Source organism: Lutibacter sp. Hel_I_33_5 (assembly GCF_007827455.1).
Taxonomy (GTDB): Bacteria; Bacteroidota; Bacteroidia; order Flavobacteriales; family Flavobacteriaceae; genus Polaribacter.
Window position 1 is genome coordinate 749,730 of the sequence record NZ_VISM01000001.1, and the last position, 115,343, is coordinate 865,072.

88 protein-coding genes and 1 pseudogene (2 of these 89 cut by a window edge) are annotated in these 115,343 nt (G+C 29.5%); 31 read left to right on the plus strand and 58 right to left on the minus strand.

Translation table 11 applies throughout. From position 1 onward, the window contains the following. Positions 1 to 762, minus strand: the 5' portion of a protein-coding gene (locus OD91_RS03260) for a GH92 family glycosyl hydrolase (RefSeq protein ID WP_144894967.1). It extends 1,563 nt beyond the left edge of the window; 762 of the gene's 2,325 nt are visible here — the first part of the coding sequence; its start codon is at positions 760 to 762; its stop codon lies off the left edge, out of view. Between the two features lie 41 nt (positions 763 to 803). After that, entirely contained in the window at positions 804 to 3,731 is a 2,928-nt protein-coding gene (locus OD91_RS03265; protein WP_144894968.1) for a GH92 family glycosyl hydrolase, read from the minus strand. A 39-nt stretch (positions 3,732 to 3,770) separates the two neighbouring features. Here OD91_RS03265 and OD91_RS03270 point away from each other — a divergent pair, with 39 nt between their 5' ends. The 4 genes from OD91_RS03270 to OD91_RS03285 all read left to right on the plus strand — a co-directional run bounded on the left by OD91_RS03270 (position 3,771) and on the right by OD91_RS03285 (position 10,030). Beyond that, positions 3,771 to 6,047: a beta-N-acetylhexosaminidase gene (locus tag OD91_RS03270; protein WP_144894969.1), complete on the plus strand. Its 2,277-nt coding sequence runs from the start codon at positions 3,771 to 3,773 to the stop codon at positions 6,045 to 6,047. Then, positions 6,047 to 6,751 (plus strand): copper homeostasis protein CutC, encoded by a 705-nt coding sequence (locus OD91_RS03275; protein WP_144894970.1) that lies wholly within the window; start codon positions 6,047 to 6,049, stop codon positions 6,749 to 6,751. The genes OD91_RS03270 and OD91_RS03275 overlap by 1 nt, the downstream gene beginning before the upstream one ends. Next, entirely contained in the window at positions 6,744 to 9,185 is a 2,442-nt protein-coding gene (locus OD91_RS03280; RefSeq protein ID WP_255513154.1) for a glycoside hydrolase family 2 protein, read from the plus strand. The genes OD91_RS03275 and OD91_RS03280 overlap by 8 nt, the downstream gene beginning before the upstream one ends. Before the next feature lie 140 nt (positions 9,186 to 9,325). Continuing rightward, complete coding sequence (locus tag OD91_RS03285) at positions 9,326 to 10,030, plus strand: hypothetical protein (RefSeq protein ID WP_144894971.1); 705 nt, start codon at positions 9,326 to 9,328, stop codon at positions 10,028 to 10,030. A gap of 170 nt (positions 10,031 to 10,200) precedes the next feature. Here OD91_RS03285 and OD91_RS03290 read toward each other — a convergent pair whose 3' ends face one another. From OD91_RS03290 to OD91_RS03360, 15 genes are all read right to left on the minus strand, one after another. Further along, positions 10,201 to 11,169 (minus strand): glycosyltransferase family 2 protein, encoded by a 969-nt coding sequence (locus OD91_RS03290; RefSeq protein WP_144894972.1) that lies wholly within the window; start codon positions 11,167 to 11,169, stop codon positions 10,201 to 10,203. Between the two features lie 249 nt (positions 11,170 to 11,418). Continuing rightward, the gene (locus OD91_RS03295) at positions 11,419 to 12,237 is read right to left on the minus strand and encodes an enoyl-ACP reductase (protein WP_144894973.1); all 819 of its coding nucleotides are present in this window, start codon (positions 12,235 to 12,237) and stop codon (positions 11,419 to 11,421) included. A gap of 123 nt (positions 12,238 to 12,360) precedes the next feature. Continuing rightward, positions 12,361 to 14,013, minus strand: coding sequence for a DNA repair protein RecN (recN, locus tag OD91_RS03300; RefSeq protein WP_144894974.1), 1,653 nt, complete (start codon positions 14,011 to 14,013; stop codon positions 12,361 to 12,363). 26 nt (positions 14,014 to 14,039) lie between these two features. Next, the gene (locus tag OD91_RS03305; RefSeq protein WP_144894975.1) at positions 14,040 to 14,930 is read right to left on the minus strand and encodes a DUF4835 family protein; all 891 of its coding nucleotides are present in this window, start codon (positions 14,928 to 14,930) and stop codon (positions 14,040 to 14,042) included. Between the two features lie 79 nt (positions 14,931 to 15,009). Further along, positions 15,010 to 16,221, minus strand: coding sequence for a bifunctional phosphopantothenoylcysteine decarboxylase/phosphopantothenate--cysteine ligase CoaBC (coaBC, locus tag OD91_RS03310; RefSeq protein WP_144894976.1), 1,212 nt, complete (start codon positions 16,219 to 16,221; stop codon positions 15,010 to 15,012). Further along, positions 16,221 to 16,541: a DNA-directed RNA polymerase subunit omega gene (locus OD91_RS03315; protein ID WP_144894977.1), complete on the minus strand. Its 321-nt coding sequence runs from the start codon at positions 16,539 to 16,541 to the stop codon at positions 16,221 to 16,223. The genes coaBC and OD91_RS03315 overlap by 1 nt, the downstream gene beginning before the upstream one ends. Before the next feature lie 2 nt (positions 16,542 to 16,543). Next, on the minus strand, positions 16,544 to 17,356 hold the full coding sequence (locus OD91_RS03320; RefSeq protein WP_255513155.1) for an outer membrane protein assembly factor BamD: 813 nt from the start codon (positions 17,354 to 17,356) through the stop codon (positions 16,544 to 16,546). Between the two features lie 245 nt (positions 17,357 to 17,601). Next, positions 17,602 to 18,111 carry a ferritin gene (locus OD91_RS03325; RefSeq protein WP_144894979.1) on the minus strand — a complete coding sequence of 170 codons (510 nt, stop codon included), beginning with the start codon at positions 18,109 to 18,111 and terminating at the stop codon, positions 17,602 to 17,604. 10 nt (positions 18,112 to 18,121) lie between these two features. Beyond that, positions 18,122 to 19,003, minus strand: a complete 882-nt coding sequence (dapA, locus tag OD91_RS03330; protein WP_144894980.1) for a 4-hydroxy-tetrahydrodipicolinate synthase — start codon at positions 19,001 to 19,003, stop codon at positions 18,122 to 18,124. A gap of 105 nt (positions 19,004 to 19,108) precedes the next feature. Continuing rightward, positions 19,109 to 19,663, minus strand: coding sequence for a hypothetical protein (locus tag OD91_RS03335; protein WP_144894981.1), 555 nt, complete (start codon positions 19,661 to 19,663; stop codon positions 19,109 to 19,111). Between the two features lie 9 nt (positions 19,664 to 19,672). Continuing rightward, positions 19,673 to 20,758, minus strand: coding sequence for an esterase-like activity of phytase family protein (locus OD91_RS03340; protein ID WP_144894982.1), 1,086 nt, complete (start codon positions 20,756 to 20,758; stop codon positions 19,673 to 19,675). An 8-nt stretch (positions 20,759 to 20,766) separates the two neighbouring features. Then, a complete protein-coding gene (locus tag OD91_RS03345; protein WP_222428664.1) occupies positions 20,767 to 21,369 on the minus strand; it encodes a hypothetical protein in 603 nt (200 codons plus the stop codon). Between the two features lie 76 nt (positions 21,370 to 21,445). Next, positions 21,446 to 22,102, minus strand: coding sequence for a lysoplasmalogenase (locus tag OD91_RS03350; protein WP_144894984.1), 657 nt, complete (start codon positions 22,100 to 22,102; stop codon positions 21,446 to 21,448). Between the two features lie 20 nt (positions 22,103 to 22,122). Beyond that, positions 22,123 to 24,120 carry an NAD-dependent DNA ligase LigA gene (gene ligA / locus OD91_RS03355; protein WP_144894985.1) on the minus strand — a complete coding sequence of 666 codons (1,998 nt, stop codon included), beginning with the start codon at positions 24,118 to 24,120 and terminating at the stop codon, positions 22,123 to 22,125. Continuing rightward, the gene (locus OD91_RS03360) at positions 24,120 to 24,698 is read right to left on the minus strand and encodes a hypothetical protein (protein WP_144894986.1); all 579 of its coding nucleotides are present in this window, start codon (positions 24,696 to 24,698) and stop codon (positions 24,120 to 24,122) included. The genes ligA and OD91_RS03360 overlap by 1 nt, the downstream gene beginning before the upstream one ends. A 131-nt stretch (positions 24,699 to 24,829) precedes the next feature. Between OD91_RS03360 and OD91_RS03365 the strand changes: the two genes are divergently transcribed. Then, on the plus strand, positions 24,830 to 26,158 hold the full coding sequence (locus OD91_RS03365; RefSeq protein ID WP_144894987.1) for a hypothetical protein: 1,329 nt from the start codon (positions 24,830 to 24,832) through the stop codon (positions 26,156 to 26,158). A gap of 92 nt (positions 26,159 to 26,250) precedes the next feature. Here OD91_RS03365 and OD91_RS03370 read toward each other — a convergent pair whose 3' ends face one another. From OD91_RS03370 to nadC, 6 genes are all read right to left on the minus strand, one after another. After that, positions 26,251 to 32,139, minus strand: a complete 5,889-nt coding sequence (locus OD91_RS03370) for an ELWxxDGT repeat protein (protein ID WP_144894988.1) — start codon at positions 32,137 to 32,139, stop codon at positions 26,251 to 26,253. Positions 32,140 to 32,422: 283 nt separating this feature from the next. Further along, complete coding sequence (locus tag OD91_RS03375; RefSeq protein WP_144894989.1) at positions 32,423 to 36,565, minus strand: glycosyl hydrolase; 4,143 nt, start codon at positions 36,563 to 36,565, stop codon at positions 32,423 to 32,425. A 219-nt stretch (positions 36,566 to 36,784) separates the two neighbouring features. Further along, positions 36,785 to 37,474 carry a GTP cyclohydrolase I FolE gene (gene folE, locus OD91_RS03380; RefSeq protein ID WP_144894990.1) on the minus strand — a complete coding sequence of 230 codons (690 nt, stop codon included), beginning with the start codon at positions 37,472 to 37,474 and terminating at the stop codon, positions 36,785 to 36,787. Between the two features lie 42 nt (positions 37,475 to 37,516). After that, the gene (gene hisS, locus OD91_RS03385) at positions 37,517 to 39,181 is read right to left on the minus strand and encodes a histidine--tRNA ligase (RefSeq protein WP_144894991.1); all 1,665 of its coding nucleotides are present in this window, start codon (positions 39,179 to 39,181) and stop codon (positions 37,517 to 37,519) included. Between the two features lie 120 nt (positions 39,182 to 39,301). Next, positions 39,302 to 40,240 carry a YihY/virulence factor BrkB family protein gene (locus OD91_RS03390; protein WP_144894992.1) on the minus strand — a complete coding sequence of 313 codons (939 nt, stop codon included), beginning with the start codon at positions 40,238 to 40,240 and terminating at the stop codon, positions 39,302 to 39,304. 33 nt (positions 40,241 to 40,273) lie between these two features. Beyond that, the gene (nadC, locus tag OD91_RS03395; protein WP_144894993.1) at positions 40,274 to 41,131 is read right to left on the minus strand and encodes a carboxylating nicotinate-nucleotide diphosphorylase; all 858 of its coding nucleotides are present in this window, start codon (positions 41,129 to 41,131) and stop codon (positions 40,274 to 40,276) included. A 135-nt stretch (positions 41,132 to 41,266) separates the two neighbouring features. Between nadC and rlmH the strand changes: the two genes are divergently transcribed. The 11 genes from rlmH to OD91_RS03450 all read left to right on the plus strand — a co-directional run bounded on the left by rlmH (position 41,267) and on the right by OD91_RS03450 (position 51,819). Beyond that, entirely contained in the window at positions 41,267 to 41,740 is a 474-nt protein-coding gene (rlmH, locus tag OD91_RS03400; protein WP_144894994.1) for a 23S rRNA (pseudouridine(1915)-N(3))-methyltransferase RlmH, read from the plus strand. Between the two features lie 57 nt (positions 41,741 to 41,797). Next, positions 41,798 to 42,376, plus strand: a complete 579-nt coding sequence (locus OD91_RS03405) for a non-canonical purine NTP diphosphatase (protein WP_144894995.1) — start codon at positions 41,798 to 41,800, stop codon at positions 42,374 to 42,376. A gap of 140 nt (positions 42,377 to 42,516) precedes the next feature. Then, complete coding sequence (locus OD91_RS03410; protein WP_144894996.1) at positions 42,517 to 43,545, plus strand: iron ABC transporter permease; 1,029 nt, start codon at positions 42,517 to 42,519, stop codon at positions 43,543 to 43,545. A gap of 31 nt (positions 43,546 to 43,576) precedes the next feature. Beyond that, the gene (locus OD91_RS03415) at positions 43,577 to 44,374 is read left to right on the plus strand and encodes an ABC transporter ATP-binding protein (protein WP_144896921.1); all 798 of its coding nucleotides are present in this window, start codon (positions 43,577 to 43,579) and stop codon (positions 44,372 to 44,374) included. Between the two features lie 55 nt (positions 44,375 to 44,429). Beyond that, on the plus strand, positions 44,430 to 45,461 hold the full coding sequence (locus tag OD91_RS03420; protein WP_144894997.1) for a M28 family metallopeptidase: 1,032 nt from the start codon (positions 44,430 to 44,432) through the stop codon (positions 45,459 to 45,461). Positions 45,462 to 45,597: 136 nt separating this feature from the next. Beyond that, a complete protein-coding gene (locus tag OD91_RS03425; protein ID WP_222428665.1) occupies positions 45,598 to 47,397 on the plus strand; it encodes an HAD family hydrolase in 1,800 nt (599 codons plus the stop codon). Next, the gene (locus OD91_RS03430; RefSeq protein ID WP_144894998.1) at positions 47,398 to 47,637 is read left to right on the plus strand and encodes an acyl carrier protein; all 240 of its coding nucleotides are present in this window, start codon (positions 47,398 to 47,400) and stop codon (positions 47,635 to 47,637) included. Between the two features lie 102 nt (positions 47,638 to 47,739). Then, positions 47,740 to 48,573 (plus strand): methyltransferase domain-containing protein, encoded by an 834-nt coding sequence (locus tag OD91_RS03435; protein ID WP_144894999.1) that lies wholly within the window; start codon positions 47,740 to 47,742, stop codon positions 48,571 to 48,573. Between the two features lie 220 nt (positions 48,574 to 48,793). Continuing rightward, positions 48,794 to 49,297 (plus strand): TylF/MycF/NovP-related O-methyltransferase, encoded by a 504-nt coding sequence (locus OD91_RS03440; protein WP_222428666.1) that lies wholly within the window; start codon positions 48,794 to 48,796, stop codon positions 49,295 to 49,297. 102 nt (positions 49,298 to 49,399) lie between these two features. Then, positions 49,400 to 50,782 carry an MBOAT family protein gene (locus OD91_RS03445; protein WP_186434387.1) on the plus strand — a complete coding sequence of 461 codons (1,383 nt, stop codon included), beginning with the start codon at positions 49,400 to 49,402 and terminating at the stop codon, positions 50,780 to 50,782. 2 nt (positions 50,783 to 50,784) lie between these two features. Then, entirely contained in the window at positions 50,785 to 51,819 is a 1,035-nt protein-coding gene (locus OD91_RS03450; RefSeq protein WP_144895002.1) for a hypothetical protein, read from the plus strand. Positions 51,820 to 51,976: 157 nt separating this feature from the next. On the opposite strand, the gene holA is transcribed toward OD91_RS03450, so the two are convergent. Further along, complete coding sequence (gene holA / locus OD91_RS03455; RefSeq protein WP_144895003.1) at positions 51,977 to 52,978, minus strand: DNA polymerase III subunit delta; 1,002 nt, start codon at positions 52,976 to 52,978, stop codon at positions 51,977 to 51,979. 105 nt (positions 52,979 to 53,083) lie between these two features. On the opposite strand from holA, the gene OD91_RS03460 reads away from it, so the two are divergent. Together OD91_RS03460 and OD91_RS03465 are read left to right on the plus strand one after the other, a co-directional pair. Further along, positions 53,084 to 53,527, plus strand: a complete 444-nt coding sequence (locus tag OD91_RS03460) for a type I restriction enzyme HsdR N-terminal domain-containing protein (protein WP_144895004.1) — start codon at positions 53,084 to 53,086, stop codon at positions 53,525 to 53,527. A 123-nt stretch (positions 53,528 to 53,650) separates the two neighbouring features. Further along, positions 53,651 to 54,649, plus strand: coding sequence for a glycosyltransferase family 2 protein (locus tag OD91_RS03465; RefSeq protein WP_144895005.1), 999 nt, complete (start codon positions 53,651 to 53,653; stop codon positions 54,647 to 54,649). Positions 54,650 to 54,722: 73 nt separating this feature from the next. Here OD91_RS03465 and OD91_RS03470 read toward each other — a convergent pair whose 3' ends face one another. After that, on the minus strand, positions 54,723 to 55,343 hold the full coding sequence (locus OD91_RS03470) for an L-threonylcarbamoyladenylate synthase (protein ID WP_144895006.1): 621 nt from the start codon (positions 55,341 to 55,343) through the stop codon (positions 54,723 to 54,725). A 46-nt stretch (positions 55,344 to 55,389) separates the two neighbouring features. Here OD91_RS03470 and OD91_RS03475 point away from each other — a divergent pair, with 46 nt between their 5' ends. Beyond that, positions 55,390 to 56,244 carry a prolyl oligopeptidase family serine peptidase gene (locus OD91_RS03475; RefSeq protein WP_186434388.1) on the plus strand — a complete coding sequence of 285 codons (855 nt, stop codon included), beginning with the start codon at positions 55,390 to 55,392 and terminating at the stop codon, positions 56,242 to 56,244. Positions 56,245 to 56,317: 73 nt separating this feature from the next. On the opposite strand, the gene OD91_RS03480 is transcribed toward OD91_RS03475, so the two are convergent. From OD91_RS03480 to nusB, 7 genes are all read right to left on the minus strand, one after another. Continuing rightward, complete coding sequence (locus OD91_RS03480; RefSeq protein ID WP_144895008.1) at positions 56,318 to 57,019, minus strand: response regulator transcription factor; 702 nt, start codon at positions 57,017 to 57,019, stop codon at positions 56,318 to 56,320. A gap of 10 nt (positions 57,020 to 57,029) precedes the next feature. Continuing rightward, complete coding sequence (locus tag OD91_RS03485) at positions 57,030 to 58,598, minus strand: sensor histidine kinase KdpD (RefSeq protein WP_144895009.1); 1,569 nt, start codon at positions 58,596 to 58,598, stop codon at positions 57,030 to 57,032. Positions 58,599 to 58,700: 102 nt separating this feature from the next. Then, the gene (gene coaE / locus OD91_RS03490) at positions 58,701 to 59,297 is read right to left on the minus strand and encodes a dephospho-CoA kinase (RefSeq protein ID WP_255513157.1); all 597 of its coding nucleotides are present in this window, start codon (positions 59,295 to 59,297) and stop codon (positions 58,701 to 58,703) included. Beyond that, positions 59,297 to 60,232 (minus strand): hypothetical protein, encoded by a 936-nt coding sequence (locus tag OD91_RS03495; RefSeq protein ID WP_144895011.1) that lies wholly within the window; start codon positions 60,230 to 60,232, stop codon positions 59,297 to 59,299. The genes coaE and OD91_RS03495 overlap by 1 nt, the downstream gene beginning before the upstream one ends. Positions 60,233 to 60,321: 89 nt before the next feature. Next, entirely contained in the window at positions 60,322 to 60,642 is a 321-nt protein-coding gene (yajC, locus tag OD91_RS03500) for a preprotein translocase subunit YajC (RefSeq protein ID WP_144895012.1), read from the minus strand. Further along, positions 60,642 to 61,169 carry a DUF1573 domain-containing protein gene (locus tag OD91_RS03505; RefSeq protein ID WP_144895013.1) on the minus strand — a complete coding sequence of 176 codons (528 nt, stop codon included), beginning with the start codon at positions 61,167 to 61,169 and terminating at the stop codon, positions 60,642 to 60,644. The genes yajC and OD91_RS03505 overlap by 1 nt, the downstream gene beginning before the upstream one ends. 33 nt (positions 61,170 to 61,202) lie before the next feature. Beyond that, a complete protein-coding gene (gene nusB, locus OD91_RS03510) occupies positions 61,203 to 62,141 on the minus strand; it encodes a transcription antitermination factor NusB (RefSeq protein WP_144895014.1) in 939 nt (312 codons plus the stop codon). Between the two features lie 213 nt (positions 62,142 to 62,354). On the opposite strand from nusB, the gene OD91_RS03515 reads away from it, so the two are divergent. Beyond that, positions 62,355 to 64,109, plus strand: a complete 1,755-nt coding sequence (locus OD91_RS03515; RefSeq protein ID WP_144895015.1) for an ABC transporter ATP-binding protein — start codon at positions 62,355 to 62,357, stop codon at positions 64,107 to 64,109. Between the two features lie 81 nt (positions 64,110 to 64,190). Continuing rightward, positions 64,191 to 64,568, plus strand: coding sequence for a PUR family DNA/RNA-binding protein (locus OD91_RS03520; RefSeq protein WP_144895016.1), 378 nt, complete (start codon positions 64,191 to 64,193; stop codon positions 64,566 to 64,568). Between the two features lie 80 nt (positions 64,569 to 64,648). Here OD91_RS03520 and OD91_RS03525 read toward each other — a convergent pair whose 3' ends face one another. Genes OD91_RS03525 through OD91_RS03535 form a run of 3 tightly spaced genes read right to left on the minus strand, consistent with a single transcriptional unit; the run spans position 64,649 to position 66,958 of the window. Beyond that, complete coding sequence (locus tag OD91_RS03525; RefSeq protein ID WP_144895017.1) at positions 64,649 to 65,689, minus strand: chorismate-binding protein; 1,041 nt, start codon at positions 65,687 to 65,689, stop codon at positions 64,649 to 64,651. Then, positions 65,686 to 66,537, minus strand: a complete 852-nt coding sequence (locus OD91_RS03530) for an alpha/beta fold hydrolase (protein ID WP_144895018.1) — start codon at positions 66,535 to 66,537, stop codon at positions 65,686 to 65,688. Before OD91_RS03530 ends, OD91_RS03525 begins: the two co-directional genes overlap by 4 nt. A gap of 1 nt (position 66,538) precedes the next feature. Beyond that, on the minus strand, positions 66,539 to 66,958 hold the full coding sequence (locus tag OD91_RS03535; RefSeq protein ID WP_144895019.1) for a PaaI family thioesterase: 420 nt from the start codon (positions 66,956 to 66,958) through the stop codon (positions 66,539 to 66,541). 74 nt (positions 66,959 to 67,032) lie between these two features. Here OD91_RS03535 and OD91_RS03540 point away from each other — a divergent pair, with 74 nt between their 5' ends. The 7 genes from OD91_RS03540 to OD91_RS03570 all read left to right on the plus strand — a co-directional run bounded on the left by OD91_RS03540 (position 67,033) and on the right by OD91_RS03570 (position 87,866). Continuing rightward, on the plus strand, positions 67,033 to 67,524 hold the full coding sequence (locus OD91_RS03540; RefSeq protein ID WP_144895020.1) for a plasmid pRiA4b ORF-3 family protein: 492 nt from the start codon (positions 67,033 to 67,035) through the stop codon (positions 67,522 to 67,524). 156 nt (positions 67,525 to 67,680) lie between these two features. Then, the gene (locus OD91_RS03545) at positions 67,681 to 68,580 is read left to right on the plus strand and encodes an ABC transporter ATP-binding protein (protein WP_144895021.1); all 900 of its coding nucleotides are present in this window, start codon (positions 67,681 to 67,683) and stop codon (positions 68,578 to 68,580) included. Between the two features lie 58 nt (positions 68,581 to 68,638). After that, complete coding sequence (locus tag OD91_RS03550; RefSeq protein WP_144895022.1) at positions 68,639 to 69,484, plus strand: ABC transporter permease; 846 nt, start codon at positions 68,639 to 68,641, stop codon at positions 69,482 to 69,484. Positions 69,485 to 69,532: 48 nt separating this feature from the next. Beyond that, on the plus strand, positions 69,533 to 75,055 hold the full coding sequence (locus OD91_RS03555) for a T9SS type B sorting domain-containing protein (RefSeq protein WP_144895023.1): 5,523 nt from the start codon (positions 69,533 to 69,535) through the stop codon (positions 75,053 to 75,055). Positions 75,056 to 75,172: 117 nt separating this feature from the next. After that, a complete protein-coding gene (locus OD91_RS03560; RefSeq protein ID WP_144895024.1) occupies positions 75,173 to 84,850 on the plus strand; it encodes a T9SS type B sorting domain-containing protein in 9,678 nt (3,225 codons plus the stop codon). A gap of 71 nt (positions 84,851 to 84,921) precedes the next feature. Further along, positions 84,922 to 86,910, plus strand: coding sequence for an excinuclease ABC subunit UvrB (uvrB, locus tag OD91_RS03565; protein ID WP_144895025.1), 1,989 nt, complete (start codon positions 84,922 to 84,924; stop codon positions 86,908 to 86,910). A 146-nt stretch (positions 86,911 to 87,056) separates the two neighbouring features. After that, entirely contained in the window at positions 87,057 to 87,866 is an 810-nt protein-coding gene (locus OD91_RS03570) for a hypothetical protein (protein WP_144895026.1), read from the plus strand. A gap of 37 nt (positions 87,867 to 87,903) precedes the next feature. Here OD91_RS03570 and OD91_RS03575 read toward each other — a convergent pair whose 3' ends face one another. Beyond that, positions 87,904 to 88,467: a hypothetical protein gene (locus OD91_RS03575; protein WP_144895027.1), complete on the minus strand. Its 564-nt coding sequence runs from the start codon at positions 88,465 to 88,467 to the stop codon at positions 87,904 to 87,906. 146 nt (positions 88,468 to 88,613) lie between these two features. Between OD91_RS03575 and OD91_RS03580 the strand changes: the two genes are divergently transcribed. After that, entirely contained in the window at positions 88,614 to 89,267 is a 654-nt protein-coding gene (locus OD91_RS03580; protein ID WP_144895028.1) for an SPOR domain-containing protein, read from the plus strand. Between the two features lie 69 nt (positions 89,268 to 89,336). Here the strand turns inward: OD91_RS03580 and OD91_RS03585 are convergent, their stop codons facing one another. From OD91_RS03585 to porU, 9 genes are all read right to left on the minus strand, one after another. Then, entirely contained in the window at positions 89,337 to 90,137 is an 801-nt protein-coding gene (locus OD91_RS03585; RefSeq protein ID WP_144895029.1) for a TIGR00266 family protein, read from the minus strand. 108 nt (positions 90,138 to 90,245) lie between these two features. Continuing rightward, positions 90,246 to 90,701, minus strand: coding sequence for a DUF4442 domain-containing protein (locus tag OD91_RS03590; RefSeq protein ID WP_144895030.1), 456 nt, complete (start codon positions 90,699 to 90,701; stop codon positions 90,246 to 90,248). Positions 90,702 to 90,725: 24 nt separating this feature from the next. Then, on the minus strand, positions 90,726 to 92,330 hold the full coding sequence (locus OD91_RS03595; RefSeq protein ID WP_144895031.1) for a LysM peptidoglycan-binding domain-containing protein: 1,605 nt from the start codon (positions 92,328 to 92,330) through the stop codon (positions 90,726 to 90,728). Then, entirely contained in the window at positions 92,321 to 93,856 is a 1,536-nt protein-coding gene (gene guaA, locus OD91_RS03600) for a glutamine-hydrolyzing GMP synthase (RefSeq protein ID WP_144895032.1), read from the minus strand. Before guaA ends, OD91_RS03595 begins: the two co-directional genes overlap by 10 nt. A 62-nt stretch (positions 93,857 to 93,918) precedes the next feature. After that, positions 93,919 to 94,983: a 3-oxoacyl-ACP synthase III family protein gene (locus tag OD91_RS03605; protein ID WP_144895033.1), complete on the minus strand. Its 1,065-nt coding sequence runs from the start codon at positions 94,981 to 94,983 to the stop codon at positions 93,919 to 93,921. 124 nt (positions 94,984 to 95,107) lie between these two features. Next, complete coding sequence (locus OD91_RS03610; protein ID WP_144895034.1) at positions 95,108 to 95,491, minus strand: group III truncated hemoglobin; 384 nt, start codon at positions 95,489 to 95,491, stop codon at positions 95,108 to 95,110. Continuing rightward, positions 95,492 to 95,974: a cytidine deaminase gene (cdd, locus tag OD91_RS03615; protein ID WP_144895035.1), complete on the minus strand. Its 483-nt coding sequence runs from the start codon at positions 95,972 to 95,974 to the stop codon at positions 95,492 to 95,494. It lies immediately after the preceding gene. Positions 95,975 to 96,002: 28 nt separating this feature from the next. Then, on the minus strand, positions 96,003 to 97,115 hold the full coding sequence (gene porV, locus OD91_RS03620; RefSeq protein ID WP_144895036.1) for a type IX secretion system outer membrane channel protein PorV: 1,113 nt from the start codon (positions 97,113 to 97,115) through the stop codon (positions 96,003 to 96,005). A 36-nt stretch (positions 97,116 to 97,151) separates the two neighbouring features. Continuing rightward, positions 97,152 to 100,547 carry a type IX secretion system sortase PorU gene (gene porU / locus OD91_RS03625; RefSeq protein ID WP_144895037.1) on the minus strand — a complete coding sequence of 1,132 codons (3,396 nt, stop codon included), beginning with the start codon at positions 100,545 to 100,547 and terminating at the stop codon, positions 97,152 to 97,154. A 204-nt stretch (positions 100,548 to 100,751) separates the two neighbouring features. On the opposite strand from porU, the gene gldJ reads away from it, so the two are divergent. After that, entirely contained in the window at positions 100,752 to 102,440 is a 1,689-nt protein-coding gene (gene gldJ, locus OD91_RS03630; RefSeq protein ID WP_144895038.1) for a gliding motility lipoprotein GldJ, read from the plus strand. Positions 102,441 to 102,508: 68 nt separating this feature from the next. Continuing rightward, the gene (gene murF / locus OD91_RS03635) at positions 102,509 to 103,765 is read left to right on the plus strand and encodes a UDP-N-acetylmuramoyl-tripeptide--D-alanyl-D-alanine ligase (RefSeq protein WP_144895039.1); all 1,257 of its coding nucleotides are present in this window, start codon (positions 102,509 to 102,511) and stop codon (positions 103,763 to 103,765) included. Here murF and OD91_RS03640 read toward each other — a convergent pair. The 13 genes and pseudogenes from OD91_RS03640 to OD91_RS03700 form a co-directional block, all read right to left on the minus strand. After that, positions 103,762 to 104,610: an N-acetylglucosamine kinase gene (locus OD91_RS03640; protein ID WP_144895040.1), complete on the minus strand. Its 849-nt coding sequence runs from the start codon at positions 104,608 to 104,610 to the stop codon at positions 103,762 to 103,764. The genes murF and OD91_RS03640 overlap by 4 nt on opposite strands. A 124-nt stretch (positions 104,611 to 104,734) precedes the next feature. Continuing rightward, entirely contained in the window at positions 104,735 to 105,838 is a 1,104-nt protein-coding gene (locus OD91_RS03645) for a DegT/DnrJ/EryC1/StrS aminotransferase family protein (protein WP_186434389.1), read from the minus strand. Between the two features lie 25 nt (positions 105,839 to 105,863). Further along, complete coding sequence (locus OD91_RS03650; protein ID WP_255513160.1) at positions 105,864 to 106,424, minus strand: hypothetical protein; 561 nt, start codon at positions 106,422 to 106,424, stop codon at positions 105,864 to 105,866. 3 nt (positions 106,425 to 106,427) lie between these two features. Then, positions 106,428 to 107,070: pseudogene (locus OD91_RS03655) on the minus strand (glycosyltransferase family 4 protein); the annotation flags it as partial. A gap of 182 nt (positions 107,071 to 107,252) precedes the next feature. After that, a complete protein-coding gene (locus OD91_RS03660; RefSeq protein WP_144895044.1) occupies positions 107,253 to 108,557 on the minus strand; it encodes a hypothetical protein in 1,305 nt (434 codons plus the stop codon). 89 nt (positions 108,558 to 108,646) lie between these two features. Further along, a complete protein-coding gene (locus OD91_RS03665; protein ID WP_144895045.1) occupies positions 108,647 to 109,471 on the minus strand; it encodes a glycosyltransferase in 825 nt (274 codons plus the stop codon). Positions 109,472 to 109,547: 76 nt separating this feature from the next. After that, positions 109,548 to 110,699 (minus strand): hypothetical protein, encoded by a 1,152-nt coding sequence (locus OD91_RS03670; RefSeq protein WP_144895046.1) that lies wholly within the window; start codon positions 110,697 to 110,699, stop codon positions 109,548 to 109,550. A gap of 403 nt (positions 110,700 to 111,102) precedes the next feature. Beyond that, entirely contained in the window at positions 111,103 to 111,891 is a 789-nt protein-coding gene (locus tag OD91_RS03675; RefSeq protein ID WP_144895047.1) for a glycosyltransferase, read from the minus strand. After that, complete coding sequence (locus tag OD91_RS03680) at positions 111,881 to 112,831, minus strand: NAD(P)-dependent oxidoreductase (protein WP_144895048.1); 951 nt, start codon at positions 112,829 to 112,831, stop codon at positions 111,881 to 111,883. Before OD91_RS03680 ends, OD91_RS03675 begins: the two co-directional genes overlap by 11 nt. A 9-nt stretch (positions 112,832 to 112,840) precedes the next feature. Further along, entirely contained in the window at positions 112,841 to 113,284 is a 444-nt protein-coding gene (locus OD91_RS03685) for a dTDP-4-dehydrorhamnose 3,5-epimerase family protein (RefSeq protein ID WP_144895049.1), read from the minus strand. Then, complete coding sequence (gene rfbG / locus OD91_RS03690; RefSeq protein ID WP_144895050.1) at positions 113,272 to 114,372, minus strand: CDP-glucose 4,6-dehydratase; 1,101 nt, start codon at positions 114,370 to 114,372, stop codon at positions 113,272 to 113,274. The genes OD91_RS03685 and rfbG overlap by 13 nt, the downstream gene beginning before the upstream one ends. Next, complete coding sequence (gene rfbF, locus OD91_RS03695; protein ID WP_144895051.1) at positions 114,372 to 115,151, minus strand: glucose-1-phosphate cytidylyltransferase; 780 nt, start codon at positions 115,149 to 115,151, stop codon at positions 114,372 to 114,374. The genes rfbG and rfbF overlap by 1 nt, the downstream gene beginning before the upstream one ends. Positions 115,152 to 115,164: 13 nt before the next feature. Beyond that, positions 115,165 to 115,343, minus strand: the end of a protein-coding gene (locus OD91_RS03700; RefSeq protein ID WP_144895052.1) for a hypothetical protein. Its footprint extends 1,507 nt past the window's final position; only the last 179 of its 1,686 coding nucleotides appear in the window; the start codon falls outside the window, past its right edge; the stop codon is at positions 115,165 to 115,167.

Consider the following 115,343-nt stretch of genomic DNA (forward strand, 5'->3'; position numbering starts at 1 on the left):
GATTTTATCATATTTTTTATGTCCATAACTTTTAAATGGTTTCGAAAATTTAATTGCAAAAAACACTTTTTTAGTTCTTGCCCAACCTTTAGTTTGTCTATAACCAGTTACAGTAGAATCATTTTCTACACGTAAAAACGTCCATACATTTTTATTATCATGATGATAAACATTGTACACCAAATCCAACAAAATATGTGACTCTGAAGATTTTGGAAATGTATATTGATGAAAACCTACTCGTTCTGATGCTGTTAATTCTGCTTTAATATTATAATCTTCTAAATCAACTTTATAATAACCAGCTTTAGCAGTTTCATTTTTGTGAGAAAATTTTGAGTAAAATCCTTTCTCACCTTCTTTTGTTTTCAAAGGATTCAACACTAACTTTCCAACAGTTGGCATTACTAATAAATCACCTAAATCGGAATGTCCTGTTCCGCTAAAATTAGTGTGTGCAAAACCTACAATTGTAGAATCTTTGTATTGATACCCTGCACAATACTCATACGTTTTAGTATTGTACTTATTATCTTTAAACATGACTTCAAAGTTAGTTTGTGGACTTAATTGCACCATTCCAAAAGGAGCTGTAGCTCCAGGAAAAACATGACCCATTTTAGAAGTACCAATCATTGGGTTTACAAATTGCACAAAATCTTTTGAAGGTTTTTTTTCTTTTTTATCGAAACTAGATTTTGACTCTGAATTACAACTTATGATTGAGATTACAAATACTGTTAGAATTAGTTTTTTTATCATTTTATAATTTAATTAGGTTTCGACTGCGCTCAACCTGACATTTATTTTATTTGAATTTCATCAACAAACAACCAAGATCTTCCATCATGTTTATAGCCTAAATGCCATTCTGGAAGTTTGCCAAATTTTTTAGCTACTACTTTTACATATCTAGCTTTTCCTAATTTAGAAACGTGAACTTTCTCAATCTTAACTTCATCAGTATTCTTAGGTAAACTAAAATTCCAATTTATTTCTTTTTTAAAATTAATCCCATCATTAGAAGTATAAATATCAACTTCTTTTGGCAGAAAAATCCAACTTCTTTGATCTCTTAAAAATGAAACATTTACATTATAAATTGTTTTTTCACTTCCTAAATCAACAATCGCAATCAAATCTGTATCAAAATAACCTTGCCAAGTTCCTGTTCTAAAATCTTCTGCACCAACAATTCCATCAATTAAAGCATTATTTCCACCAGCATTGTATTGATTGGCATACTCTGTTTTTAAATCAATTTTAATGTTTGGATCAATTTTATAGAAATCAGTTTTAATTGTTGCGCTTTTTACTCCATTTTTCTCAGCATAGACTTTTAAAATAGCTTTATCAAAAATTGTAAATGATTTTTCATATTTCTGAAATTTATCATCCAAAGAATAAAATATATTAACAGCTTTATCTACATTTTCTAAAGTAATTTCTGTTTTTCCTTTAAAAGCTGTTTTTCCTTTAGCAATAAAAGGGGCAGCAACAATTAAATGTTCATCAATTTTAGTTGAAGGAATAAATTCATCTTTTGTCCCCCATTTTGTTAGAGTGTTTGTCATTTCAAAAACCAAATTCCCTCCTTTTATAATATCTTGATGATTGATATACGAGTACTCATAATTCTTACCATTCAGTTTTACAGCTTGAATGTATTTATTTTCTGCAGATTGATTTTTAGCTTCAACCGTAAACGATTTTCCGTTTTCTAAATTAATAGTTGCTTTTTCAAATAGAGGGCTTCCTATAATATATTGATTTGAACCTGGAGTTACAGGATAAAAGCCTAAAGAAGAAAAAATATACCAAGCACTTATTTGTCCACAATCTTCGTTTCCTGAAATTCCATCTGGAGTATTGGTATACAATTCTGTTAAAATCTGACGAATTTTCTCTTGTGTTTTATGAGGTTTATTGATGAAATTATACAAATACGCCATATGATGACTTGGTTCATTACCATGCGCATACTGCCCAATTAAACCCGTAATATCTACTTGATGACGACCAGAAGTTTTGTCTTCTGCAACAAATAATTTATCTAATTGATTTTCTAATTGTTGCTTTCCTCCTAATAATTTGATAAATCCAGAAATGTCTTGTGGTACATAAAAACTGTATTGCCAAGAATTGGCTTCTGTATAATTAAAGTTCACTTCATAAGGATCAAAAGGTGAAAACCAAGTATTTCTAAAACGACCTCTCATAAATTTAGATTCTGGATCAAAAACATTCTTATAATATTGTGCTCTTTCTGAATAGTTTTTATAATCATCTTCTTTCCCTAAAGATTTTGCCATTTGTGCAATGGTCCAATCATCATAAGCGTATTCCAAGGTTTTAGAAACAGATTCTGATTCTTTTTCCATAGGAATAAATCCGAAGTTTTTATATGAATCTAATCCTAATTTATCTCGAGTAGCTGAATGTTTCATCGCCATAAAAACTTTCTCTACATCGTAATTTTTAATTCCTTTTAAATACGCATCAGCAATTACAGGAACAGCATGATAGCCAATCATACAACCTGTATAATTTGCTGATAAATCCCAAATTGGCATAATACCACCTTCATCATATTTAGCTAAAAAAGTCTTTATAAAATCATTCGTTTTTTCTTGCTCAATAATTGTGTACAAAGGATGAGCAGCTCTGTAAGTATCCCAAAGTGAAAAAACTGTATAATAATCGAAATCTTTGTTCTCATGAATTTCTAAATCCATTCCTCTATATCTTCCATCAATATCTTGATACAGATTTGGGGCGATAGAAACATGATACATTGATGAATAAAAATTGACTTTATTATCATTATTAGAATCATTAACAACGATTTTTTCTAATTGCTTTTCCCAAGTTTTTTGCGCTTCACTTTTAACTTCATCAAAAGTTTTACTACCAATTTCTTTTTCTAAATTCTTCCTTGCACCTTCTATATCAACCGCAGAAATCCCTATTTTAAGATACACTGGTTCATTATTTGGGTTGATAAAAGTCAAAGCAATTTTCTGAGCTCCTGCCATTCCTTGTTTTGGTGGCGATTGCAACATATCATTAAAAGGATGTGATGTTTTAATTGCAAAAAACAATCGTTGGTCTTTTGCCCAAGCATCAGAGAAACGATGTCCTGTTATTTCTGTATTAGAAATTTTATTAATTTTTGCATCTAAAACTTTATCACGATGTAATAAATCTAAAATTACAATTTGATTATCTTCAGATGGAAATTCGTATTTATGTATTCCACTTCTTTTAGATACCGTTAATTCAACATCAATATTAGTATCATCTAAATGTACTTTATAATAGCCTGGTTCTGCTATTTCTTTCTCGTGAGAAAATTTTGACTTGTAACCTTGTTTTCCATCAGCACCATTATTAAAATTGATTTTATTTGTTGGCATTAATAAAATATCTCCATAGTCGGAAACTCCAGTTCCACTTAAATGAGTATGAGAAAAACCATAAATTTCATCATCTGAATAATGATATCCTGAACATCCATCCCAACCATCTAAACGCGTATCTGGAGAAAGTTGCATCATACCAAAAGGCATTGTTGCTCCTGGATATGTATGTCCATGTCCGCCAGTTCCAATAAATGGATTCACATAAGAAATTAACTTTTTATCTTTTTTTGCTGTTGGAATTGTCGGTTTTCGGTTACAAGATATTATTACGAATATGACAAGAAAAAAAGAATAAAAATGAAGCTTCATCAAAATAGATTGTTAAATTCGTATCAAATATAACAGAAAATGAAATTTCATCATTATATATTATTAGTTTTTATTCTATTTATAAAATCATGTTCAGAAAAACCTTCTGATCCAGTTTCTCCGAATATTATTCCTAAACCTTTATCAGAAAAAATTTTGCAAGGGGTTTTTATTTTAAATAACGAGACTAAAATAGAAGCGAATGAAGCGTTAAAATCAGTATCAAATTATTTTACCAATTATTTAAATGAAGGGTATCAAATAAATTTATCTGATGCTAAAACTGGAAATATAATTTCTTTTACAATTGATGAAACAATAATAAACAACGAAGGTTATTCTTTAAAAATTGAGGAAAACAAAATTTTGATTACTGCAAAAAACTCTAAAGGTGCTTTTTACGCTGTACAAAGTTTACTTCAGTTAATACCAATAAAAACTGATTCAAAATCAATCGCAATTCAATGTATTGACATAAAAGACGAACCTCAATTTACATATAGAGGAATGCATTTAGATGTTGCACGTCATTTTTTCTCGGTTGAATTTATCAAAAAGTATATCAATTTAATGTCGATGTTAAAAATGAATACCTTTCATTGGCACTTAACAGAAGATCAAGGTTGGAGAATTGAAATCAAAAAATATCCGAAACTACAAGAAATTGCAGCTTATAGAAAAGAAACTTTGATTGGACATTATTCAGATCAACCACACAAATTTGATGGAAAAAAGTATGGCGGTTATTATACTCAAGAAGAAATTAAAGAGATTGTAAAATATGCATCAGACAGACAAATAACTGTGATTCCTGAAATAGAAATGCCTGGGCATTCTCAAGCTGCAATTGCTGCTTATCCTGAATTAGGTTGTACAGGAAAACAAGTAGAAGTTGCTACAAAATGGGGCGTTTTTGAAGATATTTATTGTCCAAAAGAATCAACTTTTAGATTTTTAGAAGATGTATTAGATGAAGTAATTCCATTATTTCCAGGAAAATACATTCATATTGGCGGAGATGAAGCTCCAAAATCAAGATGGAAAAATTGTAATCATTGTCAAAAGTTAATCAAAAAAGAAGGTTTAAAAGACGAACATGAATTACAAAGTTATTTTATCACTCGAATGGAAAAATACATCAACTCAAAAGGAAAACAAATAATTGGTTGGGATGAAATTTTAGAAGGTGGTTTAGCACCAAATGCAACTGTAATGTCTTGGCGCGGCACAAATGGTGCTGTTGAAGCTGCAAAACAAAAACACAATGTAATTTTAACACCACAATCTCACTGTTATTTTGATCATTATCAATCTACTAACGAAAATGAACCTGTAGCTATTGGTGGCTTTCTTCCGCTAGAAAAAGTATATCATTTTAATCCAATCCCCAAAGAATTAACACCAAAAGAAAGTAAATATGTGTTAGGTGCTCAAGGAAATGTTTGGACAGAATATATACCAACTCCAGAAAAAGTTGAATATATGGCGTTACCAAGAATGATTGCATTAAGTGAAGTTGTTTGGTCTAAACAAGAAAATAAAAATTATGGAGATTTTAAACAGCGCTTAATTTATTTCCAAAAACGTTTGGATCATTTAAATGTGAATTATGCAAATCATTTATATGAAGTTTTTGGAAACCTACATTCAGAAAACAACCAATTATTGTACACGCTTTCTACATCTTCAAATGATAAAGTAATTAGGTATACTATAGATGGAACTAATCCAACAAATAATTCTCTTGTATACAAAAAGCCTCTTTTAATAGAAAAAAACATCACAATTAAAGGCGCTAGTTTTGAAAATGGAAAGCAAATTAGTTTGATTTTTTCTGAAACAATAAACAAACACAAAGCACTAGGTAAAAACGTTACTTTAAATGTACAACCCCATAAAAGTTATAATGCTGGTGGAAAAAAGGCATTAATTAATGGAATTTCGGGAAGTAACAAACGTTATGGTGATAAAGAATGGTTGGGCTTTTGGGGTGAAAATGTTGAAATAACCATTGATTTTGATAAACCAACAGAAATCAATTCTATATCTACTAGATTTCATAACGGAAATGGACAATGGATTTATGCTCCTAATGAAATTGGTTTTAGTTTTCATCTTGAAGATGGTAAAACTATAAATGACATCAGACAAATTAATAACAGAGATAACTTATTAGTGAATTACAAGTATGAAATTGAGACTATTAAAGTAACTAAAGTGGAAATTATCATTAAAAATTTTGGGGAAATCCCAGAAGGAAAACAAGGTGCAGGACATAAAGCTTGGACATTTATTGATGAAATAATTGTAGAATAATGATTTTAGAAATCTGTACAAACTCATATCAATCAGCTTTAAATGCTCAAAATGCTGGAGCAGATAGAATCGAATTATGTTCTGAACTTTCTGTTGGAGGAATTACACCTTCATATGGTTTGTTGAAAAAAATTTCAGAAGAGATTACAATTCCTGTAAACGTTTTAATTAGACCTAGAAGTGGTAACTTTTATTATTCTGATGATGAATTTGAATTGATGAAGTCCAATATTGAGTTCTGTAAAAAACTCGGTTTTAACGGAATTGTTTCTGGAATTTTAGATCCAGATAATTCTATTGATATAAAATGTACAAAAGAACTAATTAAACTTTCAAAACCCTTAACTTTTACATTTCACAGAGCTTTTGATTGTGTTAAAAACCCAAAAGAAAGTTTACTTCAATTAATAAATTTAAAGGTTGATAGAATTTTAACTTCTGGTTTACAAGATAAAGCTGAACAAGGAATTGAGCTATTAATTGAACTTAAAGAACTAGCTAAAGATAAAATCATAATTCTTCCTGGAAATGGTATTAATCCTACAAATATTCATTTATTTAAGAATGCTGGTTTTAAAGAAGTTCATAGTTCTGCATCTAAAGTTATCCGTAAAGAAAATAGCAACTTTTTTGGTAATTCTATTCAAACAGAATCTGACGTTAAAACCATTCAAGAAATTTTAAAAGCGATTAAAAGTGCGTAAAATCCTCATTCTTTTATCAATTTTGATTATTGTTGGCTGTCAGCAAAAAAATGACCTTCCAATAGAAATATCTTTGAATGAAAATTGGCAATTTAAAGGAATTGATACGTTAAGTTGGAATTCTGCTACAATACCAGGAAATATATTTACGGATTTATTAGTTCATAAAATCATTGAAGATCCATTTATAAAAACGAATGAAAATAAAGTACAATGGATTTCTAAAAAAGATTGGATTTATAGAACTACTTTTCAATTATCAGATGAAGTCTTAAATAAAAAAAATATTGAACTCAATTTTGAAGGATTAGACACCTATGCTTCTATTTACCTAAATGATTCTTTGTTAGGAAAAACTGATAATGCTTTTAGAAAATTCACTTTTAACATTAAAAGATTAGCAAAAAAAGACAATCACTTAAAAATCATTTTTAAAAATACGGATGAGATTGAAATTCAAAAAGAGGTAATTAATCCATACAAATTACCAGAAGGTAAACGAATTTATTCACGTAAAGCACAATTTCAATATGGTTGGGATTGGGGACCAAAATTAAATACTTCTGGAATTTGGAAAAATATTTCTATCAATGCTTGGAATGATTATAAAATTGAGAATATTTATGTAAAACAAAATGCAGTAACAGACTCTGCTGCAAATTTAATTGTTGAAATTGAAAATCAATATATTGAAAAAGAACAATTAAAATATGATGTATATCTAAACAATAAATTGCATTCTGAAAACTCTAATCTCAAAATACCAATTACTATAAAAAATCCTAAATTATGGTGGACTCATAATTTAGGAGAGCCCTATTTGTATGATATTAAAGTTATTGTAAAAAAAGATGATCAAATTTTAGATAGTATTTCTACAAAATATGGAATCAGAACTATAAAACTAATCAATAAAAAAGACAGTATTGGCGAATCTTTTGAGTTTGAATTGAATGGAAAACCTGTTTATATGAAAGGTGCTAACTACATTCCACAAAACAGTTTTCAGAATAAAGTCACTAATACTTATTATGAAAAACTACTTACAGACGTTGTAAAATCGAACATGAATATGTTACGTGTTTGGGGAGGAGGAATTTATGAAAATGATGTTTTTTATGATTTATGTGATGAAAAAGGAATTTTAGTTTGGCAAGATTTTATGTTTGCTTGTGCAATGTATCCAGGTGACAAATCTTTTTTAGAAAATGTAAAAACAGAAGCTGAACAACAAGTAAAAAGATTAAGAAATCACCCTTCAATTGCTTTGTGGTGTGGAAATAACGAAAACTCTGAAGGTTGGAAACGTTGGGGTTGGCAAGCTGATAGAACCGAAAAAGAAAAGAAAGCAATTTGGAATGATTATTTAGCTGTTTTCGATTCCATTTTGCCTAAAGCTGTAAACGAATTTAGTGATACAGATTATTGGGAAACTTCTCCAAAATACGGACGTGGAAATCCTAAATATAAATCCGAAGGTGATGCACATGATTGGTGGATTTGGCATGATGCATATCCTTTTGAGCATCTACAAGAAAATGTGCCAAGGTTTATGAGTGAATTTGGTTTTCAATCTTTTCCGAATTTTGAAACTATAAAATATATCAATCAAAAAGATGCTATTGATTTAAAAACAGATGCTATTAAATCGCATCAAAAACATGTGAGAGGTTTTCAGTTGATTGATGAATACATGGAACGTGATTATAAAATCCCAACAAATCATGAAGATTATGCTTATGTAAGTCAACTGTTACAAGCTAAAGGAATTGTAATGGGAATTGAAGCTCACAGAAGAGCAAAACCCTACAATATGGGAACTTTATATTGGCAATTAAATGATTGTTGGCCAGCAATTTCTTGGTCTAGTATTGATTATTTTGGTAATTGGAAAGCGCTACAATACAAAACTAAAAAGGCTTTTGAAAATGTTTTGATTTCTTCTAAAATTGAAAAGGACTCTGTAAAAACATTTATTATAAATGATACTTTTGAAAAACTAAAAGGTGAATTAAAACTAAAAGTGATTGATTTTTATGGTAAAGAACTTTGGTTTGATTCAAAAGAAATTGAGTTGCTAGAAAATAGTAGTCAACAATTTTATACGTTTTCTTTAAATAAATTTGATAGAATCTCTACTCTCTTAATAACTGAATTTAATAATGAAAAATCGTATTTCTATTTTTCTAAACCTAAAAATTTAAAATTACCTAAAGGGGAAATTGAGCAACAAATTTCTAAAATTGAAAAAGGTTTTAAAATTACCTTAGAAAGTGATGTATTACAAAAAGGCGTTTTTTTATATTCAAAAGCGAAAGGACATTTTTCTGACAACTTTTTTGATTTATTGCCTAATGAAAATAAAGTTATTGAGTTTAAAACGAAAGCAACAAAATTGGATGATTTACAAATTAAAACACTTAACAATATTTAGGTGTTTTCCCCCTTTGACTTTTTGGTAAAAAAAACCGAACTTCGCTAACTACGTTTATAAAACATTAAAACGTTGAAACGTTGAATAAACGCGTTTACGTTACCAGCAATACTTATACATATATAAAACCTTTATTTTTTATGATTGAAACTTTAAAGGAATATTTATTACAAATTGATTTAAAACAATTATCTAGTGTTATTGCTGGGTTATTTGGACTTTTTATCGCTTATGTAAAGGTATTACCATTAATTCCTAGGTCTTCTACAAAAATATTATCTGATATAGAATTATTAGAAAAAGCTAAAACTTCTGATATAATTAATTCTGAAATTATTAAACGAGCAATTGAAAGAGAAGTTCAAAGAAAATATAGAAAACCAACTAGAATTAATAGTTATAGAGGCTTCTTTTTAACTTTATTAATTCTTATTTCAGTTTCTTACTTTCTTTATGATAAAGTAATCATTAAACAATTTGATACAGTATTCTTCTTTTTGTCTCTAGTAGCTTTTGGTTCATTAATTGGTTTAATAGCATCATTTGACGAACCAGAAATTGATAGTGAAGAAAAAAATAAAAAAGAAATTAGAGAAGCTGTTTTTAAATTTGAAATTTTTAGTTGGGGAGAACTTTTTGGTGGTGTAATTACTACATTAATATTTGGTTTTTGGACCTTTAAAAGGTTTTTCAAAAATGGTTCTATTGAATTTGACTGGTGGGGAATTGCAACTTTAGTCTTATTCTTTTCTGGATTAGGAATTTTAACTGGAGCATTTAAAAAGGAAAAAAATACTGATGAAAATGATGATGATAAAAATAGTACAGCACGTAACATGGTATAAAAAACATAGGGCTTTTGCGCTTAATCGAAAGGTCTGTATTTGTTTGCAAAGTCGCCAAATATAAAATTTGACGTTTACTAAAAATGATAAAAGCAAAATATTTATATTTGGCTTAATACCAAAGCGAAATGTATCGCTTATCAACTGCCCTACGTTTCTTATACTAACAGTTAGCGAACCTTCTTAAAAAACATACTTTCCAAAAACCCCAATCCATATCCTAAAAATTGCGTTAAAGAAGTAATCATACTTAAAAAAGCGACATACAAGTTTTTATTCTGAAACAAGGAATCTATAAAAATTACCAGAAAATATAGCCCATAAAAAAAGAGTAATTGATTGTATCCAAAAATGGCAAGAATAATACTGATGTCTAACCCTATAATAAAAATACTTGGAAACCAATACGTGATTTTAGCAGTTTCTGGATACTTTTTATTTAAAATTGGTCTTGCAGTTCCAAAACCAAAAGTTTGTTTAAAAAACTGCTGAATTGTACTTCTACGTTTATGATATACAAATGCTTTTTCAATTAGTTGTGTTTCAAAATCATTTCCCCAAAGACGGAAGGTTAAATCTATATCTTCTCCGTTTTTCATTTTTGAAAAACCTTTTGTCTTACTAAAAGCTGTCTGTGACAGCCCTAGGTTAAAACTTCTTGGTTGAAATTTACCAACTGCTTGTTTTTTACCACGAATTCCTCCTGTAGTTAAAACAGACGTCATAGAATAATTTATTGCTTTTTGTAATGCTGTAAAACTAGTATGTGCTGCATCTGGGCCACCAAAGGCATCCGTATAATTATTTTCTAACCCTTTTTTTACCTGAGATAAATATTGTTTTGGTACAATTACATCTGAATCTAAAATGATAAAATAGTTTCCAGAAGCTTTCTCCATTCCGAAATTACGACTTGCTCCTGCTCCACTATTTTCTTTGAAAAAATATTTTATATCTAGTTGATTTTTATACTTTTCAATAATAGATTCGCTTTTTTCAGTGGAGCCATCTTCTATAATTAAAACTTCAAAATTGTCTTGAAAATCTTGTTTTGTAAGACTTTCTAGCAATTCGTCAATTTCTTGTGGACGATTGTAAACTGGGATTATTATACTAAAGTTTAGTTCTGAAGGTTTCAAAGTTTCAAGGTTTCAAGGTTTCAAGGTTTCAAGGTTTCAAGGTTTCAAAAGTAAGAAATAAAAAAATTGAAAGCTTTTAAATAAAAACTTTCAATTTTTAAATATCTATTTGTTTGCAAACAAGCTTAGCCCTGATTGCAATGACATCCTTTTTGTTTTTCACAAAAAGATATAATGAAAAGCAGGAAAACGCTTCTTAAAATTTTAATTAATTATGAGAATCTGAAACAAGTTCAGATTGACGTTTATTTATTCTTCTTCTCCAACAAATTTATCCATTACTTCATCGCTGACACCCATATTTGAGAATCCACCATCATGAAATAAATTCTGTAGGGTTACTTTTTTAGTTAAATCTGAAAATAACGAAATGGTATAATCGGCACATTCTAAAGCGGTTGCATTTCCAAGCGGCGACATTTTATCTGCATAGGCTATAAATCCGTCGAATCCTTTTACACCACTACCCGCAGTTGTTGGCGTTGGAGATTGTGAAATTGTATTGACACGTACTTTATGATCGCGTCCAAAGAAATAACCAAAACTACGCGCAATAGACTCTAAATAGGCTTTATTATCTGCCATATCATTATAATCTGGAAATACACGCTGTGCCGCCATATATGTTAAAGCTACGATGCTTCCCCAAGTATTCATGGCGTTTTTATTGTATAAAACATTCATGATTTTATGAAACGAAACCGCAGAAACATCCCAACCTTTAGTTGTGAAATCGTATTTAGGATCTGTATAATGTTTTCCTTTTCTCACATTTACAGACATACCAATTGAGTGTAAAACGAAATCAATTTTTCCTCCTAGAATTTCCATAGATTTTTCTACCAAGTTTTCTAAATCTTCCATAGAGGTTGCATCTGCAGGAACAATCTGTGAACCAGTTTTTTCCGCCAAAGCATTTAATTGCCCCATTCTCATGGCAATTGGTGCGTTTGTTAGCACAAACTCTGCTCCTTCTTCATGAGCTCTTTCTGCTACTTTCCAAGCGATTGAATGTTCGTTTAACGCTCCGAATATGATTCCTTTTTTACCTTTTAATAAATTGTACATAACTAGTTATTAGGTTTTAGTTTTTGGTTGTTGGTTGTTGACTGTTGACTGTTGACTGTTGACTGTTGACTGTTGACTATTGACTGTTGACTATTGACTGTTGACTGTTGACTGTTGACTAATTTAATTCAATAATTCTTTTGCATGTGTCATTGCACTTTCTGAAATATCTTTTCCGCTTAACATTTCTGCAATTTCAACAATTCTATCATTCGTATTTAATTGTTTTAAATTGGTGGTTGTTACTCCATCAACTTCGTCTTTAAAAACTTTATAATGATTATTTCCTTTGGCTGCAATTTGTGGTAAATGCGTTATGGTAATTACCTGCATATGTTTACTCATTTGCTGCATAATTGCTGCAATTTTATTAGAAATTTCACCTGAAACTCCAGTATCAATTTCGTCAAAAATTATGGTTGGTAATTGTATATTTTCTGATAATGTCTTTTTTACAGCTAACATAATACGGGATAATTCTCCGCCAGAAGCTACTTTTTTTAATTCACCAAAACTTCCACCTTTATTTGCAGAAAACAGAAATTCTAATTCATCTTTTCCGTTACTAAAGTAATTTTTAGTTTGATTTATATTGATTGAGAAACGTGCGTTTTCCATACCTAAATCTGCTAATAACTCTTCTAATTCGCTTTTTAAATTCGGAATAACTTTAACTCTCGATTTTGTAATTAAATTAGCAACTTCATCTAACTTTTTTGAGATTGCATTAATTGCCTCTTTTTTAGCATTAATAGTCTCTTCCGCATTTTCTACCTGACCTACTTTTTCTGATAATTGCTCATGAACGACTAACAATTCTTCAATAGAATTTACATAATGTTTTTTCTGTAAATTATAAATCAACTGTAATCTATCGTTTGTTTTTTCTAGTTCGTTTGGATTAAATTCTACACTTTCATTCGCGGTTTCTAATTCGCTAACAATATCATCTAATTCAATTTTAATACTAGAAATTCGATTTGAAATCTCTTCATATTCTTTAGAAAAAGAAGCGATTTTTTGCAATCTATTTTCTAAAGTATGTAGTGAATTTTGTAAACCTACTTGCTCATCAACAGAAATAGATAATGCTTCGGAAAGATTCAGCTTAATATCTTCTATATTATTTAATTTATCTAAAGTTTCTTCTAAAGTTTGCTGTTCAGCTACTTGTAACTTAACTTCTTCTAACTCTTTAAACAAGTGCAAGTTATAATCGTATTGCTGATTTGCTTCTCGCTGATTTTGTTCTAAAACAATCAGTTCTTTTTTAAGTTGATTTAACTGTACTAAGCCTTTTTTATACGAAGCTATTTTCTCTTGATTTTTAGCCAGCGCATCTAAAACTTCAAACTGAAAATTAGTATCTGATAATTGTAATGTTTGATGCTGAGAATGTACATCAATCAACTTAGATTTTAATTCATTTAAAATCGATAAATTGACTGGCGTATCGTTTACAAAAGCTCTTGATTTTCCTGAAGGAAGAATCTCTCTTCTTATAATTGTATTGTCTTCATAATCTAAATCTACTTCGTCAAAAAAATCTCTTAAATTATAATTTGAAATCGCAATTTTAGCTTCAACTATACATTTTTTGGAAGTATCTTTTAATGTTGATGAATCTGCTCTGTTTCCTAAAACTAAGCCTAATGCTCCTAAAAGAATCGATTTCCCAGCACCTGTTTCTCCTGTGATTATAGATAATCCTGAAGAAAAATCAATAGATAATTGATTGATTAATGCGTAATTATTTATGGAAAGTTGAGTTAGCAAGAATCTTTAGTTTTAAAAAACTAAAATTAATTAATTTTTTGCCACTTAGGGTTATTGTTTGGAGAAATTTTTCTAACCGCAGTAATTAATCTTTGTTGCTGATTTGTTTTTGTTTCATCGGAATAGACATTTACTATTTCATCAGCTTTTGCATCAAAAAACAATCTAATTAAATAGTTTCCTATTGATTTATTATAAATAGTTTCCAACTTAATAACTGCGTTTTCTATTGCTTGCTTAGATTCTTTAGGGTCTTTCACAAAATTATCTAATCCAAATCTGTGATAATCGTAATTAACCGTTCTAAAGTTTCCTAGTTTACGCGACAATAAATTATCAATCAGCATAAATCTATTTTGCTTACCTACTTGATTTTCCCAAGCTGCTAAACCACTTTGTTGTGCTTGTAATGCTGCATTTTGTGCAGCTTTTAAGTACACTTCCCCTCCTTTTACAGAAAATGAATCTGCATCCATACCAAGAATGGTGTATACATAAAAAACAATGGTAGAAACTAAGTTACTATCAAAAGAATTTGGATTAAAAATTAACGGATCAAACTCGTTATACTTAAAAGAAAAATCATCGTCGTTTAAGTTTAATAATGGTGATGCATAAGTAGAACCATAAATGGGTCTAGTAGATTGTACTTGAATACTTGCTTCAAAATTATTATTATTTCTAGCCGTTACAATAATATTAATTGCGCAATTAATTTTCTCTTCGATTTCTACTTCTTTATCTGTCCATTTAGTTTGATTGATAAATTCTGTTAAAGCTCTTTCTAAAGTAACAAAAACTTGCTTATTAGATCCTGCAATTTGATTATGATTTACAGTAACTAAACAATTTAATTCTTGTGAATTTACATTGCCAATCATTAAAAATAAGCCAATAAGAAAAACTAGTTTACGCATATATATTTAGATTTTAGACTTCTAAAGTCAAGATTCAAGACTACATTAATGTTTCAAAAATGTCTTGATTCTAACAATCTTACTTCTTTATTCTTAAAAGAATTTCATTCATAATATCTACTGCAACTGCTGCTTTAGATTTTAATTGAAATGCCTTTTCATTTAAATTTTTATCAATAATAGTAATTTTATTGGTATCCGTTGCAAAACCCGCTCCTTTATCTTGTAAAGAATTTAAAACTATTGCATCTAAGTTTTTACGTTCCAACTTACCTTTTGCATTCACTATTTCATTATTCGTTTCTAGAGCAAACCCTACTAAAAATTGCTCTTTTTTAATTGCTCCTAACGAAGCTAAAATATCTTTTGTCTTTTCTAACTCTATGGTTAACGTTGCATCTTTCTTTTTTATTTTCTGATGTGCAACATTTTTTGGTTTAAAATCTGCAACTGCCGCTGATAAAATAGCGATATCTACATCAGAAAAATAAGTGTGAGCTGCTGTATACATTTCTTCAGCAGAAGTAACATCTACTCTTTTTATAAATGAGTGTTGTACTTTTTGATGTGAAGGGCCAGTAATTAAAATAACTTCCGCTCCCAAATTAGCTGCAGCTTTTGCAATTGCAAACCCCATTTTTCCTGAAGAATGATTTCCAATAAAACGAACAGGGTCAATTGCTTCATAGGTTGGACCAGCAGTTAATAATACTTTTTTTCCTTTTAAAGGCAATTTAGACAGTATCTCATTTTCTATAAAAGAAACAATATCTTGGGGTTCTGCCATTCTTCCTTCACCAACCAAACCACTTGCTAATTCTCCAGAAGTAGCAGGAATCATAACATTTTTAAAGCTTTGTAATTTCTCTAAACTTTCTATAGTTGATGGATGTTTGTACATATCTAAATCCATCGCAGGAGCAAAATATACAGGACATTTAGCTGACAAATAGGTTGCTAATAATAAATTATCACATGTTCCATTTGCCATTTTAGACAATGTATTTGCTGTTGCTGGTGCAACTAACATAATATCTGCCCAAAGACCTAAATCTACATGATTATTCCATAATTCATTTTCATCTTCTTTATTATAAAAAGTAGAATGAACAGGGTTTTTAGAAAGTGTAGAAAGTGTAAGCGGAGTAATAAAATCTTTAGACGCAGGTGTCATAATTACCTTAACTTCTGCGCCTGATTTTATAAATAAACGGACTAAGCTAGCCGTTTTGTAAGCGGCTATTCCGGCAGTAATGCCAAGTAGAATTTTCTTACCGCTTAAAACAGACATTATTCTGTTTCTGGAGTTCTATGGTATACTTTATCGTTTAACCATTCTTCAACAGCAATAGCAGTTGGTTTAGGTAAACGCTCGTAAAATTTAGAAACTTCAATTTGTTCTTTGTTTTCAAAAACTTCTTCTAAACTATCGTTGTAAGTAGCAAACTCATCTAATTTATCAACTAATTCTTTCTTTAAGTCAGAATTAATTTGAGTAGCTCTTTTTGCGATGATAGAAATTGCCTCATAGATATTCTCTGTTGGCTTTTCAATAGCATTTTTATCATACGTAATTGTACTTACAGCTGCATTTGTTTCTTTATAGTCCATGATTAACTCTTTTGTAATTGTTTTTGTTCTTTATGTAATGTTGCTAACATTTTATTAGAATCTTCCATGAATTTTGATTCTGGAAAACTTCTTTTTAATTTTTCGTATGCTTTAATAGCATCTTTAATTCGTTCTGGCTTTCTTCTATTATAACTCTTTAACACCAAATCGTGTGCCGCTTTTAATCTGTAGTATAAAGCTTCTTCTTTAAACTCTGACCCTAAATAATCACTTAATAAATTATCGAAAGCTTGAATAGCTGCTTTATAGTTTCTTAAATCGTAATCTGCTGTTTTATAATACGTTTTAGCAATTTCGAAATGCTTTTTCTGTAATTTATAACGGATTTCTTTATAGTGATTATTAGCCTCCTCTATTCTTGATGAATTTGGATATGTATTTATAAATCCTTGAAAAGCTTCTAACGCCTTATAAGTATCTGTAGCATCTAAACTAAATCTTGGAGATCCTAATTTATAGCTATATGCTGATAAAAATGCAGCTTCTTCTTTTTTAGAACTCTTTGGATAGTTTTTGGTAAAACGATCAAAATAGTATCCGGCTAAGCTATATCCCTTTGTATTAAAGTTCGCTTGTGCAACCATAAATTGGATACGCTCCATTTGAGGTTTTCCTCTAAATGCTGGTGTAATTTTTTCAAACAAACGTAAGGCTTTATTGTACTTTTTAGTTTCGTACATTTTAATAGCCATTTTGTATTGCTCTTCCTTACTTCCTTTATTTAAAACTTTTTGATATTCGCTACATGAAAACAACATCAAGCAAACAATCAATAAACACGCTACATTCTTCATTTTATGCATTCGGCAAAATTAGTGATTAATTATGGATAATAAAAGTATTTATTTTTAACAAAAAATTCTTTTCTTTTAGCTCCTGAAACAAGTTCAGGATGACAGTTTTAAAGGAAGTCTTGATAGTTCTTATCAAAAAACAACTTCTGAAATAAAACGTTTTTTCGCACTATAAATTGTGCACTACAATATTCTATAAAAATGATAAGAAATCGTTTGTAAAACCTGCTAAAAGTTTGTTAATGTTATGCTGGCGGTGTATCTGCAACAATTAATTGTTTAATATCATTGTCAAACAAATAGAATCCGCTTTTATCATCACCAATTAAATTTATTTTATCTAAGATATTTCTAGCTAATGCTTCTTCTTCTATTTGCTCAGAAACATACCATTGTAAAAAGTTATGGGTCGCATAATCTCTCTCTTCTAAAGTGATATGTACCAAATCATTGATTGATTTAGATACAAAAACTTCGTGCTCAAACAATGTTTGAAACACTTCTTTAAAAGAACCAAACTCAAGAGGTGGCGCGTCTAATTGAGATATTTTTGCATGTCCGCCACGTTCGTTAACAAATTTAACCAACTTAAGCATATGCATACGTTCTTCGTCTGAATGTGCATACATAAATTGTGCAACACCCTCAAAACCTTGGACTTCCGCCCAACAAGCCATTGACAAATATACTTGAGACGATTCTGCTTCTACTTTTATTTGTTCATTTAATGCTGCTTCTATTTTTTTTGATAACATGATTTGCTTTTTAATTATAAAAATCCGCCATAAAATTAGCGATTTTTATTTGTAAATCATCAGAAGCTGGCACTAAAGGTAATCTAACCTTGTCTGAAGTGATGTTTAAATTTTTAAGAACGGCTTTAATTCCGGATGGATTGTTCTCTTCAAAAATATATGAAACTATGTCCATTAAGCTGTAATGAATAGCAAATGCTTGTTTATTTTTTCCTTCTAAACCTAACTGAATCATCCTAGAAAATTCTTTTGGAAATGCTTGTCCGATGACTGAAATAACACCAGAACCTCCTGCTAATACAGCTCCTAAAGTTAAATCATCATCACCAGAAATAATTAAAAAGTCTGCTGGTTTATCCTTTAATAGCGAATAATATTGTTGTTGATGGTTCCCTGCTTCTTTTACTGCTACAATATTTTTAAAGTCTTTTGCTAAACGTATTGTTGTAGCTGGCTCCATGTTTTTTGCTGTTCTACCTGGAACATTATATAAAATAATATCTTTTGTTGTTGCGTTTGCAATCGCTTTAAAATGCTGATAAAATCCTTCTTGTGTAGGTTTGCTATAATAAGGTGCGACTGATAAAATAGCATCAATATTAGATAAATCTAATGTTTGCAATTCTTCTATTACAACTTGTGTATTTGCTCCACCAACGCCTAAAACTAATGGTAGTCTTCCATTATTAACCTCAATAATTGTATTAATGATAGCTGTTTTTTCTTCTTTAGTGATGGTTGCACTTTCTCCTGTTGTGCCATTAATCACTAAATAGTTTGTGCCGTTTTCTATATTAAATTCAACCAAGTTTTTAAGTGCATTAAAATCGACACTTAAATCATCATTAAAAGGAGTAACAAGTGCAACTCCCATCCCAACAAATTTCTGCATATTTATATTCTTAAACTGATGCAAATTTAGTTCTTTATTCGGTATTTACTTTTAGAAAAGCACTGTTTTATCAGTAAAAAACAGATTGTTTTTTTTTGTTAAATTTTACGAATCTAACGGTAGTCTATTTAAAATTTGAAGATATTTTTTTAATTCTACGGTAAAATCTTCAATGTTATCGCTCTTGCAAATAACTTGCAAATCGTATAATTCTTTATTAACATTAGCAATACCTGCTTTAAATTGAGCTTCAGAAAGTAACGCAGTATATTCTAAAAAAACATTTTTCTTATCAAAAAAACAAATTAACAAATCAAAAGGATGTTCTATAAAACTCTTAAAACTTACGTCTAATATTTTACCACTTTTAGAAATTTCCTGATCAGAAAAGTGTTTGTAAGATTCTGGATTATCTTTATCGTGCTTTCTAAAACTATAGATTTTAGAATTTCTAACATTCAATATTTTTTCTATGTGAAATTGTAAATTGTAATCAGAAGAAATCTCATCTGTAGTTAAAATACCAACAGATTTAATCTCCTTAGTATAAGAAGTTTTATCTTTTAGCTTTTGTTCTAACAACTTTTGATATTGTTGTAGTAAGCTACTATTTTTCTGTTTTACAAACTTGAACAAATCTTTATATTTAGGGGTACTCAAATGTAAAGATTATTTCCGTAAAATTTCTAATAAAATAAATTGATTTAATTGTTTGCCATAAATTTGAAAATTATCATCAGAAATTAATAACAAAGATTGATTTCCGTTTGATAGTTTTGGCCCTAATGTAATCCCTTCAATATTATCAATTATTCCATCGGTGAGTTTATCTTGAATCGTTGAAAAATCTAAAACCAGTTCTTTTTCTATCGGAACATATTCTTGATCTCTTAAAGAATTAAATTCTAAAGTAGTAGTCGTTGTTTTTTTTAAAGTTGATTTATAAATTCTCACTACATTTCCATGACTTCCATAGCCACTTTGATATGCTCTTTCTATTATAAAAAATTGGTTTTTTGCATATTCCAATATTGCCGTAAGTCCGTTTAAATTTAATGATCCCTTGGCTGGTTTATCAATTTTATCTAACAGATATGCAAACTGTTTAGTTGCTTTATTCGTTTTAGCATCATAAAAAGTAATCCTAACTGGCGATTGCGTTTTATGAAACGTAGGTTCCTCTCCATCGGCTTCTAAAGGTGATTCCATAGCTACCCAAAAACCTGAAGCATCCAAACTTTTAGTTGAACCTTCAAACACTCCGTTATGTTTTGGTTTAAAAACCGAATTTGCATTAAAATAATTAGGAATTTTAGTGTGTCCTATAAATTTACCTGATGCATCTATTTTAAAAATAGTTGGATTTTTATCTCGCTTAATTGAACCTTCACTTGTTAAATTTATATGATTATTTACATCAACAAAAATTGATTCTAAATCTAAATGATTATCCTCATAAAATTGCTCTGTAGAATCATTTAAATGAATATTTTTTTTAAAAGTGATTCCTGAAATTGTATCTTTTCTAATGTTAATATCCGCTAATAACACTCTTGGTTTACTTGCATCATCAACAACAAAATAATATTGATTATTTGCATAATCCACCCCCGATAAACCACCAACAATAGAATTATTAAAATTAATTGAATCTTTAATAATATATTCATCTAAAAAGTTAAGCTGTATGCTTTTTTCTGAGTTACAATTGAAAAAAACTAAAAGAAATAATAATAAAACTTGATTAATTTTCATTCTAAAAACTACTCATTTATATCCTTTTTAATTAAGCCATAGAAAACAAGGAATCGTGACACTTGAAAAAATAAGGCAGCTATTGCTAAATATACAGTAGCAGTATCATCAGTAAAAACAATTCCTGTGATACCATCAGAAAAGAGTCTAAAACCAACACCTAAAAATATTAAAAAATTAAGCATACTTATATCTTTTATATAATTTGTATAGCTTACAGCTAGAAGAAGTATAAGTACAAAACCATGAATTCCGATAGCAACAAATTCTAAATTCATTTTATGTTCATCGAAAATAAATGAAAAAACTAAAAAGAAAATAACAAGAGATAAGGTAGCAATAGGTATTATTAATTTTCTATTATCATTTTTGATATGCCCTAAAATTATCCATAAAACAATTAGGTTAACAATGGTACCTAAAAAAACTCGAATTAGAAACTCATTTACAATCGACAAACCAACATTAATAGTTACCAGTAATAGCAAGGAAACTATAATTCTAAGATCTTTATTGCTTTCTTTTACTACAAAATAAAATATTAATAAAGATAATGCTGGTAAAGACTTTAAGAGTAATTGTAGATTTAAATCAGTCCCAAAAATTGACAACAGATATACAACAACACATAAAAAGTACAGTAGTATAAATTTCGAATCTAACGTTTTCTTTATCACTTTTCTAAAGTTAATTATTTTTAGCAATCATCGCTTTACATATCAAATATTGAGCTACAATATAAGTTATAATAATTGCAATACTATATATTTCTTTCGCTTCATAAAATCTATGAATAGCAATTAAACTGTCTGATACAATAAAAACAAGAGCACCAAGTGATAGCCATAAATTTTCTGTTGATTTTTCTTGACGATAGTTAAGTAATGTAATAGCTCCAAAAGTTGAAATTACTATTCCGTAAACTAAAACAGGCAATAACATATTTCCTAAATTTGGATAGACAAGATACATTAGTACACAAAAAATAATCACAAAAGGAAAAGAAGAACTAATCATTTTTGCGGTAATTTCTTGTTTTAAAAAGTCTTTAGATATTTTTATATAAATAATATGTCCTACTAAAAAAGAAGCTAATCCAAATGTGAAGAAGTTAGGTTTATCTAGCAGAAAAACATCACCCCAAAAACAAAAAAACAAGGCAGAAACATACCAAAAATTTGGTTTCTTTACTGATGCTAAATACACCAATACCAAACTTGTCATTAGTAATGGCTTAAAAATTTGTTCTAATAATGTATTATGCGTTATTACTGCATAAACATCTACAATTACAACAATTAAAAAAAAGATTGATGCTAATGTGATTTTACTTTTCTTACTCATATGAACTTTCTTTTACGACTCTAATTTATCAAATCTAAGAAATCTTGCTCAGAAATAATTGCAATTCCTAAATCTTGGGCTTTTGTTAATTTACTTGGCCCCATATTATCGCCCGCAACTATATAATTGGTTTTTTTAGAAATGGAACTACTCACCTTTCCTCCATTATCTTCAATGGCTTTCTTTAATTCATTTCTGCTCATTTGATGAAAAACCCCAGAAACAACAAAAATATTTCCTTGTAATTTATCTGTTTGATTTTCTAAACTTTCTGCCGAAACTTCTAATTGTAATCCATAAGATTTCAAGCGATTAATCAATTGAATATTACCTAAATCATTAGAAAAATCAATAATACTTTGTGCGATTCTATCTCCAATTTCATCAACATTAATTAAGGTTTCAAAATCAGCAGTCATTAAATTATCAATCGATTTAAAATGCTTCGTTAGTTTTTTTGCAACGGTTTCTCCAACAAATCTAATTCCAAGTGCAAACAATACTTTTTCAAACGGAATCTCCTTTGATTTTTCTATACCTGCAACCATGTTTTGAGCAGATTTTTCTGCCATTCTTTCTAATGGAATTATTTGCTCTACTCTTAAATCATATAAATCAGCATAATTTTGGATCAATCCTTCTTTACGTAATAAATCAACCGTTTCTCCGCCTAAACCATCAATATCCATGGCTTTTCTTGAAATAAAGTGTTGAACTCTTCCTGTTATTTGCGGTGCACAACCAAATTCATTCGGACAATAATGCTTAGCATCTCCTTCCGTTCTAATCAACGCCGTATCACATTCTGGGCAATTGGTTGCATAGATAGTTCCTTCAGAATTATCAAGTCTTTTTGTTAAATCTACCGCAATAATTTTAGGAATAATTTCTCCACCTTTCTCAACAAAAACTGTATCGCCAACTCTAATATCTAGTTTTTCAATTTGATCTGCATTGTGTAACGAAGCTCTTTTTACAATAGTTCCTGCTAATTGAACAGGTTCTAAATTTGCTACAGGTGTAATTGCTCCTGTACGTCCAACTTGATACGAAATTTCATGTAAAACAGTTGAAACTTGCTCTGCTTTAAATTTATAGGCAATTGCCCAACGTGGTGCTTTTGCTGTATAGCCTAGCTCTTCTTGTTGTTGTAAATTATTAACTTTAATAACTACACCATCAGTTTCATAAGGCAACTCGTTGCGTTTTGAATCCCAATGATTTACAAATTCAAAAACGTCATCAATTGATTTTGCTAAAGCAATCGTTTTTGGCACTTTAAAACCTACTTTTCTAGCATTTTCTAAACTTTCGAAATGTGTTTTATATGTACGCTCATTCGTTACAACCTGATACAACAAACAATCTAATGGTCGTTTAGCAACTTCAGCACTGTCTTGTAATTTTAAACTTCCACTTGCTGTATTTCGTGGGTTTCTATATGCTTCCTCTCCATTTGCAATTCGTTCTTCATTCATTTTATTAAAACCATCTAATGGTAAAATAATTTCGCCACGCATTTCAAAATCACGCACAAAGTCCGAATTAATTATTAATGGGATTGATTTTATAGTTTTAATGTTTGTAGAAACATCATCTCCTTGAAACCCATCGCCACGTGTTACCGCTTTAATAAATTCTCCGTTTTCAAAAGTTAAGTTGATGGAAGCTCCGTCGTATTTTAGTTCACACGTATATTCTATGTCTGAAGATCCTAAATTCTTCTGAATTCGTTTTTCCCAATCTAATAAATCTTCTTTAGAGTATGAATTATCTAAAGAATACATTCGATTTTTATGAGTAACGGTTTCAAAATTCTTAGTAATTCCACCTCCTACTCTTTGGGTTGGTGAATTAGCATCAAAAAACTGTGGATTTTCTTCTTCTAACTTTTCTAATTCTTTTAGTTTGATATCAAAATCGTAATCAGAAATTGTGGCATTATCTAACACATAATAATTATGATTGTGCTTTCTTAATATTTCTCTAAGTGATTGTATTTTTTGTTCTACACTCATTAATCGCTCTTTTTTCCTCGTAAAACACTAACTCCTTTTGGAAACGGATTTCCAGAAGAACGTCTAAAAGACACTACTTGTCCAACATGCCAAATTGCATCCGAAATGGGTCCATTAATCTGATTCCAAAAAGGATATGCTGTTGTTTTTTCTCCTCGTATAAATATAATTTTATATTTAGATATATCTTTTGAATCTCTTAATATAGCGCTAGATTTCTCAATATTTAACAATGTATTTTTTCTCATTTCTGAGAATGACATTTCTGGTACTTTTTTACCTGTGTTTGGTTTTTCTAAAACAGCATTTATAATTACCGTTGTTAAATCGTAAATATGTTTTAATGTTTCTTTAGTTGTTCTAGCATCTTTATTTGGTTGAAATTTCAAATCTTTTTCCGTTAATCCTTCCGTTGCCCAATAATATCGAAATCCTAGACCATCTACCATTCTACTAGCTACAGAACCAGCTGTAAATTCTTTTGGTGCTTCAGGAATTTCGTAATAAGGTAGTTTAGTTTGTGAGTTTATAGTTGTCATTATTCCAATAAATAAAATTGAAAAAAATAAGTTTTTCATGTTCTAAAGTTTGATTGCTAATTTAAGGAAAGTTTTAAAAGTCCTGGCAATGTTTCGATTTCATTTTTTTTATGAGTTTATTAATATTTTATATATAATTTCTTTGGTAAATTTACCTAAAATCAAAAAAATTGAATTTCAAAAAAACTATAGCTCAAATTCTAAAAGTATATTTCTTTACTTGGGCATTTAGTTTTTTATTATTTGCATATTTCGGTTTTTCTAATAGCTCAAATTTTAGAGAATTAAGTAGCTCTTTTTTTAAATTTACAACCTCAAAAAGTGGCGTTATTACTGTTCATATTCTATTTATCATATTTTTTATACTCTTTCTTATTTTGAAATACTTTATTTCAACTTATAAAAAACAAGGTTTAAAAATCACTTTAAAAAGAGTTGTTTTTCGATTGATTCTACCTATTTCAATTTTAGTTTTTACATTAAAATTTATCCTGTATCAAAACAATAATGAAGGTTTTAATTATAACTGGAATTCTATTGCAGAAAATAAAACCAATACTTCAAAAAAACGTTTTTTAAACGATTCTAAAATTAGAGGAATGAGCGTTTATAGAATTGGGAGAAATAGAAAATTAGATCTTTCTGAATTGATAAAAACCAATATAGAATGGGTAGCTGTAATTCCCTATTTTTATCAAGAAACTGAAAAAACTATAAAAATAAATACTCCTGATGAAATTGGAGTCTGGTCTAGAAGAGATTCTGCATTAATTAAAGGGATTCAAAAATCTCATGAAAAAGGTTTATTTGTTATGCTAAAACCACATCTTTGGATGTCTTCTGGTTGGCGTTCTAATATTAATTTTAAAAATAAAAGCGATTGGGATTCTTGGTTTAAAAATTATAGAATAAATATACTTCATTATGCTAAAATGGCTCAAAAAACCAATTCAGAATTGTATTGCATTGGTACAGAATTACGAAGTTCTTTAAAACATCAACCAAAAAAATGGTTAGCGTTAATTAAAGAAATTAAATCAATGTATTCTGGTAAATTAACATATGCTGCTAATTGGGATGATCCTCATAACTTTTCTGAATTTTGGGAAGAAATGGATTATATCGGCATACAAGGATACTATCCTTTAACCGAAAATAGCGAACCAAATTTAGAGGAAATAAAAAATGGATGGGATAAACATATTAAAACTTTGAAAGCATTATCTAAAAGCTATAATAAACAAATACTTTTTACAGAGGTTGGCTATAGAAATGATTATTCTGCAACAGTAAAACCATGGGAATGGGGAAACTCTTTTCAGCAATTAACCAAGAAAAAATCTGATAGAACACAACAACTAGCTTACGAGGCTTTATTTCAAAAACTATGGAAAGAAGATTGGTTTGCTGGTTTATTTCCGTGGGAATGGAATAGTGGTGATTTTCCGATATATCAAAAACCTTCTCAAAATACGATTACAATTTGGTATCATAAATAATGTTTAAAAAGAAAACCCGAAACAAATTAATTTGTTTCGGGTTTTCTTTTTAAACATGTTACAATTACTTAATCAAAAATAGCTAAGTTTTTTTACTGTTTTATAAATTTCTTTATAATCTGATTTCCTTGACTTAATATCCTAACAAAATATACACCGTTACTTAATTTAGACGTATTAATTGATTGATTTGAAGAATATTCGTTTTCTTTTAAAATAAGCTTCCCATTCAAATCAAATATCTTTACATCAACTTGACTTAAGTTTTGCAAATCTATTTTTAAAAAGTTATTAATTGGATTTGGATACACAAATATATTTTTTAATTCTTTAATTTCATTAATGCTTAAAGCTTGTATTGTTAAAACCTGAGTCACATCTGTTGCAGCTTCATAATTATTATTTCCAGCTTGAGAAGCTGTAATTGTTGTTGTTCCAGCACTTAACACCGTTAGTGTAACTCCAGAAACTGTTGCAATTGAAGAATCAGAACTTGAATATGAAATTTCTAACTCAGAAGATGACGTTCCTGTTAAATCAAAAACATCTTCATTTGTATGCGTTAATGGTCCAAAAGTAATTGTTTGTGATGCTTTTGTAATACTAAAATCTTTAGCTACAAAACTTACAGTATAATTTGCGTCTGCTGCAGCGGATGGTGTAATTGCATAGGCACCAACATCTTCTCCCGTTGCTCTAGTAATACTTACTCCAGTATCTAAACTTGCTTCGGTATCTGAATTTACAAATCCTGTGATGGTATACCCTAAGGTTGGGTCTGTTGCTCCATATACTTTTGTTTGACCTGTGTTTGCTGTAACTGTTAAGGCTGCTTTACTAATACTAAAATCTTTAGTTACAAAACTTACAGTATAATTTACGTCTGCTGCTCCGGAAGGTGTAATTGCATAAGTACCAACATCTTCTCCCGTTGCTCTAGCAATACTTACTCCGGTATCTAAACTTGCTTCGGTATCTGAATTTACAAATCCTGTGATGGTATACCCTAAGGTTGGATCGCTTGAACCGTACACTTTTGTTTGACCTGTGTTTGCTGTAACTGTTAAGGCAGCTTTACTAATACTAAAATCTTTAGCTTCAAAACTTACATTATAATTTACGTCTGCTGCTGCGGAAGGTGTAATTGCATAGGTACCAACATCTTCTCCCGTTGCTCTAGCAATACTTACTCCGGTATCTAAACTTGCTTCGGTATCTGAATTTACAAAACCTGTGATGGTATACACTAAGGTTGGATCGCTTGCCCCGTACACTTTTGTTTGACCTGTTTTTGCTGTAACTGTTAACCCTGCTTTACTAATACTAAAATCTTTAGCTTCAAAACTTACAGTATAATTTGCATCGGCTGCGGCGGAAGGTGTAATTGCATAGGTACCAACATCTTCTCCTGTTGCTCTAGCAATACTTACTCCAGTATCTAAACTTGCTTCGGTATCTGAATTTACAAAACCAGCTATAGTATATGTTAAGGTTGGATCGCTTGCTCCGTACACTTTTGTTTGACCTGTATTTGCTGTAACTGTTAAGGCAGCTTTACTAATACTAAAATCATTAGCTACAAAACTTACAGTATAATTTGCATCGGCTGCTGCGGAGGGTTTAATTGCATAAGTGCCAACATCTTCTCCCGTTGCTCTAGCAATACTTACTCCGGTATCTAAACTTGCTTCGGTATCTGAATTTACAAATCCTGTAATGGTATACCCTAAGGTTGGATCGCTTGCTCCGTACACTTTTGTTTGACCTGTGTTTGCTGTAACTGTTAAGGCAGCTTTACTAATACTAAAATCTTTAGCTTCAAAACTTACAGTATAATTTGCATCGGCTGCTGCGGAAGGTGTAATTGCATAAGTACCAACATCTTCTCCCGTTGCTCTAGCAATACTTACTCCGGTATCTAAACTTGCTTCGGTATCTGAATTTACAAATCCTGTGATGGTATACCCTAAGGTTGGATCGCTTGCCCCGTATACTTTTGTTTGACCTGTATTTGCTGTAACTGTTAAGGCTGCTTTACTAATACTAAAATCTTTAGCTTCAAAACTTACAGTATAATTTGCATCGGCTGCTGCGGATGGTGTAATTGCATAAGTACCAACATCTTCTCCCGTTGCTCTAGCAATACTTACTCCGGTATCTAAACTTGCTTCGGTATCTGAATTTACAAATCCTGTGATGGTATACCCTAAGGTTGGATCGCTTGAACCGTACACTTTTGTTTGACCTGTGTTTGCTGTAACTGTTAAGGCAGCTTTACTAATACTAAAATCTTTAGCTTCAAAACTTACATTATAATTTGCATCGGCTGCTACGGAAGGTATAATTGCATAGGTACCAACATCTTCTCCCGTTGCTCTAGCAATACTTACTCCGGTATCTAAACTTGCTTCGGTATCTGAATTTACAAAACCTGTGATGGTATACACTAAGGTTGGATCGCTTGCCCCGTACACTTTTGTTTGACCTGTTTTTGCTGTAACTGTTAACCCTGCTTTACTAATACTAAAATCTTTAGCTTCAAAACTTACAGTATAATTTGCATCGGCTGCTGCGGAAGGTGTAATTGCATAGGTACCAACATCTTCTCCCGTTGCTCTAGCAATACTTACTCCGGTATCTAAACTTGCTTCGGTATCTGAATTTACAAATCCTGTGATGGTATACCCTAAGGTTGGATCGCTTGCCCCGTACACTTTTGTTTGACCTGTATTTGCTGTAACTGTTAAGGCTGCTTTACTAATACTAAAATCTTTAGCTTCAAAACTTACAGTATAATTTGCATCGGCTGCTGCGGAGGGTGTAATTGCATAAGTACCAACATCTTCTCCCGTTGCTCTAGCAATACTTACTCCGGTATCTAAACTTGCTTCGGTATCTGAATTTACAAAACCAGCTATAGTATATGTTAAGGTTGGGTCGCTTGCCCCATACACTTTTGTTTGACCTGTATTTGCTGTAACTGTTAAGGCTGCTTTATTTATCGTTAAAGTAATCTCTTTTTCTGTTTGCAAATAATTTGCATCTGTTACTTGCGTTGCTTTTATTTTTACGGTACCCGGATTACCCAATGTAAGAGTAGCATTGTTAGTACCAGATAACGTAGCGGTACCCGTACCACCAGCAACAATACTATAACTAATAGTACCTGATGCATTCGATGTTGCGCCTAAAGTAACTGCTGTATCTCCATAATTTTTAGTGAAATCTGAAAAAGTAATGGTTGAGGCAACTTTTAATTCTGTAGCAAAATTATAAGTTGTTTTATCGGTAATTCCTGCAAAACTATTACCCGAAATGTCTTTTATTGCTGTAGCTGCAATTTGTATATAATACGTTTTATTTTTTTCTAAATCTGTTGTTGGATTAATGGTTACTGCCTTACCAGAAACGCTAACTTTAGTGCTAGTTACATCTATAGTTTCAAAAACACTATCATCTGCTGTATTGTAGATAACAATAGTGCCTGTACCTATAGCAATATCTTCATTAAAAGTTACAACAAAATTATTGGTAACATCTACTCCAGTAGCATTATCTGCAGCACTTAACGTTGTTATTGTTGGTGGCACATTTTCAAAAGAATATAATTCTCTACCATTAACGCCATCTGTTGCTGTAAAGTAAATTTTACCATTAAACAACGTAAATTCTTCGGGTTCCGAAGACTTACTACTACCTTTATAAATATCATGCACTAATTTAGTTCCTGCTTGGGTACCATCAAACATCCATAACTCATAACCCGCAATACCAACTTCTGAATCTCCAGAAAAATAGAGTATATTATTATATACTATTAGTGCATCTACATCCGTAATTAGGTCTCCATTATTATCTATCAAATATTCACCTCCTACGGGGTTATCATTATATTCATAAAAATAATCATCATCATCATCATTTTCTTCAATAATATAAAGTTTGTTATCATACACCGTTAAATAACGAGGTTGTGAAACAGGTATACCTACAGGTTTGGTTCCAATCACGGTACCATCAGACTCCCATAATACTTCTCCTTGTGTACCATTATCTGCAGAAAAATAAAGCTTATTATTATACACCGTTAAATAACTAGGAGATGAACTACCCCCTGAATTAGTATTAATATCCTTCACTAATTTGGTTCCACCAACGGTACCATCAGACTCCCATAATTCTACTCCTTTTGTACCATTATCTGCAGAAAAATAAAGCTTATTATTATACACCGTTAAATGACTAGGGGATGAACTAGCAAAACAAATAGGATTAATATCCATCACTAATTTAGTTCCATCAACGGTACCATCAGATTCCCATAATTCTACTCCATTTGTGCCTTCATCTGCAGAAAAATAAAGCTTATTATTATATACCGTTAAATGACTAGGGGATGAGCTACCACCTGAATTAGTATTAATATCCTTCACTAATTTAGTTCCACCAACGGTACCATCAGATTCCCATAATTCTACTCCATTTGTGCCTTCATCTGCAGAAAAATAAAGCTTATTATTATATACCGTTAAATGACTAGGGGATGAACTAGCACCTGAATTAGGATTAATGTTCTTTAATAATTTAGTTCCACCAACGCTACCATCAGATTCCCATAATTCTACTCCATTTGTACCGTCATCTGCAGAAAAATAGAGTTTATTATTATATACTGTTAAATTTTTTGGTGATGATTGACTATTTTTTTTAAAAAAATCATCAACTAGTTTGGTTCCATCACTTGTACCATCAGACTCCCATAATTCTACACCAAATTTACCGTCATTTGCAGAAAAATAGAGTTTATTATTATACACTGTTAAATGACTAGGAGATGAACTTCCTATTCCACTAATATCTTTTACTAATTGAGGTTCTGTTGCTGAACTATCAAACTCCCATAATTCTACTCCATTTGTACCATCATCTGCAGAAAAATAGAGTTTATTATTATACACCGTTAACTCCTTTGGAGATGAACTTCCTATTCCACTAATATCTTTTACTAATTGAGGTTCTGTTGCTGTACTATCAAACTCCCATAATTCTACTCCATTTGTACCATCATCTGCAGAAAAATAGAGTTTATTATTATATACTGTTAAATGACTAGGAGATGAACTTCCTATACTACTAATATCTTTTACTAATTGAGGTTCTGTTGCTGTACTATCAAACTCCCATAATTCTACACCATTTGTACCATCATCTGCAGAAAAATAAAGTTTATTACTATATACTTTTAAATGACTAGGAGATGAACTTCCTATACTACTAATATCTTTTACTAATTGAGGTTCTGTTGCTGTACTATCAAACACCCATAATTCTTCTCCTTGGGTACCATTATCTGCAGAAAAATAGAGTTTGTTATTATAGACTGTTAAATGACTAGGAGATGAACTATTTATACCTACATTAATATCCTTAACTAATTTAGTTCCATCAACGGTACCATCAGATTCCCATAATTCTACTCCATTTGTACCATCATCTGCAGAAAAATAGAGTTTGTTATTATAGACCGTTAAATGACTAGGGGATGATGATACTGAACCACGCCCAGTATTAGGGTTAATGTTCTTGACCATTTTGGTTCCTGCTTCTGTACCATCTGACTCCCATAATTCTATTCCATATGTTCTAGAAATATCTCCAGCAAAATAGAGTTTGTTATTATAGACCGTAAAATTTTTAATCGGAAGCCCTCTTACACGAGAAACATTCGTTATTATTTTGGTACCTGCTATAGTACCATCAGATTCCCATAACTTATATATATTTGAATCATCTATTGCAGAAAAATACAATTTATTATTAAAAACTGTTAGGCCAGTTGGATTAAAGCTAGCTGTTGAAATAGGAATGCTATTTATATCTTTAACTAGTTGTGCTTCTTGGCTGTACATTGAAAAAGAGATAAGCATAAAAGTGAGTATAAAAATTACTTTTATGCTAGATATTTTAGATTTAACTATCATGATGATTTTTTTAGATGGCACTAAAATCAGAATTTTATACACATGTATTTATTTTTTGTACACCAAACAAGTAAAAAATGTACACCAAACCGCCTTTTCTGTACACAAAAAAATTCTATAGATACTCAAATCTTTATCTTTTAAAGTTTATTTTGTAAAATAAACATCGTTTTAATATAACAATCGACATTATCTAGTAGAACGAAGAAATTTGTTTAAAATATTTGGATTGTTACTGTTTAAAAAGACAAACTTTGTAATGAAAGTTAAAAAAGATCTCTAATCATTCTTTAATAAACTTCCTAGTTATACTTTTTGAATCAGCATATATTCTTACAAGATATAATCCGCTAGATAATTCATCAACATTAATTTCTGTTAAATTTGAAGAGAGAATTTTAATTTTTTTACCTAATAGGTTATATATCTCAATTTTACTTATTTGTATAGCATTTGACTTAATAAATAAGGTGCTTTTTACTGGATTAGGATATACATTAACAGAAGTATTAAATATATCTCCTTTAACACTTAAATTATCACAATCATCTCCAACTTTATAAGAAATATATTTAGTAACAGCCAAACCACCTGCAAAAGCAAACTTACACGCATAGTTTAATGTTTCTCCAGCTGTAACATTTCCTATCGTTTTAGAAAACTTCAAACCTCCTACATGATCCATTTGAACTTCACCGAAAGGATGTTGTTTCCATAAATAAGCCACTACTCCACTTCTATTGGTATCTAATAACTCAAAAGTAGCGATTACATTAGTTCCTAAAGTTTCAAAAGTTGTTTTATAACCAACAGAAAAAGATCCTTGTTGCGCTTGATTATCAGTTTCTGTACAAGAAATCACCTCATTTACTTTAATTTTTATAGGTTCAGAAGTAGTTTGTGCACTAGAATTATCAGTTGCTTTTGCTGTAATAGAATATTCTCCTATAGGTACTGCGTTCCAAATAAAACTAAAAGGTTCTTTATTGTCTTCACCAATTTTTGTGTTTCCATTATAAAATTCTACTAACGCTACTGTTCCGTCTAAATCTGATGCATTCACATCAATATTGATATCAGACCCTTCTGTAAAATGAGAATTAGTAGTTGGAGTAGTTATAGAAACTGTAGGATTAGAATTAGCGGTTTTTTGTACTAGAACTAAAACTTCACTACTGGCTTCGTATGTTCCATCAGAAACAGTTAATTTACATTTATAAACACCTTCTACTAAATTAGAAATGTTGGGTGATGCTGTTGTTTTATTATCAAAATTTATTGTTGATGGACCATAAATTTGTTGCCAATTATAAGTTAATGTTTGTCCTTCTGGATCATTACTTAAGCTTCCGTCTAAAGTAGCAGTAGCATTAGGTAAAATTACAACTACATTTTTCCCTGCATCGGCAACTGGCGGCACATAACTTAAATCAGACTTGCGCGTAAAAGTCATTTTACCTAAGTTAAACTCGCCATCAGAAATCACTAATTTTAACACGTGTTTTCCTTTAGGTAACGCTACATTATTACTTATTTTATTTGTCCAATTATTCCAACCATTTGTGTTATTAACTTTTATGTCTTCACTCACTTTCTTTCCATCAATTTCAAAATAAAAAGGGCCACCGCCATTGGAATTAGCCGAAGCAACTCTAGAACTTACTTCATATAAACCAGCAGTTTCTACATTAATTGTATATTCTAACCATTCTCCTGCGGAAAGCCAACCAATTGTTGGACCTTCAATATTATTAGATGCAGCATCTACATATTCATCTGTTCTATAATCTCCTTCATTGTTTTTTGATAAATCAACATAAGAGATATTTTGTCCATTCCCTCCTTCAAATTTATCATAATTTCCAGCTTCTATAATTCCAGGAATCTGAAATTCATTTCCTAAAAAAGGTACTTGTTCTCCTACTTGTACATTAACAATATTGGTAACATTAAATTTATTGTCTACATATATTCTGGCAAAGAAATTATGAATTCCTAGTTTGAGTTCTGAAGCTTTTAAGGTATAAGGTGCATTTGTAACCTCTCCTAATAATTTTTCTCCATCATAAAATTCAACCTTTGTAATTCCTGTTCCTGTTACATTTGCTGTTAAATTTACACTTCCATTTGTATACGCTTGATTAAAATCAGACGAAATTACTCCAGAAACGTCAATATCTCTACTTGTTGCCATTTTAGACGCTGGTACTTCTAGTTTATATCCATCAGAAAAATTGACTGTTATTGGTGTATTAGAATAATTATGAGCTACGTAAGTAATTTCTCCATTTTCTGTAAATGATGCTGCAATAGGATAATCTGCTGTAATTGTTGAATTAACTGTTCCTACAGCGTTCATTGCATGTAACCAATGATAAGTTTGCGCATCAGAAACACCAAATTTTAAAGACCTATTTGGATTAGAATCATATAATGTTATTGCTTTCTTTGGATTGATTAATGACAAATACTTCCAATAAGTGTCGTGCCATAAATTATCATTTTTTTCGTTTGATAAAATACCTGTTTTTGTTTCAATTTCTGTCCAAAGTTTTTGAGCATATTGTTGATTATGTCCTAAATATAAAGAGCCTCCATGGATAGGATACATTTCTATACCATAAGAAGCTGCAATATCTGCAGTCCAAAAAGTTCCATTATCATACGAATTTCCCCAAACCCTAGAAACCAAACTAAAATGTTGATTATCTGAAAAATTTCGCTCATATACATCAAACCAATATTCTTCTACAGCAGTTTGCTCAGTTGTATAAATATAAATTCCTAAATCTCTAATTTCTTTATTGTTTGTTATTGTTCCCCAGTGAATTAACGAAGAGGCAAATTGCATACTTTCTGATGTAGATTCCTGATCATTTCCTTGTGGAAAAGTTGCAAATCCATTAGCCCAACTATGTCCAGCATAAGGACTAAAAGCTCTTAGGTAAGGAAACTTTGAATCATTTCTATCTGTAGAAGCTGCATCACGTATTAATAAATCAATCATATCTCCCCATTTATTTGACCAACCTGGTTCAAATTGTTCTAAAAATGCTGCGGCGTGAATAAAATATCCCCAATGAAAATGATGATCATTTATATTATTATCCTGTCCATGTCCAGAAGGATACCCTAATAAGGATGACCAAGTATTATTGTAATAAAACAAAAAAGCGACTTCACCAGAATTATAGGCTAACCAATCTTCTAACCGTTCTTTTATGGTAGCAATCATTTTATCTCTTGCTACAATATTTCCCATTTGGTCTGCAATTCTAGCGGTTTGGATCATTCTATTCATTACCTGACCTTCGTTATAAGAATCTGTCCAAGTAGCTAAACCTTCATTTTCTATTTGAGAAATTTTATCATTTAATTGCCCGGGGCTAAAACCTTCGCTATAATTAACTAAATATGGTAAAGTTGGTAATATTCCTTTAAAAGTATTTTCTACTGTAAATGAATTTCCTTCTAACATTTTTAAATCTCCTCTTACAGAATTATAAGTGTACAAGCTTGGTACAGGAGAATTTGAGGTTAAATTATTCCATTGATGTGGTAATAAACCTAAGATCATATTAGTATCTATCCCTTCTTTTACATCCGTAGAAATAGTAAAAGTTGTAGTTAGCTTAGAATTACTTTCATTATAATTCCAAGATGTTGTTGTGTTTGTTGGAAAAACATAAGCATATTTTTTTAATGCTTCCACGACTCCATTTATATCACTAGAGTTTTGTGGCAACATTGCCATAGACCAATAGTTTTTTCCATTTAAAGTTGATGTAAATATATTCCCAGATTTTGTCCAAGTACTACCAAATGGTGCGTAAAAAACAAAATCTGCTCCGCTGGAAGCATCCATAACAGTCAATATTTCATTTGTAACAGTTGCATTACCAGAATTCACTTTTATTTGCACAACATCGTCAGTATCTTTTTCATAATATAAAAATGGCATACCAATTCCAGAAGTAACCTTTAATTCATTATCGGCATCTTTCCAATTCATCGTTACCGTCCAATCAGAATAATCAGAAACTGTAGATTTAGTAGTATTTAAACCTGTTAAACTGACTTCAATTGGTGCAGAATCTCCAATAACTCCCCAAGGAATATAGGTTACAATTAAACCTGTATTAGTAGTTTTCATTGTCATTGGATAATTAAATAAATTATCTGCATGATTTTCTTTTATTAATTTAGACCACCAATCATTTGTTGGCACTGGCTTGCCTAAGGCATTTCCTGAAAGTTGAGGCGAACCACTCGGAAAATCATTTCTACCGGCAGAATCTTTACCTGGAAAACTATTCGTATAACTTCCACTACCAACTTGTGTTGTTTGTGAAAAAATTGAAACACTAAAAAGAAATATTAATAAAAGTGAAACCGATTTATAAATTTTTGGAAAGGTCTTATACATATAAACTTGTTGAATGGTAAAGATATTCTATGCTTTAAAATTTAAATAATAAAGCAACCATACATAAACTATACAAGTAGTAAAAATCACCAGAAAAACAGGTGAAACAAAAGAAATACTTCAATACATTAACCTTTTTTTAAAAAAGAAAACCCGTTTAGAAATTTTCTAAACGGGTTTTTATATTGAATAGATTCCCTTATTCACGGGAATGACAATTTAGTCAAAATCTGTATCCATTTTTAGGTAATCTAAAAACTCACGTTTTCTATCTCTGTCTTTAAATTTTCCACCAAACTCAGCAGTTACTGTAGAACTTTCTATGTCTTTAATTCCTCTAGAATTTACACATAAATGTTTTGCATCAATTACACAAGCAACATCTTGTGTGCCTAAAGCTTCTTGTAAAGATTGTACAACTTGCATTGTTAAGCGCTCTTGTACTTGAGGTCTTTTAGAAAAATACTCAACAATTCTATTCATTTTAGAAAGTCCGATTACTTTTCCGTCAGAAATATAAGCAACATGCGCTCTACCAATAATTGGCAGTAAATGATGTTCGCAAGTAGAATATACAACGATGTTTTTTTCTACCAACATTTCACCATACTTATAGTTATTGTCGAATGTAGACGCTTTTGGCATGTTTTTGGGATTTAATCCCATAAACAATTCATTTACAAAAGCTTTCGCAACACGTTTAGGCGTTCCTTGTAGACTATCGTCGGTTAAATCCATTCCTAAAGTTTCAAGAATATCTTTAACGCTTTCTTGGATTTTATCAATTTTTTCTTCGTCAGAAATATTAAAAGCATCTGCTCTTAAGGGAGTTGTAGCTGAAGTACCTACATGATTTTCTCCTATTTCTTCAATTCTCTCTTCATTCATTTTGCTATTCAATTCAAACATTTCAATCTATATTATTATGCAAATTTAATGGTTTGCAGCCAATTATTTCACTTTCTCTATAATTTCATTGATAGATAACGTAGATTGCTCAAAATTAGTCATATCTTTTATAGTGAAAATATCGTTTTCAATTTTAGAAACTACAAACTCAATTTTTCTATTAGTTGCATATTTCCATTGTTTTTTTTCTTGTTTATTACTAGTTGCTAGATCAGGATATAACTCGCACTTCACCCCTTTTTCTCGCAAACTTTGTATGGCTTTTAATTTGATAATATCTGTAGATGCATCAAAATTTAAAAACAATACTTTTGGTTTTGGCAATTCAACAGACTGCAACAAGCCTAGTTCTTCTAAAACTAAATAAATTCTATCCAATCCAAATGAAATTCCGACTCCAGAAACATCTTTTAAACCAAAGATTCCTGTTAAATCGTCATAACGTCCACCTCCACCGATAGAACCCATTTTTACACCTTTTGGTGCTGCTACTTCAAAAATTGCGCCAGTATAATAGTTTAGACCTCTTGCTAAGGTTACATCTACTTCTAAAGAAGCGGTTTCTAACCCTAAATCTGAAATTGCATTAATTACAAAACGTAATTCTTCTACTCCTTTTAACCCTTCTTCTGAACCTTGTAATAAATTTTCTAAAGAACGTATATTTTCTAAATTTGAACCTGAAAAACTAAATAATGGATCAACTTTTTCAATCGCTTCTTGGGTAATTCCTTTGGATAACATTTCTGTTACCACACCGTCTTTACCAATCTTATCTAATTTATCTAAAGCAACCGTAAAATCGATTAATTTATCTTTTGCTCCAATAACTTCTGCAATACCTGATAATATTTTTCTGTTATTAATTTTTATAGTCGTTCCAGCCAAGCCTAACTTACTAAAAACAGCGTCGTATAATTGAATGAATTCTACTTCTTGTAATAAAGATTTACTTCCAACAACATCAGCATCACATTGATAAAATTCTCTAAATCGCCCTTTTTGTGGTCTATCTGCTCTCCAAACTGGTTGAATTTGATAACGCTTAAAAGGAAAAGAAATATCGTTTTGGTGTTGTACTACATATCTTGCGAAAGGAACTGTTAAGTCGTAACGTAAAGCTTTTTCTGAAATTTGAGATACAGTTTTATTAGAGTTTAAAATTTTATATTCAGAAAGGTATTCATCAAAAAACAAAAGAAATAAATCATTTCTATATTTATTTATTTCAACTATTCTTCTACTTTCTTCAACACTTTCAATTTCTTTAATTTTTTCGAAAAATTGAGTTTTATTTTTTTTGAAGTAATCAAGTACAAATAATTGAATTTTATCAGCCGAATTAATAATATTAAAATAACGCTCTAGAACTTTATCAAAATATTCACTTTTATTATTTATATTATCAATTGAGTGTATAAATATATCAAAAAAGCTATAGAAATTAATATTTGATCTAGTTGATTCAATTATATCATTTCTTACATCTTTTAAATAATCCCCAGAATTTAAAATCTTAAAAATCAATCGATCCCCTTCTTCGCCGTATTTTCCCATTAGTGTAGAAGAATTTTCAAAACTTGGTGTTTCAATCGGTTGAAATCCAAATAATTCAAAAGCACTTCTTATCGTATTAAAAATATACGATCGTTTTGCTACTTCTGTTGGCGAAAAATCTCTTGTTCCTTTTGGGATGCTTGGTTTCATGAATTAGTTTTTAGTCTTTAGTCTTTAGTCTTTAGTTATCTCACTCAAAACTAAGCACTTAAAATTCAACACTTTCAATTGTTAATTGAAGAGGCAAATATCGTGAAAAATTTAACTTTTCTAAGAATCAATAAAGGTTTTATTTTTCTTTTTCAAAGCTTGTAAAGAAGCATTTAATTCAAAGCCTAATAAGAGAATGATAGAGTTTAACCATACAAACAACATCAGTACTAAAAGTGTTCCAATAGAGCCATAAAGTTGATTGTATTGTGCGAATTTAACCACATAAATACCGAATAAATAAAAGATAAACAACATTAAAAAAGTGGTTAACAATGCACCTGCAGAAAAGAATCTGGTGTTTTTCCCTTGTTTAGTTCCGTATCTAAAAAGTAAAGAAACCACTGTGAAAATCATTAATAAAAACAGGAACGCTCTACCATAATAAAACAAGTTTAAATCGCTTGTATTAAACCAACCTATTTCATCTATTTTAGATAAAGCAACTTGATAAATTATTACCGAAACTACTGTCACTATTAAGAATAACGACATTATTAATGAAACTGCTAATGAAACAAAATAGGCTTTAAAAACATTTCTAAACTCTTTTACATGATACGAATATTCGAATCCACCAAAGATGGCATTCACTCCATTGGTCATTAAAAATATCGAAGCTAAAAAACCAAAAGATAATAATCCACCTGAAGGATTATTAATAATATCATCTATTACAGTGTTAACCGCTTCAAACGTTTTTGGTGGCAATCCGTCTTTTATCATAGAAAATAATCCTTCTTGAAAACCTTCAATATTTATATAAGGAATTAGTGATAAAATGAATAATAAAAATGGAAAAATAGCCATAAAAAAGCTATAAGCAATTCCGCTTGCACGAGTTGTTAATGCTCCCTTTACAATACCTAAAATATACATTTCTAGTACGTCATACAAAGACATCCCTTCTAACCCAGGAATTTTTATTTTCTTCCCAAATTTAACCAACAAATTTACTATTGGTATTTTTGCTAAGTTGTCTTCTATTTCTTTTGACATTTAAATAAGTTGCAAAGTTTATATTGAAACAAATTAAATCGCTTTTAAACTCAAGTCCAAATTATACACCGAATGTGTTAATGCTCCTGAAGAAATAAAATCGACACCACAATCTGCATATTTTCTAATTGTTTTTTCATTAATTCCACCCGAAGATTCTGTTAAGCAAGTATCTCCAATTAAAGCAACTGCTTTTCTAGTATCTTCATAATTAAAATTATCGATTAGAATTCTATAAACACCTTCATTCGATAAAATTTCTTTGATTTCTTCTAAACTTCTAGCTTCAACAATTATTTTTATATCCAACTCTTTTTCAGATAAATACTTCTTCGTTTTTGTAATTGCTTGTGTAATTCCACCCGCAAAATCAATATGATTGTCTTTAATCATTACCATATCATACAAAGCAAATCTATGATTTTCTCCGCCACCAATTTTTACCGCCCATTTTTCTAAAGCTCTAATTCCTGGCGTTGTTTTACGTGTATCTAAAACCTTCGTTTTTGTACCGTCTAATAAATTAGCAAAAAACTTCGTTTTTGTAGCAATTGCAGACATTCTTTGCATCGCATTTAACACCAAACGTTCGGCTTGTAAAATTGATTGCGAACGACCAGAAACATGAAAAACAATATCACCATATTTTACTGCATCTCCATCATTTATAAACGTTTCTACTTCTAAATCTGCATCTACATAGGTAAAAACTTGTTTAGCAAATTCAACACCAGCAATAATTCCTTCATCCTTCACCAATAACTTAGCTTTTCCTTTTGCATCAACAGGAATACACGATAAAGATGTATGATCTCCATCTCCAATATCTTCTCTTATTGCATTAGAAATTATAAGTTCTAGTTCTTTTTCAAATTGTTCTTTTGTTATCATATGGATTCTTAATTCTGAAACAAAAATAGTATTTTAAATTGTTAATTAATACTTTTGTTTCGACATACATTATGTCTCCTCGAGCGCAGTCGAGAGGTTTTTAACAGGTCTCGACTGCGCTCGACCAGACAAAAAATGAAAATCAAACTACTTGCCATTGGTAAAACGGATAACAAGCAATTAATTGCTTTAATTGATGAATATCAAAATCGATTAAAACATTATATAAAGTTTGAATTTGAAGTGATTCCTGATATAAAAAATGCTAAAAACCTTAGCGAAAATCAGCAAAAAGAAAAAGAAGGCGAATTAATTTTAGCAAAAGTTAATAATGCTGATGATTTAATTTTATTGGATGATAAAGGAAAACATTATACTTCTATAGAGTTTTCTAAGCTTTTACAGAAAAAAATGAACTCAGGAATTAAACAATTAATTTTGGTAATTGGTGGTCCTTATGGATTTTCTGAAGCTGTTTATAAAAAGGCAAAAGGGAAATTATCATTGTCTAAAATGACGTTTTCTCATCAGATGATTCGCTTGTTTATTGTTGAACAAATCTATCGTGGTTTTACAATTCTTAGAAATGAACCCTATCATCATGAATAGCCACATTGTGGCAATAAGTATATTAATTACTGATATTAAATTGATTATTTTCGCGCTATGAAATTAGTTTTTGCAACCAACAATCTTAATAAACTTGCTGAAGTTCAGAAAATGCTTCCAAGCTCAATAGAATTGCTTTCTTTAAAAGATATTAATTGTTTTGATGAAATTGATGAAACGGCAACTACTTTAGAAGGAAATGCGCAGTTAAAAGCAAATCATATTACAGAGAAGTTTAGTTATAATTGTTTTGCAGATGATACTGGTTTAGAGGTTGAAAGTTTAAATGGAGAACCTGGAGTATATTCGGCTAGATATGCAGGAGAACCTGCTAATTCTGAAAATAATATGCAAAAATTATTGACTGAATTAGAAAATAAGGAAAACAGAAAAGCACAGTTTAGAACTTCCGTCTGTTTAAATATTAATGGAGAACAGTTTTTATTTGACGGAATTTGTAAAGGAGAAATATTACAACAAAAACAGGGTGAAAAAGGTTTTGGATATGATCCAATTTTTAAACCCAAAGGATATCATCAATCTTTTGCTGAAATGAGTGCGGAAGAAAAAAATAAAATTAGTCATAGAGGTTTGGCTATTCAGAAGTTAGTCGGATTTTTAAAGAAATATAAATAATGTCTGATCGAGCGCAGTCGAGACCTAATAAAGACCTCTCGACTGCGCTCGAGGTGACATGCATCATTAAACTAAACAAATATTCATAAACTTTTGTCATTCTTGCTAAAACAGGAATTACGGATAAGAATCACAGAAAGGTGAAAAACAAAACATACACAAAACACTTTATACTACTTTCAGTTGTACTGTTGGTCTTGTTTTTTGTGAATATTAGTTTAGGTTCTGTTTCTATTCCGTTTGAAGATATTTTTAAATCTTTAACGGGAGGAAATGCTGTAAAAGAAAGTTGGCATACGATTATAGTTAACTTTAGATTACCAAAAGCAATAACTGCTATATTAGTAGGTTCTGGATTATCAATTTGTGGTTTGTTAATGCAAACCTTGTTTAGAAATCCGCTTGCGGGTCCATTTGTACTCGGAATTTCTTCTGGTGCTAGTTTAGGTGTGGCTTTGTTAATTTTAGGTTCATCAATTTTTGGTGTCATATTATTAACTGCTTCATTTTCTAATTGGGCGATGGCTATTGCAGCAAGTTTAGGTGCTTTTTTAGTGTTATCAGCAGTAATTATTGCAGCAAATCGTGTTAGAAATACCATGTCAATTTTAATTATTGGATTGATGTTTGGCTCACTAACTTCTGCAGTAATCTCAGTATTGGCATATTTTTCTGAGGCAACTCAGATTCAGCAATTTCTATTCTGGAGTTTCGGTAGTTTAGGTAACTTATCTTGGCAAGAATTATCTGTTTTCATCATTATTTATGGCATTGGAATCATTGGAACGTTATCCGTAATAAAACCTTTAAACAGTTATTTATTAGGTGAAAACTACGCAAAAAGTTTAGGGATTAATATTAAAAAAAGTAGAAATATAATTTTACTAATCACAAGTTTATTAACAGGAGTTATTACCGCTTTTTCTGGACCTATTGCTTTTATTGGTCTAGCCGTACCACATATTGCAAAACTGATTTTTACCACATCTAATCATAAAATATTATTACCTGCTTCGGCAATTTTAGGAGCTATCATATTATTAATCTGTGATGTTATTGCACAATTACCAACAAGTGAATTCACCTTGCCAATTAACGCAATAACTTCATTATTTGGTGCGCCGGTAGTTATTTGGTTATTAATTAGAAAGAAGAAGATATTTGTATGATGAAAGTAAAAAACCTTTAAATAAATTAACGATTAAACATCAAAAGAAACATATCGTATTAAAAACTGAAAATCTATCTATAGGTTATCAAACAAAAAAGTATCAAAAAGTAATTGCTTCAGAAATTGATTTATCTATAAAAAAAGGTTCGTTTGTCGCTATTTTAGGAAAAAACGGAATAGGAAAATCTACCTTATTAAGAACACTATCTAAGGTTCAGAATTCTTTAAAAGGTGCTATTGAAATTAATCAAAAAAACATATCTGATTATACACATCAAAAACTAGCAACGTCATTAAGTATGGTGCTTACCGAACGTTTACCAGAAAGTCAGCTTACAGTTTTTGAACTAGTAGCTTTAGGGCGTCAACCTTATACAAATTGGATTGATACTTTATCAGAAAAAGATATTTCTAAAATCAATTGGGCATTAGAACATACTGAAATAGCACATCTAAAAAACAATCGTTTTTACGAATTAAGCGACGGACAATTACAACGTGTTTTAATTGCAAGAGCTTTGGCGCAAGACACAGAAATTATCATTTTAGATGAACCCACAGCACATTTAGATATCCATCATACTATAAAAATATTTTCGCTGTTAAAAAAGTTAGTCGCAACAACACAGAAAACAATATTGATTTCTACTCATGAAGTAAATCTCGCCATTCAATTAGCTGATGAACTTATCTTATTATCCGAAGAAAAAACGCTAAGCGGAACATCAGAAGAACTCATCAATCAAAATGCATTTGAAGAATTATTTCCTAAAGAAATGATCAGTTTTAACAAATCATTAAAACAATTTGTTATCCAGAAAAAATAAATTGCTTACTGCGTAACATTTTGTTACTTTTATCACCCAATTAAAAATTTAATAAATGAAGAAATTATTATATGTTGCTATTTCTTTTACATTGGTTTCTTGTGGTGTAAATAAAAACGCCTCAAGTAACGACCCTAATGTAGATTATGCCGAAAAATATGCGCAAACAATTACTGCTAAAGACTTAAGCAAACATTTATACATCTATGCTTCTGACGAATTTGAAGGTAGAAACACCGGAGAACCAGGTCAGAAAAAAGCGGTAGAATATTTAAGAAACTTTTATAAAAGTAACGGTATTGTTTCTCCTGCAGGAGTTGATAATTACTTCCAAAAAGTGCCTTCTGCTTATTTAAGTAATAACCGTAGAGGAATGAAATTAAACGATTCTGAAAACGTACTTGCTTTTATTGAAGGAACAGAAAAACCTGAAGAAATTGTTGTGATTTCTGCGCATTTGGATCATGAAGGTGTTAAAAATGGACAAATTTATAACGGTGCAGATGATGATGGTTCTGGAACTGTAGCTATTTTAGAAATTGCAGAAGCATTTCAAAAAGCGTCTAAAAAAGGGAAGAAACCTAGACGTTCAGTGTTATTTTTACATGTTACCGGTGAAGAAAAAGGATTATTAGGTTCTAAGTATTATACAGAAAACCCAATTTTTCCTTTAGCAAATACTGTCACTAATTTAAATATAGATATGGTTGGTAGAGTTGATGAAAATCATACAGAAAACCCAGATTATATCTATTTAATTGGTGCTGATAAATTAAGTACAGAACTACATAATGTTTCTGAAGCTATTAATACTAAATACACCAATATTGGTTTAGATTACACCTATAATGATGAAAACGACCCAAACCGTTTTTATTATAGATCTGACCATTATAATTTTGCAAAACATAATATTCCTATTATTTTTTACTTTAACGGTGTGCATGCAGATTACCACCAACCTTCTGATACACCTGATAAAATTAATTACCCATTATTAGAAAAAAGAACACGTTTGATTTTTCATACGACTTGGGAATTGGCCAACCGAGAAAATCGTGTGGTAGTTGATAAAGCTGAAAAATAAAAACTTATTATTTTTAGACATATAAAACCTCACTTTTTGCGAGGTTTTTTTGTTTTAGAAAACGGGTGTTTTTTCTCTTGATTTTTTACTTGAAAAATGATAACTTCGTTAACTCCGAATATAAATCATTAAAACGATGCATATTCGTGAAGTTGTGTGTCATGCTAAGAAAAAGATTAGAATAGTCTATAAAGAGAAAATATTTATGATAATAAGTACATTCAAAGAACTCAAAAAAAATCTGAAAAAGGATTTAAAGGCGCTTCCAACTATAAAGGTTGCTCTATTAGGGGATAATGCAACACAGTTTTTGGGAATAGCAATAAGGGGAGTAGGAGTCGAAAGAGGATACAACATTGAATTTTTTGAAGCTGATTATAATCAAGTAGAACAACAATTTCTTGACCCAACATCTGAATTATATAGTTTTGATGCTGATTATGTAGTCGTTTCTCAATCTACGCACAAATTATTATCTACTTATAATGAAAAGGTTGCTGAAAGTCAAAGTCTTGTTGCGGATGAACGATTAGAATTCATAAAATTGATGTGCAACTCCATTCTATCGAGGTTGATTTATTTCAATTATCCAGAAATTGAAGACAACGTATTTGGAAGTTATGCCAATAAAGTAGAAAGTTCTTTTACATACCAGATTCGAAAGCTCAATTATGAGCTGATGAATTTGGCTCAGCAAAACTCCAATCTTTTCATTTGCGATATTGCGGCTTTACAAAATAAATTCGGACGAGATATGATGTTTAATTCGTCTGTATATGTAACTACAGAAATGATATTTTCAATTGATGCTATTCCTTATGTAGCTTCACGCGCAATGGATCTTATTAGCGCAGCTCAAGGAAGATTCAATAAATGTTTGATATTAGATTTAGACAATACGATGTGGGGCGGAGTAATTGGAGATGATGGTTTGGAAAACATCCAATTAGGTCATGGTTTAGGCATTGGAAAGGCTTTCACTGAATTTCAAGAATGGATGAAAAAATTAAAAAACAGAGGTGTTATTCTCGCTGTATGCTCTAAAAATACTGAAAAAATTGCTAAAGAGCCTTTCGAAAAACATCCTGACATGATATTAAAACTGAGTGATATCGCTGTGTTTAAGGCAAATTGGGATAATAAGGCTGATAATATCCGGCAAATTCAGTCTATTCTAAATATAGGTTTTGATTCAATGGTATTCTTAGATGATAATCCTTTTGAGCGGAACATGGTTCGTCAGAATGTACCTGGGATTACTGTTCCTGAACTCCCTGAAGATCCAGGAGAATATCTAGAGTATCTTTATAGTCTGAATCTTTTTGAAACAGTATCATACTCTTACGCTGATGTTGACCGTACAAAGCAATATCAAGTAGAAAATCAAAGAGTTATCTTGCAAAAGAGTTTTACCAATGAAGCTGAATTTCTAAAAAGCATGGACATGGTTTCTGAAGTAAAACCATTCGATAAATTTAACACACCACGTGTGTCACAGCTTTCACAGCGGAGCAATCAATTTAATCTCCGTAATGTCAGATATTTAGAAGCAGACATTGAAAACATTTCTAATGACGATAATTTCCGAGATTTTAGCTTTACTCTTTCAGATAAATATGGAGATAATGGATTAATTTGTGTTATCATACTTGAGAAAAAAAACAAAGAAACACTATTTATTAATACATGGTTTATGAGCTGTCGTGTTTTGAAACGAGGAATGGAAAACTTTACGTTAAACACAATTACTAAGTATGCAAAAGAGAATGGTTTCAAAAAAATTATTGGTGAATACATAGAAACACCTAAAAATAAAATGATGAAAAATCATTATCATGAACTTGGTTTTTTATCTATATTTACCGACGATCGAAACCTTTATGAATTAGATATTGCAAATTACACAAACAAAGAATGTTTTATAACAACAAAATAAATGAAAAATCAAAAAATTTTAATTCAAATACAAGAAATCTTCCGTGACCAATTGGATAATGATTCAATTGTATTAACGGGAGCTACAACAGTGAATGATGTGGATGATTGGGATTCCCTAACTCATATAATGTTAGTTGTTGCAGTTGAAAAACATTTTAAAATAAGATTTGCATCTAACGAGATTCTTTCATGGAAGAACATCTCTGAAATGATTTCATGCATACTTAAGAAGCTGTAATATAAATCCATTGTTTTTTATCTAACACCACATCAATATTCCTGGGGCTAAAAACAAATAACATAACCTCTATCAAATCATTTATTAAAGAGCAAGATCTTAATGACACTCCTAGAAAAACTCACTTCTAAAAACAGATTACTTGCGGTATTGTATGATAATTGTCCTGATGAAATAAAAGAATCAAAACTTTATAAACATACAACAACATACCTTCAATCGTATTTAGACCATCAGAAACTAACTTCCGATGATCTAACCGATATATATGGTGAGTTTATTTTTTACTTCAACAAAGACTGTAAAAGGTTTATAAAAACAGGAAAATACCCTTGTGAATTAGGGATAAATAATTATAGCCCGAGTAGGGTTGAATATGATTTGGTCCTTTTGATGTCTGTTCTCTTTGCACCGCACAGGTTTCAAATTATGGATTTACTAAAAACAAGCAATTGTTCTGGTAAGGCTTTGTATATAGGAATTGGTCCTGGTTTAGAAATTTCGATTACTCAATCCTTCTATGAAACTATATACGCATATGACTTGTCCCTAAACTCATTTGTACAAAAAAACTACCCTTCTGTAAGGTTTTTTGAAGAATTGTACACTGGCCAACAGAAAAAATATTTCAATACAATATATATAATCGAACTGCTTGAACATTTAGATAATCCTTATTCATTAATTAAAATTTGTTATGAATCACTTGACAAAGAAGGGAAACTAATTTTAACCACCGCAAGCGATCTCCCTCAATTTGATCATTTATATAATTTCCATAAAGACCATGTTGAATTTGAAAAATACGTAACCGATTTAGGATTCGAAATCAACAAAAAAACTACTATCGAACAAGAATATTTAGTGATGCAAATTCAACCAACTAATACTTTCTACATATTAATAAAAAAAGAAGAACATGGGCAAAAAATATGAGAAACAATTACATAATGAACGAGAACAGCTCATAAATGTTCTAAGACAAACTACATTCTTTCAGTTTGATCAAGAAATAATTCACAAACAAGTTATTCCATATGCAAGTTATTCTCCATGGGAAACAGACTCTGAATTTAAAAAACTCTATGACGCTGTAAAAGACAACACTTTAGTTGATATTTATCGTAGCTATGAATTATGGACATTAGTAAAAAACATGAAGACAATAGAAGGTGACATTCTTGAAGTTGGTGTTTGGCGGGGTGGTACAGGAGCAATTTTAAGTAAAGCTTCTGAAGATAGTGATTCCAAAGTTTATCTAGCCGATACTTTTACTGGTGTTGTAAAGGCCACTGAGGAAGATACCGTATATAGAGGAGGAGAGCATTCCGATACTTCTGATAGAATAGTAAATGAATTGTTGGAAAAAGTGAAATCAAAAAACTCCGTTGTTCTAATAGGTGTTTTCCCTGATGATTTCCCAAATTTAAAAATTGAAAAAATTAAATTATGCCACATTGATGTTGATACTTATCAATCCGCTAAGGATATTTTCGAATATTCTTGGGCTAGGTTAGAAGTAGGAGGAGCCGTTGTGTTTGACGATTACGGATTTTGGACTTGTGAAGGTATTACCAAATATTTCAATTCATTAGATCTTACAGATGGATTTAAAATCCATAACCTGAACGGTCACGGGATTATCATAAAAACTAAATAATTACAATAAAAAGATCAAAGTTTAAATTCCCATCCAATGATTTTTAATTCATTCAGCTTTTTTATTTTTTTTTCAATCGTCTTTTTTCTGTACTATTCACCATTGAAGAAAAAAGCAAAAACTCAAAATTTGTTACTGCTTTTTGCTAGTTATTTCTTTTATGGTTATGCAAATTGGGAGATGATACCTTTGTTATTGGTTGCTACGACTATTTTCTATTTTTTGGGGATAGCAATTCAAAAAAGCACAGAGAAAAAAGCTTTGATATTTAATTCATTGGGGGTGTTCTTGGGTGTCGGACTATTGCTTTATTTTAAGTATTTAAATTTCTTTATAGAATCTTTTTCTGATCTGTTTAATACAATTGGACTAAAGGTAAATTCTACAACATTCAATATCATTTTACCTTTGGGGATTAGTTTTTTTACTTTTAGACTTATAAGTTATGTAATAGAAGTACGTAGAGGTAAAATGGAGGCTACTACGGATTTTGTTGACTTTGCAACCTATGTTGCCTTTTTTCCAACAATCCTATCTGGTCCAATTGATAGACCCAATCGTTTTATACCGCAATTACAATCTAAACGTTCGTTTGATTATAATTTAGTTGTAGATGGTTGCCGACAGATACTTTGGGGGTTATTTCAAAAAGTGGTCATTGCAGATAATTTAGCTGGGTTAATTAATGACGTTTGGACTGATATTCCCAATCAATCAGGAAGTACATTACTAATTATAGCAATTCTGTATAGTTTTCAGATATACACTGACTTTTCGGGATATTCGCATATGGCCATTGGTGTTGGGAAAATTCTAGGCTTTCAAATTACTAAAAATTTTAATTACCCTTTTTTCTCAAGAAATCTAGCAGAATTCTGGAGAAATTGGCATATATCATTAACTTCCTGGTTAACAGATTATATTTTCATGCCGCTAAATGTTAAATTTAGAAACCTTGGTATTTGGGGTATCATTCTAGCTATAATTATTAATATGCTGTTAGTTGGAATGTGGCATGGGGCTACTTGGACGTTCGTTGTTTTCGGTTTATATAATGGCTTACTTTTCATACCTTTGATTCTTACTGGCTCAATTTTTAAAAAGAAAAAATTAAAAACAAATAAGTTAGGGTTACCATCACTAAATGACTCTTTGAGAATTATTAGAACCTTTTTAATTGTGACTTTGGGTTTGATAATGTGTAGAGCTGAAAATATTGATCAGGCAATAAGTTATATATTAAAAATAATATCACCATCGCTTTTCACAAAACCAATTCTAACAGGAATGTCTTTAGCCTTAACAACAATAATCTTTTTGTTTATTTTCGTAATAGTTGAATGGTTATCAAGAAAAAATGAATTCCCATTATCTAATTTAAAGATCAACAAACCGCTTGAATATACACTATACTTTACAATTATATTTGCTATAATTTACTTTGGAGATTTTGGCACAAATCAGTTTATCTATTTTAAATTTTAACAATGAAGAAGTTTGTCATTAATATTTCAACATTAATAATCCCTATTATATTAATATTAGTAGTTGTAAACTATATTGGTGATTCCGCAAACCTTTTTAAAGCTGGATATGAATTTAAAATCGCCAAAATTATTGCAAAGAAAAATTATGTTACCAACTTACACAATTATGATGAACGGTTATTTCAAAAAGAAATAATTAAAACAATGAAAAAGGCTCCTGAAATCATAGTCTTGGGTTCTAGTAGCTCAATGTTTATAGATCGCACATTATTGAAAAACAATAACATTTATAATAATTCAGTAAGTGGTGCAAGTCTCGAAGATTATATTGCTATTTATCAGATTTATAAGGAATATAATAAAACACCTAAAACGATTATTATTAATATTGCACCATATCAATTTAATAAAAATAGTACTCAAGAAAGATGGAAATCAATTCAACATTTTTATTATAATTTCTATAATAAAAAAGAAGCAAATAATGAAATAAACAAATACAAAGAATTTTTTTCATTATCTTATTTTCAAAGTTCATTACCAAAATTCTTTAAAGTAATTACCGGAAAAAGTGAACCCCTAGCAACTCGCAATAAATTTAATATTACAATTACAGAACTAACAGATGGCTCTCATGTTTATGGTAAATCATATAGAGATGCTTCAAAGATTGAAATAGAAAAAAAGGTTAGTTCATTATTAGCAGGTGATTTACCCAGTATTGAAAGGTTTAACTCTATAGATGAAAGTATTTGGGCTGAATTTGAGAAATTAATAAGTGATATGAAAAAAAATAATATAATTATTGAGTTTTTTCTTTGCCCTCTTCATCCTAAAATTTATAATAGAATTGAAGAGGATTACCCTATGGTTTTAAAAACTGAAAATTTGATTATTAAGTATGCAAAATACCATAATATTAAACTTTATGGGTCATTTAGTCCCACTTTAATAGGATTAGATGAAACATTTTTTTACGATGGGATGCATTGTAAAGAAAATGGAATAAAAAAAATACTTCAATCGAAAGACTAAAAGCACGAACACACAACAAAGTATAAAAATAATAGCCGAAACAGTAGTAATATCATAGGTTGTAGCTAGCTTCAACTTTTGTGTGAATTGACAGGAAAGTGCCACGCAATCGGCTACATATTCTTATACCAACCGTCAACGAAACCATTAATTTTAATTAATGCAACACTTTAAACAGCAGCTCTTTTAAAATATCTGCATGTGTTTGGCTAGCACCAACCCCTTTACTTTTAACATCTGCTTCTCGTAATAAAGCAATAGTTTGTGCAACTTTACGCATTGGGTAATTCCTAGCAGCATTAAAATATTCGTCAGCAAAATACGGGCTAATACCTAATCCTTTTGCCACAGAAGCCTTCGATTTATTTTCTAAACCATGAAACAATAGAAGCTGGGTGAAAAAACTATTTAGCAAAGAAATAGTCATCACCAACGGGTTATTCTTTGGGTTTTGTGCAAAATAATTTATTATTCGGTTGGCTTTTAAAACGTTCTTCTCTCCTACTGCTTTGCGGAGTTCAAAATTATTAAAGTCTTTCGAAATCCCAATATTCTCTTCAATATGTTCCGGAGTAATAATTGTTTTCTTTGGTAAAACGATGGTTAGTTTGTCTAGCTCGTTAGAAATCTTGCTTAAATCGGTTCCTAAAAACTCAACCAACATTTGTGTAGCTTTGGGTTCTATTTGATAGCCTTTTCCACTTAACACTCTACGTAACCAATCTCCTACTTGATTTTCGTATAATTTCTTACTTTCAAAAAGTAATCCGTTTTTAGCAATCGCTTTATGCAGTTTTTTACGTTTGTCTAGTTTTTTGTATTTATAATTAATAACCAAGACCGTAGAGGGTTGCGGATTTTCTGCATACGAAACCAACTTTTCTATATTTCTGCTTAAATCTTGCGCCTCCTTTACAATTAAGACTTGTTTTTCTGCCATCATAGGAAAACGCTTTGCAGCACCAATAATGTCTTCAATAGAGGTATCTCTACCGTACATGACAATCTGATTAAATCCTTTCTCCGCTTCTTCTAAAACGTTGTTTTCTATAAAATCAGAGATTCTATCTATATAATACGATTCTTCTCCCATTAAAAAATAAATAGGTTTTAAGTTACCGTTTTGTATATCTGACACTATGGATTTTACTTCGTTCATTCTTAATTGTCATTCCTCCGAAAGCAGGAACCTATTTATTAATAATACTGTGGATTCCCGTTTTCACGGGAATGACATACTGGAAGATTTTTGTACATTTGATTGATGCAAAAATTGAATCTTCCCGCATATAAATTCAAACTCAAAAGTAACGAAAATAAGACGCTTATTTTTGATAAATTGAGAAAAAAATATGTGGTTTTAACTCCAGAAGAATGGGTACGTCAACATTTTGTAGAATTTTTAATTCAAGAAAAAAAATATCCAGTTTCGTTAATTGCATTAGAAAAACAACTCACAATTAATAATCGTAAAAAAAGAACTGATATTTTAATTTTTTCTGCGGATGGAACTCACAATATTATTGTCGAATGCAAAGCACCAAGTATAAAAATATCTCAAGATACTTTTGATCAAATTGCACGATACAATTTAAAACTGAATGCTAACTATTTGATTGTAACCAACGGATTAGAGCATTATTTCTGCAAATTAGATGTCGAAAACGAAGCCTTTATTTTTTTAGAAGAGATTCCGGATTATAAATAATTGTCAAGTCGAGCGTAGTCGAGATTTGCTACAAAGACCTCTCGACTGCGCTCGAGGAGACATCAAGATAAATTATGATATTTTTAAAACTAATATCAGCATTAAAACTGTAAATTCGCTTCCTTGAAAACTGCTATTGTCATATTAAATTGGAATGGAAAAAAACTCTTAGAACAGTTTTTACCATCAGTTGTTTCTTTTAGTTCTGAAGAAGCAATAATTTATGTGGCTGATAATGCCTCTACAGATGATTCTAAACATTTTATTAAAGAACATTTCCCTACTGTAAAAATTGTAGAAAACAAGCAGAATGGCGGCTATGCAAAAGGGTATAATGATGCTTTACAACATATTGATGCTGATATTTATTGTTTGTTAAATTCTGATATTGAAGTTACTCAAAATTGGTTATCACCTGTTTTAGACGTTTTTAAACGTGAAGAAAACACTGCTATCATTCAACCTAAATTGTTAGATTTTAAAGATAAAACTAAGTTTGAATACGCTGGTGCTGGTGGTGGATTTTTAGATTTATATGGCTATCCGTATTGCCGAGGACGCGTTTTTAATGATTTAGAAATCGATAGAGGACATTTTAATGATACTACAGATATTTTCTGGGCTTCGGGTGCTTGTCTTTTTATTCGTTCTAAAGTATATCATCAAATAGCTGGTTTTGATGAAGATTATTTTGCACATCAAGAAGAAATAGATTTGTGTTGGCGTATACAAAATAATGGTTTTGATATTAAATATGTGGGCACATCAACGGTTTATCATGTTGGTGGAGCAACATTGCAAGAAACGAATCCTCAGAAAACATTTTTAAATTTTAGAAATAGTTTATTAAATGTGGTGAAAAATGTGCCAAAGAAATGGTTTTTATTCGTTGTTTTCTCACGTTTACTTTTAGATGGAATTGCAGGTATAAAGTTCCTATTAGAATTTAGACCTGTACATACTTTTGCAATTTTAAAAGCACATATCAGTTTTTATAAAAATTTAAATAGATTTTTAAAGAAACGTAAGAAATTATCAAAAAAAGAAAATTACAATCTACATACTTCTATTGTTTGGCAATATTTTGTCTTGGGAAGAAGTAAATTTGAGAAGTTGAAATAATTAGATTTCTCGACTGCGCTCGAAATCTCAAAAAAATCTTCAGACAAGCTTAGAATTACATTAGTAAATAAATTTACAAAATATCTAAACTTCCTTTTCCTTCTCTAATTACGACAGGTTCATCTGAAGTTAAATCAATTACTGTAGACGCTTGATTATCGCCATAACCACCATCAATAACAATATCAACTAAGTTTTGCCATTTTTCAAAAATTAATTCAGGGTCAGTAGTATATTCTAAAACATCATCTTCATCATGAATTGAGGTTGATACAATTGGATTTCCCAAGGTAGCAACAATAGTTCTAGCAATAGTATTATCAGGCACTCGAATTCCGACCGTTTTCTTTTTCTTAAAAACTTTTGGCAGTGAATTACTTCCTGGTAAAACAAACGTATAAGGTCCAGGTAATGCTCTTTTTAGAATTTTATAGGTTGGTGTATCAATTTGCTTAACATAGTCTGATAAATGACTTAAATCGTTACAAATAAAGGAAAAATTCGCTTTTTCTAATTTCACACCTTTAATTCTTGCAATTTTTTCTAATGCTTTGGTATTAGTAATATCACAACCTAAACCATATACAGTATCGGTTGGGTAGATAATAAGTCCACCTTTTTTTAATGTTTCCACTACCCTATCAATTTCTTTAGGATTTGGATTTTCATTATATATTTTGATGAAGTGTGACATTTTGGTGTTAAATTTGAGACCAATAGAAAAACTTAAATCTATTTGTATGAATTTCAAATTTACAAAAATTGTATCGCTCTCTTTTTTATTTCTCTTTTTATCTTGTACAACGGAAGATGGAATTGTAAAAGAAATTTCATCGGCACAATTTATAAATAAAACCTATGGTTCTGAAAAAAACCAAAACTATGATATTTATTTACCTAAAGGAAGAACAGCTAATACACCCGTAATTGTATTAATTCATGGTGGGTTTTGGTCTCAAGGCGATAAATCTGACATGACTACTTTTGTTAATTTATTTTTGAATAACAGCTCAGAGTATGCCATTGTAAATACAAATTATAGGTTAGCTGGCGCAACGGGTAATCAACATCCTGCACAGATTAACGATATTTCTTCTTTAATTTCTGAATTGAAAAGTAAGCAAGATGAATATATTATTTCTAGAAAATATTATTTTATTGGCTATAGTGCTGGCGGTCATTTAGCTTTATTATACTCCTATTTTACTGATACTGCTAAAAATGTAAAAGCAGTCTGTTCTTTAGCTGGTCCTACCGATTTTCTAGATCCAGCATTTACAAATTCTCCTAATGGGGCATTTCAAAATATAGCATTAAATTTTCTTGGACTTCCATTAAGTGGGAATGAAAGTTTATATAAAAATACGAGTCCAATTTCTCATATTGATGAAAAATCTGCACCTACTCTATTATTACATGGAGAAAATGATCAATTAGTTTTTCTATCTCAATCTCAACGTTTGTTAGATAAATTAAATACTTTTAATGTAGCTAATCAACATACTTTTTATCCAAATCAAGGTCATGATTTATCTACAATAGACTTAAATGAAGCAACTAATAAAATAAAAACTTTTTTTGATCTATATAAATAGTCAATTTATAGAAAATATAAAAAGCTCAACTTTATCAAAGTTGAGCTTTATATTTGGGAATATCTTTACTTAATTAGGTTTTATCTACTAATCTAAAACCTTCTCCATGAATATTTAAAATTTCAACATTTTCATCTTTCTTTAAATATTTACGAAGCTTTGCTATGTATACATCCATACTTCTAGATGTAAAATAATTATCATCTCTCCAAATCTTTGTTAATGCAAGCTCACGCGGCATTAAATCGTTTTTATGAACTGCCAACATGCGTAATAACTTACTTTCTTTTGGTGACAATTTTTGTGGTTCTCCTTCTTTACCAACTGATAAATGACGTAATTTAGAGTTAAAGAAAAAAGACCCTACTTCAAACTCAAATTGCTCATTATCTGCAGATTTATCAGCCTCTTTACGTTGTAAAATTGCTTTGATTTTAAACAATAATACTTCAGAATCAAATGGTTTATTTAAATAATCATCTGCTCCTACTTGGTATCCTTTTAATACATCTTCTTTCATGGTTTTTGCCGTTAAGAAAATAATTGGCACTTCTTTGTTTGTCGATCTAATATCTTGCGCAAGAGAAAAGCCATCTTTTCTTGGCATCATTACATCTAAAATACATAAGTCATAATCGCTGTTTTTAAACATAATTAAGCCTTCTATACCATCTTTTGCATGTGTAACATTATAATCATTTAATGCTAAATAATCTTTTAAAACGGTTCCAAAATTTGGATCGTCTTCTACTAATAAAATTTTTTTACTTCCCATAATATCATTTTTAAATTATTCCTAATTTTACTGTGAAAATACTTCCTTTGCCCTTTTCACTTTCCACAATAACTGTGCCTTGATGGTTATCTATGATTTCTTTTACATAGGCTAATCCTAAACCATGACCTTTTACGTTATGTATATTACCCTTATGCTCTCTATAAAATTTATCGAAAGCATATTTTTGAGCTTGCTTGCTCATTCCAATTCCTTCATCTTTAATTTTTAAGATGAAATATTTATTTGTATTTTCTGTGTACACGTCAATTTTCGGTGCCTCATCAGAATATTTTAATGCGTTTTCTAAAATATTTACAACTACATTTGTTAAATGAAGCTGATTACCTAGCACTTCTGATGTAATTGCTTCCAAATGTGTTGTAATAGTCCCTCCTTTATCTTTTACTAATAAATCTACATGCGAAATTGCTTCATCAATAATATCATGTACATCAACTGCATCTTTATTAATATCAACTTGATTCTTTTCTAATTTTGATATTCTCAAAACATTTTCTACCTGACCATGCATCCTTTTATTTTCCTGACGAATCATACCCAAATAGCGCTTCACTTTTTCTTCATCATGAATAATCTTTGGATTTTTAATGGCATCAAGAGCAAGATTAATCGTTGCAATTGGCGTTTTAAACTCATGAGTCATATTATTAATAAAATCTGTTTTAATTTCTGATATTTTTTTCTGTCTAATTAATTGATATAATGAACTTGAAAACGCAATGATAATAATGAATATAAAAAATAACGAAAGCAATAATATATTTGATATTTCTGCTAAAATGTGTTTATTTTTTGATGGAAAAGTTACATGTAATTTATAATCACTATGTCCATTTTCATCTCTAAACAATGGATAATTCTGACTTTCTTTTCTGTCAATTCTAAAATATCCTGATTTTAGTTTGGTTGCTAAACCATCGTTACTATAAATACCATATTTATAGGCTATATTTATATTTCTTTTCCTTAACTCCTCACCTAAAACTTCACTAACTTCTCGATTACTAACTCGTTGATGAATGGGTTTATTCCCTTGAAAATCAGATACTACTGAATTTATTTGAAATTTTTCAAATGCCCACTCTCTTTGAATAGATGTAAATCTTGTGTCTTCTGGTAAGGAGCTTAAATCTCCAGTATTTCTAATAGTACTTGTTTGAAAAAAATCTTTCTTAGAAATAATTCTCTTAAGCATAATAGTATCATTATCTAAAAAATCTGTCGGCAACTTTATATTCTCTTCTAAAATAGTTGCACCAAAAGAAAATTTACGCTTACCAACGGTATCAATTTGTTGAAACAAATAGTTTTTTATTTCTGCATCATTGGCTAATTTTTGATTGTTAAAAATAGATCCGTAACGTGCATAAAATTCATCAAATTCTTTATCTTTAATTCTATCAGAAACTTTAGCTAATGCAATCTTTACATCATTATTAAATTGCTGCTTTTTACTTTCTACGGCATTGTTTATCCAATACAATTGCACAGCAATAATTCCAATCAAGGAAATACTCATTAATACAACAATAAGAATAAACATTTTCTTACGCATATTCAAAAATACTTTATATAACTTTTGGTGTTTAGCTTTTTAACTTAGATTAACAAATATACTTTGTTTTTAAGAGGATTTTAACAAAATCATTGAATACTTTTAAACGTAAACTTGATTATTTGTTAAAATATTATGAATTCTTATAGCAATTTCTTGTGTTTCAATCAATGAAATATTGTTAATTATATAGTGAGATTGTAGTATTTTCTTTTCTTCTTTCCATTGATTTTTGATTCTATTTTTTACAGCAATTTCGGTAGTATTATCTCGTTTAACAACACGATTAATTCGTGTTTTTTCAGGAGCAGTAACAGTAATTATTTTATCACAAAATCGATCACTTCCATTTTCGAATAAGATTGCATTTTCGTATAAAATATAGTCTTTAGTATTATTAGATAAAATAAATGCTTTAAAATGCTTCTCTACTGCTGGATGTACAATACTATTAAGTGTTTTTAGCTTAGCCGCATCTTTAAAAACAATACCTGCAATAAAAGACCTATTTAATTTATTGTTTATATATGCATCTGCACCAAACTCGTTAATAAGTTCTTTTTTTATTTCTAATGAGTTACTCATTAGTTTTTTAGCCTCAATGTCTGCTTGGTAAATTGCTACATTATTAAAGTTAGAAAAGATATTAAGTACTGTAGTCTTTCCACTCCCTATTCCACCTGTTAAACCAACTACCATTATTTTATAATTAGGTATTCAATTTTTTCTGGCACAATTTTAACGGAAGTTACCATAGAAGATTTTGCTTTAACTTTTGGTAATAAATAATTTAGATTATTTTCTTCAGAAATTTTATAATCACAAACTACAGAAAATGAATTTTTGCTTATTTTTTGAAAGTCTTTTAATCCTACTTTAAAAATCACTTTTACTGTTTTAGGAAATGTATTCAATTTAACATCATCAGGTACATTTACTATAGAGAAATTAACTTCATACTCGCCCTCTGTAAATTTATCTACCTCTCCAGAAATAGTTACTTGCGATAAATTTAATTTTATGTTCTCATCCTCTGGAATTACCAAGTTTAACTTTTTAGTAAAATCTGTAGCAACATCATTTAAAGTAATATTCTCCGTTAAGATTTCTACAATATTTTCTAGTTGATTATCTGTTCCAGAAACTAAAACACTGTCTGGTACTACTTTTAATAGACTAGAAGAATTATAACCTAATTGATATTTAATAGATACATCTGGCACTACAGGAATCATTTTTGAGGTTAAACTACCTAACTCAATAAAAATAGTATCTGTTAATACTTGATTAATAATTAATCCTGATTTTAATTGTTTCTGAATATTTGCTTTTCTTTTCTCTGGAATAAGGTAATATTGAGAACTATTCTTTTTAATTAATTTATCGATAGCAAGAACAATATTCTTTTGACTAAACTTTCTAGTTAAAATTTTAAAACCTGAACCAGTAATACTTAATGAAATAAATTTCTCAGGCTCTTTTTGCATCAATTTATCTTGTGGCAACTTACTATAGGATACGGGTATTTTGAATTCCGTTGTATATTCTTTAGACAAAGTAATAAGCATCCAAATTAAAATTGAAGCAACTAAAAAGTAGATAAATGTTTTTGATATATTGGTTGGTTTTTTCAAAGTATAAAATTATGATGCAATCTACATAAATCCTTAAAAACAAAAAAGTGAGCTATTGCTCACTTTTTTAATTAGATAAAAATATCTTTTTACTTTTTAGCTACTGCTGGAGCATATTTTTTACTAAGCTCCATTGATAATGCAGTTCTTTCAAATTTAATTTTACCAGCTCCAGTTTCAATGGTTACCGTATTATCATTATCGTTTAATTCAATGATTTTCCCGTGAATACCACTAGAGGTTATTACTTTGCTTCCTTTTTTTATAGTTGCTTGAAATTTCTTTTCATTTTTCTGACGATTCATTTGTGGACGAATCATAAAAAAATACAATACCAAAATCATTGCTAAAAAAGGTAACATACTAGCAATAGAAGAACTAGACTGTAAAAATATTGTTGTTAAATACATTAATTATTTTTTTTAGAATCTAACTTTTGAATATGATTTGCATCAATCTTATTGTTAACATTTAATTTTTTACCACTAGGAGTTACCATTCCAGTTAATTTTAAAACTTCTCTACCAACCGCTGTATTCGTATACAATGTAACTGTTTTAGCTTGTTTATTTGGTTTACCAGAAGTGTTAAATTTAACCTGAACATCAGCAGATTGACCTGGTTTAATTGGCTTTTTCGGCCATACAGGCACAGTACATCCACAAGAACCTTGTGCGTTTGTAATGACTAAATCTGTTTTACCAGTATTAGTTACTTTGAAAGCAGTCTCTACGATATCACCTTCTTTTACAGTTCCAAAATCATACACAGATTTATCAAAACTGATTGTTGGCGCTCCTTCACTGATTTCTACATCTCTTTTTGCTGCAGTCTCTAAGTTACTTTTGTTAACTTTAGATTTTGCATTTGTTTCTCCACAAGAAACTAATAAAGTTGCGCTTGTGAAAAATGCTATAAGTACAATTAATTTTTTCATGATATTTAATATATTTTATGTAAAAATAATAATTTATAATAATCCACGCCCAATTTTAACAATTCTTTTGCTTTCTATAAACTCTTTAGATATTTTATCTAAGACTCCATTTACAAAATAACTGCTCTTTTGAGTTGAATAATCTTTGGCTAATTCTATATATTCATTAATAGTAACTCTGGTAGGTATAGATGGGAAATTCAAGAATTCGCTAATAGCCATTTTAATCAGAATCATGTCAATATCTGCTATCCTATCATTTTCCCAATTAGGTGTTTTTTCTTGAATATCTTTCTCGTATTCTGTATGATTTAATATTGTTTTCTTAAATAAATCACTTACAAAATCTTCATCATCTTGATCTTTATAAATATTCCCTAATATAAAGGTAGAACCTGCTTTCTGCTTATTTAATACTCTTACAATCCATGAATTAACAAAAGGGATATCGTCTATCCAAGTAATCATTTTATCTTCGTAGTATTCAAATAATTTTTCATTTGGTGCAATAATCTCTTTAAAAAAGTCGATTACAAAGTTTCTATCAACTTTAAAAGATTCATCATCAGAATTCATATAATTCTTATATAAATCACTTTTTAATAATGCATCAAAAATTATTTTTATATACTCATCATCAAGCTCCCAATTGTTCAGTTTTTTATCTTCGATATATGTTTTTAAAGATTGACTTTTAGCCAAGTTATTAATCACAATATTATTGACAAATCTAGTGTTGGGTTGTAAATCTTCTTTAGTTGCTAAGATTTTTTTCTTTGAAAGTGAAATCTTTTTATTTGCTAATTTTTGTACTTCAATAAGAATTTGAAGTTGTAATACAAACAAATCGAGCATTTTAACGATACTGAATTTTAAGAATTTTTCTTCTTTTATAACATCATCATTATGTGATTGCATCATTGCATATAAAGACTGCATCACTTTAACTCTAATATGTCTTCTGTTTATCATTTTACTAAAGAACTTATTTAAAAACGATAGAAAAAATTTCTAACGAGCAACAAAAATAGTATTATTTATCATTCTACAATGACGAATATCATTCTTTTTTTTATCATTTCTTATTCAATAAATATTAAAATTAAAACCAACAGTTTAACAGAAATTATTCCTTTTAAAACTTTATCTTCGCTCACAAGAATTATAATTTTTTCCTTACACTCATTGAAAGCACTTAAATATCTAAATAAATATTTTATAAAATACAAATGGCGGTTTTTACTTGGAATTGTCATTACTATTTGCTCTAAGTTTTTCTCACTAGAAATTCCGCAATTAATTAGAAAATCTTTAAACATTGTTGAAGATTATCTTAAAGATGATATAACTGATTTAGAATATGTTAAACACAAGTTATTCATTAACATTTTACTTATTATAGGTTTTGTTTTATTAGCTGGTATATTCACTTTTTTTATGCGTCAAATGTTGATTGTTAGCTCTAGATTGATTGAGTTTGATTTAAAAAATGAAATCTATCAGCAATACCAAAAACTCTCTTTAAACTTCTATAAAAAAAATAGAACTGGAGATTTAATGAGTAGAATTAGTGAAGATGTAAGTAATGTAAGAATGTACTTTGGCCCAGGAGTAATGTATACCTTAAATGTAATCTTTCTTTTTGGTGTTGGTTTTACAAGAATGGTTCAAGTAGATGCTAAGCTTACAATGTACACTTTATTACCTTTCCCTATTTTATCAGTTTCAGTATTTATTGTGAGTAGAATGATAAATAAACGAAGTAAAATTGTTCAACAATATCTTTCTAAATTAACTACGTTTAATCAAGAATTTTTCTCGGGTATTAATGTGGTAAAGTCATACGGAATAGAAAAAACTATTATTGATAATTTTGATGAACTAGCAGATCAAAGCAAACAAAAAAACATCGATTTATATAAGGTGCAAGCCTTGTTTTTTCCTTTAATGATACTTTTAATTGGAATTAGTAATCTTTTAGTCATTTATATAGGCGGTAAACAATACATTGCTGGCGAGATTAAAATTGGTGTTATTGCAGAATTCATTTTATATGTAAACATTCTTACATGGCCAGTTGCTGTTGTTGGGTGGGTGACATCGATTGTTCAAAAAGCAGAAGCTTCTCAACAAAGAATTAACGAGTTTTTAAAAGAAATTCCAGAGATTCAGAATACAGTAGATACACCAACAAAAATAGATGGTAAAGTTGAATTTAAAAATGTTTCTATAACCTATGATGACACAAACATTACAGCCTTAAATAATATTAGTTTTTCTGTTGAAAAAGGTGAAACTTTAGCAATTTTAGGAAAAACAGGTTCTGGAAAATCAACCATAGTTAGTTTAATTAATAGATTATATGATGTTACGGATGGTGAAGTCTTAATAGATGCAACGCCGATACAAGATTGTAATTTGTTTGATGTAAGAGATCAAATAGGGAGTGTGCCACAAGATCCATTTCTATTTTCTGATACCATCGGAAATAATATAAAGTTTGGTGATGAAAATGCTACACAAGAAGAAATAATAGCAGCAGCAAAAAATGCGGTTGTACATAAAAATGTCATCAATTTTAAAGATGGATACGACACTATTTTAGGAGAACGAGGTGTAACATTGTCTGGTGGACAGAAACAACGTGTTTCTATTGCTAGAGCTATCATTAAAAATCCACAAATATTAATTTTCGACGATTGTTTATCAGCAGTTGATACAGAAACCGAAGAAAAGATATTGTCTAATTTAGATAAAGTATCTAAAAACAAAACTACATTTATCATTAGCCATCGAGTTTCTTCAGCAAAAAATGCTGATAAAATCATTATTTTAGATGAAGGGAAAATCATTCAGAAAGGAACTCATAATCAATTAATAAAAGAAGATGGATACTATAAAGAACTTTATAATCAACAGCTTTTAGAAAAAGAAATTTAGCCTTAGCCATTGCCAAGTGAAATATTTTGTTAGTTTTGTTGGCTTATTATTATAACAAACAACATACTATTTTAAGAAATTATGGCAGAGAGAGTTGAACAAGAAGAAATTTTTTCTCAAGTTTTAAGAGCTGGGAGAAGAACCTATTTTTTTGATGTAAGAGCAACAAAAGCAGACGATTATTACCTAACCGTAACAGAAAGTAAAAAATTTACTCATGATGATGGTTCTTTCCATTATCAAAAACACAAAATCTATTTATACAAAGAAGATTTTGCTGATTTTCATGAAATGTTAGGAAAAGCAACCGATTACATTATTAATGAAAAAGGGAGTGAAGTAATTAGCGAACGTCATCAAAAAAATTACAAGAAAGAAGAAGCGGTAACTGAAGAACCTACAACAGAAGAAGCTAAAACTCCAGAAAGTTTTACAGATGTTTCTTTTGAGGATATTTAGAAAAGTCGTACCTTTAAAATAATTAATTCAAATTTTATACATTTAAAAGGCTATAGACGTAAAAGTTTATAGCTTTTTTTTTATAAAATAGATTTCATAGTCTGAGCCTTGGCAATGGTTTCTTCCCATTCTTTTTCTGGAATGCTATCTTTTGTTATTCCGCCACCAATAAAAATAATAGCCTTATTATTTTCTACTTTCATACATCTGAGATTTACAAAAAGTTCAGATTTTTTATTTTCTATGTTAAGCTCTCCTAAAAACCCCGTGTAATAAGTTCTCTTATAGATTTCATTTTCCTTAATGAATTCTTTCGAAGCCAATAAAGGCATTCCACATACAGCTGGTGTTGGATGTAGTTTTTCAATTAACTTAGAATTTTGATCTTTTATATTTCCAGAAATTTTTGTCTTTAAATGCACCAAATTTCCTGCAATACTCGTTTCTCTATCTGCTATAGAAATTACATCACAAATGTTAGAAAGACTATCTACAATATAATCTGTAACTAATTGTTGTTCATCAATTTCCTTAGCTTTCCAAACTATTTTTTTGTCTTTTTTTAACGTTTGTGTTCCAGCTAAAGACATGGTTGTAAATTCTTTACCATCAATCTTTAAAAATGTTTCGGGTGTAGCTCCTAACCATAAACCAATTGCCGGATGATACCATACATAAACCATGGCATTATTGTATTTAAGTAATAACCTTTTAAATACCTCAACAATATTAAAATCTAAGACATCAATTTCTTCTTTTCTCGATAAAACAACTTTCTTAATTTTATTTTGATTGATAGCTTCAATTGCTTTTTCAATCATTTTTAGATGTTCTTTTTTTTCTGAAATATCAGAGTTAACATTTTTTATTGTTGAAATTACTTCTCCTGAAATAGTAATTGTTTCTTGTATAAATTCTGATTGCTCTTTCGGAATTAATATTTTAGGTTTTTCAGCATCAAAAGGAGCAAACACAAAACCACTTTCGGAAAAATCAGAAGTAAAAAAAACTTCATCATTTTTTTGAAATAAGCCGGAAACTAAACTTTCTTTTGGCTTCCTATAAGCAACAAAGGGTAATTTCTGTTGAAATGATTCTTCTATTTGTTTAACTATTTTCAATCTAAATGTATTAAAAGTTGTTTTTTAATAAAGTCAAAATGACTCCAAATTAATTCATGCCCAGCATTTTCAATCGTTACTAATTTAAATTGTTCAGAATTAAATTGCTTTTCTAAAAACTCTGAGTTACTTAACGGTACAATCCAATCAGTAGTTCCGTGAATACTTATAATATTATTTGGACTTGTATTCCAATTATTTTCAAAATTCTCTAAATCTTTTGCGTGAGACAATTTCTCCTTAGAAGCTTGCTTCCAAATAGTTGGAACTAACCAGCGTGTTAATTTCCATTGATAAAAATTTAACGCCCATGGCATAAATTCAGCTTTACTATAAACTGCAGGTGCACATAAAACAACTTTCTTAAACTTTTCTTTTGTTGCTAACGCTATTGGACCACCAAAAGAATATCCTACTAAAATTGTGTTGTCTTTATTGAGGTTTTTGGTAACATTTAGCAACAATGCATTCTCAAAAGCAATACTTTCTTGCACATCATTTTTATCATTATAATTATATCCAATTCTATCGTAAGAAATAAAATTAGCTTTTGCTTGCAACAAACTATCTAACATATATTTAGAAAAATCTGTGGACGAACCTATGGTACCATGGACAAATACAATAGTTGGCAGAACCGTATCTGACTTTATTTCAAGTTTTCGATATTCAAAACCTTTAAATTTTTCTTTAGTTAATTTGGGTTGAATAGCACTTTTTGTAAAAACTTCTAAAACCTCGTTATCGGATTTTGGTGTTGTAAATGTTACAAAAACCCAATAACAAACTAATATTAAAACAACAGAAACGATTCCTGTAATTTTTAAAACTTTAGTAAGAAGCTTCATACTACTTTTTCTTATCTACAATAATATTTGTGAGTTTACCAATAGAAATTAACGCATCATTTTCATCAACAATTCTAATCTCCCATAAATGTGTAGTTTTTCCTTTATGAATTGGCTTAGCAGTTGCAAAAACTTCGCCTTCTCTTTTACTTTTTATATGGTTAATACTTAAATCAATTCCTAATATTAATTTTGAATCATCATTTAAAAATATGGCAGAAGCACAACTTCCAACTGTTTCTGCTAAAGCAGCTGTTGCTCCTCCATGAAGTAATCCATAAGGTTGATGCACACTAGAATTAACAGGCATTTTTGCGGTTATAGTTTCATCATCAACATGAATAAATTCCATTGATAATGTTTCCATTAATGTGTTTTTACACATTAAGTTTAATCTGTCTATTATTGCTTTTTTATCCATAAAATTTCGCTTAAAATACACAGTAAAAGTACATATATTTTATTGTATTTTTGCATTAGAAATTATCAATTATTATGTACAAAGTTCGAGTAATTTTAGATACTCAAGAAGATGTAATTAGAACAATAACTATTAATAATACGATTAATTTAGAGGATTTGCATTTTACAATTGCAAAAGCTTTTGGATTTAACGGTTTAGAAATGGCTTCTTTTTACAGAACTGATGATGAATGGAATCAAGGTGAAGAAATTCCATTATTTAACATGGCAGAAGCTGGTGAAGGGATTTCTATGGCTTCTTGTATTTTGCATCAAACACTAGTAAATACTAATGATAAGCTTATTTATGTATACGATTTCTTGCATATGTGGACATTTTATGTTGAAGTTGTAGATATTAATAATCAATTAATTACTGAATCCAAAACATTACTTTCTGTTGGTGAAATTCCTAAAGAAGCTCCAGAAAAAGAGTTTAAAGCAGAAGATTTTGGAAAAGATTTAGACGATGAATTTAAGGATGATATAGATCCTTATGATGATTACGATTTTAATGAATATTAATAAATGTTTATTTATGTAATTATTTATTCGTTTTTTAAAGCAGAAATAATATTGTTTTAAGTTAAACAATTACACAAATAAACAAATCCACAATTTTTCCAGTAACAAATTTGTAAATTAGTCGTCATATACACATAATCGACTAAATCAACTTCTTTGGAAACAATCTTATCGCTTAAAAACCTTGACAAAAAATTCGGAATTGTTCACGCTGTAAATAATTTATCTTTTGATATTAAGAAAGGGAATGTTTATGGAATTTTAGGTCCAAACGGTAGTGGGAAATCAACCACATTAGGAATTATTTTAAACGTAGTTAATAAAACTTCTGGAGAATTCTCTTGGTTTGACGGTAATTTATCAACGCATCAAGCGCTTAAAAAAGTAGGTGCTATTATAGAGCGACCTAACTTTTATCCGTACATGACAGCAACTCAAAATTTAAAGCTGATATGTAAAATTAAAGGTGTTTCAACAGAAAATATTGATGATAAATTAAAAGTTGTAAATCTTTACGAAAGAAGAAATAGTAAGTTTAAAACCTATTCTTTAGGAATGAAACAACGTTTAGCGATTGCTTCTGCCTTATTAAATAATCCAGAAATTTTAATTCTTGACGAACCAACTAATGGTTTAGATCCTCAAGGGATTCATGAGATACGTCAAATAATTAAAAAGATTGCTAAAAATGGAACTACTATCCTACTCGCTTCTCATTTATTAGATGAAGTAGAAAAAGTGTGTAGCCATGTTGTAGTCATTAGAAAAGGAATTAAATTATACAGTGGAAGAGTTGATGAAATGACAGCTTCTAATGGTTTATTTGAACTAAAGATTGATGAAAATGAAGAAAAACTATTAACTATTTTAGAAAATCATGAAGCAATTGTAAAAGTTACTAAAGACCATGAAACAATAATTGCGACCTTAAAAAGTGATATTTCTTCAACAGAAATAAATCAATATTTATTTGAAAATGGATTGATTTTATCACACTTAGTAAAACGTAAACCAAGCTTAGAACAACAATTCTTAGATTTAACCAACAACAACTAAACAATTACGCTGTCAGTTCAAGCGCAGTCTAGAACTAACTTGATAAAAAACATACATTATGCTAAGATTACTTTCTATAGAATTTCATAAAATAAAACATAACAGAGCTAGTAAAGTATTATCTATAATTTATTTTGTTTTACTTACATCAATTGCATTAATTGCTGCGATTAAGTTTGATATTGGTCCTGTAAAATTTCATTTGGCTGAACAAGGCATTTTTAATTTTCCATATATCTGGCATTTTAATAGTTATATGGCTTCAATTTTCAAATTCTTCTTATTGCTTGTTATTGTTTCTATGATGGCAAATGAATATAGTTACAAAACGCTTAAACAAAATTTAATTGACGGGTTAAGTAAAAAAGAATTTATCTTATCTAAATTTTATACTGTTCTAGTATTTGCTCTAACTTCTACAGTTTTTGTATTTATTGTTTCATTAGTTCTTGGTCTTATCTATTCAGATTATAATGAATTTGCAATAATTAGTTCCGACCTAGAATACATGCTCGCTTTTTTTGTAAAATTAGTTGGTTTTTTCTCCTTTGGATTATTTTTAGGAATCTTAATTAAACGTTCGGCTTTTGCAGTTGCTGCAATGTTAGTGTGGTTTTTTATTGAAAGTATGTTAAAAGGTTATTTATTTTGGAGCTTTAAAGACGTTTCAAACACAACTGAAAGTGTAAATAATATTATGCAGTTTTTGCCTTTAGAAGCAATGACAAACCTAATTAAAGAACCGTTTACAAGGTTAGGTGCTGTACGTTCTGTTGCCAACCAAATTGGAGAAAATTTAAGTAAAGATTTTTCTGTACAGTTTACAGATATTATTATAGTTTCTGTTTGGACTGCTATCTTTATTTACTTATCATATGTCTTGTTAAAAAAGAGAGATTTATAATACTTTTTAAATATATTTGGAGTTATACTATTTAAACTTCAAAAATACATGCGATCAGGTATTTATTTTATTATTTTGTTTTGTTTTTTTACAATTTCAAATATACATGCACAATTAAGTACTAAACATTATATTCCGCCAATTACTGGTCATCAAAATGATTTACCTAAGGAAACTTATATTTATATTTCAAGTCCAAAGAATAATGTAGCATTTACTGTTACACCTGTTGGTTTTCCAAACAAGATATTTAGTGGGGTTGTTTCTAATAATAGTCCATTTGTTTACAGAATAGTAGAAGACGGTGAAGATCCGTCTAACCCCATAGCTATATTGGATGAAGATGGAGACACACAATTTACAGCTCCTTCTAACTTGTCAAATACTATAATAAAAGATAGAGGATATATTATTGAGGCAACAGATGTTATCTACGTTTCTATTAGATTTGATGCAGTCTCAGGGTATCAAGCAGGGGCATTAGTTAGTAAAGGGTTATCTGGATTAGGAAAAGTTTTTAGAGTCGGAGCCTTTGTTAGGCAAGGAGTTTTAGGAAATGGTTTTTTAAATTTTGCTTCTATAATGGCTACAGAAGATAATACCAAAGTAACTTTTGGAGATTTTTCTAATTCGATAGCAATAGTAAACCATACTGGAAACACACCTATTCAAACAATATTACAAGAAGGAGAATCATACTTTATCGCAGTACAAGCTGGGGTTAATTCTGGTGACCCTAATGATATTGTTGGTTCACTTATAGAATCAGACAAACCAATTGTTGTAAATACTGGCTCTATTACAGGTAGTTTTTCTACAGGAACAGGTGGAAGAGATTATGGTGTAGATCAAATTGTAGATTTCAATAAAGTTGGAAATGAATATATTTTTATTAGAGGAAATGGTGGTAATTCGCCTATAGGTGATGAATGGGAAAATGTTTTATTGGTAGCTCACATAGATAAAACAGAAATATTCATTAATAATAATCAAAAAATTGCAACAATAAATGCAGGAGAATATTACGTAATTGAAGGTGATTCATATACAAATGAAAATTTATATGTTAAAACTTCTCAGTCAGTTTTTGCTTATCAAGGAATAGGTGGAAATCCTAATAGTAAAGCAAATCAGGGCATGTTCTTTGTTCCTCCTTTAAGTTGTGAAAATAAAGGGAATGTAGATAACATCGCAGCTATCGATAAAATTGGAAATACAGATTTTAGTGGTGGAATTACAGTTGTTTCAGAGAAAGGAGCAACTATTTTAGTTAATAAACAACCTATTAATTCTTTCAATACTATTGGTCCAACTTCTGTAGATGGTAATACAAAATATGAAACTTATAAAGTAAATGGTTTAACTGGTAATGTTTCAGTAGAAAGTACTGGTGAGTTATATTGTGCATACTTTAATCGTAGTGGTTTTGCTACATCGGGGAGTTTCTACTCAGGCTTTCCGTCACCCCCAGAAATTAATTTTAACGCAACAGTTGTTACTCTAGGTAATTGTATTCCAAATGTAAAATTGGAAGCTTTAAACACAAGTGCTTTTGATACATTTGAATGGTATTATGACAGCGGAAACGGGTTCCAACCAACAGGAAATATAACAGCCAAATTTACACCAACAAATCCTGGGAATTATAAACTAAGAGGCGTAATAAATTGTTCTAATGCAGTTTTTGAATCTGCAATTGTTCCTGTAAGTATTTGCCCTGATGATGCCGATAATGATCTTATTATTGATAATGTTGATATTGATACAGATAATGATGGAATCTTAAATTGTGATGAATCTCGAGGAGATGTAACAATTAATTTAACAGATATTAATATACCTGTACTTAACTTTCTTGATAATTCTACTGATAATTCATTTGTAACTACAAAGATTATTTCGAATGGAACTTCAACTTTGACTGGCGATATAACAGGTAATTTTACAACAAGTATAGAACCAGCATTAAATTCAGATGTATCCTACGAATTATCTTTTAGTAAACCGTCTCATATTGAATATTCGCAGAATACAGCCATAACTCACACAAATGTTGCAGGTGAAAATTTTTCACTAACAATTACACCCAATAACAAGAACATAACTTTAATAGACCCAGATAATATTTTATTAGTTGACACTAATTTTGATGGAGTTTATGAAAGTAATATTAATAACTATAATGCAACTGAAATACGCTTTCAAATAAACCCTACACCTAAAGGAACAACTCCTTTTAAAATTGCAGGAAATAGTATTGATAAAATAACCTTTAAACATACACTAAGTAATGTAAGTAATGCCTCAAGTTTTGCTGGAAATATAAAATTAACCTGTTTCGCAAAAGATTCTGATGGTGATGGAATAGAAGATGCATTAGATTTAGATTCTGATAATGATGGAATTAAAGATTTTGATGAATTTGCAGGTCAAAAAATTAGTTTAACAGGAAACGACACAAATTTAGATGGATTAGATGATGTTTTTAACAACCTAACTATTTCAGATTTTGACAAAGACGGAATTCCTGATTATTTAGATGTAGATTCTGATAACGACGGAATTTATGATTCTACAGAAGCTGGTCATAATTTAGATGCAAATCTAGATGGAGTTATAGATAACCCAATTGTTGGTACGAATGGATTAGTTAATAGTTTAGAAACAACAGCAAATAGTGGAATTCTAAAAACACCTACTTCAGATATAAATGGTGATAACAGAATAAACTCAGTCGATTTAGATGCTGATGGAGATCGTTGTTTTGATGTGATTGAAGCTGGATTTTTAGATCCGAATAACGATAATATTATTGGTCCTTCTCCTGTTCAAGTAGATGCAAACGGGAAAGTAATTAATATCCCTGATGGATATACTGCTCCAAACTTAAATTATATAACTATAGCACCTATAGATTTAAACACTCCTTTTGAAAATGTTACTTTTTGTGAAGCCTCCACTTCCACAATAACCATAGATTCAACCGCAGATGTTTTTCAATGGGAAGTAAGTACAGATAATGGAACTAATTGGTCAACTATTAATGATAATGCTATTTATAACGGTTCAATCACAAAAGATTTACAAATAACAAATATTCCGTTAACCTATAATAATTATCAATTTAGAGTTAAGCAAAATAGATCTGGAAATAGCTGTGAAAATACTTCTACAAGTATTGTACTGACAGTAAACCCTTTACCAATTATAAAAGACAACTCTGTCATAATTAAGCAATGTATTGATACACAAAACTCAACATCAACTACATTAAATTTAACCTTATCACAAATTAGTATCTCAGACAATCCAAATGGTACTTTTGAATATTATGAAGACCAAGCTGGAACTAATCTTATTGTGAACCCAACAAATTACGATGTTGTATTTAATCAACCTAAAAATGTTTGGGTAAAAACTATTTCAGAATTTGGTTGTGCAGGTGTGTTAACAGAATTAATTATTAATGTTGCGCAAACTCCAAATAACCCATATAGTAATATTTTCCCTCCGGAATGTGATGATTTTTTAGACACACAAGGAAATAATACTCCTGGAAATAATTCTGATATAGATCAAATTACAAATTTTCCAAAGTCTTCTTTTGATGAAGCTATTATTGGAATTTCGGCACCTGCAAATACTACGTTATCATTTTATGAAAGTCAAAACGATAGAGATATTTCCTTAAACCCAATTAATATTTCTAATTATAGAAACAACATCTCAAAAATACGAGCTGATGGTGCATTAATAGACACATCAACAGGTATAAGGTTTCCTATTTATTATAAAATTTTAAGTACTTTAAATAATGATTGTGAAGGATTTGGAGAATTTTTCTTACAAATAGATTCGGTACCAACAGCACAAAATGTATCTGATTTAGTATTATGTGATGATGCCACAGATGGCAGCAACATAAACGGATTTATGCAGTCATTTAATTTAGAAAGTCAAACCAGTACAATTTTAGGAAATCAAAACAATCCAAATTTATCTGTTACTTATCATCTATCATCTGCAGATGCAAATTCTGGTTTAAATCTACAAACTTCTCCATTTACAAATACAGTAAAAGACAAACAAACCGTCTATGTTAGAGTAACTAACACAAATGGTGGTTGTTTTACAGACCATACAAGTTTTGATGTAATTGTAAATCCTGTTCCTGTAGCAAATTTTGTTCCAAATCTAGAAATCTGTGATGATAATACAGATGGTTCTGCACGTAACGGATTTTCTCAATCTATCGATTTAACAAGTCGTACAGCAGGGATTTTAGGAAATCAAGATCCAACACAATTTGGCGTTAGTTATCATACTTCATTAGCAAATGCACAAGGAAATATTAATCCATTATTAAGTCCTTATTCAAATACTGTTGCTGATAGGCAAACAATATATGTACGTGTATTTAATCAAACAACACAATGTGCAAATGGAATTTCAAATTTTGATGTTATTATCAATAAAGAACCATTAGCAAATCCAGATAGTACATTATCTAATTTATCATTATGTGATAATGATAATGACGGAGATGATACAAATGGATTAATAGATACTATTGATTTAACAGTACAAATTCCTACAATTCTTGGTACGACACAAGATGAAGATGTTTTTAATGTAACATTTCATTCAAATCAAACAGATGCTACTTCTGGTAGTAATCCTTTACCATTATTTTACACAAACTCTACACCAACAGAAACAATTTTTGTTAGAATAGAAAACAAAGCTACTGGCTGTGTAAATGATGACTTAACATTTCAATTAATTATTAATCCGTTACCAGATTTTCAAGTAACAACACCACAAATTGTATGTTTAAATAATCCACCGGTAAATTTAACAGTAGAAAACCCTAGAGCAATATATAATTACAAATGGTCAAAAGTTTCTGACGGAACAACACTAAGTACTACAGACAATGTTGATGTTTTTTCTGGAGGAAGTTACAAAGTAATAGCTACAGATTTAGTTACAGGCTGTATTAGAGAACGAACTGTTGAAGTTACTGAATCTAATATTGCAGAAATAAAAGACGAAGACATTACTATTATTGATGATTCAGATAATAATTCAATCAAAATAAATACGGGTAATCAAAATTTAGGAATAGGTTCATATGAATATGCCTTGATTGATGAAAGCGGAAATACCTATAGAAACTATCAATACGATCCATTTTTCGATCAATTAGTTGGTGGAATTTACACCATTTTAGTTCGTGATAAAAATGGCTGTGATATTAACGGAGTTCCGGTAAAACTATCAATATCAGTAGTTGAATTCCCTAAATTCTTTTCACCAAATAATGATGGTATAAATGATACCTGGGGAATTAAAGGAGCTAATTCCACTTTTTATCCAACAAGTAAAATTTATATTTTTAATCGATTTGGAAAAGCAGTTGCAGAAGTTCCTATTGATGGAAGAGGTTGGGATGGCACGTACAATGGAAAAACACTGCCTTCAGACGATTATTGGTTTTCAATTATGTTAGTTGATAAATCTGGTAATGCAAGAGAGCGAAAAGGAAATTTTTCTTTACTAAGGAAATAGTTTTAAAAAAAAGTATATATTTATGGACATTTTTAATACAAAAAATATGTAAAGCAATAAAAAAACATACGTACCCTTAATTAATAAAATAGATAGATAAATTACTCCCCTAAAGTAATGAAGAATTATAATCCCCCTAGAATTATAATTTTCTTATTGTTGTGTATTTGCACTAATGCTGCTTTTTCACAATTAAGTAAGAAACATTATATACCGCCAATTACCAATGCAGAATTTGGTAATGCCAATCCCGAAGATCACTATTTGTATATTTCTACACCTAGTGCCAACAACATAACATATACCATAAAACTTCTTGGACAGCCACCTGCCTCAAATATTACAGGTACAATTTCTAATAGCACTCCACTTAGAGTTGATATAGGAACTGGTTACAGTCAATTGTTTCAACAGTCTAGCCAAACAAGCACAGTTACAAATAACAAAGGGTATATCATTGAAGCCCAAGAACCTATTTATGTTTCTGTTAGAGCAAGAGCTGGAGGAACTACTCAAGCTGGCGCATTAGTAAGTAAAGGTTTGTCTGGACTTGGAAAAACTTTTAGAGTTGGAAGCTATACCAATGAAAATCCGCAAACAAATTATTTGAATTTTGTTTCAGTAATGGCTACGGAAGATAATACCAATGTGGTGTTTTCTGATTTACCTGCTGGAATAAGCATTAAAAATTACGCTGGAACGTTACCTGTAAATGTTACTTTAAATGAAGGAGAAAGCTATATTGTAGCTACAAATAGTTCAGAAAGTGTAATCAATAGAGATGGTTTGGTTGGTGCTTTGGTAACTTCTGATAATCCTATAGTTGTTAATGTTGGTTCTGCCAATGGAAGTTTTCATAATGGAACTGGTAGAGATTTTGGAATTGACCAAATTGTTGATATTTCTCAATTAGGTAAAGAATATGTATTTGTTAAGGGTGATGGTTTAGATGGTTGGGAAAATATTTTAATTGTTGCGCATACAGACAATACAAGTATTAGTATTAATGGTGCAGCGACCCCAACAACAACTATAAATGCAGGTGATTATTATTTAATTGAAGGAAATAACTTTAATGTAAATGGTAATATGTATGTAAAAACATCTGAAAATGTTTTTGCGTATCAGGGTATTGGAGCTACTACTAGTGAAGCAAATCAAGGAATGTTTTTAGTACCCGCCATAAGTTGTGAAAATAGAGGAAATGTAGATAATATTCCATCTATAGATGTAATTGGTTCAACAAATTATGACGGTGGATTAAGCATTGTTACCAATGTAAATGAAACAGTTTCTATAAATGGACAAGACATTTCTAATTTTGCAGCACAAGGACCATTTAATGTTTCTGGAAAACCTAATTATGTAACGTATAAAGTAACTGGTTTAACTGGAAATATTTCTGTTGAAAGTACTGGTGAGTTATACTGTGCCTATTTTAATAGAAATGGTGTTGCAACTTCTGGAAGCTTTTATTCTGGGTTTCCATCACCACCAGAAATTAATTTTAATTCAGGTTTAGCAAGTAACTTAGATTGTATACCAAATATTACATTAGAAGCACAAAATATTGGTTTATTTGATAAACTAGAATGGTTTTATGATGATGGAACTGGGTTTGTACTTGTAGGCACAAACTCAAATACATATAAGCCAACCCAAGGTGGTATCTATAAATTAAGAGGAACCGTAACTTGCTCTAACAGAGAGTTTGAATCACCAATTGTACCTGTAAGTGTTTGTCCTACAGATTATGACAATGATAACATAATCGATAATCTAGATGTAGATATTGATAATGACGGAATCTTAAATTGTGATGAATCCTTAGGGGATGCTACATTAAATTTCAACAATGTAAATCAGCCTTCATTAATTTTTCTAAGCGGAAATACGGATACTACTTTTGTAACCTCAACTACAAATAAAAACGGTATATCAACAGTTTCTGGAGATATTACAGGGAATTTCACAACTCAAATCCCTCCTTCTTTAAGTTCTGATGTAGATTATACCTTAACTTTTAACAAACCTTCTAGTGTAGAAATTATTCAAAACCCTTCAGTTAGTCATACTATAATAACTGGTGAAAATTTTTCATATAAAGTTGGATCAAATTCAAAAAACATCACATTAATAGATCCAGATAACATTTTATTAGTGGATACAAATTTTGACGGTGCTTATGAAACTGGTGTAACCAATTATTCTGCTGTAGAAATTCGGTTTGTATTCAATCCAACACCAAACGGAACTACTCCTTTTAAATTTGTTAGTACTAATATTGACAATTTAACATTTAAACATCAACAGAGTAATTTTGGTGCTACAACAGAATTTGCAAGTAATATTAAACTTAAATGTTTTGCAAAAGACACTGATAATGATGGAATTGAAGATGCTTATGATTTAGATGCTGATAATGACGGAATTCCAGATTTAATTGAGCATACAGGAAATATTATTACTCTTTCAGGAAATGATGATAATTCTGATGGGTTAGATAACATTTTTAACTCGCTAACTATTGCAGATACTGATAATGATGGCGTAAAAGATTATCTTGATTTGGATGCTGATAACGATGGAATTTATGATGTTTTCGAAGCTAATCACAACTTACCAGATACAAATTTAGATGGTATAATTGATAATGCAACAAATCTTGTAGGTATAAATGGTCTAGTAAATAATTTAGAAACCAATACAGATAACGGAATTTTAAATTATTCTGTAAATGATACAGATAGTGATAACAAAATTAATGCTGCCGAATTAGATAGCGACAACGATGGTTGTTTTGATGTGATTGAAGCTGGTTTTATTGATAATGATTCCGATAATTATATTGGACAATTTCCTTTAACAACAAATAGTAATGGTATTGTTACAAACGCAACTGATGGATATACTATTCCTAGTACAAATTACATCAATTTTGCGCCAATCACTATAAATACAGCATTTGTTGATGTTACTTTTTGTGAAGGAACTAATCCAGTAATTACTATAGATACAACGGCGGATTCCTATCAATGGGAAGTAAGTCCAGATAATGGAACTACTTGGTCTTCCATCACTAATAATTCTACCTATCTAGGCGCAACAACGGCCTCATTACAAATAAGTAATTTATCATTATCATTAAATAATTATAAATATAGAGTAATACAAGAAAGAACAGGAAATAGCTGTAATGAAACCTCTAATGTCATTTCTTTATATGTAAACCCCTTACCTACCATTACTAATGAGGTTACATTAAAAGAATGTGATACAGATGTAGATGGACAAACAAGTTTTAATCTTTTTGATGCCTCAATATTAATTTCCACAAATTATGTAAATGAAACTTTTATCTTCTATCCTACCCTAGTTGATGCGCAAGCCAATACAAATGCATTAACTCAAGTAGAATCTTCAAATTTTATTAGCGCAAATGACAAAAAAGTTTGGGTACGAGCTATTTCTAATAAAGGTTGTTTTAGAATTGCACAAATTAACTTAACGGTATCGGTAACAAATATTCCAAATACATTCTCTAGAACGTTTACTGCCTGTGACGATTTTTTAGATACAAATGGAAATAATAACAGCAACAATAGTGATGCAGATGGAATTTCGAGCTTTAATTTTAGTAGTGTTACACAGGAAATTATCACGAGTTTAGGAGTAAGTTCAGATCAGATTACTATAGAATATTTTCAAAATTTTGCCAACGCAACTTTAGAGCAAAATAAAATTACTGATATTAATACTTATAGAAATAGTAGTTCTCCAGGAACACAAAACATTTATGTGAGAGTAAATAGTAAATTAGATGCTACTTGCTTTTATATTGGACATCATATTACTTTAAATGTTACTACTATTCCAGTTGCACAACAAGTTAATAATATTGAATTATGTGATGATTTAACCGATGGTAATGCTAATAATGGAATTGTACAATCATTTAATTTAGAATCTAAAACAGCAATAATATTAGGAGGTCAAAACCCTAATCAAATTAATGTAACCTATCATCAATCAAAATCTGATGCAACTTTAGGTGTAAATGCGTTAACATCACCCTATACAAATATTGTAAACTATCAACAAACAATTTATGTTAGAGCAACAAATACAACTACAAATTGTTTTAATGACAAAACAACGTTTAATCTTATTGTAACACCAGTACCCGTTGCAAATCCTGTTAATACGATTGAAGTTTGTGATACTAATACTGATGGATTTGTAGATTCAATTAACTTAGATAGTCAAACAAATACAATACTTGGTAATCAAAGTCCAACAAACCATACAGTAACCTATCATTTAACTCAAAATGATGCAGATGTTGGAACTAACCAATTAAGTTCTCCATTTACTAATACTATAAAAGATTTGCAAACTATTTATGTGAGAGTCAGAAATAACACAACCAATTGTCACACAAGTACTACTACATTTAATGTGGACGTAAAGCCTTTACCAATTGCAAATCCTGTAAGTAATATAGAACTTTGCGATACCGATACTGATGGTTTTGTGGACACTTTTAACTTAGAAAGTCAAACAAATACAATCTTAGGAAATCAAAATATTAATAATTTTACAGTTACATATCATGCCAATCCTTTAGATTCAAATACAGGGAGTAACTCATTAAGCTCCCCTTTTACCAATACCATTAAAGATCAACAAAGTATATATGTTAGGATTAAAAATAATACTACAAATTGTGCTATCGCTACTACTTCTTTTAATGTAATTGTAAACCCTTTACCAGTATTAAGTACTATAAATAATATAGAGGTTTGTGATGATAATAAGGATGGATTTGTGGACGTTTTTAATTTAGAAAGTCAAACTCCAATTTTACTGAGTGGACAAAACGCAGCTAATTTTACGGTTACTTATCATTTAAGTACATCGAATGCAAATACTGGTACAAATGCACTAAGTTCTCCGTTTAAAAACTTGATAAAAGACAGACAAACCATCTATGCTCGAGTTACAAATAAACTAAACAATTGTTTTAGTAATGTTACCAGTTTTGATATTATTGTGAATCCTCTACCTATTGTAAATCAATTGAATGACATAGAAATATGTGATAATAATACCGACGGATTTGTTGATTCTTTTAATTTAGAAAGTCAGACAACTATATTGCTTGGTAGCCAAGATCCAAATAAATTTACGGTTACCTATCATTTAACTCAGAATGATGCAGATATAGGAAATAATCAGCTTAGTTCTCCTTTTACCAATACTACAAAAGATAAGCAACCTATTTATGTTAGGATTAGAAATAATACAACGAATTGCTTTACAAGCTCCACTACCTTTAATGTAGTTGTAAAACCATTACCAATTGCAAACTCTGTTGGCAATATTGAACTTTGTGATACAGATATTGATGGTTTTGTGGACGCTTTTAATTTAGAAAGCCAAACAAATACCATCTTAGGAAATCAAGATCCAAATAACTTCACGGTTACGTATCACCTTAATTTTCAAGATGCAGATACTGGAAATAATTCTTTGAGTTCTCCTTTTACCAATACTACTAAAGACCAACAAACCATATATGTTAGAGTAAAAAACAACACCTCTAACTGTGTTATTGCTACCACTTCTTTTAATGTAATTGTAAACCCTTTACCAGTATTAAGCACTATAAATAACATTGAGGTTTGTGATGATGATACAGATGGATTTGTGGACGTTTTTAATTTAGAAAGTCAAACTCCAATATTGCTGAGTGGACAAAACGCTTCTAATTTTACGGTTACTTATCATTTAAGTCAATCTAATGCTAATACAGGTACAAATGCACTAAGTTCTCCGTTTAAAAACTTGATAAAAGACAGACAAACAATCTATGCTCGAGTTACAAATAAGTTGAACAACTGTTTTAATAATGTTACCAGCTTTGATATTATTGTGAATCCTCTACCTATTGTAAATCAATTGAATGACATAGAAATATGTGATAATAATACCGATGGATTTGTTGATTCTTTTAATTTAGAAAGTCAGACAACTATATTACTTGGCAGTCAAGACCCAAATAACTTTACGGTTACCTATCATTTAACTCAGAATGATGCAGATATAGGAAATAATCAATTGAACTCTCCTTTTACCAATACTACAAAAGACAAGCAACCAATTTATGTTAGGATTAGAAATAATACTACGAATTGTATTACAAGTTCTTCTACTTTTAATGTGATTGTAAAACCATTACCTGTTATTAATGAAAATGTCGATTTAATGGCATGTGATATTGATGTAGACGGTACAACTGGTTTTAATTTATTGAATGCAATTCCTTTAATATCAACTAATTTTATAAATGAAGAATTTAAATTCTATACCTCTTTTACAGATTTACAATTAGATAATAATGTACTTACACAACAAGAGATCGCAAATTATAATGCAACAAATACAGCTAAAGTTTGGGTAAAAGTTATTTCTTCTACAGGATGTTTTAACATCGCTCAAATTAATTTAATTGTTTCTGTTACTAACATTCCATCAAGCTTTTCTAGAACGTTTACTATGTGCGATGATTATTTAGACAGTAATGGTGACGACAATCAAAATAACAATGACAATGACGGAATTTCAACATTTAACTTTAGATCAGTTCAACAAGAATTATTAGGGATTTTAGGAGGAAACCAAAATCAGGTAGTTATTCAATATTATAAAAATCAAGAAGACGCCCAGAATCAACAAAATGCAATTATAGATATTTCAAATTATAGAAATAGTAGCGCACCAATGTTACAAAATATTTTTACAAGAGTAAATAGTACAATTGATTCTAGTTGCTTTTATATCGGAAGTCATATTACCTTAGAAGTTAACAACATACCTTCTGCTAAAACGCTACCAAACTTAGAAATTTGCGATAATTTAAACGATGGAAATGCAATTAATGGTATTGTGCAATCTATAGATTTAGAAAGTTTATCTACAACTATTTTAGGTACACAAAACCCAACCGATTTTAAAGTTACTTATCACTTATCTCCTATTGATGCAAAAGCTGGATTTAACGCAATAACATCACCTTTTACGAACACCATTAAAGATCAACAAAAAATATTTGTTAGAGTGACCAATAATAAAACAGGATGTTTTAACAATCACACTTCCTTCGATATTATAGTAAATCCAATTCCAATTGCTTTTGCAACAGAAGATATTATTATTTGTGATGATGATTTTGATGGATTAATTAGAGATATTGATTTAGAACAACAGACTCCAATAATTTTAGGAACACAAAATACAGCAAATTTAAGTGTAACTTATCATGTTTCACCATCAGACGCAGCTTCCGGAGAAAATCCTTTGAAGTCACCTTTCTCTTTAACAAAAAAGAATCAGCAAACAATATTTATTAGAGTTTCAAATAATGCAACTGGTTGTTTTACTAACGAAACATCATTTAAAGTGATTGTTAACCCCTTACCTGTTTTATCAGAAGATGTTAAATTAACTCAGTGTGATATCGATATTGATGGAATTGCAATATTTAATTTACAAGAAGCATTACCTATGCTTTCTAAAAAATATACAATAGAAAAGTTCACATTTCATTCGACAAAAAATGATGCTGACAATAACTTAAATGCCTTTTCTTTACCAAAAACGTTGTTATATGTTGGTAAAAATAATGAAGAAATTTGGGTACGAGCAGCTTCAGAATTTAACTGTATTAGTAGTACTAAAATAACCTTAAAAGTATCGGTTACTAATATTCCAAATACCTATTTAAAAACGTTTTCAGAATGTGATGATTTCGATGATGAACAAAAAAACAATTCCAATAATGACGGAATTACATTTTTTAATTTTAGTAGTACAACTCAAGAAATAACAACACTTCTCAATGTTTCTACAGAAGATATAACTATTAAATATTATAGAAATTATACCGATGCAGAAACTGATAAAAACCATATTATTAACCCAAGTAGTTATAGAAATATAGGCTATCCCAATACTCAGAATATTTATGTGAGAGTTACCAATACTAGTAATAACTCTTGTATATATTTTGGACACCACATTACCTTAAAAGTAAACCCTTCTCCAACTGCACAACCTGTTCAAAATTTAGAAGTTTGTGATAATTTAAGCGATATAGATGCCACAAATGGTGTTGTTCAAAATTTTGATTTAGAAAGCCAAACAAGTAATGTTTTAGGTAATTTAAACGCAAGTGATTTTACTGTAACCTATCATATTTCAGAATTACATGCTAATGAAGGAGTAAAACCATTAATATCTCCTTATACAAATGCAAATAGAGATAGACAGACTATTTATGTAAGAGTGACCAATAAATTAACTGGATGCTTTTCTAGTAATACTAATTTTGATTTAATAGTAAATCCATTACCTATTTCAAATTTTGTAGAAGATTTACAAGTTTGTGATGATGATTTTGACGGTTTTGCATATAACATTAATTTAAGATTACAAACTGCCACAATCTTAGGAAGTCAAAGTTCAAATAAAATATCGGTACGTTATTTTTTAAGTAAAAAAGATGCCAAAAACAATGAAAATCCAATTTTAAAGGCTTTTGATAATACGATAGCGCATCGACAAACCATTTATGTTAGCGTTACAAACTTACAAACTCAATGTAGAGCAGAAATTAAAGATTTTGATGTTATCATCAATAAAAAACCAAGAATCAACTACTTAGAAGAAATCTCCACTTTAGTATTATGTGATGATGCTTTTGATGGAGACCCAAGAAATAGACTAGTTCAGAATATCGATTTATCTGTTCAATTACCAGAATTATTAGCAGGCAATCAAAATATAGAAGATTACAATATAACTTTCTATACCAATGCCGATGATGCATTTACAGGTTTAAATCCATTAGAAACAGCATATGCAAACTCAAAACCACAAGAAACAATTTATGCAAGAATTCAACATAAAATAACAGGTTGTTTTAACAGCAACGCTTCTTTTAGATTGATTGTTTATCCCTTACCAGAATTAGAAGTTGAAACACCACAAGTTCTTTGTTTAAACAACCCTATCACGAATCTTAGAGTAGTAAACCCAACAGAACAATATTCTTATCATTTTGAAGACCCAGAAGGAAATATCGTAAGTAATTCGTATCAAGTAGATGTTTCAAAAGGTGGGGATTATAAAGCTGTTGCAACCAATCCAGAAACAGGTTGTTTTATTGAAAAAGTAATTCATGTTTTAGAATCTAATGCTGCCTTTATTGCAGAAAAAGATATTACGGTAATTGAAGAAAAAAATAACAACTCCATCATCATCAATATAAAGAATAACAATTTAGGCCCTGGCGATTATGAATTTTCTTTACTAAACAGAAAAGGAGAAATCGTAAGAGAATATCAAGATGAACCTGTTTTTGAAAATTTAAAAGGTGGTTTTTATACTATATTAATTAGAGATAAATACGGCTGTGATAATGAAGGAATTCCAACCAGTTTTGAAATTTCTGTGATAGAACTACCCACTTTTTTCACACCAAATAACGACGGAGTCAACGATACATGGACAGTAAGAGGAGCAGATTCTACAACATTTCCTACTAGTGAAATTTATATCTATAATCGATTCGGAAAAGTGATTAAAGAAATAAAATTAGATGGAAATGGTTGGGATGGAACGTTTAACGGTAAAGTTCTAGACTCTGGTGATTATTGGGTTTCTGTTTATTTAGTTGATAAAAAAGGGAAAGTAAGAGATCATAAAAGTCATTTTTCCTTAATAAAAAATTAATATTTAGTTTTCTTTTTTGTTAATTGTTTGTACGGATATTTTTTTAGGAAAGTATCCGTATTTTTGTAGATATGGATTTTAAACTTGTCTCAGAATTTTCACCAACAGGAGATCAACCAGAAGCAATAAAACAACTATCGGAAGGAATTTTATCACAAGAAATATTCCAAACATTATTAGGAGTTACAGGTTCTGGTAAAACATTTACGGTTGCAAATGTGGTGCAAAACATCAACCAACCTACCTTAGTTTTAGCACATAATAAAACTTTGGCAGCACAGTTATATTCTGAGTTTAAGCAGTTTTTTCCGCAAAATGCTGTAGAATATTTTGTTTCTTATTACGATTATTATCAACCCGAAGCCTATATACCCGTTTCTGGAACCTATATAGAAAAAGATTTATCAATTAATGAAGATATTGAGCGTTTGCGATTAAGCACTACCTCTTCCCTACTTTCAGGTAGAAAAGATGTGTTGGTAGTTGCCTCAGTGTCATGTTTGTATGGTATCGGAAATCCTGTCGAATTCAAGAAAAATGTTATTCCAGTTGAAGTTGGTCAGCTAATTTCTAGAACCAAGTTTTTACATCAATTAGTAACTAGTTTATATTCTAGGTCTGATATTGAAATTAAAAGCGGAACGTTTAAAGTAAAAGGTGATGTAGTTACTATTTTCCCTTCTTATGGCGATAATGGCTATCGTATTCATTTTTTTGGTGATGAAATTGAAGAAATAGAATCCTTTGATATTGTGAATAATCAGGTAATAGAAAAGTTTGAAGAACTTACTATTTATCCAGCCAATTTGTTTGTAACCTCACCAGATGTGTTACAAAACGCCATTCATCAGATACAAGAAGATATGATGAAACAGGTTGATTATTTTAAAGAAATTGGGAAACATTTAGAAGCAAAACGATTAAAAGAACGTACAGAATTCGATTTAGAAATGATTCGAGAATTAGGCTACTGTTCTGGGATTGAAAACTACTCTCGTTACTTAGACGGACGAGAAGCTGGCACAAGACCGTTCTGTTTATTAGATTATTTTCCAGAGGATTATTTAATGATTATTGACGAGAGTCATGTTACCATTCCACAGACACACGCCATGTACGGGGGCGATAGAAGTAGAAAAGAAAACTTAGTAGAATATGGTTTTAGATTACCAGCAGCGATGGACAATCGTCCACTAAAGTTTGAAGAATTTGAAGCCATTCAAAATCAAACCATATTTGTATCAGCAACACCAGCAGATTACGAATTACAAAAAACAGAAGGTGTATTTGTAGAGCAAGTCATTCGTCCAACAGGATTATTAGACCCAGAAATAGAAATTAGACCTAGTTTAAATCAAATTGATGATTTAATTGAAGAAATACAAGTTAGAGTAGAAAAAGACGAGCGTACTTTAGTAACAACACTTACTAAAAGAATGGCGGAAGAATTGACAAAATACTTAAGCCGAGTTTCTATACGCTGTCGATATATTCATTCTGATGTTGACACTTTAGAACGTGTAGAAATTATGCAAGACTTGCGTAAAGGATTGTTTGATGTGTTGATTGGTGTAAATTTACTAAGAGAAGGGTTAGATTTACCAGAAGTTTCTTTAGTCGCAATTTTAGATGCAGATAAAGAAGGCTTTTTACGCTCACATCGTTCACTTACACAAACAATTGGTAGAGCCGCAAGAAATGTAAATGGAATTGCCATTATGTATGCTGATAAAATTACCAACAGCATGCAAAAAACCATGGACGAAACCGACCGTAGACGTGAAAAACAAATCGCATATAATACTGCAAACAATATCACCCCTACTCAGATTAATAAAAAAATTGACGATTCTTTGTCTAAATCTACCGTGTCTAGTTATCATTATGATGGTGCTGCACAAAAAGCCGCAGAACAAGAATTAGAATACCTAACTAAACCAGAAATAGAAAAACGTATTAGAGAAAAACGTAAACACATGGAAGCTGCGGCAAAAGCCTTAGATTTTATTGTTGCTGCTCAACTGCGTGATGAAATTAAAGTTTTAAAAGAGAAATTATAAAAAACTAATTCAATATTTTAAAATAAATATATTTATAATAAAAGTATTAGATTACTAAATTATTTACATACTCTTAGTCTATTACTAAAGTTATAATAAAAAAACATTAAAAAATGTTACTAAATTTATATTCTAAAAAAATAAAATTGAAAATAATTTTATTAATATTTTTTTGCTCAGCAAAATCAATATTACTTTCTCAAAGTAAAAAAATAATTTATGTTGACGAAAATTATGAGTTTGTTAACTTTTCAAAATATAAAAAGAAATTTAATTCTGAGTTATTTGAAGTAGTAATTTTATCGAATGACACAGCAACTTTTAAAAAATTAAAATTTAAAGAATTCCTAGGTAGAATTGGTGGTTCTAAAAAAAGTCAGTTAAATAAACTATTATCAAAAAGATATAGTGTTGACACTAATAAAGTATGGTTATTCCACTTTTTAGATTCGGTTCCCAATATTAAAAAAATGCCTAACAAATCAAGAATTAAATGCCTTGATTCTACAATTTCTTGGTTATATACAAATAAAGGAAAAAGAAAAAAACTTATTACTTCAAATAGAAATGGTGGTAAGAAAAACATGGTTAAACATAGATGCATAAAACACAAACATTTAATTAGCTTAAAAGATTATATTAAAAAAATAAATGATGAAAATAAAAATATTAACAAAAATACTGAATTAATTCACCTCTATAAATTAAATAAAGGTTTTCCAAAAAATCAATTAAATACATATAATTATTTTGAAGATAAAACTTCTATTTTAAGTAACATTTTTAATGATGGAATCAAATCTTTTAAAACAATTATTATCTATCCTGATGGCAATTATTATACTTCAAATTTTAATTCAAATCACTTTAATAAAGAAAAAAAACTCACACGAAAAAAAACATACAAAAGATATAAAAGACAATGGAATAAAAAATTAGCAAGTGTAAATAAGTAAACTTTAGTTAACATTATTTAAATTTTAAAAAATCAACTTACTCTTCACTTCCCCAAGGAGCACTTGGAGTTTCTATCTCTTTTGATAAGTCAAATTTTACAGAAAAGAATCTATCAGTAGCAACTCTTCTTAAATTATAAGCGAAAGATGTTTTATCTAAGGTAATCCACCAAACATTATTAGAAGCATATGGAATTAAACTTGCGGTGTGTTGATCTGCTGGAAAAAACTGAATAGCAGCTAAACCAGTATTTGGGTTAGAGCCACCATATTGTGTAATTTTATCTTCCGAACCATCTTTGTGCCGATGATCATGTTTTAACTGAATTAATTTTTCATCACTCATAGTAAAAACCCATGTACGGGATTTATCTTCTCCAACAAAAAACGGAATTCTAATTGTGTTCTCTTTACAAGAACGAACATGCATTACTAATTTTTTACCTGTAAATCCATCTCCTTCTTTTGCACCTTCAATTATTTTTCCTTCATATGCTTTTCCACAATGACTTTTTAATGAATCCCAAAACAATACTGAATTAGGTGTTTCTTGGGCAATTAGTTGTAATGGAAATAAAATTAGTAGTAAAAGTTTCTTCATAATTAAATAAATATTAGTGCTTAACAATATAATTCAAAAAATCAATACTAAAGATTAGGAAAGTATAAAATTATAGAAAAACTACATGATGAAATCATTTATTCAAAAAATTATATATTTAACAACTAAACGAAAAACTCTTGCAAATGAAAATTTTAAAGAAAACAAAATCAATTTATCAACTTCTATTTTTAGTATCAATTAGTCTCATACTAGCGTCTTGTTCATCTAAAGATAAAAAAGCATATAAGAAAGAGGTTGTCATTGCAGATTCACTTTTCAAAAATAATGAATTTGAAATAGCAAAAATTTATTATGAGAACGCTTTAAAAGTAAATAAAAGTGATTCGCATGCTAAAAATCAACTTTTAAAAGCTGAAGAATTAATTGCAATTAAGCAAAACAATAAATATGATGATTTAATAAAACAAGCTGATACTTTACTTGAAAATAAAGAATATGAAAAAGCAAAAAAAATATATTTAGAAGCTTCAAAAATAAAATCAAACGAAAACAATCTGACTGAAAAAATTAATTCTATCACAAAGATATTAGACATTAAAAATTCTAAACCCTATCATGTAATTGTTGGTAGTTACGAAATAGAATCTAACGCCTATGCTTTACAAAGAAAACTAAAAAAACAAAATACTGAAAGTACAGTGTTTAAGAGTCATCAAAATAACCATTTAGTTAGTATTAAATCGTTTAATACACTAAACCAAGCGTATAATCATTTATACCAAATGGAAGAAGAATATGATTTTAATCCAGAAACATGGGTTTATAAAATGAAGTAATTATTAATTCACATATAAAAAAGAAATACTTTTGAACTTAACTTATTTTTGAAAAACTTTATTAATTCTCTAAAAACGATTATCACCATCTAATATATCTCCAATTCCACCTAAGATACTGCCTTCTCCTCTACCACCTTTTCCAGTTCTTGGCGCCATAGACAATACTCTTCCTGCTAATCTACTAAAAGGTAATGATTGTACAAACACAGTTCCAGGACCTCGTAAAGTAGCAAAGAACATTCCTTCACCTCCAAAAACAGTGTTTTTTATACCACCGACAAACTCAATATCATAATCTACTTCTTTTGTAAATCCTACAATACAACCGGTATCAACTTTTAAAACTTCTCCAGGTTGTAACACTTTTTTAGCTATAGTTCCTCCAGCATGGATAAAACTCATTCCATCTCCCTCTAACTTTTGCATGATAAACCCTTCTCCGCCGAACAAACCTCTACCCAATCGTTTAGAAAACTCTATTCCAATTGAAACTCCTTTTGCAGCACATAAAAACGCATCTTTCTGGCAAATAAATTTACCTCCAAATTCGGTTAAATCGATTGGAATAATTTTTCCAGGATAGGGTGATGCAAATGATATTTGTTTTTTTCCTTGTCCGTTATTTGTAAAAACGGTCATGAATAAACTTTCACCCGTTAGTATTCTTTTTCCTGCTGAAAATATCTTCCCCAACAATCCTTTTTCTTGATTTGAACCATCGCCCAAAATAGTATTCATTTTCATCTGATCATCCATCATCATAAATGTTCCAGACTCTGCTACTACTCCTTCTTGAGGATCTAATTCTATTTCTACATATTGCATTTCTTCGCCAAAAATGCGGTAATCTATTTCGTGTGCGTTCATATGGTTAGGTGTTAGGTGAAATTAAAAATCTCTTACTACTTCATTCTATAAATTAGTAGCCTGTATTATAAAATTGTTACATTTTTAAATTATAAAAATTAAAACAAATCAATTCTTAACTTTAACACTCCATTGAAAAGAGAATTTAGAAACGATAATTCCTTCTTCATTTTTTCCTTCCGAAGTTAAAACGAGAACTTGTCCATCACCAGTTTCAATAGATTTCTGTATTGCTTCTCTAATATCATTTCCGTCTTTACAAATAAAGGTAATTCTACCTGTAGCTTTTTTGAAAAAATCTGCTTCTTGATGTGTTACCAACATCGAAACTTTTCTTTTAGAATCGTGAATTGCTTTCATAACTAAAAGACCAGTCGGTAACTCCGCAGCCATTCCTTGTGCAGCCCAAAACATCGATTTAAAAGGATTTTGATTCATCCATCTATGCTTAATAGTCACAACAACTTCTGAATCTGTAATTGATTTTACGCGTACACCGCCAAAGAAGGCTAACGGTAATTTTATAATATTAAATAAGTTTACTTTTCTTGGTGTGAATTTCATACTCTTAAAAATAAACAAATTATATTACTTTAATCTAGTAATGCTTAAATCTGGATTAAACTGAACAATAAATAATCCTTTATTTTCTGAAGTAGAAAAGGTTTTTTTGGAATAATCAAATTTACTTTCTACTCTGTAAGAAGCTCCTTTTTTAAACGTACTTTTTAAACTATTACCAGATGCTAAACGCATTAAAATATCATAGGTAATATCAAAACCTTTCGTTGCATAATATGAAGGCAAGGCTTTATTTTTATCAAAATACATTTGATTAAATCTTTGAGTTGCATAAGAAGTTTCATCAATATACGTATCGGTAACAAAAGTAAATCCAATTTTTGCTAATTTTCTATTATCAATTTTATCAAAAGTGGTTGCTTTATCTAAGGCAAATACTTTTACTGATGTTGAGTCTGGCAAACTAATTAAGCTATTAATAGCATCTGAAGCAACAACATTGTCTTTGGTAGCCAACACAACCCAATTATTTGTTGATGGTTTTAAAACCTCTAAAAAACGATCTTTTTTGATATATCCTTTTTTAGGTGAAATCTGATAAACTACATTTATAGAATCATGTTTTGTTAAGCTATTTTTCACCTTATACAAGTCGTAATTCGAATCTTCAGTATTATCACCTACAACAGTAATAGTTCCTTCTGTATAATTCTCTTTTATATAATCAACTAAAGCTGAAACATATTCTTTTCTTTCTGGTGCTGTCTTAATAATATCTGTAGATGAGAATTTAGACTGACTTTTTGAATAGACAGGAAAAATAACGGGTGTCTTAGAAATGTTATTGGCTAGAACTTTAGCTTCATCAGAATATAAAGGGCCAATAATAGCATCATTTTCTTCTAAATCATTTTCAGAAAGAATTCTTTTTATTTTAGAATTCTTTTTCCCTGTATCAAAAACATTTAGATAGACTAAAACTCCATGCTGTTTTAACGAATCAATTGCTAACTCTGCTCCCAAATAAAAATCTGAAACAATGTTTGCTAACCTATTATTTTTATATAATGTTTTAGAAGAAATACTATCGTATTCATTAGCTCTAAAAGGTAATAATAGTGCTAATTTTAAAGTTGCGTTATCTTGAACTGAATCTTTATAAATTAAATTTTCAACCTCTTCTCCTTCATTAATAGGTTTAATTTTTATGATTTGTCCAATTTTTAATCCATCAAATAAAAACGGATTCAAATTCATTAAATCTTCTTCTGTAACATTGTAAAATCTTTTTAAACCATAAATGGTTTCTTTTGGTTTTACTTTATGAACTACATATTGTTTTTTCAATAAATCTAGTTCAGAAACAGGATCTTTTACAGCAGCAATTATTGAATCCTTTTTTTCGGTAATTTTTTCTTCGGAAACAGCGGTGTTAAACTTTTTATTAGGAATTTTAATAACCGTATTTGCTTCTGGTCTTCTAGAAACGTCTGGATTTAACTTTAACAAATCTCTAGTCTTTATATCTAGATTTTTAGCTATCGTTCTAATAGTTTCTCCTTTTTTTACGGTGTATTCAACATATTTTTTTTGTTGGCCGCAAGAAACAGCAAACGTTAATACACAAAGAAAAACTAATACCTTAAGATGTTTCATATGTTCTATTCCCATTCAATTGTTGCTGGTGGTTTAGAGCTAATATCATAAACAACTCTGTTAACACCTTTTACTTTATTTATTATTTCGTTAGACGTTTTTTGCAAAAATTCATACGGTAAATTTACCCAATCTGCTGTCATTCCATCTGTACTTTCAACAGCTCTTAAAGCAACTACTTTTTCATAAGTTCTCTCATCTCCCATTACTCCAACAGAGTTAACAGGTAATAAAATTGCTCCAGCTTGCCATACTTTATTATATAGATTATGTTCTTTTAATCCATTGATAAAAACAGCATCAACTTCTTGCAAAATACGAACTTTTTCTGACGTAATATCTCCTAAAATTCTAATTGCCAAACCTGGGCCTGGAAAAGGGTGACGTCCTAACAACTCTTTATCTATTCCCATTGATGCTCCTACTCTACGTACTTCATCTTTAAAAATCATACGTAAAGGCTCAACAATTTTCAACTTCATAAAGTCTGGTAAACCTCCTACATTATGATGACTTTTTATCGTTGCAGATGGACCTCCATTTACAGAAACTGACTCAATTACATCAGGATAAATGGTTCCTTGTGCTAACCATTTAGCATTCTCAATTTGATTTGCTTCATCATCAAAAACATCAATAAAAACTTTACCAATTGCCTTACGTTTAGCTTCTGGATCACTTAATCCTGCAAGTTCATCCAAAAAACGTGCCGAAGCATCTACGCCTTTTACATTTAAGCCCATACCTTCGTATTGCTTTAATACATCAGTAAATTCGTTTTTACGTAACAACCCATTATTCACAAAAATACAGTGTAAATTAGTTCCGATTGCTTTATGTAATAAAACCGCAGCTACTGTAGAATCTACACCTCCAGACAATCCTAAAACAACTTTATCACTCCCAACTTTTGCTTTAATATTTGCAACTGTTTCATCTACAAAAGAATCTGGTGTCCAGGTTTGTGCAACTTCTGCTATATCAACTAAAAAATTTTGCAATAATTGTTTTCCATCTGTAGAATGATATACTTCTGGATGAAATTGAATTGCATACGTATTTTCTCCTTCTATTTTGTATGCAGCATTTTCTACATCATTTGTACTTGCCAATAAAGTTCCGCCAGTTGGTAAGTTTTTAATCGTATCTGAATGACTCATCCAAACTTGACTTCCTTTAGAAATATTTTTAAAGAAACTTTCTCCTTCTTTTACAAATGATAAATTTGCTCTACCATACTCTCTTGTATTAGATGGCGCAACTAATCCACCAGAGAAATGCGCTAAATATTGCGCTCCATAACAAACCGCCAACACAGGTTTTTTCCCTCTTATTTCTGATAAATCTGGATGTAACACATCTTCTGACCGAACAGAGTTTGGACTTCCCGAAAGAATTACTGCTTTAAATTCGTTTAAATTTTGTGGAATTTTATTGTAAGGATGGATCTCACAATAAATGTTTAATTCTCTTACTCGGCGCGCAATTAACTGTGTGTATTGCGATCCGAAATCTAAAATAAGTACGTTCTGTTGTTGCATGTGCAAAAATAGTACTTAGAATTCAAATTTTAAGTATTTGAATTTAGATTTTTTGAAGTTTTTTAATAACGATAAACAATCGCATTAATATTCATACCAGCTCCTACTGAGGCTAGGATAATTACATCATTTTTATTGAGTTCGTGATTTTCTAATTCACCATTAATTACTAAATCTAACAATGTTGGTACTGTAGCAACAGAGCTATTACCCAATTCGTGAATACTCATTGGCATTACATGTTCTGGAACTTGCTTTTTATATAGCCTGAAAAAACGCTTTATAATAGCTTCATCCATTTTTTCATTAGCTTGATGGATAAATACTTTTTTTACCTCATCTATACTAACGTCACTTTTATCTAAAGCCGATTGCATTGCTTTTGGAACGTTTGTAAGTGCAAATTCATACACTTTGCGTCCATGCATTTTTATATATTTATTGGTATCTTTTTTAGATGAATTATATGAGTCTCCATTAAAAAGATAAAAAGCTTCATCTTCTGCAAAAGTTTGAGTTGCGTGTTGTAAAATTCCACTTTTAACATTTTCTTTAGCTTCAATAATACAAGCCCCTGCTCCATCACTAAAAATCATAGAATCTCTATCAAATTCATCAACCACTCTAGACAATGTTTCTGCACCAATCACCAAACATTTATTAGCAATTCCTGCTTTTATAAATGCATTTGCTTGAATGACTCCTTCAATCCAACCTGGGCAACCAAATAACAAATCATACCCAACACAATTAGGATTTTTAATTTCTAATTTATTTTTTACTCTTGACGCCAAACTTGGTAATAAATCTCCATATGTAGAACCACTTTTAACATCTCCATAATTATGTGCAACAATAATATAATCTAATTCTTCTTTATCTATTCCAGCCTTTTTAATTGCTTTTTCTGATGCAAAAGCAGCTAAATCCGAAGTATTATACTTTCCCTCCGCATATCGTCTTGATGCTATACCAGTAATCAATTTAAATTTTTCAATAATCTCTTCATTAGAATTTGAAAACGCTGTACCATCTTCATTTAAAAATTCTGCATCTAAAAAATCAGTATTCTTTTTTTCTATTGATGGAATGTAAGATCCAGTACCAGATATTATTGATGAAATCATAAAATATACTATCGATTTATTTTTGCAAAATAATTAAGTTATCGTGTAAAAAAACTCGAAAAAAATATTTTTATGGAAAGTTCAAACGTAAAAATCATATTAAATTAGGCAGAGAAGCAATATATTATTTTTCATACACATTCAACTTAAGTTGCATTACTGTTGCTATTGACCGTACTCTATTTTTTAAAACCTCAACATTTTCTCCTAAAAAATGTTCATCTAGCGTTTTAAAGAAATACGAAACCCAAATTTTGAAATGCTCTTTTTTAAAAGGAATTTTACTTGCAAAATCAACATGTTTTTGCATTGTATTGTTTTTATATTTAGTTGAGTGTAATAATATATCTTCCCAAAAATCGGTAATGACTTCCAAATGATGTTTTAATTTTCCTTTCGCTACAATGTCTTTAAAAAAAGGTGACATATGCTCATCATCTAATAACTTTTGGTAAAAAGATTCAATGAGAATTACAATATCTTCTCTTGTAGTAATATCTGATTTCATTTAAAGAAAAGAGCTATCAAAAGAAAAAGGTAGTAAAGAAAGGATAGATTCTACTTTTACAACAGCACCTTTCTCTCCCATAAACAAAACCTCTATAGGTTCTTTTTGATTGATTTCATATTCAGACAATGTTTGCCTACACCCTCCACAAGGACCTACAGGTTTGTCTACAATCTTATTTGAAGAACTTGCAGAAATAGCTAATTTTTTAATCTTAACATTTGGATATTCTGAGCCTACTTTCCAAATAGCAATACGCTCTGCACACATACCAGAAGGATACGCTGCATTTTCTTGATTATTCCCAGTAACAATTTGATTGTTCTCTAAAATAAAAGCTGCTCCAACACTAAATTTAGAGTATGGAGCATATGCTTTTTGTTTTGCTGATATTGCGGCTTTCATTAAAGTTAAATCCGCTTCAGAAAGTTCTGAAATATCATTATATACTATAGCTGAAGCATTCACTTCAATTTTTTTCATAAAGAAGGTTCTTTAGAAAACTAAGATACTAATAATCTTCCCAAATTTCTCCTAAATCCATTGACAATCCGAATCTAAGTGAATTCTCTAATGGATTATTTATATCTGATGAATTAATTAAATAGGATAAATCTATATTTAATGCGTTGGTTTTAAATCCAGCACCTAAAGTAAAATACTTTCTATTACCTTTTAATTCACTTTCATTAAAGTATCCAGCTCTTAATGCAAAAGCATTGTTATATAAATATTCTGCACCTAATGCCCATGTAAATTCTTTAATCTCTTCACTAAATCCTCCTGGAGCATCTCCAAAAGAAGTAAAAATACCAGAAATCCATCCTTTATCTTGATCCGAACCATCTAATTGTGGAGATGGAACTAGAAGTTTTGTAAATTCTAAATTTGCACTTACAATATTATAATCGTCTAAAATAAAATCAAAACCTCCACCAAACTTTAAGTTTGTTGGTATAAAATCTTCTTCACCTGCAACATAAGATACTTTAGGTCCAATATTTGCAATATTAAATCCTACACGATAACGCCCGTTAAAAGTTCCGTAATTCTCTTCAGTTGATTGATAATATCCTGAAACATCAACTCCAAAAGAGTTAATTGCCTGTAGAGTTGGATTCTGAACGTTTAACTTTAAATTAGAACTTATATAACGTAAACTAACTCCCATAGAGAAAGTCTCACTTAATTTTAAAGCATATGTACCTGATAAAGTAAATTCATTTGGATTAATTGTTCCTGTAGGATTTCCAGCAGTATCTGTTAAATCTACTTGACCTAAAGAGAAATATCTAAAATCTGCTCCCCAAGCTGCATTTTCACTAAACCTATTAATATAAGATGCACTACCTATAAAAATATCATCGGTTAAATTACGCAACCATGGCGAATAATTTAAACCAACTCTAACTTGTCTTGTACTAAATGCAATTTTAGATGGATTATGAAATAATGAGTTTGCATCTGCAGAAGTAGAAACTCCAACATCTCCCATCCCTCCTGCTCTAGCATCGGGTACAATTAATAAAAACGGTGTTGCCGTTGTAATTCCGCTTCTAGTCTGTGCATTAATTTTTGTAATAAAAAGACTACATAACAGTAAACATATTCCTAATTTCTTCATTTTGTTTGTTTGTTTTGGTTGGCAAATATCTAACTTTTATTGAAGTATTACTAATTTTTCGTACTTCTCTGCTGATAGATTATTAATGGTTGATTTCACTTTTAATTTATAAATATATACTCCTTTTCCTATTCTATTACCAAAATCATCTAAACCATTCCAGGTGATTGACCTTGATAAATTCCCCGTTGTTGTAATGGTTTGATTAATTGTTTTAATCAATTTACCTGATACTGTAAATATTTGAACTTGAACTTCTAAAGGTTCGTTTGGTTTGTTATGATTAAACCAAAATTCTGTATAGTTTACAAACGGGTTTGGATAGTTTAAAACATTCTCTAAATTAAAGATCGCGTCGCTTACTACCACGAAGTTTAACGTAGCTTCTGATGAATTATTGTACGTGTCCCACGCTTTAATTTTCAAGGTATGATTACCTACTGATAAATCTCTTAGTTTATAAGTTACTTTCCCTTTTGTAAAGTCGTTTAATTCGGTTTCGTAAAAGTCATTTAGCACTATCGGATTAGAATCATCTCCATCTAACACGGCAACTATATCGTGATCTATTGCAGTAATTGAGGTATTTATTCCACTAATATCTGACAGCTTTACAATAATATTTGGCGACGCATTTACATTCCCTCCATCTATAAAGGATTCATCATTCATAAATAAATTGACTTCAGGACCAACTGAATCATCGGGTGCATTTTTATTGATTCCTCCTACAATAATATCAAAATTTGAGCCTGCTTTATCAATTTTTCCATTTTCTGCATAAAAACTTAACTTCCCATTTCCAAAAGCAACTTTTATATCTTTTGGCACAATAAAATCAAACTTAAATTTTCCATTCTGAACTGTAGATTTCCCTCTAAACATTTTACTGTCTTGGGTATCAAAAAGGTTTTTTATTCCAAATCCATCATTATCTAATGTTGATTTCTCTATAGGTTTGTCAAAAATTATAGTAGATAAAGTTCCGTTAAAATCTGTAAGCGTATTATTTGAGTTATTTGTTACGACTCCTTCAAAACTAACATTAGACAAGGCTTTAAGTGTATCTATTTTCTGAGTAATATCAACACCATTCATTTTGGTAATCTTTACATTTGGTTGTGGAATTGCCAATTTCATAGCTGGATCGCCAAAATAATAAATAAAGAATTTTTGAATTGAACCTGGAAACTCATTTTTTGCTTTTGCTAAAGACTCTGCTATTGTTAAATCTTCATCATTAAATTCTAATAAAATCTCTACTAAATCTTCATTAAAACTCTGTCCTGTAGAAATAAAAACTTCTCTTGTAGTTGTAATCATACTTACCGCACCACCATTTGGATTCCAAAAAGTTAATTCTCCAGCCGTTTCCCTATTTGGGTTATCAAACCTAGAAAATTCACAAGTTACAGTTACAAGTAATGGTAACGTTTTAGGATTGTTAAAAGATTGAATTTGTGTTTTCTCTAAAAATCGTTCTGATGCAAACCCATCTTCTCCTCCGTGACCAAAATAATCTAATAATAAAGTCCCTTTTTCGATTGCATTTGTAATTGCATTACTTACTTGTGGATATCGTTCTCCACCCGAAGAGTTTTCTTGCTTAAAGGCATCTGCATAGATTTTATTTACATTAAAAATTGGTTTTTTGCTTCTTACTGAGTCTGCAATTTTTTCTACACCGCTTTGTAATGAAATATCAGAATTTGCATCTATATCATCTGCTAAAAAAGTAACTGTATTTCGCCAGTCTCCAAATGAATCTAAATTATAATAACTCAATATTTTATCTACAACTTCTTTTGCTTGCTGCAAATCTGAAACTGGTATTCTTCCTGATGTAACATCTACAGTATCAGAACTTCGCATAATACCTTCATCATCTTCTAACATCACAAAATAGTCGTCTGTAACATAAGAAAACGCTAGATTAAAGCTATTAAATGCCTCATAGACAGGAATTATATTATTATTCTCTGTAATTCTATCTTTATAATCGTAGGAAGCATCACCAAAAAAACAAACGTATTTTAATTTCTTATCTGCAACTGTATTTGTTGAATATAGATGTTTAATAAAATCTCTTATCCCTGTAATATCTTTAGATCCTGAAGCGAATTCATTATATATTTCTTCCAGAATTACTACTTTGGAAGTTAAGTTTGAGTTTTCTTGATGATAATCTGCTAAACGCTGTGCTTGTTCTGAAAGTTCTGAACTAGTAATTACTAAATAATTTACATCTTGTAAACCGTGTAAATTTTGATTGGCTACTTTTCCGTCTTTTATTGCTTCTGGAACGTAAAAATCTGATTCATTTAAAACTATAAACTCTTTTAAAACTCCGTTATTAGATTTAAAAGTAAAGTTTCCTCCCGAGCTTTCATTATTGATTTTTGCTGGATTAATAGGATCAGTTACATCCCAAAGTTGAAAAATATTAGTAGCATTTTGAATACTATATTCCGCAATCCCTGTTAAAGTTGCTTGATTAAAATTTCTAAATGAAAATTGTTTATCATTAACTATTAATTGTTTTTCTCCTATTATCTCAATATAATCTAAATATGCTTTTGAGGAAGGATTTCCGGCATTATCATAGGTCATGACAACATCAATTTCGTTAGCTGAATTATTAAACGTAATTGATTTAAATGTTGTACCCGCTTTTGTTAATCCGCTTGGAGAAATTAAAGGCAATCCCATTTTAAAATTATTTTGATTATTCAAAGTAACATCAAAAAATGTAGTGCTAGTAGAAGCAGATACTACATTTACATTTACAGTAATAGCACTATTTTGTACTGAATTATTAAATGGTATTTTAAAATTTTGCTTATTTTCTACAGCAAAACTCTCACCAAACCATTGTGATCCTGCTGCAAATAAATTTACTTGTTCTTTTTCATAAAAAACAAAATCATTGAACGTTGTTAGTTGCTGTGTTGAAGTGTTGGTTAAAGGAGTTTTGTTTGTAACTCTTTTTCCATTACTAGCATCAACCTTAATAAAGTAATACCCTTTATCTGAATATATATTTTGCCTATGTTTTGCTGTTTTATTTACTGAATCTACTACCCAATCATGAGGGCCTTTTGCATAAAAAAGAATAAAATCGTTCGCATCAAAAGAACCATCACCTTCTCCTTCTATATATATAGCATTCTCTTTTAAATCATCATATCTAGGAGCACTATTTAAATTTGGCAATAAATTTCCACCATTTCCATAGATGTGAATTTTTCTGGGATCTATATTATTAACATCAACTCCTATTTGACCTAACAAGTTTTTGTCAATTTTAAATACTCCGGTAGTATCAATAGAAAACTTGAACCAAGTTCCTTCTGATAAAACAGATTTTGTTACTTGAGTGAATCCATAAAAACATTGGATTAAAAAGAAAAATAGTAGTGCGTTTTTTTTCATATATATTCACTCAAAGAACGTAAAATATCTGAACATATTTTAACGCATTCATAGAATTATTATACTAAAGCAAAAAAGCAATCGTTATAAGGTTTGATGTAACAAAAGAGATGTTTTTAATTTTATTTATTTTCATTTGTATGGAAAAAGATTTATTGTAAATTGCATCACTAGTAAAAAACCCTTAACAATTTTAAATAAGCAATGAAATACTTATTAAAATTAACTTTATTGATTACCGCTGGAGTTATATTAACTGGCTGTAACAGCGCCTCTAAAGGCAAATCTACATTAACAGGATGGAACTTTAATGATCCTAGATATGGTAACTATTTAAAAGGAAAAACTTTTGGAGGACAAGATGCTCCAGGCGGAATGGTTGCTATAGAGGGAGGTACTTTTACCATGGGACAAGTTCAAGATGATGTTATGTTTGACTGGAATACTACTCCGCAAACCATGCACGTTCGTTCTTTTTATATGGATGAATCTGAAGTTACAAACTCAGAATATTTATTATACCTACAGGTAACTAAAGATGTTTTTCCACCAAGTGAAGAAAAATACAAACATATTTATAATGCAGCTTTACCTGACACCTTGGTTTGGAGAAAAAGTTTAGGAAATACCGATTTATTATCCGAAAACTATTTAAGACATCCCGCATATGCGGATTACCCTGTAGTTGGTGTAAGTTATTTACAAGCAGTACAATATTGTAAATGGCGAACTAACGCTGTAAATATCAAAAGATTAATTGATAGAGGTGTTTTAAAAAATGTTTTAGCAGTTGATACAATTAGAAATTATTTCGATACCGATGTTTATTTAGAAAACCCAAAATTATTATTTAAAGGAGACTCCACAGTTTATAAAAGAGGCTTACCAGATAATAAAGTAAGACAACGAGGTCAACCAAAACCTCCAAAAGGCTCATTTACTGGAAGACAAGTTACTTCGGCTGATGGTATTCTTGCACAAAAATTTAGGCTTCCAACTGAAGCAGAATGGGAATATGCAGCAAAGTCAGTTATAGAAAATAGAGAGTACAATACCATAAGAGGTAGAAAAAAATATGCTTGGAATGGTAAATATACAAGAGACAAATCTAAACGATATAAAGGAGATCATTTAGCAAACTTTAAACAGAGTAAAGGTGATTATAGTGGATTAGCTGGATGGAGTACAGATGGTTCTGATATTCCTATAAAAGTAAAATCATACCCTCCAAATGCATTTGGTTTATATGATATGTCTGGAAATGTTTCTGAATGGGTTGCTGATGTTTATCGTCCTATTATAGATGCTGAAGCAAATGACTTCAATTACTTTAGAGGAAATATATTTACGAAAAAGTTAATTGGAGAAGATGGTAAAGTTGTTATTGTTGGAGATTCTAACAATGCTTTAGTAGAATACGATACATTACCTGACGGGAAAATTATTCCGAAAAACTTACCAGGAACAATAAAATATGTACCACAAACAAAAGACGAAACATACATGAGAAGAAACTATAGAGTTTCTGATAATGTAAACAAAAACGATGGAGATAGAAACTCTACAAGACATTTTGAAGAAGATGAGGATAGATTTGCTTCTAAAGCAAGAATGTATAATTCTCCTTTAAAACCAGAAAATGATATTGATGTAGATACTGGAAGAAAAATCAAGAAATATGATGAAGCAAAAAGGACAACACTAATAAGTAACCAAACAAGGGTTGTAAAAGGTGGTTCTTGGAATGATAGAGAATACTGGTTAGACCCTTCTCAAAGACGTTATTTACCAGAATATATGTCTGCTAACTATATTGGATTTAGATGTGTTTCTGATATTGTTGGCCCTTTAACTTTTAAGAAAAGAAAAGCAAGAAATCCTTCTAGAAATTAAAAAATAATTTAAAAATATCTTTAACCTCATTGTATCTTAATTCAATGAGGTTTTTTTATATTTAAAAAATGAAAATTGAAACACTCTATAAATTATATTCTCAACATTATTTAGTTGATACCGACACCCGAAAAATAAGAGAGAACACATTTTTCTTTGCTTTAAAAGGTGATAATTTTAATGGAAATAAATTTGCAGAAGAAGCATTAAAAAAAGGAGCATCATATAGTATTGTTGATGAAAAAGAATATAAAACTTCTGAAAATATTATTCTAGTTGATAATGTTTTAGAAGTATTACAGCAATTAGCTAACTTTCATAGAAAGTCTCTCAACATTCCTATTATTGGTCTAACGGGCAGTAACGGAAAAACTACTACCAAGGAATTAATAAATAGTGTTTTAAGTAAAAAACATCAAACAACAGCTACTTTAGGTAATTTAAACAATCATATCGGAGTACCCCTCACCTTACTTTCTATGACACCAAATACTGAAATTGGCATCGTAGAAATGGGCGCAAATCACTTAAAAGAAATTGAATTATTATCAAGTATTTGCGAACCTGATTACGGTTATATTACCAACTTTGGAAAAGCACATTTAGAAGGTTTCGGAAGTATAGAAGGCGTTATTAAAGGAAAATCTGAATTATATGACTTTCTAATAAATAATAATAAAACTGCTTTTATTAATCCTAATGATAAAATTCAAGTTGAAAAATCAAAGAAGTTAAAAACTATCCCATTCGAAAATTCGATTACCTATAAAGATGTGAATCCATTTGTAAAATTATCTTATAAAAACGATAAAATTCAAACTTCATTAATAGGGACATATAACTTTAATAATATAGCAGCAGCAATTACAATTGGTGAGTATTTTAAAGTTAAAGATATTGATATCATTTCTGCGATTGAAAATTACCAACCGAATAATAATCGTTCTCAAGTTATTCAGAAAAAATCCAACAAAATTATATTGGATGCATATAACGCTAACCCTACCAGTATGAAAGCTGCCTTAGAAAGTTTTAACAATCAAAAAGATAAAAACAAAACTGTTATTCTTGGTGATATGTTTGAATTAGGCATGGAAAGTAAAGAAGAACATCAAGAAATTGCAAATCTATGTAATGAATTAAACTTTAATACTGTTTTTTTAGTTGGAGATAATTTTTATCAGACGAAAACAACATCACTTAAGTTTGAAAAATTTAATGACCTTAATGAATATTTAAAATCAAAATCTTTTAAAAATAGTTCAATTTTAATTAAAGGATCAAGAGGAATGAGATTAGAAAAATTATTGGATATAATTGACTAATTAAGGTTTTTATGATATTCTAAAAGATTATCTATTGGCCTTTGGATAACATCAGTAATTACTAAGTTATTCTTTCTTGCAACTTTTTCTAAAATATCTCTAAAATAAAAAGCTATTGAACCAATAAAATAGATTGGTGTTTCTTTTCCTTTATTAAATGGAAGAACCTTATATTTAAAAAACTCTTGAAATCCTTTTTTAATTAGTCTTTTTGTATATTTCTCTTCTTTAAATTCAAACATGAATTTGGCAAAAGAGGCTAAATACATATTCGGATTTGGCTTTCGATAAAGATTCATTTTAATTTCATCTTCATCTAAATTAAACTGATTATTAAATTCCTTTGCTATTTGTTTAGGCATTTTATTATAGAAAAAATCACGTAACAATTGCTTTCCAAAATAATTCCCACTTGCTTCATCCATTACAGTATACCCTAATGATGCAACTAACATTTCTGTATCATTACCATTATAATAACAACTATTAGACCCTGTACCAAGTATAGCAACGATAGCAGGGTTGTTTCCTGAAGAAGCGTATACAGCGGCAAGTAAATCTTCAGCAATATTTATAGTTGCATTACTAAAGATAGATGACATTACGTCTCGTAAAATCTCTATTGGTTTTTGAGTTCCACAACCTGCGCCATAAAAATGAATTTCTTTTACCTCATCTTTTATATTGATGAGTTGAAACATATTTACAATTCTATTGTTTAATTCTTCTTTTGCAACAACAGCAGGATTCAAACCTAATGTTCTTGTTCTAAATACTTCATTTTTGTTTTCATCTAAAGCAATCCAATCTGCTTTTGTAGAACCTCCATCTGCAATTAAAACCATAAATATCTATTTAAAAATCAAATATAGAATAAGGGTTTCTTATATACAAAGGTTTATAAAACTTCAATCGTTTTCGAAAGAAAAAAATAAAAAAAATCATGAATAAATAATCTATAGAACTATTCTATATATTATTAATGAGATTAGCAACTCTTTTTATTTCATTTAATTTTAAATTAGAAGAAGAAGGAAGGCATAGTACTTTTTTATAAAAATCGTATGACTCATTTTCACCTATATAATTAAATGAAGTTAAATATGGCTGTCTATTAAGTGGAAACCATACCCTTCTTAAGAAAATATTATGTTTATTAGCAAAATCAATAATTTCAATAAGATCTTTTTCTTCATCTAACTTAAAGCAATTTAACCAATGATTCAATTTAACATCACTATTTACTGGTTGAAAAAGTTTTAGAAATTTACTATAATTATTATTTACCTTAATTTTATTTTTTAATTCTATTTCTAAGTTATCAAGTTGATTCCAACCAACATAAGCTGCTAAATCATTCATTCTATAGTTATAAGCTAGCTTATCGTGAATATAATCATATTCAGACATTTTAGAATGAGTAGATAATTGTTTAATTAAACTTCTTTCTTTTTTATTAGAAACAATTAAAGCCCCTCCACCAAAAGTAGTGTTTAATTTATTTGAATTAAATGATAAAATTCCATAATCCGCAATTGTCCCACAATATTTACCTTTATATTTAGAGCCTAAAGATTCAGCAGAATCTTCAATTAACTTCAATCCGTACTTATTTTTAATACGTATCAACTCGTCCATATCACATGGAACACCATAAGAATGAGTAACAATAATAGCTTTGGGTTTCTTACCACTTTTTATTGTTTCTATAATAGCTTCTTCTAGATATTCAGTATTAATATTACCTGTTTCAAAATTAATATCAACAAAATAAGGTTCTGCTTTTAAATATAAAATTGGATTTACAGTGGCAATAAAAGTTGAATTAGTACAAAATACTACATCTCCATCTTCTACCTCGGAAAGTATTAATGATAAGTGAATTGCTGCAGTTCCTGAAGATAAACTACAAACTGTTTTATTTGTTTTTAGAATCCTTTTTAATTTATTTTCAAACTTTAATTGATGATATTTTGGATCTTTTTTTTTGCTTTCATAAAAAGAAAAAAAATCAAGTTCATCTATAAAAGGTAGATTAGGTTCTAACAGATGAATTTGCTTACTATTATTCAATAAAGTAATGTATTAAAAATGGAAATTAAAAAAACAAAAAACGAATACTTTTTAACTTTTTATTAAAATGGATTTTATTTTGATTATAAACCCCTTTTTTATTTTTAGAAATGAAAAAATTAGAGAGTTCAAAAAGAAAATTTCTGAATCTGACTTTTGTCTTTTTATTTGAATAATTCTTATTTAATATAAAAAAGAATAATATTAAAAATGCAATAATTAAAAATAAAGTACCAAAAGATAAAACTAACCCAACGTATTTTATAGAATAATACATTAAAAAAACAATGAATAAGTTTATAAATCCAATTAGAACCGAAGCTTTAGCATGTGTCAATCCTGAATCAATCAAAATATGATGTATATGATTTCTATCAGGTGAAAATATAGATTTCTTTTTGACAAATCTTATAAACATTACTCTAGATATATCAAAAGTAGGAATTATAAGTACTGCTAAAATTAATAATGGTATCTCTGTCCTAGAGATTGCAATTGCATTATAGGTACCAACTCCTAAAGATAATAATTTCATGGTTAAAAAACCCAAAACTAATCCAACAACTAAAGAACCTGTATCTCCCATAAATATTTTTTTCTTATTAGAGAAATTAAATCGTAAAAAAGCAAATAACATACTTACTAATGCAACACATATAGATAAATAGATTTAATTTAAAAAAAAGAAAACCAAAGCAACTAGCGATGATTATTCCAACTATTGATGCCATTCCATCAATACCGTCAATTAAATTATAAGCATTGATTAATCCTATTAGAAGAAAGACACTTAAACTAACAGAAAGTATAGGATTAATTTCTTGAATCCCTAAAAACCCATGAAATGTATCTATTCTAAATTCAGGTTGAATCATTAGCAGAAAAACTGCAATTATTTGCCCCAAAAATTTTTTTCTGGGAGTCAAACTTCGAAAATCATCCTTAAGTCCTATAAAAAACATAATTGTTAAAGCAACAATTATAGATACTGTAATTTTTTGGTTGTCATATTTTTGAAAAAAGAAAAGAGTAAAAATTAAAGAAACAAAGAATGAAATCCCTCCGAAAGAAGGTACTATTTTTGAGTGAGAACTTCTAAAGTCAGGTGAATCATACAAACCAAATTTTAAACTATTCTCTCTTATTCTGGGTAAAATAAACAGGGTTAATAAGAAAACACCTATAAATAAATAAATAAATAAATACTCTATTGTTAGTAAATACTCTTTCATTCTTTTTCTATTTTAAAAAATCATAACTGAGCAAATATATAAAAAAGATTGAAACTAATAATTATATAGAATAAATTTAAAAAGAAAAAGACCACCATTAATAGTCATTTAAAAATTTATTTTTTCTTTAAAAAAATATTAATCAGACAATATAAAAAGGTTTTAGTAATATATAATTTTATCTAATCTTTAGATAAGGCTACTTTTTTAATTATTGCTTTTAAAGCTATTAAATTAATTTTCTTTTCTGCTTTTAAATCAAAATTTGAAGTTAAATAACCTATTCCATTATGTTCTCCATTTTTTATAGCTACAAAAGATATAAATGATTTAAAATTATTTAATTTAAATTTTGAATCTTTTGAATAAATAGAATCTTTTTCTAAGATATCATTTGGATAAATTAATTCGACAAATAAACTCTTGCCTCTGTTATCAACTTCAAATAATTTGATATCATCTTTAGAAGCATAAAAGCTATTCAATAAATTCTCAGCATTTGCTGCATCGATTTCATTATCAAATTTAATTAGAAAATCTCTTGACATTCTTGGTAAGATCTCTTTAAACCTTTTAACACCTATGTTTTTAGCAAATTTTTCATGCTCTTTAAGGCGCCAATAAAATGTTAAATGTTCATGTGGTTGCTGATGAAGGCCTGTTGCTACTAATAATTTAACGTTATTTAAATTCAATAATTTTCCAATTTGAATATCATATTCTGAAAGGATATGAATTAATGGGTCATAACCTTCTTGACAATACCAATCGGGGTTTTTAATATCTCCATTATATGCTTTTGAGTTAAATAAATAATGGTGCTGTATATGTGCTCCTGAATTTAAAAATAAATTTGAAAAATCAGGTTTATATTTTTTCCATAATGTCAAGTGTACATCTGCTAATAAACTATCAAGTATTAAAGCCTTAAATCCAGGTTTCTTTACATTTAAAATTTTTTTTACATAATGAGACCATCTAGACATAGGAACGTATAAAAATAATCCAAGACCTAAAGATATAATTGATTTAAAGTTTAATTTTGATTTAGCATTATCGTTAACAGATTGATGAACTGCAAGGTATAATGCTTTTACAATCCAATTTCCTGAAGGTTTTGTTATAGTCCATGGGTCCGGAACAAAAAATGCAGGGTTTCTTAATCTATTATCCGCATTAAAAGGTGACACGGCTCCGATTAAAAGACCTTCGTTCTCTAACTCTTCAAATATTTGTACCAATTCAGGGCGGTCAACAATATCACCTAGACGAAAAATTTTGTGCTCTTCATAAGTTTTTCCAGTATGAACGGATGCCCATTGAATCCAAGGCTCAAGAAATTTATAGTGATTTTCAGAAGTTGTTTCAATCGGGGTTTGAATGTCAAAAACCTTCTTAAAATTTGGTAAAAGACCTTGATCAATATAGAACTTTATATAATCAAAATTAAGTTCATTGAGGCCTAAAAGTATTGTTTTATTTTTCATAATAAATTATATTATATCCTTACTCAGGCATTATATATAGTTCTCTAAGATTTAATCTTAATCAATAAATCAAAAAGAACCCATTATAATTATTTTCTGTATAAATTATACATTAACATTAATATTTTTTTTGGCAATAAATTGAATTGAATAAATCTAATAATATTATTCCTTAAAAGAATTAAAAAATTAATATAATTATCATTATACATCACTGAATAAACTCTAAACCATGATTTATATAGTTTTAATCCTTTCCTTTTATTAAAAAAATCTTTCCCCAATTTAACATCAACTAATACCTCATCAATATTAGCAGATTTTAATCCATGTTTGACTAGTAACTTATACCATGTTGGATAATCTTCTAGTCTGTAATAATTAATTTCATATGGATTACTTGGTAAAAAATTAAATTTAAAGGCAACTGAGACATGATTAAATGGACAAGAGAATTTTAACTGATTGAGAATAGATGTAGAATCTAAAGGAACTTCTCTTATGTTAGACATATCGCCTATTGATTCATTAAATTCACTAATATAAGATCCTACAACACCAATATTTGGGTTTTTATAAAAAAAATCAATAATTTTTTCTACTCTATTACTTCTTGAGATGTCATCACTATCCATTCTTATAACGATATCTTCTTTTACATATTTAAAGCCCTTATTTAAAGCTGCACCTAATCCAACATTATTGGTACATTTAACTATTTCAATATTTATTATACTTTTAATATTGTTACAATAATTAGATATACTTTCTTTAACAGCACCATCAAACACTATTATTATTCTGTTAGCTAAAACAGTTTGATTAATACAAGAATCTATTGCTTTTTTAAAATCTTCCAGATTATCATTAATATAAACTGAAATTAAAAAACAGGTTTTAAGTTTGTTTGACATAATTTTTTTTTAGTCCTTTTTTTTTAAAAATTAATGTTTACTAATTAAGTGTTGCTTCTAATAATATAAATATTTTTCATGATTTAATATTATTATTATTATTATTATTATTATTATTATTATTATTATTAGGTTCTAAATAAGGAGTTCTTATGTTATTAATTATAATCCCTAAACATAAAGAAATTAGCAAATTAGATGGATATCTGATTGTATTATAATGTAATCCTGAAAACAAGAAAGTAATCATAATTATAAAAACAACAATACTTTCTTTTTTGTGATGAAAACTATTAGATGTTATATAATATCTATTTATTAATTTGACAAAGAATACTATCATTAAAAAAGTACACACTAAACCTATCCTCATTAAGTTATTAATTAAACCAAATTCTGAAAATCGAATATTAGGGTTGTCTGCTACACCAAATAAAACATAAAGTATATTATTTATATCTAAATAATATAAAAATACTTTATTAACAAAATCATCTATAAAATGAGATTGGCTATTTCCAAAATCTTGAACTAAAAGAGAATAAAATATTCCAATTAAAGTCCCAATTATAACTATAACTGATAATATGGATTTATTTTTATTCTTGATAGGATTAAGGTATCTGTTAAATTTTAGAATTAAAATTATTCCAAAAATTAATGAAAATAAAGCAGTTCTAGACCCAGATATATAAATTCCACTAAGAGAAAATATAAAATATAAAATATTAATCTTCTTATCTTTTATTATTATTAAAAAATAAATAGCCAAAAAAGCGAAAACACTTCCACTTGCTTGTGGCATAGCCAAAATACCCCATGGTCTAATTCGCGGACCCAAAAACAAATAATTAGTTACACTTGAATGAAAACTAGTTTGATTAACAGAATTCCAATAATTAGAAAAATCAAAAAAATTAATATTTAAAAAATTAGTTGAATAAAACTCAATACTTGTTAACGTTAAAGAAATTACCAAAAATAAACTAAAAATATTATTTAAGCGTTTTTTTATAAACTCACCATTTACCCCAACATAATAAACAATAAAAAATGGTAAAACAAGATCTGAGAAAAATTGTGCTTGAGATAAAAAACCAAAAATTAGTGAATTTAATATCCCAACTATAGTAATTAAATAAATAGAGTATAAAAATTCTTTAAATAAACTCGAAATAAACCTTTTACTTATTATATCTTTTAAAATTAATAATATAATTATTAACATTATTATATAAGGGATAAAATTTAATGAATTCAAACCTGGTATAATTCTTAAATACCTAAATCCTGCTCCAAAAATAATTAAAAAATATATTAAAAAATTGATAACTTTATTAATACTAATCAAAATAAATTATTTTTTTTATTGTACAACATGACGATTCTTTAAATATATTTGATTTAATTTCTTTACAACATTAAATTTTAATTTTTAATTAAAATAATTAATGATAGAGTTGAGAAATTTAATGAATAAAGTTCTGCTTTTGTTTTAAAAAAAACAATACCCAGTGCCAAAAATAATTAAAATATCAATCAAAATAAATAACCTTTGAAAATAAAAAAAATGAGTTATCTAAATTTGATTAACAACTTAAGATCATTAATTAATACCCTCTGTGTTAAGTTTAATATTTTAGAAATTTAAAGATTTTTTTTCTAAATATGAAAAAGTATTTTTGAGTTAAAGTTAAATTTAATTTATTTTTTTCAATGACTTCTATAAACCTTGAAACAAATTCAATTCTACCTTTGTAAGAATTAGCATTTGAATGAATTCTATATTTTACAAGTTCTTTATTAATAAAACTAAAATTTCCTTTTAAAAAAGATAACCTCAAATTGAATTCAAAATCTTCAGTACCTATTAATTCAACATTTTCAGAAAACAAGATATTTTGTTTTTTAATTAAAACAGATGAAAATATGATATAATTCATATAAGAAAGACTAAATTTTGGGTTTTTAAATTTTGAAATAATTAAATATTTGATTTTTTTACTTAAACTAGTCTTTAGTTTTGATGACTTGTCATTAATTAATGAAAAATTTGTTGATACTAAAATAGTGTCTGGTTTCTTTAATATTTGTGCAACTTGTAATTTAACTTTTTCCTTATCCCAGATATCATCATCATCACAAAAAGCAATATATTCTCCTTTTGCTTTTTTTATAGCATAATTTCTATTTACAGCTATTACCCCTTCATTTTGATTTTGGTAAAATCTAATTCTGTCATCATTAAATGATTTCATGTACTCAATAAAATCATAGTTAGAATAATTATCAATAACTATTAACTCAAAATCGACAAAAGTTTGATCTAATATTGAATCTATTGTTTCTTTAAGTAATTCTTTTCTATTATACGTAGTTAAAACAACTGAAACAAATGGTGTTTTTTCTTTATTTGGCATTTTTCTCTATATAGGTAAATAATTCATTAATTCCTTCTTCAATAGTTATTGATATCTCAAACCCTATATTATTAAGCTTTTTATTATTAATAGTATAGTATTTAAGTCCCTTACTGTTTCTAGTATTTTCGGGAAGAATTATTGGAATATCTGACCCATATCTCTTTTTATATACTTCCTTTACTTTTTCAGCTAAATTAAAAATTGTTATCGTTTGTCCAGATGAAAGGTGAAAGGTATTATCGTTGCAAATCGAAATACTAATAATTGCATTAATTGCTTGAAATATATCATTATAATGAACAAAATCACGTAATGCACTTCCATCTGATTGTAAAACTATTTTTTTATCCACATATGCGCTCTTACATAAATCGTTTACAACCAGCCACCAGCAACTGTTATCTTTGAAGTAAGGGCTTCCATAACTATTTGTCATTCTAATGTTTACACATTGTATTTCTGATGAATTATTAAACATATTACAAATACTCTCAGACATAAAGTGAGTTAACCCATATGGAGTATTAGGTGAAGGAGCATAAGATTCATCAACAGAGCCCTCTGGTAAATCCCCATACACGTGAACTGTAGAAAAATAAATAAATTTCTTTAAGGTTTTTTTTACTTTAAATGATTCAAGTAAATTCCAAACAGGTAATACATTTATGGAATTAACATAACTAGGAGATTTTTTAGAATCATTATGATCTAATGATACAAGATGAATTGCAATATCATATTCAATATTTGTAATATCACTTACTTGTGATTCAGATGTAATATCGGCAATTAGTACTTTTGCCATTTTTGAATTCCAATCAGCATCATCAGGTTTATTTCGATGGCATAAAGCAGTTATTTCATTACCATCTTTAGCTAATAAATATGACAGCCTGCCTCCAACATAACCTGAAGCTCCAATTATTAGTATCTTCATTCTGTTATTTTACCAATTATAATCATACTTATTAATTTTTTCCCTAACTACTTCGTTTGGATCATGTTCAAGATTTGAAATATTCATCAAAAGATTAGTCTTTTCACTTATTCCTTCAAATGCCATCCAAATATTAGGAGGAACAGTTAAACGACAATAATTATTAATAGATAAATTAATATCCATAAATTTTCCGTTTGTGGCACTACCTTCTCTATCATCATATAAAACAAATCTAATTTCCCCAATAGGAACGATTATATTTAAAGTCATCTTTATATGCTTTTTCCATGGTTTAATTACCCCAAAATAAATTGTAGAAAAATAAGCTTCTTCAAACCCATTATAACCATCATCCGATTTTTTAATACCATGAAACACATCTCCCATTGGTTGAGAAATTATATCTAAAGGTGTTAATTTAACACCTGAAATTAACTTTAATTTGTCCATACTATATCTTTTGACAAAGCAATTCCTTCATATTCTTTTATCTGAGCTAATGTAAAATCCAACATATTAATATTAGAGTTATAATAATTATAATACCATGTACTAGTAAATTCAATAAGTTTATCATAATCTAAACTAGGGAGCCATTTTATATAAAATAGAGCCTTATCACAATTTAACTTAAGCAGGCCTGCCTCGTGAAAATCAGAAGTAACAGACGAAAGATATGACGGTTCTTGACTCAAATCCCAATACTTACTTAAATCATCTAGAAGATTTTTGACTGATTTAGAATACTCCGCATCTGGTCCAAAGTTAAAACTTTCACCATTAAACTCAATATTCCTATCTAATTCCATTGCAATATGCAAGTAACCACTTAAAGGTTCTAGCACGTGTTGCCATGGTCGAGTCGCCTTAGGGCTTCTTATCTCCACACTATCACCATCAACCCACGCTTTCATACAATCTGGTACAATTCGATAATCAGCCCAATCACCACCACCAATGACATTTCCAGCTCTTACTGTTACTACCCTCACTTTTGATTTCTCACTATCCTTAAAGTAAGAATGATAATAGGATTTAAAAATTATCTCAGCAGCCCCTTTAGAGCCACTATAAATATCTTTCCCACCAACTGCATCTGTCTCTTTATAACCCCAAACCCATTCAACATTATCATAGCATTTATCACTTGTAATTATTACAGCAGTACATTTATTGTTTAAGACTCTTAAGGCCTCTAAAACATTGGTTGTTCCCATAACGTTTGATAAAATTGTATCAACAGGCTCCTTATATGAAGTAACAACTATTGGTTGAGCAGCCATGTGAAACAAAAAATCTGGTTTTACTTTATCAATAATAGTCTTAACAGCTTTCAAATCAGTTACATCTTCAGTAAAATGTGTGATTTTATCTTCAAGACATAAAACTTCATACATTGAGGGGCTTGTTGGAATATCCTTTGATAGCCCATAAACATCCGCACCTAGTCCAAGTAACCAGGCACTTAACCATGAGCCTTTAAAACCTGTATTTCCAGTAATCAAGACTTTTTTATTATTAAATGAATTTTTAAACATTATTTCCAATTTATCCAGGGAGCTTTTCCCGTTTCTACTAATTTATTTAAAAAATTTCTTTCTCTTACATTATCCATGCACTGCCAAAAATCATGGTGCTTAAATGCTTTCAACCCTTTATTATTAACTATTTCCTGCAAAGGTCCAAATTCAAAATCACAATCTTCATCTTCAGATAAATAATCCATTACTTCAGCATTCAGTATGAAGAAACCACCATTAATGAATCCAGTATGCATCTGTGACTTTTCATCAAATACATCAACATCATCACTGTTCAAAATCATTTCACCAAAACGAGAAGGAGGCCTCACTGCAGTTACTGTTGCCAGTTTACCATGATTCTTATGAAATTCAACTAAGCTTTTAAGGTCAACATTACTAAGTCCATCTCCATATGTCAAATGAAAGTTATCCGTTTTAAGATGCTTTTGAATTCGTTTTATTCTTGCACCTTTTAAGGTATCTAAGCCTGTATCAATAAACGTAATTTCCCAATCACTTTCTTTTCCAGAATTATGAAAGACAGCTGGACTATCTGGTTTTAAATTAATTGTAAAGTCACTATTAGTAACTTTATAATTATAAAAATATTCCTTTATATATTCTGATTTATAACCTAGTGCTAAAATAAATCTATTAAACCCAAAAGAACTATAATATTTCATGATATGCCATAAAATTGGTTTACCGCCTATTTCTACCATAGGTTTCGGTTTTAACATTGTTTCTTCACTTAATCGAGTGCCTTTACCCCCGCATAATATTACTACATCCATTTTATCAGTAATTTTAAATATTTAATAATTCTTTTACTCCTTTTTTGGTTACCTGATCAAAAAAAATATTTTTGACTTTTGCACCTAATTCATTAATAATTTGTTTTTCCACATCATCTAAATTAATGAAATAATCTATTTCTATAGCTAACTCTTCTGCTGTATAAACTATTCGCCACAATCTTTTATCAA

What these genes read in the sequence shown, in the direction of transcription:
- OD91_RS03340 (WP_144894982.1), bottom strand. Translation starts at nt 20,758, where the DNA reads ATGAAAATTAATCAAGTTTTATTATTATTTCTTTTAGTTTTTTTCAAT.
- OD91_RS03375 (WP_144894989.1), bottom strand. Translation starts at nt 36,565, where the DNA reads ATGTATAAGACCTTTCCAAAAATTTATAAATCGGTTTCACTTTTATTA.
- OD91_RS03520 (WP_144895016.1), top strand. Translation starts at nt 64,191, where the DNA reads ATGGCAGAGAGAGTTGAACAAGAAGAAATTTTTTCTCAAGTTTTAAGA.
- OD91_RS03560 (WP_144895024.1), top strand. Translation starts at nt 75,173, where the DNA reads ATGAAGAATTATAATCCCCCTAGAATTATAATTTTCTTATTGTTGTGT.
- OD91_RS03470 (WP_144895006.1), bottom strand. Translation starts at nt 55,343, where the DNA reads ATGTCACACTTCATCAAAATATATAATGAAAATCCAAATCCTAAAGAA.
- OD91_RS03555 (WP_144895023.1), top strand. Translation starts at nt 69,533, where the DNA reads ATGCGATCAGGTATTTATTTTATTATTTTGTTTTGTTTTTTTACAATT.
- murF (WP_144895039.1), top strand. Translation starts at nt 102,509, where the DNA reads ATGAAAATTGAAACACTCTATAAATTATATTCTCAACATTATTTAGTT.
- nadC (WP_144894993.1), bottom strand. Translation starts at nt 41,131, where the DNA reads ATGATAACAAAAGAACAATTTGAAAAAGAACTAGAACTTATAATTTCT.
- coaE (WP_255513157.1), bottom strand. Translation starts at nt 59,297, where the DNA reads ATGGTAGTTGGTTTAACAGGTGGAATAGGGAGTGGAAAGACTACAGTA.
- gldJ (WP_144895038.1), top strand. Translation starts at nt 100,752, where the DNA reads ATGAAATACTTATTAAAATTAACTTTATTGATTACCGCTGGAGTTATA.
- hisS (WP_144894991.1), bottom strand. Translation starts at nt 39,181, where the DNA reads ATGAAACCAAGCATCCCAAAAGGAACAAGAGATTTTTCGCCAACAGAA.
- OD91_RS03405 (WP_144894995.1), top strand. Translation starts at nt 41,798, where the DNA reads ATGAAATTAGTTTTTGCAACCAACAATCTTAATAAACTTGCTGAAGTT.
- OD91_RS03610 (WP_144895034.1), bottom strand. Translation starts at nt 95,491, where the DNA reads ATGAAATCAGATATTACTACAAGAGAAGATATTGTAATTCTCATTGAA.
- nusB (WP_144895014.1), bottom strand. Translation starts at nt 62,141, where the DNA reads ATGATAAACAGAAGACATATTAGAGTTAAAGTGATGCAGTCTTTATAT.
- OD91_RS03480 (WP_144895008.1), bottom strand. Translation starts at nt 57,019, where the DNA reads ATGGGAAGTAAAAAAATTTTATTAGTAGAAGACGATCCAAATTTTGGA.
- porV (WP_144895036.1), bottom strand. Translation starts at nt 97,115, where the DNA reads ATGAAGAAATTAGGAATATGTTTACTGTTATGTAGTCTTTTTATTACA.
- ligA (WP_144894985.1), bottom strand. Translation starts at nt 24,120, where the DNA reads ATGAGTGTAGAACAAAAAATACAATCACTTAGAGAAATATTAAGAAAG.
- OD91_RS03320 (WP_255513155.1), bottom strand. Translation starts at nt 17,356, where the DNA reads ATGAAGAATGTAGCGTGTTTATTGATTGTTTGCTTGATGTTGTTTTCA.
- OD91_RS03475 (WP_186434388.1), top strand. Translation starts at nt 55,390, where the DNA reads ATGAATTTCAAATTTACAAAAATTGTATCGCTCTCTTTTTTATTTCTC.
- OD91_RS03665 (WP_144895045.1), bottom strand. Translation starts at nt 109,471, where the DNA reads ATGTCAAACAAACTTAAAACCTGTTTTTTAATTTCAGTTTATATTAAT.
- rfbG (WP_144895050.1), bottom strand. Translation starts at nt 114,372, where the DNA reads ATGTTTAAAAATTCATTTAATAATAAAAAAGTCTTGATTACTGGAAAT.
- uvrB (WP_144895025.1), top strand. Translation starts at nt 84,922, where the DNA reads ATGGATTTTAAACTTGTCTCAGAATTTTCACCAACAGGAGATCAACCA.
- OD91_RS03275 (WP_144894970.1), top strand. Translation starts at nt 6,047, where the DNA reads ATGATTTTAGAAATCTGTACAAACTCATATCAATCAGCTTTAAATGCT.
- OD91_RS03270 (WP_144894969.1), top strand. Translation starts at nt 3,771, where the DNA reads ATGAAATTTCATCATTATATATTATTAGTTTTTATTCTATTTATAAAA.
- holA (WP_144895003.1), bottom strand. Translation starts at nt 52,978, where the DNA reads ATGAACGAAGTAAAATCCATAGTGTCAGATATACAAAACGGTAACTTA.
- OD91_RS03650 (WP_255513160.1), bottom strand. Translation starts at nt 106,424, where the DNA reads ATGGGAGATACAGGTTCTTTAGTTGTTGGATTAGTTTTGGGTTTTTTA.
- coaBC (WP_144894976.1), bottom strand. Translation starts at nt 16,221, where the DNA reads ATGTCTGTTTTAAGCGGTAAGAAAATTCTACTTGGCATTACTGCCGGA.
- cdd (WP_144895035.1), bottom strand. Translation starts at nt 95,974, where the DNA reads ATGAAAAAAATTGAAGTGAATGCTTCAGCTATAGTATATAATGATATT.
- dapA (WP_144894980.1), bottom strand. Translation starts at nt 19,003, where the DNA reads ATGCAGAAATTTGTTGGGATGGGAGTTGCACTTGTTACTCCTTTTAAT.
- guaA (WP_144895032.1), bottom strand. Translation starts at nt 93,856, where the DNA reads ATGCAACAACAGAACGTACTTATTTTAGATTTCGGATCGCAATACACA.
- OD91_RS03670 (WP_144895046.1), bottom strand. Translation starts at nt 110,699, where the DNA reads ATGTTAATAATTATATTATTAATTTTAAAAGATATAATAAGTAAAAGG.
- OD91_RS03505 (WP_144895013.1), bottom strand. Translation starts at nt 61,169, where the DNA reads ATGAAAAAATTAATTGTACTTATAGCATTTTTCACAAGCGCAACTTTA.
- OD91_RS03315 (WP_144894977.1), bottom strand. Translation starts at nt 16,541, where the DNA reads ATGGACTATAAAGAAACAAATGCAGCTGTAAGTACAATTACGTATGAT.
- OD91_RS03575 (WP_144895027.1), bottom strand. Translation starts at nt 88,467, where the DNA reads ATGAAGAAACTTTTACTACTAATTTTATTTCCATTACAACTAATTGCC.
- folE (WP_144894990.1), bottom strand. Translation starts at nt 37,474, where the DNA reads ATGTTTGAATTGAATAGCAAAATGAATGAAGAGAGAATTGAAGAAATA.
- OD91_RS03350 (WP_144894984.1), bottom strand. Translation starts at nt 22,102, where the DNA reads ATGAGTAAGAAAAGTAAAATCACATTAGCATCAATCTTTTTTTTAATT.
- OD91_RS03265 (WP_144894968.1), bottom strand. Translation starts at nt 3,731, where the DNA reads ATGAAGCTTCATTTTTATTCTTTTTTTCTTGTCATATTCGTAATAATA.
- OD91_RS03425 (WP_222428665.1), top strand. Translation starts at nt 45,598, where the DNA reads ATGCATATTCGTGAAGTTGTGTGTCATGCTAAGAAAAAGATTAGAATA.
- OD91_RS03660 (WP_144895044.1), bottom strand. Translation starts at nt 108,557, where the DNA reads ATGAAAAATAAAACAATACTTTTAGGCCTCAATGAACTTAATTTTGAT.
- rlmH (WP_144894994.1), top strand. Translation starts at nt 41,267, where the DNA reads ATGAAAATCAAACTACTTGCCATTGGTAAAACGGATAACAAGCAATTA.
- OD91_RS03460 (WP_144895004.1), top strand. Translation starts at nt 53,084, where the DNA reads ATGCAAAAATTGAATCTTCCCGCATATAAATTCAAACTCAAAAGTAAC.
- OD91_RS03360 (WP_144894986.1), bottom strand. Translation starts at nt 24,698, where the DNA reads ATGAAAAACTTATTTTTTTCAATTTTATTTATTGGAATAATGACAACT.
- OD91_RS03440 (WP_222428666.1), top strand. Translation starts at nt 48,794, where the DNA reads ATGAAGACAATAGAAGGTGACATTCTTGAAGTTGGTGTTTGGCGGGGT.
- OD91_RS03540 (WP_144895020.1), top strand. Translation starts at nt 67,033, where the DNA reads ATGTACAAAGTTCGAGTAATTTTAGATACTCAAGAAGATGTAATTAGA.
- OD91_RS03595 (WP_144895031.1), bottom strand. Translation starts at nt 92,330, where the DNA reads ATGGGAATAGAACATATGAAACATCTTAAGGTATTAGTTTTTCTTTGT.
- OD91_RS03420 (WP_144894997.1), top strand. Translation starts at nt 44,430, where the DNA reads ATGAAGAAATTATTATATGTTGCTATTTCTTTTACATTGGTTTCTTGT.
- OD91_RS03605 (WP_144895033.1), bottom strand. Translation starts at nt 94,983, where the DNA reads ATGATTTCATCAATAATATCTGGTACTGGATCTTACATTCCATCAATA.
- OD91_RS03305 (WP_144894975.1), bottom strand. Translation starts at nt 14,930, where the DNA reads ATGCGTAAACTAGTTTTTCTTATTGGCTTATTTTTAATGATTGGCAAT.
- OD91_RS03285 (WP_144894971.1), top strand. Translation starts at nt 9,326, where the DNA reads ATGATTGAAACTTTAAAGGAATATTTATTACAAATTGATTTAAAACAA.
- OD91_RS03685 (WP_144895049.1), bottom strand. Translation starts at nt 113,284, where the DNA reads ATGGACAAATTAAAGTTAATTTCAGGTGTTAAATTAACACCTTTAGAT.
- OD91_RS03530 (WP_144895018.1), bottom strand. Translation starts at nt 66,537, where the DNA reads ATGAAGCTTCTTACTAAAGTTTTAAAAATTACAGGAATCGTTTCTGTT.
- OD91_RS03535 (WP_144895019.1), bottom strand. Translation starts at nt 66,958, where the DNA reads ATGGATAAAAAAGCAATAATAGACAGATTAAACTTAATGTGTAAAAAC.
- yajC (WP_144895012.1), bottom strand. Translation starts at nt 60,642, where the DNA reads ATGTATTTAACAACAATATTTTTACAGTCTAGTTCTTCTATTGCTAGT.
- OD91_RS03295 (WP_144894973.1), bottom strand. Translation starts at nt 12,237, where the DNA reads ATGTACAATTTATTAAAAGGTAAAAAAGGAATCATATTCGGAGCGTTA.
- OD91_RS03430 (WP_144894998.1), top strand. Translation starts at nt 47,398, where the DNA reads ATGAAAAATCAAAAAATTTTAATTCAAATACAAGAAATCTTCCGTGAC.
- OD91_RS03390 (WP_144894992.1), bottom strand. Translation starts at nt 40,240, where the DNA reads ATGTCAAAAGAAATAGAAGACAACTTAGCAAAAATACCAATAGTAAAT.
- OD91_RS03580 (WP_144895028.1), top strand. Translation starts at nt 88,614, where the DNA reads ATGAAAATTTTAAAGAAAACAAAATCAATTTATCAACTTCTATTTTTA.
- OD91_RS03585 (WP_144895029.1), bottom strand. Translation starts at nt 90,137, where the DNA reads ATGAACGCACACGAAATAGATTACCGCATTTTTGGCGAAGAAATGCAA.
- OD91_RS03435 (WP_144894999.1), top strand. Translation starts at nt 47,740, where the DNA reads ATGACACTCCTAGAAAAACTCACTTCTAAAAACAGATTACTTGCGGTA.
- OD91_RS03325 (WP_144894979.1), bottom strand. Translation starts at nt 18,111, where the DNA reads ATGTTATCAAAAAAAATAGAAGCAGCATTAAATGAACAAATAAAAGTA.
- OD91_RS03485 (WP_144895009.1), bottom strand. Translation starts at nt 58,598, where the DNA reads ATGCGTAAGAAAATGTTTATTCTTATTGTTGTATTAATGAGTATTTCC.
- OD91_RS03640 (WP_144895040.1), bottom strand. Translation starts at nt 104,610, where the DNA reads ATGGTTTTAATTGCAGATGGAGGTTCTACAAAAGCAGATTGGATTGCT.
- OD91_RS03450 (WP_144895002.1), top strand. Translation starts at nt 50,785, where the DNA reads ATGAAGAAGTTTGTCATTAATATTTCAACATTAATAATCCCTATTATA.
- OD91_RS03550 (WP_144895022.1), top strand. Translation starts at nt 68,639, where the DNA reads ATGCTAAGATTACTTTCTATAGAATTTCATAAAATAAAACATAACAGA.
- OD91_RS03675 (WP_144895047.1), bottom strand. Translation starts at nt 111,891, where the DNA reads ATGCCAAATAAAGAAAAAACACCATTTGTTTCAGTTGTTTTAACTACG.
- OD91_RS03370 (WP_144894988.1), bottom strand. Translation starts at nt 32,139, where the DNA reads ATGATAGTTAAATCTAAAATATCTAGCATAAAAGTAATTTTTATACTC.
- OD91_RS03590 (WP_144895030.1), bottom strand. Translation starts at nt 90,701, where the DNA reads ATGAAATTCACACCAAGAAAAGTAAACTTATTTAATATTATAAAATTA.
- porU (WP_144895037.1), bottom strand. Translation starts at nt 100,547, where the DNA reads ATGAAAAAAAACGCACTACTATTTTTCTTTTTAATCCAATGTTTTTAT.
- OD91_RS03680 (WP_144895048.1), bottom strand. Translation starts at nt 112,831, where the DNA reads ATGAAGATACTAATAATTGGAGCTTCAGGTTATGTTGGAGGCAGGCTG.
- rfbF (WP_144895051.1), bottom strand. Translation starts at nt 115,151, where the DNA reads ATGGATGTAGTAATATTATGCGGGGGTAAAGGCACTCGATTAAGTGAA.